The organism is Leifsonia sp. SIMBA_070 (genome assembly GCF_046534635.1).
Classification (GTDB): Bacteria; Actinomycetota; Actinomycetes; order Actinomycetales; family Microbacteriaceae; genus Leifsonia.
On the sequence record NZ_JAWRYK010000001.1, the window covers coordinates 173,015 to 285,436 of the forward strand.

Below are 112,422 nucleotides of genomic sequence, written 5' to 3' on the forward strand. Positions count from 1 at the left end.
GAAGATCGTCGCCGACATGCCGTACATCCCGATCATGACCGGTGGAACGACGAGCGAGTTCAACGCGAAGAAGTTCACCGGCTGGCCCACCAAGGACAACCTGTTCGCCTTCCCGGCCGTGTGGGCATCGCCCGACAACGCCGAGATCTACAAGGCGCTCAAGCCGAGCGGCAAGTAGGCGGACGCGTGACCGAGGAGGAGTTCGACATGAGGGCGGGTGGGACGCGATGAGATACTTCGCGCAGAAGATCGGGTTCTATCTGGTGGCTCTCTGGGCCGCGTTGACGATCAACTTCGTGATCCCCCGCCTGCTTCCCGGCAATCCGGTGGACATCCTGCTGGCCAAGCTGCAACAGCGCGGCGGCGTGGTGACACCGGAGACCAGGAAGGCGTACGAGCTCCTCCTCGGCGGCAACACCACCGACCCGCTGATCGTGCAGTACTGGAACTACCTGGTGCACGTGTTCCACGGCGACCTGGGCGTCTCGGTCAGCTACTTCCCGGCGCCGGTGTCGGACGTGATCGCGTCATCGCTTCCTTGGACGATCGCCCTCGTCGGCATCGCGACGGTCATCGCCGCCATCGCGGGCGTCGCACTCGGGGCCTTCGTCGGGTGGAAGCCCGGAACGTGGCTCGACTCGTTCGTGCCCGCGACGACCCTGCTGGCCGCCGTGCCGTACTTCTGGCTCGCCCTGGTGCTGGTCTACATCTTCGCCACCACCCTGCACTGGTTCCCTGCGCAAGGCGGGTACGACGTGACTCTGGACCCCGGCTGGACGCCCGAGTTCATCGCGTCGGCCATCCAGTACGGGTTCCTGCCCGCGATGACCATCGTGATCGCCTCGATCGGCGGATGGCTGCTGGGGATGCGCAACATGATGGTGTCCACGCTGTCCGAGGACTACATCCTCACCGCTCGCTCCAAGGGCCTGTCGGAGGGCCGGATCCTGCGCCGCTATGCGGCCAGGAACGCGGTGCTGCCGTCGGTGGCGGGGTTCGCGATCTCGCTGGGGTTCGTGGTCTCGGGCTCCATCGTCACCGAGCAGGTGTTCTCGTACCCGGGCATCGGATCGAAGCTGCTCTCGGCGGTGACGAACAACGACTACGCGCTCATGCAGGGCATCTTCCTGTTCATCACCCTCGCCGTCCTCGGCGCCAACCTCGTCGTCGACCTGCTCTACGGGCTCATCGACCCGCGGACCCGGGCACGAGCCTGACCCGCCGGAAAGGGAATCGATCATGACCAACATCCAGCCGGCGACCGAACCGGCCATCGACGACAGCACCGTCAGCATCGCCGCCGCCTCCATCGCCGTGCGGAAGCCGCGGTCGCGGTGGCGCTCGATGCTTCCCACCCTCACACCGTGGCTGGCTCTCGGGCTGATCCTGGTGGGAGGCATCATCCTCTTCGGCGCAATCGGGCCGTACTTCGTGCAGGATCCGAACGCCATCAGCGACGCGGGCCTCACCCCGCCCTCGGCCGAGCACCTCCTCGGCACCACCCAGACCGGCCAGGACGTGCTCGCGCAGCTCGCCTACGCGACGCGGGGCTCGCTCGTCATCGGTTTCCTCGTGGGCATCCTGGCGACGGTGCTCTCGGCGTTCTTCGGCATCCTCGGCGCCTACCTCGGAGGCTTCGCCGACGAGGCCTTCTCGCTCTTCTCCAACGTCTTCCTGGTGATCCCCGGTCTGCCGTTGGTGATCGTCATCTCCGGCTTCGTCCCCAAGGAGTCCCGCGGCCTCTGGACCATCGCCGTCGTGCTGGCGATCACGAGCTGGGCGGCATCGGCCCGCGTGCTGCGAGCGCAGACGCTCTCGCTGCGAAGCCGGGACTACGTCGCCGCATCGCGCGTCGCCGGGGAGAGGCCGTGGCGGGTGATCGGCGTCGAGATCCTCCCGAACCTGCTCCCGGTGCTCGCCTCGCAGTTCGTGTTCGCCGTCATCGCCGCGATCCTCGGGGAGGCCGGGCTCTCGTTCCTGGGCCTCGGTGCCTCGAACTCCTCGACCCTCGGAACCATGCTGTTCTACGCACAGAACGGGTTCGCGCTCCCACTCGGCGCGTGGTGGTGGTTCGTGCCGCCCGGCTTGACCATCGCCCTGTTCGGCATGGGGCTCTCGCTCATCAACTTCTCGATCGACGAGATCATCAACCCGAAGCTCAAGAATGTGCGCCTCCACCGCAAGCGGGCTCGGACAGCCGCTCGCCTGGAGCGCGGAAAGGCCGCAGCATGAGCACCGTCATCCCCCAGACCCGCCCCGGAACCGACCAGCGCACCGCCGTGCTGACGGTGGAGAACCTGACCGTCGTGTACGAGGTCGAGCAGCCGGTGGTCGCCGTGCGGAACGCCTCGCTCTCGCTCGCCCCTGGAGAGATCCTCGGACTCGCCGGGGAGTCGGGATGCGGCAAGACGACTCTGGCCTACGCCATCAACCGGCTGCACCGCCCGCCGGCCAGGATCGCCTCGGGATCGGTCACATTCCACGACCGCGACGGTGAGGACATCGATGTGCTCGCGCTCGGCGAGGACGCCATGCGCGCGTTCCGCTGGGACAAACTGTCGATGGTTTTCCAGGGCGCCATGAACGCCCTGAACCCGGTCACCACGATCCGGGCGCAGCTCGAGGACACCCTCCGTGCCCACCGGCCCGGGATGGGACGCGCCGAACGCTCCGAGCGCGCTGCCGACGTGCTGCGCCGCGTGGGGGTCGACCCGGCGCGGCTCACCTCGTTCCCCCACGAACTGTCCGGCGGGATGCGCCAGCGGGTCATGATCGCGATGGCGATGCTCCTCGAACCGCAACTGATGATCATGGACGAGCCGACGACCGCCCTCGACGTCGTCGTCCAGCGCGACATCCTGCGCGAGATCGTGCGGCTGCGCGACGAGCTGTCGTTCGCCGTCATCTTCATCACCCACGACCTCCCGCTCCTGCTGGAGATCAGCGACCGGATCGCCGTGATGCTCGAAGGCCGCATCGTCGAACTCGCGCCCGCGGCCCAGCTCTATGCAGATCCGCAGCACCCGTACACCCGGAAGCTGCTCGCATCGTTCCCCAGCCTCAGCGGTGATCGCGGGTCGTTCATCCGCACGGGCATCGACGAAAGGGAGGCCGGCCGATGACCAGCGCTCACATCACCAACCTGACCAAGGACTTCTCCGTACGGAAGGGGATGCGCCGGGAACCACTGCGGGCGGTGGACCGGGTCAGCTTCGATCTGCTGCCGGGCCGGACGGTGGCCCTCGTCGGCGAGTCCGGCTCGGGGAAGTCCACCATCGCGCGCATGCTTGCGCGGCTCGAGAAGCCGACGTCCGGCCGCATCGACGTCGAACTGGACGACGGGACTCCTGTGCAGGGGTCGGTCTATCGGCGGCACGTGCAGATGGTCTTCCAGGATCCGTTCGCCTCCCTCAACCCCTTCCACTCGATCGAGCACCACATCGCGCGCCCCCTGCTGCTTCACGACCGCACGAAGGGGCGGATGCAGACCCACGAGAGGGTGCTGCAGATGCTGGAGCGCGTCAACCTCACGCCGGCCGAGGCGTTCGCCGATCGCCGGCCGCACGAGCTGTCCGGCGGTCAGCGGCAGCGGGTCGCGATCGCGCGGGCGCTGGCGCCCGGAGCGCAGGTGCTGATCGCCGACGAGCCGGTCTCCATGCTCGACGTCTCCATCCGCCTCGGTGTGCTGAACCTCATCGGCCGATTGCAGCGGGAGGACAACCTGGCGGTCCTCTACATCACGCACGATCTGGCGACGGCCCGGCACTTCTCGGACGAGATCCTGGTGCTCTACAAGGGCCGGGTCGTCGAGCGCGGACCGGCCGATGCGGTGATCCTCGACCCGCACCACGACTACACGCGTCTGCTGGCCGCTGCGGCGCCCGACCCCGAGCGGCTGGGCAAGGTGGTGTCCGACGAGGCGGTCATCGACCGCTCGACGCTCGACAACAGCGTGTGCTTCGACCACTACCGGGGCGAGTGGGTGGCGATCGACGACGCGGAGCTGGCCGCCGCGCTCTGATCCCCGGCTCAGCGCGGCGCGAGGCGCAGCACCCGGGCTGACGGGCCGTCCACATCGACGGTCACCGTGAGAACGGCCTCCTCGCCGCTCCACTCGACGCTCCAGCCGTCGTACCCGGAAGGGAAGACGATGTCGCGCCCGAGCTCGTTTCCAGCGTATTCCGGGAGCGGTATACGAAGGGAGTCGCCCGGCGCACCCGTCCGGTGCCAGACCGAGAGGTACAGGCCGCCCGCGTCCGCCAGCCCGGCGCACACCCACGGATCCTCCCACCCCGGGAGACCGATCGGCCATCGCGGGTGGCTGACATTCTCGGTGGCGAGCACCAGGCGGTGGACCGCTATGGCATCCGCCACCAGTCCGCGCCGGTGCTCGGGCATCCGGTTGAGGTAGCCGGAGAGGTACAGGCGCCCGAGGATGCCGTTCACGAGAGCGAGCGCGAACAGCTCGTCGCTCATGTCGGGGTTCGGGTACGCCCAATGGCCCGCCTGCTCGGGGAGGATGCTCGCCGCGGCGGCCGCCGCGATGGGCGCGTAAAGCACGGGGTCCTGCTGGTCCGAGGTCGACTGCAGGTGCAGCCGGGACAGTGTGGCGTAGTCCATCCGCATGGCTCCGGAGGCACAGCTCTCGATGAGGAGGCCGGGATGGCGGCGCTGCACATCGTCCAGCCAGTCGAGGAGAGCGCGTGCGTGCCGGAGGAGGCCGTCGCCCGCCGAGACGGCGTCCCGGTCCGTTCCCGGCCCGGGCATCGTGTTGTAGTCCATTTTGAAGAAACCGACCCCGAAGTCCCCGACCAGCCGGTCGACCACCTCATCGAGATGGGCCCGGGCGTCCGGATGGCGGAGGTCGAGCAGGTGCCGGCCGTGTTCGGCGACACGCACACCTCCACGCGAGAAGAAGGCCGCGTCGGGGAGCGTTCGGGCGAGCGGCGACCGCACACCGATGACCTCGGGTTCCAGCCAGAGCCCCGGCACCATTCCCCGTTCGCGGATGCGGTCGAGGACCTCTTCGAGTCCGCCGGGGAATCGGCTTCGTGCCGGCTGCCACTCTCCGACGGTGTCCCACCAGTGGCCCTCGGCGTACCAGCCGGCGTCGATGCAGAAGTAGTCGGCACCGGTCTCTGCGGCCGCGTCGATGAGGGGGAGGAGCTTCTCCGTCGTCGGATCGCCCATCAGCGTGTTCATGTAGTCGTTGAACACCACCGGGAGCTGGGCGTCGGCGGCCCGGGGCAGGCGGATGACGCGCCGCTGGTCGGTCAGCGCGCCGAGGGCGCTGTCGAGTCCGCCCGGAGCGCCCGACCCGCCGAGAGCGACGGAAGCGCGGGCGGAGACGAACGGAGCGCCCGGCCGCACGGCGACCGACCACTGGTGGTCCTGATCGGTCGGACCGGACAGCAGCAGGTAGGCCGAGGCACGGGTCTCGCCGAGCTCGTACAGCCAGGGTCCGTTGTGCTCCACCTGCCAGGCCACGGCCGCGGAATCCGGGCGACCGTCGGTGGCGACCAGCGCTCCGGTCGGCAGGGCCTCGCCCGTCGACCACGATCCGCGGTTGCTCACGACGCAGCGGCTCCGCGGCGGGTGGTGCTGGAGCTCCCTGTCGATGCGGGCGAGGCCTACCTCGCGGAGGGGCCGCGTCGACCAGCGGCTCTCCGCGACCCAGTCGCTCGCCGCCGAGACGAGCGAGAGCCCGTCCGCGTCGCGTCCCGTCGCGGGGAACACCGCGGCCGTCGCGAACGTCGAGACGAAGTCGAGCACCAGCTCACCGGATTCGACGGCGACTTCTGTCCACGTCCGGAAGGCCGCGACGCCGTCGTGCGTCTCGAAGACGCTGTCCACCCGCAGACCGGTCTCCGGGTCGCGCTGGCGGATCCGGAGGGTGCGCACCGGCCGGAGGGGGCCGTCGGGACCGCTGCTGCCCGCGATGTACGACTCGAAACGCAGCCGGCGACCGATCACCGTGTCCACGTGCCGGAACCCGCCGGGGAACCGGCCGTGACCGTGGGCGGAGACCTCGACGAGCGGCTGATCGCGGTGCGGGTCATACATCCGTGCGGAGGGCGAGATCCGTCCGTCGCCGCCGCTGGAGCGTTCGATCGTCGTGAGGCAGGCGGGACCGTCCGGATCGAGCAGGAAGCCCAGGGCGATCGTGTCGCCGCCCCACCACAGCTCAGACATGCGCGAGGTCGCCCGCCGCGGCCAGCGCGTCGGCCGCCAGCTGCAGAGCCCCGATGACGCCGGAACGCCCGGGCATCGCCGGGGGCTCGACCTGCAGCGGTGGGCGGCCTGAGCCGCCGGCTGCTCCGTCGTTCTCGGCGAGGCGGTCGGCGACCGCCGCGATCAGCCCCGGCGTCTTCGCCACACCGCCGCCGACGATCATCAGGTCCGTCCCGACCACATAGCGGAGCGTCGTCGCCAACTGGGCCAGGTAGAACGCCTCCAGCCGGATCGCCGCCTGCTGCGCTCGTGCGGGCAGGGACGATCCGTCCGCGCCCCAGCGCCGACTCACGGCAGGTCCGGACGCCAGCCCCTCCAGGCAGTCGCCGTGAAACCGGCACACGCCGGCGAACCGGTCGTCGGGGTGCCGGACGACCTCCAGATGCGCCACCTCCGGGTACCCGCTCCCGCCCATCAGGGCGCCGTCGATCAGGATCCCGGCGCCGATGCCGGTGCCCACCGTCACGTAGGCGAAGTTGCCGGGGTTCGCGCCTCGTGCCCGGTGCTCCGCCACGGCCGCCGCGTTGACGTCCGTGGTGAAGGCGGCGGGCACGTCGACCACGTCGAGGAGCGGCGAGAGGAGGTCGGTCCCCGACCAGCCGGGCTTCGGAGTGGAGGTCACCGTCCCGTACCGAGGTGAGCGCGCGTCCGCGTCGAGCGGGCCGAACGAGGCGACGCCGATCGCGGAGACACCGCCCCGGCGCTCCGCCTCCCTCAGGTAGCCGCGGATGCGCTCGATCGTCGGCGCCGGATCCGCCGTCGGGAAGGTCTCGCTGTGCACCGGCCGGGAGGGGTCGTCCTCGTTCGCGGTCGCGCACACCACCTTCGTCCCGCCGGTCTCGACGCCGACGATCATGCGCCCACGGTCGCCGCGGCCGCGGCCAGCAGCTCGTTCACATGGCGGAGTACGAGAGGGGAGAGGGCCGCATCCACGTCGATCGGTTGCGGCGCGGTGAGCTCGAAGACCGCACTCTCTCCGGCCAGGAGGGTGACCAGCGAGTCGTCCACGGTGGCCTCGGGATGCGCGCGATCGGCCAGCACGGTGATGTCCCGCACGTAGGCACGCGCGGTCACCACGATGCGTGCGCCGTTCGCGGTGCTCTCGGCGCGTGCCTCCAGCGGGTCGGGGTGCAGCTCCTGCTCCACCGGCTCGACGTAGTTCCAGACGGCGCGCGCGGACCCGTCGTCCGGGGTGGCCACCAGGATCTCGCTCCGGGGCGCGCCGGACGCGACGACCTCCTCGGGAAGGCTGAACGCCGCTACCGACCGCGGCGCGACATCCAGGTGGACACGCGTGCTCGCGATGGTCGCGCCGTCGAAGGACCGGCGCTCGACGAGGAGGTCTCCCGACCACGCGTCGGCGGTGTCGTTCACGACGATCGCCTCCAGCCCGTCGCTGCCGGACCGTCCGGCCGCGGGCTGGATGGTCACCAGACGTTCCCGGTACGCCTGGCGGAGCGCGTACCAGAGGGGCTTGCGGCGCTCGGCGAAGTCGACGGCCGCCCACGAGACGACCGGCCAGTCGTCGTTCAGCTGCCACACGATGGTGCCGGTGTTGTACGGCGTGAGCGAGCGGAAGTACTCGATGCCGAACCGGATCGCGTGCGCCTGGTTCAGCTGGGTCGTGACGTGCCAGTCGTCGATCGTGCGGGGCTCCGGGAGGTGCCCGGCGTAGCCGCGGGCGAGCTTCGCGTTGCCCTCGTCCGCCTTCTGATGCACCAGCATCTCGTGGCCGTACGGGTCGAGCGGCTCGTCGTGGACGACCTCGGTGAGGGTGGTCCACGCCGGCGGCCCCTGGAACCCGAACTCCGAGACGAACCGCGGCTTCCACTCGCGGTAGGCGGTGTAGTCCTTCTGGTTCCAGACGTCCCAGATGTGGACGGTGCCGTTCTTGTCGTCGTTGGGGTTGAGGTAGTCGTCGAACGAGTACGGGCTGCCTGGCGAGTACGGACGGGTCGGGTCCAGCTCGGCGACGATCGCGGGCAGCAGCTCGCGGTAGTACCCGTTGCCCCAGCTGCGCCCGTGCAGGCGTGCCCGCCAGCCCCACTCCGCGAACGCGATGATGTTCTCGTTGTTGCCGTTCCAGAGGACGAGCGAAGGGTGCGGCGAGAGCCGGGTGACGGCCTCGCGCGCCTCGGCGACGATCTCGGTGGAGAGCCACTCCTCTTCGGCGTAGGCGGCGCACGCCAGCAGGAAGTCCTGCCAGACCAGAACGCCGCGCTCGTCGCAGATCCGGTAGAAGTCGTCCGACTCGTACATGCCGCCGCCCCAGACACGCAGCAGGTTCATGTTCGCTTCCAGGGCGTCGTCGATGCGGCGGGAGAGCCGGTCCGGCGTGATCTCGGTCGCGAACGCGTGATCCGGGATCCAGTTGGCGCCGCGGATCCAGACGGGCTCGCCGTTCACGCTGAGGACGAAGCGGTTGCCGTCGGCGTCGGTCGAGGTGTCCAGCTCGACGGTCCGGAAGCCGACCCGACCGGTCCACTCGTCGTCGCCGGCGACGATCACGACGTCGTAGAGCGGCTGGTCGCCGTGGCCGACCGGCCACCACAGCTCGGCGTCGGGCACGGCGAGCTCGAGGACGCCCTCCGCGGCGATCCGTCCCGTCGTCTCGGCGACGGTGCGCCCGTTCCGCGACACGGTCGCGGTCACGCGGGTCGTCGCTGCCGGGTCGCCGATCCGGTCGAGGGCGACGTGGGCGCGGAGGATGCCGGCGCCGCTCACGACGTCGACAAGTGGACGTACGCGATCGATCCGCACGTCACTCCAGCCGTCGATACCGATCGACTTCCAGATCCCGCTGGTCGCCACGTCGATGCCCCAGTCCCAGCCGAAGTTCGAGGCGGTCTTGCGGAGCGAGTTGTACGGATGGTGGTTGACGTGGGGCAGAGCGCCCCCGTGCTCGGCGGCGATCCGCTCTGCGGCCTCGACGGGTGCCTCGAACTCCACGGCGATGGTGTTGGTTCCCGCCCTGAGCAGGTGAGCGATCGGGAAGCGGTACGACCGGTGCTGGTTGCGCGTGAGCGCGACGACCGTCCCGTTCACGCTGATCGTCGCGAGGGTGTCCAGCCCTAGGGCGACCAGGTCGCTGCGGGCGTCATCGGCGGGGGACCAGTCGAAGCTGCGCTCGTATCGCCACGTGGTGCTGCCGATCCACTGCTGCGCCGCCTCGTTGTCACCGTCGAAGGGAGCAGCGATGAGGCCGGACCGGAGGAGGTCGGTGTGCGCGCATCCCGGAACCTGTGCCGCGATCGTCCGTCCGGCGATCTCGTGAGGCACGGGCCCTTCGACAGCGGTGAGCGTCCACTCTCCATCGAGCGACAAGTAGGTCATGCGTCCTCCCGGAGCAGGTCATTCCCGGGTTCGCACCGGCGCCCTCCCATTTTCGTAAGCTACTTAAGTAATTGTCAACCCGCCCGATGTGCTGAGATGAGCGCGATGTCCGATCCAGAGAGCCGAGCCCTGAGGGTCGCTCGGCGTCACGGCCTCCGCGCCGAGGGGGCGGAACTCCTGCACGGCGTGATGAACACCGTCGTGAGAGTCCACACGCAGGCAGGCGCCGACGCGGTCGTGCGCCTGCCCGTCGATCCGACCCGCCCGGACGAGTTCGGTACGGAGGAGTGGGCCTACGAGGCGGCGGCCGCCGCCGGAATCCCGTCGCCCCGGGTCATCGGCCGCGGAGACGACGACGGGATGCCGTACCTCATCCTCGAATACATCGAGCCGGCCGCGGAGGCGAGCGCCGACCCGTGGAGCGTGCTCGGGACCTACGCGGCCAGGATCGGGCGCATCCGGCCGGGACCGGATGCACCGGGCGCGCTGTTCTCGCGGTTCGGCCGCGATCTGCCTGCGGCGTGGGAGGAGCACCTCTCGTATAACGTGTCGGCCCTCGCGGATGATGACGCCCTGATCGCCCTGGGTGTCTACGCGCCGGGGCAGCTGGGCCGGCTGCGGGGGATCCTCCGGTCTCTGCGCGACGTCCCCTTCTCGTTCGGCCTCTGCCACGGCGATCTGGCGCCCCGCAACCTGATCGAGCGGGAGGGCGGTGAGGTGCTGATCGACTGGGGCGCCGCCTCCACGGGGCCGACACCGTGGCTGGACGTGCGGCGCGTGTACCAGTGGGCCGTCGAAGACGCGGTGGTGACCGCGGACGAGTTCCGTTCCTTCGCGACGGCCGCCGGTATCGACCCGCAGGAGGACGAGCCGGTGCTCGACGCCCTCACCGCGCTGAGCCACCTCGATCTCGTCCGTTGGGCGATCGCGCAACGACCCGACCTGACGACCCAGTACGTGAGCGCCGCGAGGAGCGGTCTGGCGCGGATCCTTTCCGCCGAGTGGTGACATGAAGTCACCGCTCGACCGAAATTCGAGCATCGACTCACCACTCGTCGGCGGAGTCGCAGTCTCAGCCCGGGTCGTAGCGTTGGATCATGCCCCCAGCCGACCTGGTCCGCGCCTGCCCCAGCCGCTCCAACGGTCGGCGCTGCACAAAGCCGCTCGGGCACGCGGGGCTGCACCGCAACCAGGGGGCGATGTGGACGGACGCCGGCGCGGATCCGCTGCATTGCCCCGGCTCCGGGGAGGCCGCCGAGCCGGCGCCGGCGCTGCCCGACGGGTTTCCCGGAGGCCGTGCACTGTGCCCGCACTGCCTGCGCTTCGTGCAACTCGACACGAAGGGCGCGTTGCTGCCGCACGATACCGTCGATGCCGACGAGACGGAGGACGACGTGCTCCGCGCTCGCGAGTGGTTCAACACCCACGGCTGGAACGAGGGCTGAACGGACGTCGGTCCGGCGGCGGGTGGGACCAGCCGCGATCTGCTTGGCGCATACCTCTGCGTTGAGACCGCCTGAAACCCGGTGCTCCCGCTCTTACCTCACGGCTCGGCCGGACCGTTCGGCTCAGCGAACCGGAGCCGCCGCCTGCTGAGCCAGCCACTGATCGAAGGTCGTGGCGAAGATCTCGGCGTCCGGGCCCGGCACCAGTTCACGATCGGTGAGCAGGGCGCCGAAGTACCGCGATTCCGGATCTGCCACGACCGTACGCTCATCGTGGCGCGCCGTCAGCCCTCGCCGAATGAGGTCGGTGAGGAGGAACTCCTCCGGTCCGCGGACCTTGTGAACGGTGTTGCTCGGCGTACCGGCCGCGGCCCGGGCGACAGCCGTCGACACGTCCGCCGCCGCCATCGGGGCGATGTGGACGGGCGCCAAGCGCACCGTTCCGTCGACCGTCGCAGCGTCGGCGATCGACTTCACGAACTCGAAGAACTGGGTGGCGTGCACGATGGAGAACGGGATGCCCGACTCCTCGATGAGCTTCTCCTGGGCGAGCTTGGCGCGCATGTAGCCGCTCTCCGTCATCCGCTCGCTGCCGACGACCGACAGGGCGATGTGGTGGCCGACTCCCGCGCGGCGCTCGGCCGCCAGGAGCGTGTTCGTGGAGGTAGTGAAGAAGTCCATCACCGCCTTGTCCTCGAACGACGGTGAATTGGAGACGTCCACCACGACGTCCGCACCGGTCAGCGCCGCGTCGACACCCTGACCGGTCAGCGTGTTCACGCCCGAGTTGGGGGAGGCGGCGATCGCCTCATGGCCGTGCTCGCTCAACAATGCGACGACCTTCGAGCCGACTAGGCCGGTGCCCCCGATGACGACAATCTTCATCTCGATCTCTCCTCAGCATCTCGACGCGGCCCGAATTGACCGGTCACAGCTCAGACCGGGTTCCGTCAGGAGTTGTGACAGCGCGGTCGTGTCACAGCGGGCCCCGTTCGCGGTCAGAGCTTGCGGCGCCGAGGGATCGTGTCGGGGATCGGTATCCGCAACCCCCAGGAAGGCCCGTCGCTCGCGACGGCTTCGTTCTCGACGCGCATGGAAGGCGGCCACTAGCATTCGAGCCATGACGGACCGCGACGCGATCGATTCGACCGACGATCTCGCGGAGGCGACGGCTGTCTTCTCCGCCGTGCGGCCGCGCCTGTTCGGGCTGGCCTACCGGATGCTAGGCACCGTCGCTGCGGCGGACGATCTGGTGCAGGAGGCGTGGATCCGGTGGCAGACCTACGATCGTTCGACGGTCCGGGAGCCTGCCGCATTCCTCGCCACCACCGTGACGAGACTCGCGATCAACGAGCTCCAGTCGGCGCGGGTGCGCCGCGAGACGTACATCGGGCCCTGGCTGCCTGAGCCGGTCGACACCAGCGCCGATCCCACTTTGGGGGCGGAGCGCGGGGAAGCGCTCGAGTTCGCCGTCCTGACGCTCCTCGAGAAGCTGACCCCGACCGAGCGGGCCGCGTACGTGCTCCGGGAGGCGTTCGACTACCCGTACCCGCAGATCGCTCACATCATCCAGGCGTCCGAAGCGTCGGCCCGGCAGCTGGTGAGCCGCGCCCGCAAGCACCTGGCCGGGGAGCGTCACGTTCGGGAGGTGGACAACCGGGAGAAGCGCCGGATGCTGGAGGCCTTCCTCACGGCCGCGCAGTCCGGCGACATGGTGGAGCTGGAGAAGCTGTTCACCGCCGACATCGTCAGCTACTCCGACGGAGGCGGGCTGGCGCGTGCCTCCCGGATCCCGGTCCGCACTCGCGAGGTCGTCGCGAAGTACCTGCACGCGTTCGCGAACCGCTTCTGGGAGGGCGCCGTCCACATCGTCGAGGCGAACGGCGAGCCGGCCGCCGTGCTGGTGCGGGACGGCGCGATCGTCGCCTACGTCAGCATCGACGCCATCGTCGACGGCATCCGTCGCCTGCAGTGGGTGCTCAACCCGGAGAAGCTGGAGCGGCTGCCCGTCCCCGCCTGAATACCGTCCTGCCTGAACCCCGTCCCGCCTGAGCCGTGTGTCACAGGGCACCCCTCCGCCCGGTCATAGCTGCTGCGCGATGAAGGGCGAGTGGATGAAGGCAGCACACCGACGGCGTGCCCGGCGGGAGCTCGCCGAGCTGGCCGCAGCGCTGTGCGAAGCCGGCAACGCCGAGTGCAGCAGCGCTATCCCCGAGGTGCTCGGGCAGCGCGTGCACCTCCTGGTCGACTGCGGTCCACGGGTGGTTGACGGTACGCCAGGCGAGAGCTTCGGGATGCGCGCGGTGTGGACGCTCCACCGCCTGCTCGGCGAGTGCGAATCCGTCAGGCTGGACGTGTGCTCGGTGAACGGCCTGCCGGGTGTCCGAGCCTCGCGCGGTGGCGACGTCGTCGCGGTGATCGCCCTGTCAGGACGGGTCGGCGACGCCCGCGACGTGTGGGTCGTCGCCGACCCCGCGAAGCTCGGACACTGGCAGTAGCGGGATGGCGCCGCCTTCTGTGTGGCTAGACGGTGTTCCCGGTTCGGAGCACGGGCGGATTCAGCCGCACCCAGACCACGCTGATCAGGGAGCCGCTGAGGTCGACGGCGACGACCGCCGTGGGGCGGCCGTCGCGCGAGAGGATGAGGCCCGGCCGGCCGTTCACCGGGCGCTCGGCGACTTCGAGGTCGCGCTGGGCGCCGAGGCCGTGTGCGAGGAGCAGGGAGGCGTCCTCCACGCCGTGGACGACCCTGACCTGTGAACGGTCCGGCTTGCCGGCGTCGACCACGACGGAGACGTCCGGGTCGAGCAACCGCCGCAGCCGTGCGCGATCGCGGGAGGCCGCAGCCGAGCGCAGCTCGCCGACGGCCTTACGTCTGAAGACAACGGTCATGGTGTCGTCCCTTCTCCTCGCTGTGCGGCACAGGGCGGTCACCACTGAGGACCGGCCGCGCGGCCGGGTTGTGACACGACCCCGTCCGCGAGGTAGCTGTCACACGGGGGTCGCCCGTCCGGTCGGAGTAGGTGAGCCCGCTCATCGGGAGCGGGCCGGAAGAGGAGAACGACATGAAGATCGTGGTCATCGGCGGCACGGGACTGGTCGGCCGGCGGGTCGTCGAGCTGCTCCGGGAGCGCGGGCACGACGCCGTCGCGGCGTCCCCGTCGACCGGAGTGGACTCGGTGAGCGGGGAGGGGCTCGAGGAGGCGCTGCGCGGCGCGGATGTGGTGATCGACACTCCGAACGCCCCGTCGTTCGAAGACGGGCCCGTGATGGAGTTCTTCGAGCGGTCGACGGGCAACGTGGTCGCGGCCGCGCGCCAGGCGGGGGTGCGCCACTACGTCGTGCTGTCCATCGTCGGCGCCGACCGACTGCCCGACATCGGCTACATGCGCGCGAAGGTCGCGCAGGAGCGCATCGTGCGGGAGGGCGGCATCCCGTTCACCATCGTGCGGGCGACACAGTTCTTCGAGTTCATCGGCGCGCTGACCGACGGAGGGACGCAGGGCGACACGGCGACCCTCTCGGATGTGCTGATGCAGCCGATTGCCGCGGCGGACGTCTCTGCGGCGCTCGCCGATGTCGCTCTCGAAGAGGCCGCGGACGCCGTCATCGAGGTGGCCGGACCGGAGCCGCTGCGGCTGGACGACCTCGCCCGCCGCCTCCTCGCCGCACGCGGTGACGCACGAACCGTGACTACCGACACGGCAGCCGGGTACTTCGGCGGCACGGTCGACGACCGGTCGCTGACCCCCGGCAACGATCCGGCGATCACCGAGCAGCGGCTGGGCAGCACGTCGTACACGCAGTGGCTGGAGACCGCGCGCTAAGACTCAGCGCGCGATCGCGGCGTGCGATCTCGGCCGGATCCTCGTCCGGATGTCACACTTCGGGCTGCTGCGCGGTCATAGCTGGTGAAGGCATCAGCCGGTTGGACAGGAGGCAGCACATGCGCCGGATCCTCGTGGTGGGAGGCGGTTACGCCGGTTTCTACACCGCATGGAAGCTGGAGAAGAAGCTCCGGAAGGACGAGGCCGGAATCGTCGTGATCGATCCGCGGCCGTACATGACCTATCAGGAGGCGGTCGCCATCCGCGACCGCCTCCTGGACGCCTTCGACCGGGCCACGGCGCGGCTGAAGTCGCACACGGAGCTGCACTTCTCGGACCTGTCCTTCCGCCTGGGCGCTCAACTCCTGTCGGCGGAGGGCGGCCATCTGGTGCTCTCGACCGGCGACGAGTTCGACGCGCACACCGTCGTCTGGACCGCCGGCAACGGCGCCAACCCGGTCGTCGCGAACCCCACGGACCTGCCGGTGACGGCACGCGGCTCCGTCATGGTCCACGCCGACCTGCGGGTCGGCACGCCCGACGGCGTCATCCCGGACGCGTGGGCGGCGGGCGACGACGCCGCCGTCCCGGACCTGGCGTCGCCCGTCGACGGCGCCATGACGGTCCCGAACGCGCAGCACGCGGTGCGGCAGGCGAAGCGCCTGGCCAAGAACATCGTCGCCACGCTCCACGGCGAGCGGCCGAAGGACTACGTGCACCACTCGCTCGGCGTCGTCGCGACGCTGGGGCTCGGGAAGGGCATCTTCCAGTGGCGCGGCATCGTCATCACCGGCTTCCTCGCCTGGGTGATGCACCGCGGGTACCACGTGCTCGCGATCCCGACCTGGGAGCGCAAGATCCGAGTGCTGCTGGTGTGGGCCAGCGCGGTCGTCTTCGTCGGGAGGGCCGCCTGATGCCCGTCGATCGCCGGGAACGCGCGTCCGTGACGACACGCCTCGCCGGGGTGGTCTCCGGCACATCGGCGGGCAAGCGGCTGGCCGCGCTGCGCGGCGAGCTCAGGATGCGGCGGGCCCCCCTCCATTGGACCAACATGTTCGGGGTCGCCGCCTTCGCAGCCGTGATGGTCCTGTTCGTGACCGGCTTCCTCCTGATGTTCGTCTACACACCGTCGAGCACGCGGGTGACCTACGACGGTCCGTACCTGCCGCTAGCGGGCGCTGAGATGTCGAAGGCGTACCAGTCGATCCTCGCCATCACATTCCACATGCCCGGCGGGCTCCTGGTGCGGCAGGCGCACCACTGGGCCGCCCTGCTGCTCCCGGCGGCGATCATCATGCAGCTCGTCGTCACCTTCTTCACCGGCGCGTTCCGCCGTCCCCGGCGGCTCTCCTGGGTGCTGCTGTTCGGCCTCCTGATCACGGCGCTGATCGGCGGGTGGAGCGGTTACGCGCTCCCTGACGACATGCTGTCGGGCACCGGCCTGCGGATCGTGGAGGGCATCGTCCTCGGGATCCCGGTGATCGGCACCTGGCTGTCGGCGCTGCTGTTCGGCGGCGAGTTCCCCGGACGGATCATCGAGAACCTGTACCCGATCCACGTGGCCGTCGTCCCAGCGCTCCTGGTCATCCTGATCGCCGCTCGCGCGCGGCGCGCGTACCTCGCGAAGCCGGCGCAGTTCGCCGGTCCAGGGCGTTCGGAGGACCGCATCGTCGGTGTGCCCGTCTGGCCGAACCTGGCCGTGCGGGCCGGGGGCCTCCTCGCGCTCGCGACCGGCGGCATCCTTCTCGTTGCGGCGACCGTCACCATCGGCCCGGTCTGGCTGTACGGCCCGTCATCGCCTGGCGACGCGTCCGCCGGGAGCCAGCCCGACTGGTACACCGGCTTCCTCGACGGCGCCCTGCGGCTCGTCCCTCCCGGCTGGGAGGTGGAGTGGCTCGGCCGCACCTGGACCCTCGCCATCCTCGTCCCGCTGGCGGTCGTCGGCCTCTTCCTGCTCGCGGTCGCTGTGTACCCCTTCGTGGAGGAGTGGGTCACCGGCGACCACCGCGATCACCACATCCTCGACCGGCCCCGCAACGTGCCGACGCGCACCGGTGTGGGCGTCGCCGGGATCGTCTTCTACGCCGCGCTCTGGGGTGCGGGGAGCGCCGACCTGGTGGCGACGCATTTTCACCTCTCTGTGGAGTCGGTGGTCGCGGGGTACCAGGCGATGGTCGTGCTGGGCCCGGTGGTCGCCTTCCTGATCACGCGGCGCGTCTGCCTGGCCCTGGAGAAGCGCGACCGCGACATCCTGCTGCACGGCTACGAGACCGGGAGGATCGTCCGGCTGCCCGGCGGTGAGTACGTCGAGGTGCACGGCCGGGTGGATGCGGAGCAGCGCTACCGCCTCGACGGCCCGGCGGCCGCCAATCCCTACGAGGCGCGGCCGCGGGCGGACGGGCGCCTCCCGGTGACCGAGCGTGTCCGTGCGGCGCTGTCCCGCGTGTTCTTCGAGGACCGGCTCGCGCCGGTGGAGCCCGGCCCGGAGGTGGAGCCCGTCGCGGAGATGGAGCCAGCCGCGGAGATGGAGCCAGCCGACTCCACGCCCGTCGACGCCATTCGGTAGCTCGGGCTCACAAGCGCATAACGCTCCGCAATAGATGAGGGAGCGCATCCTGTCGCGTGCCTCGTTCGGGGCGCAAAGCGGGTGGGTGAGGGTGATTTGAGGGTGAATTTCCCTGTGAGAGCCCACAGAGTTCGCTAGCATCCCGCCTAGCGGTACCGGTCTCACAACGAGGTCCGCAACCCACCTTGACGCAGGATGAAGGGGATAAATCTGTGTCTGCACAGCACCGACGCTCGCATAACAGCAATGGACGACTCACGCTGGGGGCGCCATGGCGCTGGCTGGCATCGTTGGTGGCGAGCATGTTCGCGCTGGCAACCGTCATGCTCGGAGCTCCGGCGATCGCTGCGCCCGTCGCGGTGCACGAGATCACCGCGAAGTGGGCGGGTAGCCCCGCACCGACGTCGGCGCCGTACGGGCAGCCGGTGACCGCGGAGTGGCGTGTCAATACGAACGACGCCACGGACCCGTATGCCAACGACCCGGTCGATAACGTGCGAGCCACGCTGACGGCAGGGAACGGCGTGTTCACGAGCATTCCGAGCGTGTGCAAGACGAAGGATGTGACGCCGGTCTCGTCGATCTCCCCAGACGGCACCGTGCTGCTCTGTAACCTCGGCACGGTGAAGGAGGGCACCTCCACGCTGATCCAGACGCCGTTGAGGGCGTCATCGACCACCGGCGGCAACCTCACGGTCACCGGCACGGCGACCTCGGACGCCGCGACAACGACGGCCGGACCGGCCGACCCCGGCCCACTGCCGATCACGTACACCTATGGCATGGACCTCTCGCTGGTGTCCGCGCCCGGTCAGGGATACCAGGGCGGCGTGAGGCCGAGCCGTACAGGTGGTACACGAACGTTCGTGCAGATGAACTTCTCGTTGATCCTCGCCGCGGGCAGCCGCCCGGGGCCGGCGAGCTACTCCTTCCCGGTGACGGTCGGCGCCAACGTCGCCGGCGCCCTCTCGGGGTTGCAGTGGGAGGGCTGTGCACCAATCGGCTCCGCTTCTCCCGCGACCGGGCAGCCCTTCTCGGACCCGTCACAGAGCGACCGGACGAACTTCCCCAACTGTTCGGTGAGCGGCACGGGAACGAGCTACACCGTCTCGCTCTCCAATCTCGACTACACACTCGTCCACACACCCACGAATGACAGCCTCGGCCAGCCGCTACCGGGCAACGGCTCCTACATCGCTTCGGGCACCGTCCAGTTCAGCATTCCGGCGCCGGTCTCCCAGATCACCAACGTCAGTTTCACCGCGAACCCCGGCACGTTCCGGTTCACCGACGGCACGACACGGGCCGACGGGGATGCGACCAACAACGCCTCCAACACGACCCTTACGCCGCCGGGGAGCTTCAGTAACTCCTGGTACGGCTCGCCGACGAGCTCTCGTGCTCAATGGGACGCGAATCTGTGGGTGAGCCCGGGCACCACGGCCGACATCCAGCTGCCGCAGCCGGGGATCGACGACACCGACGACTACAACCGGGCGCTCGCAGACGGAACCATTTCGAAACTTCCGCTGTACATGCAAGCCAACAACGGGTTTTGGAACAGTTATCAGGGCGCCGGAGGCGCGCAGCTCGCCGGTATCTGCACCATGAACCAGAACCCTGCTTTCGTTCCCACGTGGGTGGATGGGGGCGGCTGGGACCCCGGTCAGTACTACCTGAACTACAGCACGGCACGGTTCTTCTACACGACCGCAGCGATCAACACCAAGACCGAAACCTGCGGCGAGGCCTCACCGAGCGCCATGTGGACCGAGGTCGTCCCGCCCGCCGGCCACTCCTTGAACGACCCGCGCATCGCCACTGACAGCCTCATGCAGCTCCCTGCCGGAGTGACCGCGGTCAAGATGACCTGGAACCCGGCCGTAGACCGTCCTCGGACGGCGTCCGGTCTGGCCTTCCTCCGCGTACTGGGCCACATCGACCAGAGTGCGCCCACCAGTGGCGAGGGCTGGACGATCGGCACGTTCAACACGCCTGCCGACCCGACCACAGTGTGGCCCGGCTACCCGAACCTGAACGGCTGGGTCAACCTCAGCACGAGGCCAGGCGGCACGAACATCCCCGGCAGCACGTACGGGCCGAACACGAACGGCATCCGGGACGCCTTCCGTCTACAAGGTCCGATGGGTCTGCTCGAGAAGACCGTTTCCGACACCACCGCCGAGCCGGGCGTTCCAGTGACCTACAGCCTCCGCGCGCAGGCGCAGAACTTGGTGACGAGCCCGCCGCCAGTGTCGTTCTCAGTGGTCGATACGCTGCCGGCCGGCATGGTCTACGTGGCCGGGTCCGGCCAACCTGCGCCGGCCAACGTCAGCGCCGATGGGCGCACACTGGCGTGGAACTTCACGAACGTGCAGGCGAACGTCTTCCAGGACATCCACTACCAAGCGCAGCGCCCGGCGGACAGCGTGATCGCCCCCGGCACGAGTCTGACGAACACCGCGGTGATCAACGTCCCGGGCGACAACCGTCCGGAGAGCACGCCGGGCCGCACGGCCACGGCAACCGTGACCGTGCCGAGCGCGTCGGCGACGGTCTTCGGCAAGTCGTCGGAGAACAACGTCCTGTCGTTCGAGGGTGACAGCTCCGCGTGGGTGCTGACGATCAACTCGCAGGACCCGGTGGCCAGCAGCTTCACCGACACGATCGACATCCTCCCCGCGGCGGGTGACGGTCGCGGCACGAACATCGACGGCACGTACGCGGTGACCGGCATCACTGCTCCCTCCGGCTCGACGGTGTACTACTCGACCGCTCCGGTCGCGTCGCTGAGCAACGACCCCCGTAACGCGTCGAACGGCGGGACGCCAGGCTCGGTCACGAGCAACACGGTCGGCTGGTCGACGACCAAGCCGGCAAAGCCGACAGCGGTCCGGGTGATCGGACCGTCGCTGGCTCCGGGTGCGACGCAGAAGATCCGCATCGCCTACACGACGCCCGCGGGCTCGAGCTGCCAGGCTCCGGCAACGGATGACAACAAACCGGGCCAGCTGCTGGTGAACTCGGCCGGCTCGTGGGCGCAGCACACCGCGCTCCCGATGCGATCCTCTGCGACCGCGACCATCGCGAACTGCTACGCGGTGGACCTGAAGAAGCAGGTGCAGGACGCGAACGGGAACTGGCACGACGCGAACACCCCGGCCGACTACCCGACCTTCCGGGCCGGCGACCAGGTCACGTACCGCATCGTGGTCGAGAACATCGGCCAGGGGACCATCACCGGTCTGAAGATCACCGACGACCTGTTCCCCGAGGGCGCATTCACGGTGGCCTCTCTCGCCCGCGGCGAGAAGCAGACGCACGAGTACACCGTGACCGTCAACGGCGGTGGCGCGGTCGTCAACAACGCGTGCGGCACGGCCGACACCCCGGCGGACGCCGAGGCCCCGACCATCCTGTGCGACCCGGCGGGCGTGCAGGTGACCAACTACACGGTCGCCAAGTCCTCCAACCCGGCCTCGGGTGCCACCGTGCACCCGGGCGACCGGATCACCTACACGGTCACGGTCACCCAGCAGGGAGACGCTCCGGCGATCGCCACGCTGACGGACTCGCTGACCAAGGTGCTCGACGACGCGACCTACCAGGGCGACGTCGCCGCCAGCATCGGCACCGCGTCGGTGACCGGTGACGCGCTGACGTGGAACGGCACGGTCCCGGTCGGGCAGACCGCGACCATCACATACTCGGTGATCGTGAAGGACCGCGCCGCGCTGGCGGACGGCGATTACGCGATCGGCAACCAGGTCACCAGCCCGGGCTGTTTGGATGCGGCCTCCTGCGCCACCGAGCACGAGGTGGCGACGTACCGCGTCCAGAAGACGTCGGATCCGGCGACGGGCGCGAACGTGCAGCAGGGCGACACGATCGACTACACGATCACGGTCACCCAGCAGGGCGAAGCCGCCTTCACCGGTGCCTCCCTCACGGACGACCTGACGCAGTTGCTGGATGACGCCACCTGGAACGGCGACCTCACCGCATCCGCCGGGACGGTCTCATACGACCCCGCGGCGCAGGCCATCAGCTGGTCCGGTGACCTCGCGGTGGGGGCGAAGGTGACGATCACCTACTCCGTGACCGTGACCGGTGCCGGCGACACCCACCTGGTGAACGTGGTCACCAGTGACGGGTGCTACGCCCCGGGGGACTGCACCACCGAGCATTGGACGGCGACCTACACCACGGTGAAGACGTCGAACCCTGCCTCGGGCGCGAACGTCCAGGTCGGCGACACGATCACCTACACGGTGACGGTCACCCAGGCCGGCCTGGGCCGCGTGGTGGCGCAGTTCTTCCGGGACGACCTCGCCGCCGTGATGGATGACGCCACCTTCGACCCGGCGACCCTCAACGCGTCGATGGGTTCGGCGAGCTACGACCCTGCGACCCAGCGCATCAACTGGACTGGGAACCTCGGCCCGAACGATGTGGCGACGGTCACCTACCAGGTGGTCGTGACCGGCACGGGCGACACCCGGATCGCGAACCAGGTCACCAGCCCGGGCTGTGCAAGCCCGGCGGACTGCGCCACCGTCCACCAGACGGGTCGCTACACGGTCGAGAAGACCTCCGACCCGGCGTCCGGCTCGAGCGTCCAGCACGGCGACACCGTGAAGTACACGGTCACCGTGCACCAGGTGGGACTCGGCCCGGTGAATGCGGCGTCCTTCCGGGACGACCTGACGGCCGTGCTCGATGACGCGACCTGGAACGACGACCTCCGCTCGACCGACGGCGGTGCAACCTATGCGGCGCCGGTGGTCGACTGGGCGGGACGCCTCGCGGTCGGTGACACGGTGACCGTGACCTACTCGGTGACCGTGGCCGGTGCGGGCGACACCCGCCTGACGAACGTCGTCACCAGCGATGGATGTGCGGATGCGGAATCCTGCACGACCGAGCACCTGACCGGGGACTACACGGTGGCCAAGACCTCCGTCCCGGCGCCGGGCGCGGACGTGAAGATCGGTGACACCATCACGTACACGGTCACCGTCGGCCAGCGCGGGCTCGGTGCCGTCACCGGTGCCTCCGCGAAAGACGACCTGACCGCAGTGCTCGACGACGCGACCTGGAACAACGACCAGGCCGCCGACAGCGGCACGGTGTCGCGGTCGGGGAACACGCTGACCTGGGTGGGCGACCTGTCGGTCGGCCAGGTGGTGACGATCACCTACTCGGTGACCGTCACCGGGGCCGGGGACATGACCCTGACCAACACGGTCGTCCCGGGTGATGGGCGAGGTGAGTGTGTACCGGCTCCGGATCAGAACGCGGACTGCACCACCACGCACCAGACCGGCAACTTCACGTACTCGAAGATGTCCGACCCGAAGTCTCCGGCCACGGTGGCCATCGGCGACACCGTCACCTACACCGTGACCGTGACGCAGGTCGGTCCGGCCGCTGTGACGGGCGCGGCCCTCGTGGACGACCTGTCGGGCGTTCTCGATGACGCGACCTTCGTCGACGGCAGCGAGACCGCCACGGCCGGCGCAGTGACCCGGGCCGGGAATGCACTCACCTGGGCGGGCGACCTGGCGATCGGCCAGGTGGTGACGATCACCTACCAGGCGACCGTCGCCGGTGGTGGCGACACCACGCTCCACAACACGGTCGCGCCGCCGCCCGGCTCCCACCTGGGGGAGTGCGTGACGGCACCGGACGGGACGCCCGCGTGTGAGACGACGCAGAAGTACGGCGGCTACGTCTTCTCCAAGACCGCGGAAGCCAAGCCGGGCGCCACGGTGAAGGTCGGCGACACCATCCGCTACACCGTCACCGTCACCCAGACCGGCGACGCCGCGGTCACTGGGCACCTGAAGGACGACCTGTCGAAGGTGCTCGACGACGCATCCTGGAACGGCGACGCGAAAGCCACCGCGGGCGCGGTCTCCCGAGCCGGGAACCTGCTCACCTGGACCGGCCCGCTGGCCGTCGGCGCGACTGTGACGATCACCTACTCGGTCACCGTCACGGGCGGTGGGGACAAGCACATCGCCAACGTCGTCACCAGCCCCGACACCACGGCCGCGTGCGTGCCGGCTGCCGACGGGAACCCCGGCTGCGCCACGGAGCACACCCTCGCCGACCCGCCGGCGCCGGGTGACCCCGGCGACCCGGGCGATCTGGCATCCACCGGATCCACGATCGGCTGGGGCATCTTCGGTACCGCCGTCGCCCTGCTCCTTGCCGGAGGCATCCTCATGGTGATCCGCCGCCGCCGGACAACCGAGTAGCAACCCTCGGGGTGGGCACCGGCCCTGCCGGTGCCCACCCCACTTGCTGGTATTCGAACCTTCGGCGATTACAGCAGGTGCCCCGGCGGAAGCCCAGGCGGACAAACGCCGCGGCGAACTCTAGCCCCGCGTCACGCGGAGAGCGCGGCCAGCAGCCCCCGGAAGTCCTCGCTGCACGCGTCGCAGCCACGGAGGTGCGCGGCGATGCGCGGATAGCGCGCGGCCGCATCCCGACCGGCGAGCACGAGTTCGGCGAACACGTGCATGAGGGACATCGTCTCGGCGCACCCGGCGTCGGCGGGATCGGTTCGCAGGAAACGCTCGATGTGGTCGCGTGCGCTCATGGGGCCCCCCTCCCTCCGTCGTCCAGATAATGATTAGTGACAAGGTAGACCCGCAACTTCCGTCGAGCGTCGAAGAGGGTCTTGTAGAGGGCGCCGCGGGTGGTCCTGCGGGCGAGCGCGAGGGCGTCCAGCGGGATGCCCTGGACAACCACCGCGAGGAGCACGTCCCGCTGACGCCTCGTCAGAACCGTCTCGATGGCGGTGCGCAGAGCGGTCACCAGCTCGTCGGCCATGCCGGCCTCCTCGGGGGAGATGCCGAGCCTGTCGGGGAGCCGTTCCCACCCGGTGGCGTCGAGGGAGACGGCCGGGTGCTGCCAGAAGTGGCGGCCGACCTTGGTCGACACTTCGAAGATCACGAAGGCGTAGGCCCAGGTCGTGAAACGGCTCTCGCCGCGGAACTCGTGGAGCCGCCGGAGCACGCCGATGACCGCGTCCCCGGCCGCCTGGTGGGCGATGTCGTCGAGCTCCGGGCCGGCGAACCGGAGGGATGCGGACCGGCGCCGGACTTCCGCCTGGGCGATGCGGAGGAGGAGCGCGTAGAGGCGACCTTCGGCCTCCCGCTGGACCGTGCCGCCGGCCGTGAGCGTGCGGCGCCACTCCTCCGTCTCGCCGCGGTCATCCATGCTGCCGATGCTACGACCCCGGCCCCGCGGGTTCCGTAAGCATCGGCGACGCGCTGTCACTAACCGGTCGAGCGCCACCGTGCACGAGGTGCTCGGCACCGGTGCGCTCGCACCGGAGACAGATCGACCGAAGGAGAATCATGAGAACCCCATCCCGTCTCGCTGTCGCCGCCGCTGCAGCCCTCGCAGCGACCGCCCTCTTCGCCGCACCGGCGCTCGCGGCTCCGGACCGCGCGAACGCCGACGCCCCGGTCGCGAACCATCCGACGTCGGCCGTCTTCGTGCAGACTGACGGTCTCGCCGGCAACGCCGTGGTCGCGTACGACCGCGCAACAGATGGCTCGCTGCACCCCGCGGGCACGTACCCGACGGGCGGTGTGGGCGGCGCGCTCGCCGGCTCCGTCGTCGACCACCTGGCCTCGCAAGGGTCCCTCGTCTACGATCGGGGCCTGCTCTACGCGGTGAACGCGGGCAGCAATACGATCACGGTCTTCGCCGTGCGCGGCGATCGACTGTTCCGGCTCGAAGTGCTGCCGTCGGGCGGATCCTTCCCGGTCAGCGTGACGGCCCACAGCGGTCTGGTCTACGTGCTCAACGCACGCACTGGAGGGACGGTTCAGGGGTACCTGCGGGTCGGGGACTTCCTCGTCCGCGTCCCTGCCTGGAACCGTGCCCTCGGACTGGACCCGACGCAGACGCCCGAATTCACGCACACTCCCGGGCAGGTGGCGTTCACGCCTGACGGCTCCCAGCTGGTGGTGACCACCAAGGGCAACGGAAGCGCCATCGACGTCTTCGCGGTCGGCCGGTTCGGCACTCTCTCCGCGCAGCCGGTGGTGACGCCGGAGCCCGGCGCGGTGCCGTTCGCCGTGACCTTCGATTCCGCGGGCCACCTGGTCGTCGCGGAGGCGGGGACCAACGCTGTCGCCACCTTCGCGATCCAGCCGAACGGTGCGGTCACCCCGATCACCACCGCCCTCACTGGGCAGGCCGCGACGTGCTGGATCGTACGCGACGGTTCTGCGTTCTACGCGTCCAACGCGGGCAGCGCCACGCTCTCCGGCTACACGGATGCGGGTTCGGGGACGTTGACGGCGCTCGGGACCACATCCACCGGACCAGGGACCGTCGACGCGGCCGTGTCCTCGGACGGCCGCTTCCTCTACGCCCAGACCGGAGGCAACGGAGGGGTCGACGCGTTCCGGGTGAACCCCGACGGCAGCCTGACGCTCGTCGGGTCCGTCGTCGTCCCCGGAGCGGTGGGCGGCCAGGGCATCGCAGCGCTCTGACGCCACGTCCCGCGCGCCGCGGTCGGGTGGCGCGCGGGACCGCGACAGGCGGTGCCAGCCGCCCACTTCTCGCCTACCGTCTTTCCTATTGGCGTCCGCGCGCTCAGCGGATTCGAGGGCGAAGCAACGAGATGAAGGAGAAGGACGATGGCGACGGTCCTGTATATGTCAGTGTCCCTGGACGGTTATGTGTCGAAGCCGGATGACTTCCTCGGGGGCACCGACGGGAACAGGCTGCACGAGTGGTACGAGCCCGGTGGCGACCCGGCAGCGCTCACCGGCGAGGCGAAAGCGTTGGCCGGCGAACTCGATGAGATCGGCGCGGTGGTCACGGGTCGACGCACCGCCGAGCTGATGGACCACTGGGGAGGCGATGTCCACAACGGCGTCCCCATCTTCATCCCGAGCCACCGACCTCCCGGGCCGGCAGCGCGGTGGGGTTATCCCAATGTCACGTATGTGCTCGACGGCGTGACGAGCGCGATGGCGCAGGCTGCTGTCGCCGCCGGCGACCGTGATGTGTACGTACAGGGCGGCTACACCGCACAGAAGGCGCTGGAGGAGGGCGTATTGGACGAGATCCAGGTGCACCTGATTCCGGTGCTGCTCGGTGAGGGACACCGGCTTTTCGACCTGCTGCCCAGAGAGATCGAGTTGGAGATCCTGAAGGTGATCGATACTCCGCACGCCACCCACATCCGGTACCGGGTGCTGCGCTGAGCGCGATTCGGTTGGCCAGCCGTCCGCTGCAGGATCCCTTGATGGCACGGCTGTGGCGCTGCCGCTGTAAGTGCGTTCTGAACGTGCGGCTACATGGCCAGCCCGCTGCCGCCGGCGACCACGATGTTCTGCCCGGTCAGATAGGTGGCGCCGTCTGAGGCGAGGAAGGCGACCGTTTCGGCGATCTCGCTCGCGTCGCCGAGTCGGCCGAGCGGGATTCGGGAGGCGAGGGCCTGTTTCTGCGCGTCGGCGGCCTCCGTGGACATCCCGAATTTCGACCAGATCGGTGTGTCGATGGCACCGGGACTCACCGCGTTGACGCGGATGCGACGTGCTGCGAGCTCGAGGGCGAGCGTCGGCACCATCGCCAACAGTGCGCCCCGGCTTGCTGCGGCAACGCTTCCGCCGGCTATGCCGTACGGCGGCGTTGCGCCGATGCCGACGGTAAAGACGATGGCCGCGCCGTCCACGAGCAGGGGAAGGGCGCTCTGGACGGTGAAGAACGCGCCCTTCGTGTTGATGCCGAGCACGTCATCCCAGGTCTGCTCGTCGACGGAACCGAGCGGCGTCGCCCGGCTGACTCCGGCGTTGACGAACAGGGTGGTCAACTGGCCGAAGCGGTCTCGGACCTCGTCGATCATCCGTGCCGTGTCGTCCAAAGATCGTGAATCCGACCGGAGCACGAGGACATCGTCGGGAAGCTCGGCGCGTGCTCGCGCAGTGCTCGAAGCCCCCTGCCCGGTGAGTGCGACGCGGTATCCGCGCTCATGCAGGAGCTTTGCGGTGGCACGGCCGATGCCGCTTGTTCCGCCGGTAATCAGGGCAGAAGGGGTAGATGTAGTCATAGACAACATTGTGCGCATTGGCTATAGTGTTGTCAATGACTACATCGGATGCCCACGGCGCGAGTGAAAGGCAGCGCCCGTACCACCACGGGAATCTTCGCGGCGAACTACTCGTCACGGCGGAAAAGGTGCTGCGCGAGGAGGGCGTCGAGCAGGTCACGCTCCGCGACCTCGCCCGGCGCGCGGGTGTCAGCCATGCTGCGCCCAGTAGACACTTTCCCGATCGGGAGGCTCTGCTCGTGGCACTTGCAGCGACAGGCTACGAACGGCTCGGCCGTGCGGTGATCCGAGCCAGGGAGGACGCCGGCGACAACTTCGATGGGCGGTTCCGAGCGTTCGCTACCGCATTCGTGCGCTTCGCCATCGAGAGCCCGGCGCTCGTGGACGTCATGTTCACGAGCGGGAAGGGCGTGGGCTCCGCAGCGCTCCAAGAGGCGAGGAGTGTGCTGTACGACGCCTTCGGGTCCCTCGTCGAGGAGGGCTTGGAGCGAAGAAGCCTTCGCCGTCTCGAACCCGATCGCCTGAAGCCGCTGATCATCGCGACCATGCAAGGCGTGGCCGCATTCGCCGCAGCAGGGACTCTGCCTGTGGAGGCCGTGGACAGCTTGATCGAAGACGCCTGCAGCCTCTTCATCATTTGAACCGAAACACGCCCGATCCTGACCCTGCCAGCGAGCCCCGGGTGCTCCGAGAATGCCGGCCCGGACCTTTGAAGACATCACCTTGCGCCCGCAACATACAAAAGCCGTTTGCTATTCGTGGGCAGTGAGGGATCGGCTATCGGACGCCACTTCTACCTGGTCGTGATGGTGCTGTCCGCGGCGAACCACGCGTAGCCGTCGGGGTCGGTGAACGCCCCGTCGCCGATGACCGCGAGGCGGTGTGCTCCGCTGCCGGCCGGGTCGATGCCGACCTGCTTCGCGAGAGCGAGGCGCTTGTACAGGGCGAGTTTGACGACGCCGGAGTCGAACTCGACGTAGACGGGGAAGCTCTTGGTCGCCGTCAGGCCCTGCTCCTGGTAGAAGCGCTTGCTGGCCTTCACACTGTCGACACCGAGCAGCAGGACGAGCCGCTCGACCTCCCCGGTGGACGGCCCGGTGGCGGTCTTGTTCGCGCTCGCGATCTGCCAGGCCGTGCCATCGGGTGCGAGGAACGAGCCGCCGTATCCCCACAGGCTCTTCGCGACCGGTTTGAGGACCTGTGCGCCGCTGGCCAACGCCCGTTCGACGGCGGTGTCCACGTCCCCCGGCTGTACGAAGATCAGCGACGGAGCGAAGCCGCGAAAGCCTGTGCTGGGCTGTGTGGCGGCGCGCACGCCGACACGATCCCCGAGACCAAGTGCGTCGCGGTAGAAGGATTCCGCAGCCGGTACGGCGTCCGGATTCGTTTCGATGGTGATGCTGTGAATGTTCATGCTTCGACCGTATGAACGGCCTGGCGCGGGCGCTTCTCCATTCCTGCTCGATGCGCGGGCGCGCATCAGCGACGGGACCATCACGTTCTTCGGTAGGTGCCATTCAGGCGACCGCGAGCACGTACTCCGGACCCTTGTTTTGGGTCGCTCGAAGAGACGGATCACTCAACTATGTTCGGCTTCGGGGGATCGGGATGTGGAATCACGGAGCAGAAGAAACGCGGCTGCGTCGAAACAGCCGCGTAAGCGTCTGGATGTCCCTTGTAGTCACGGTGCTGGCCATCGGTGGAGTCGTTGCACTTCTCAGCGTGTCCAACATGGCAGGGCTCTATGTTCCCCCGACGATCGGCCGGCTCGCTATCGGCACCTTCGATGGAGTCAACGTCCTGTTCTTGTTCATGTGGGCCTCGATGTTCCAGCTCCTGAGCGTCAACGACGGGCTCCAATACCGACTCAAGTTGGGAAAGAAGCGGGTGCCACGAAGCCGGGTGTCGGATGTGGTGATCCTCATCGCCTTCCCCTTGGTCGCCGTCCTGTGGGGAGTCTTCGCTATCTACGACGTTTTGGCCGGCCGCGCCACTGATCCGATGTATTTACGCCGGCTGCCCGAAGGGGTGCCGGCCAGTTCGCTTCAACACGGCGTCACCGAAGTCATGAGCACCTACGTCATCCTCGTCGCACTGGTTCTCGTCCTCATTGTCATCGCGCGCCGATTCAACCCGGTGGACTTCGACGAATATGACCGGCATGTTCGCGCGATCCTGCACCTGCCGACGAGTGGAGAGCGCTAACCGGCCAATCCGCCCGCTCCACTCGAGCCAACGCTGGAGCGCGTCACGAGGGACGACCGCAGTAAGGACCGTGTCGCTTGAGAGCTCTGCGCCGATGGCATACACGAACGGTTCGGTGTCGATTTCCAGTGCTGGCATCTCGACGCCTTCTACCGTGAGGACCGCTTCCCGGTTGACAGCCTTCTCGGTCAGCGGCGAGATGAAGCCCCTCGTTGTTCTGCACTCCGAGGGCTGTTCCGCCTACTGCGCTGGTAGATCACCGACCGCACACCCAGGCCGAAGCAGAAGCCGCCGAGGACAAGGCAGAGCAGCGCGATGGCATCGAACGGCGTGTAGAGCGATAACCCCTCGAATACCAAGATCGCGACGAACGATGCGACGAGGGGCAGCTGCCTTGGCAGTGCGACCGTGAGCGCCCCGATGACGAACGCCAGAAGGGCCATCCACCAAGCCCTGCTCAGCGCGTCGGCAAGCCGTTGTTGTTGCACGAACGCGATCACGATGAACATCGCAGGAAAGACTGTGCCGAGCACGATGGCGCGGATGAGGTCCCGACGACGTGATTTCGTAGTCTGACTCACGTGAGCCAGTCTGCCGCTTCAACCGAAGATGAATGGCGTGACGACACCGGTTGCGGGAAGCGATCAACCCATCCCTAGCCTGTCATTGGATCGATTGCCGATCCTCAACGGCGCCCGCGCGTCAGTGCGTCGTCACCGGGTGCAGCGCGTTCGAGATCGTGCACCCGGCCTCGCCGCGCTGCAACGTGACGTTCTGGGGGTGCCACACCTGGACCCTACCGTCGGCCGATCGCGTCCCGACCTTGCAGTCCGTGGTGCCCGAGATGCCGACCGCCGCGGCTAGGACCGAGCCCTCCGCCCCGCTGTCGCGGGTGAGGTGCGCGCCGCTCACCGGGTCGGAACGCACCGAGCCGTCGGGGAAGGCGGCCGCCAGCTGGGCGGCGAGGTTGTTCGCCGTCGCCGAGGCGAGTACCGACGACAGCCGGTCCGCCGCGTCCGCGGGGAGGGCCGGCGCAGGCAGCGGTGACGGCGGAGCCGTCGGGGTACCCGGCGGGCATACCACCTCCCTCACGGAGGTGGCTTGCCAGGCGAAGAAGGCGTGCGCGCGGAAGGCGAAGCAGCCCGACCAGTCTCCGCTCGAGCGGCCCCAGCCTCCACCGTCGGCGTGGGCGCTGATCCGCAGCACGAAGTAGGCGCCGCCGGGGTCGCGGGTCTGGCCCTCCCAGGAGATCGCCTCCGCCGATAGTGTCTCGTTCGTCCCCGGCGCTTGCTGCCAGCGTGAGCCGGGCTGGGCGTACTCGTACGCCAGGTCGGAGGCCAGGACGTTCCGCGGGCGGGAGTCGTCGACGGCCTTCGCGAGACGATCGGCTCCACTTCTGGCGGCGTCGTGGGCGCGGCCGTCGGGCGTCGCGAATGCCGGCACGCACCCCGCCAGCCCGGTGACCAGCACCACCGCTGCGAGCAGGGCCCACCCGACCCGCCCGCGCGACCACCCCTCGCGACTCGGCATGTGCCGACCCTAGCGGACCCGGTGCTGCGGCCGCGCACCGCATACACACTGGGCGGCAGGCGCGCCCGAGCCTGGCTGAGCGTACCTTCGGTCGCATGGCGGGCAACCGTGAGCATGGGGTCCTGGACCGGACCTTCTTCATCAGCCTCATCCTGAAGGGGCTGGATGGGGTGCTGGAGCTGGTCTTCGGCGTCGCCCTTCTCGTCGTCACGCCGGAGCAGATCGCGGCGGTGGTGCGGTCGCTCGCGCGACCGGAACTCCACGAGGATCCGCACGACGTCGTCGCGAACTGGCTGGTTCGCTACGCCGACTCGCTCGATGTCTCGACGACCCTGTTCGGCGCCGTGTACCTGCTCGCCCATGGCGTGGTGAAGATCTTCCTCGTCGTGGCGGTCCTGCGCGGCAAGCTGTGGGCCTACCCCTGGCTGATCGGGTTCCTGACACTCTTCATCGGCTACCAGGGGTTCGAGCTGGTCGTCCACTTCAGCTGGGGACTCCTCCTCCTGACGGCATTCGACATCTTCATCGTCGTCCTCACCGTGCGCGAGTACCGCCTGCGCAAGCACGACCGCGCCGAGCAGGCCGCAGAGAGTGCACACACCTGATCGGTCCGTCGGCGTATCGTCGAACTGGTGCGCCGGGAAGCCTGGTCGGCGGGCGGTCTGATAGACCGTTCTCGACGATCGATTGCAGGCACGAACCATGGTGCACACTTCTTCCACTGAGCCCGTCGACGGGGGCATGGCGATGCTCTCCGTCAGCCGCACCTTCTCCGACGGCGTCGGCGTGCACGACCTCTCGCTCCGGGTGGCTCCCGGGGAGGTGCACGCCCTGGTCGGGCTGAATGGGGCCGGTAAGTCGACCCTGATGAAGCTGCTCCTCGGGATGCTGCGGCCGGACTCGGGGCGGGTGATGGTGGGCGGCCACGACACTGCGAACGCGCCGGCCGGCGTGTGGGCGGCCGTCGGCCACCTGGTCGAGACGCCGCTGGCCTACCGCGAGCTGACCGTGGCCGGCAACCTGCAGGCGAACGCGACGTTGCAGGGCGTGACCGCCGACCAACGGAAGGCGGTCGTCGGGGCGGCCGTGAAGGAGTTCGGGCTGGCAGCGTTCTCGGCCAAGCGGGCCAGGGTGCTGTCGTCCGGCAACCGCCAGCGCCTGGGGCTGGCGGCCGCACTGCAGCATCGCCCGCGATTCGTGGTCCTGGACGAGCCGACCAACGCCCTCGACCCGGCGGGCACCATCCTGCTCCGCGACGTGCTGCGCCGGCGTGCGGACGACGGCGCAGCGATCCTGATCTCCAGTCATCACCTGGATGAGGTGGCCCGGGTGGCCGATCGCATCACGGTGATGAACGCCGGACGGCTGATCGGGGGCCTGGACCCGACGGGGGCAGAACTCGAACAGGCGTTCTTCGCGGTGGTGCTCGCTGACGATGAGGCTCGCAGCGAGCCGCAGGGGAGCGCCTCATGACGGCGCCGGGCTGGGTCGCGGCCGTGTCGGTCGAGACGCAGAAGATGCGGGCGGCGCGCGTGCCGCTGGTCACGCTCGTACTGCTGGCGATCGGTGTGGCTGCGATCTGCCTGTCCACGACCATCGCGGCGACGACCGGCTCGCCGGGGGTCGTCGCGAAGCTGGGGCCGCTGGTGGCCGCTGGTGGGTGGCCCGGCTACCTGAACGCCGCCCTGCAGGTGACGGCGGCGGCCGCAGCGGGCGGGTGCGGCATCCTGCTCAGCTGGACGTTCGGGCGCGAGTTCAGCGAGGGCACCGTCTCCGGTCTGTTCGCTCTCCCGATCTCCCGGGTGGTGATTGCGTCCGCCAAGATCCTCACCTACTTGGTGTGGTCGGTTCTCGCCGCTGTCGCGATCGCGGGCGTCCTCCTCCTCGGCGGGTTCGCGGCCGGCCTGGGTGCCATGTCCGGGGCGGACCTCGGAGTCGTGCTGCGCATCCCGGTGCTGGTGCTGACGACCGCCTGCATGGCGCTCCCCGCCGCATGGGCGGCCACCCTCAGCCGCCGGCTGCTCGGCGGGATCGCGGTCACCATCGGACTGGTCGCCAGCGCCCAGGTGCTCGTCTTCGCCGGCGCGGGCGCCTGGTATCCGCCCGCCGCGCCGGCGCTCTGGGCACTGCGACCCGACCAGGTGAACGGGGACGCCCTGATGGTCGGGATGCTCGCGCCCGTCGCGTTCATCGTGCTGATCGTGCTCGCGTGGAGGCGGCTGCAGCTCGATCGGTGACGACGCCTCCCGCGCGGACCGGGACGCTCCCCGTTCGCCCCGCCGTGATAGACACGGGACCATGACAGACGCCCTTCGCGCCGACCCGCCCTTCGGCGGCACCCTCAGCTACATCGACTCGATGATCCCCTCGCTCGTCCCCAGCGAGCAGCGCGTCGCGCGGGAGATCGTCGAGCATCCGGAGGACGTGTCGATGATGTCGGCGGCCGATCTGGCCTCCCGGACGACCACCTCCGCTGCGACGGTCATCCGGGCGACCCAGAGCATGGGCTTCAAAGGATTCCAGCACCTGCGGCTGCTCCTGCTGCGCGACCTGCCCTCCCGGCTGGAGCCCGACACCGCCGGGCACGAGGGGGAGCCGCGCGAGTGGCTGCCGTCGATGTTCCGTTCGGCCGGTGAGGAGTTGGCGACGGCGCTCGCGCCCCTCGACTACGACGAGTTCGACCGGGCCGTCGCCGCGATGGCCTCCGCCCGGCGACTGCTCATCGTCGGGAACGGGGCCTCCGCGGCGATCGCGCAACTGGCGTCGCTCGGCTTCCTGAACTCGAGCCGTCCGAGCGAAGCGCCGGTCGACGCGATCGTGCAGCAGCTGACCGCTCGCGCCCTGACAGCGGGCGACGTGTGCGTGTGCATCAGCAGCAGCGGCTCCAACGGCGTCACGCTGAGCTCCGCCGAGGCGGCCGCGGCGTCCGGTGCGACCGTCGTCGGCGTCACCAGCTACCAGCGCTCGCGGCTCCACGAGCTCTCCGACGTCACGCTGGTGTGCGGGGCATCCGTCTCCCGATGGTCGACCGGCCTGATCACCGGGAACCTGGCCCACGTGCTCCTCTTCGCGGCGCTCGAACTCGCGATTTCAGCGGCGGGCGGCCTGCCTGCGACCGATCCGGCCGTGATGGATGCGGTGATGGATTTGGTCGGGCGCGACGAAGGGGATGCGTCGTCCAGTGCGGGCGACGTGAGCTGATCCGCCTGCGACGGGGAATGTGCCCCGTCGCGTCCCCACTCCGTCCCCTCCGCGTCGCCTGCTGTTCACCTCCTTTGTCCAGCATGCCCATGTAACGAAAATTCCTCCGCGCACCGAGCGAAGGAATCGCATTACATGAGTGTGAGGAGCGATGGTGAGCCGTATCGAGATCCTGGGCCTGACCCAGCAGTTCAAGGGCCACCGTGCCGTGGACGACGTCGATCTCGTGATCGAGGACGGGGACTTCGTCGTCCTGCTCGGTCCGAGCGGGTGCGGCAAGACCACCCTCCTGCGCATGATCGCGGGCCTCCTCGAACCCACGTCGGGGCGCATCCTGATCGACGGGGTGGACGTTACCGAGCTGCCGTCGAAGAAGCGCAACCTGGCGATGGTGTTCCAGAGCTACGCGCTCTACCCGCACCTGAGCGTCGCGAAGAACCTCGCCTTCCCCCTCGCGGTGCTTCGCGTCCCCCAGGAGGAGCGCTCGCGCCGGGTGCGCGAGGTGGCGGCCACCCTCGGGCTCGAGAAGCTCCTCGACCGCAAGCCGCGTGAGCTCTCCGGCGGCCAGCGGCAGCGGGTCGCGGTCGGCCGCGCGCTGGTGCGACAGCCGAGCGCGTACCTGATGGACGAGCCGCTGTCGAACCTCGACGCGAAGCTCCGCACCGCCACCCGTCAGGAGCTCAGCGAGCTCCACGACCGGCTCGACGCCACCTTCGTCTACGTCACCCACGACCAGGTGGAGGCCATGACCATGGCCACGAAGATCGTCGTCCTGGATGCCGGCCGCATCGAGCAGGCCGGAACCCCCGAGGACATTTACCACCGTCCGGCCTCGGTGTTCGTCGCAGGATTCGTCGGCGCACCACCCATGAACCTGGTGCCCGGCGTCGTCGGCTCGGTCGGCGGCGTCGTCAGCGTCACCGCCTCCGGGCTCGAGGCCCGACTCTGGGACGGCGAGGTCGAGAACCGCGACGTCGTCGTCGGGGTCAGGCCGGAGCACCTGCGCCCGGCCGACTTCTCCACCGGCGCGCTGCGAGTGGAGGGTCTCGTCGAACGGATCGAGAACCTCGGCAGCGAGCAGGTGCTGTACCTCCGGGTCGGCGAGACGCTGCTGACCGCGCGCGGCGACCACTTCGGTGGGGTTCGCAGCGGCGAGCCGATCGCCCTCGGCGCCGCGCTGGAGCGCATCCACCTCTTCGACCGCGCGACCGGGCGCCGCCTCGAGTGGGTGCCCGACTCCGACGACCTTCCCTCCGTTCCGACGTCCGTCTCCGTCCCGGCCTGAGCGCCGGGTCACCCCCACAACCCGAAGGAGCACGACCACCATGCCCATCCGCACCCGTGTGATCGCCACCGCCGCGCTCGCCGCCGTCACCGCCCTCGCGCTGTCCGGCTGCGTCGGCGCCGGCGTCGCGGCCGAGTCCACCGGCGATGCTGGAGCGACCGCCACCATCCCCACCCTCGGCCCGGACCAGAAGGTGTCGATCACGTTCGAGAGCTACAACCTGGCGCAGGCCGGGGCCTGGACGGACACCATTCAGGGCCTCATCAAGACCTTCGAGAGCCAGCACCCCAACATCACCGTGACGGGCCAGGCGCCGACCGCGGCCGCGGGAGCGAACACCTCCTACATCTCCAGCGTGCAGACCGAGATGCTGGCCGGCAAGGCGCCGGATGTCGCGCAGCTCACCTTCGACGGCCTGGACTACATCGCCAACGACCTGGGCGCCCAGCCGATCTCGAAGCTCGTCGGAGAGAAGGCGGTCGAGGATGCGTTCGGCGGCGAGTACCCCATGAACGCGAACGCCACCAAGCTGGGCGACTGGAACGGCGTCACCTACGGCATCCCGTACGTGTTCTCGACGCCGGTGCTCTGGTACAACGCCACCGCGCTGGCGAAGGCCGGGGTCACGAACCCCGACTTCTCGACCTGGGACGGCCTCCAGAAGGTGGCTGCGCAGGTGAAGGCGAAGACCGGAACTCCGCCCGTGACCATCTCGTGCACGGTGACCGGCGGCGACTGGTGCATGCAGGGCATCATCAAGTCGAACGGCGGCAAGATCGTGAGCGCCGATCACAAGACCATCGAGTTCGGCGACTCCGGATCGGTCGGCGCTGTGCAGGAGATGCGCAAGCTCAACGACGCCGGGCTGCTGCAGAACCTCGACTCGACGAGCATGTACACGGCCTTCGCCGCGGGCAAGTCGCTCATCCAGGTGCAGACGTCCGCGCTGCAAAGCGCGTTCATGGCGGGCGCGAAGGCCGGCGGCTGGGAGCTGAAGAACACCACGCTGCCCGCCTTCGGCGACAAGACCGTCGCACCGACCAACTCCGGCTCGGCGCTGTTCATCATGTCGAAGGACCCGGCCAAGCAGGCGGCCGCGTGGGAGTTCATCAAGTTCATGACCAGCCCGACGGCGTACGAGCAGATCTCGACGAAGATCGGCTACCTCCCGCTGCGCGACACCATGACCGAGGGCAGCGGCCCGCTCGCCGAGTGGGCGAAGTCGAACCCGCTCGTCGCGCCGAACATCGCCCAGCTGAAGAAGCTGCAGCCGTGGGAGTCGTACCCGGGCTCCAACTACAGCCAGATCAGCACCATCTTCTCCAAGGCCGTCGAGGACTCCATCTACTACGGCAAGGACCCGAAGACGACGATGCAGGACGCCCAGAAGCAAGCCCAGGCGCTGGTCAAGTGAGCGACCGAGCGAGCACCGAGGAGACGACGATGACCGACATCCTTTCCCGTCCACTGCCCGTCGAGGGCACGTACAACCTCCGCGACGTCGGCGGGTACCGCGCAGGAGACCTGACGGTGCGCGCCGGCAAGCTCTACCGCTCGGACGCCCTCCACGCCCTCACCCCGCGCGGACGGCAGTCCGTCGCCGACCTCGGCATCCGCCGGGTGATCGACCTCCGCTCGGACGACGAGGTGGCGGCGAGCCCCAGCCTGCTGCACGAGGAGATCGTGATCATCCGCACCCCGGTCTTCACCGGCTCGCTGCAGTCGCCGCCGACTGCAGAGGAGATCACGCTGGCACGGGTCTACGACGTGATGCTCGACCAGCACGGAACCCAGCTCGCCACGGCGGTCCGCCTGATCGCGGACTCCGGTGAGGATCCGGTGCTCGTCCACTGCACGGCGGGGAAGGACCGTACCGGCCTCGTCGTCGCGCTGGCCCTGCTGGCGGCCGGTGTCGACCGGGAGGACGTGGTCGCCGACTACGCGCAGACGGCGGACAACCTGGCCGGCCCGTGGGCAGACGCCATGCTCGAGCGGATGCGCGCGGCGGGCGCCACCGTCAGCCCCGACCTCGAACGGATCGTGACCGCGAGCCCCGCCGAACTGATGGAGGCCGTGATCGCCCGCTGGGACGCCGAGTGGGGCTCCCCGGTCGGCTACCTCCGCGCGCACGGCCTGACGGACGACGATCTCACCGCGCTGGCCGCCGCGCTGCTGCGCCCGGCCGACCCGACCAACGCCTGAACCGAGAGGACCAGAACGATGACCGACCACACCGCATACCCGACCCCGGACCACTTCATCCTGCACATCAGCGACACCCACTTCGTGGAGAAGCGCGAGCCGTTGCACGGCATCGTCGACAGCGACGCGAACCTGCAGGAGCTGTTCGACGGCTTCGACAAGTCGAACACCCGCCCTGAGGCCATCGTGTTCACCGGCGACATCGCGGACACGGCCGCCCCGGACGCCTACGACCGCATCCGCGCCCTCGTCGAGCCGGTCGCGGAGCGCTACGGCTCGCAGGTGATCTGGGTGATGGGCAACCACGACGAGCGCGCCGCCTTCCGGGTGGGTCTCCTCGGCGAGGACGCCACGACCGAGCCCTACGACCGCGTGTACGACGTCAACGGCCTGCGGATCATCGCGCTCGACTCCACAGTGCCCGGTCAGCACTGGGGCGAGATCACGGACGAGCAGCTGGAGTGGCTCGCTGAGGAGCTGAAGACGCCGGCGCCGGACGGCACCCTGCTCGCACTGCATCACCCGCCCATCCCCAGCCACCTGGGACTCATCCGCCTCTTCGAACTGCACGATCAGCCGAAGCTGGCGGACGTCATCCGCGGCACCGACGTGCGAGGCATCCTCGGCGGCCACCTGCACTACTCGACCACCGACACGTTCGCCGGAATCCCGGTGTCCGTGGCCTCCGCCACCTGCTACACGCAGGACCTCGTGATGCCGTATCCCGCCGCGCGCGGCCAGGCCGGAGGACAGTCGTACAACCTGGTGCACGTCTACGGCGACCACGTCCAGCACTCCGTCGTGCCGATCGGCCAGTTCCCGACCGCGTACGAGATGTCGGGGGAGGCGCTGGAGAAGTTCCTGTCGCTGACGCCCGAGGAGCAGCTGGCGGCCGTGCAGTCCTCGGTCGGCGAGTAACCGGGAAGCGCGAGCGCACCATGTTCGTCACAGACGCAGGACCTGCCCGGGTCGTGGGGGCGGCGGAGGCTCGCCCGGCCGCAGCGGGCGGGACGCGGCGCCGCCGACGTCGCGTCCCGCTGGCACCGTACCTCTACGTCCTCCCGGCGATCGCCCTCCTCGTCGTGTGGATCTACCGGCCGCTGTTCCAGACCTTCCAGCTGTCGTTCTACAGCTGGAACCTGCTGCCCACGCAGCCGCTGACCCCCGTCGGCCTGAAGAACTACGCCTCCGTGGTGACCTCGCCACAGCTGCGTGATGCGCTGGTCAACACCGGCGTGTACATCGCCGCGTTCCTCGTCTTCTCGGTCGTGCTCCCCATCGTCGTCGCCCTGCTGTCGCGCCGGGTGGGAGGCCGGGCGAAGACCGTCTACCAGGCGATCATCTTCGTGCCGTTCCTCGTCACGCCCGTCGCCGCTGCGGCAGTGTGGCGCTGGCTGCTCTCCGACTCGGGCGGGGCCATCCCGACCGCGCTGAAGGGTTTCGGTATCGACATCGGCGACGTGCTTCGCTCGCCGAGTGGGGCGATCTGGGCGATCATCGCGATCGTCGGCTGGCAGATGCTCGGCTTCGGCGTGCTCGTCGTCTCCGCCGGGATCGCGGGGATCAACCCCGACTACGCGCACGCCGCCTCCATCGACGGTGCGGATGGATGGACGATCCTGCGACGCATCACGCTGCCGTTGCTGTCGCCGACGATCGTCTTCCTGGTGCTGATGACGATCCTGCTGTCGGCCCAGTGGACCTACCCGATGATCGACATCCTGACGCAGGGCGGGCCCAGCGATTCGACCACCAACCTGTACTACCTGCTGTACCAGATCGGGTTCCAGAACTTCGACGCGGGCACGGCGGGAGCGGCCGGCACGCTCTTCTTCCTCGCGTTCGGGCTCATCTCGCTCGGCCTCGTCACCCTGTCCGACCGCCTCTCCTTCTTCGACAACTAGGAGCACTCCATGGCTCTCGTCCTGGTCGCCCATCCGTCGGCCCCCGTCCGTACCGTCGCGCCTCCTGTGGAGGCCCGAACCGGTGAGGCATCGGCTGCTCGTCGGCGCGGACGCTCGGTGACCGTCGTCGGGCACATCGTGCTCGCGGTGGTCGCCGTCGCGAGCATCTTCCCCATCTACTGGATGTTCGCCACTGCATTCAGGCAGCCGGCGGACGCCGCCGCGCAGACACTGGTCCCGTGGCCGCTGTCGGTGGACAGCTACGTCACCGTGTGGCAGCAGATCCCCATCCTCGCCATGATCGGCAACACGTTCCTGATGGCGTTCTCGGTCGCGGTGTGCCAGCTGATCATCGCGATCCTCGCCGCATACGGCTTCGCGATGTGGCAGTTCCCGGGGAAGAACATCCTGTTCCTGCTCTTCATCGGCTCCTGGCTGGTGCCGTTCCAGGTCACGATGATCCCGAACTACGTCCTGATCTCGCAGCTCGGGCTGCTGGGCACCATCGGTGGCGTCATCGTCCCCAACCTGTGCTCGGCGTTCGCCGTGATGCTGATGCGGCAGCACATGCAGTCGTTCCCGCGGGAGCTGATCGACGCCGCCCACATGGACGGCCGGTCGCACTGGGGCATCCTGATCCGGGTCGTGCTGCCCAACATGCGGCCCGCGCTCGCCGCCCTCGGCATCATGCTGTTCATCGAAGCGTGGAACAACTACCTGTGGCCGTCGCTGATCTTCCAGCACCAGTCGGACGCGCTCATCCAGGTGGGCATCCGCAGCTTCCTCGGCGCCGAGGGCGACAACTGGGGCGCCATCATGGCGGCCGCCGGGCTCGCCTGCCTGCCCATCTTCCTCATCTACCTCTTCCTGCAGCGCTACATCGTCGACGCGTTCGTCCGTTCCGGACTGCGCTGACCGTCCCCACCCGAGAGGAACAACCGTGAAGATCGTCCAGCTCTCCGACACCCACATCTCCCACCTGGGAGGAGCGACCACCGAGAACCTGCAGCGGTTCGTCGCGCTGATCAACGACATCCGCCCGACGTTCGTCGTGCACAGCGGGGACGTCGCCATCCTCGACCCGGACAACGCGGAGGACCGCGAGGCTGCCCGGGAGATCCTGGCCGGCATCCAGGCGCCGCTCCGCGTGCTGCCGGGCAACCACGACGTGGGGGAGCGGCCGGAGAACGCCTGGGCGGACATCCAGGTCACGTCCGAGCGCGTCCGCGCGTTCTCGTCGACGTTCGGCCCCGACCACTGGGTGGAGACGGTGGGCGACTGGGCGGTCGTCGGCCTCGACAGCGAGATCATGGGCAGCGGCCTCCCCGAAGAGGAGGAGCAGTGGGGGTGGATCGAGTCCCTCCCCGCGCTGATCGGCGCCCGGCCGACCCTGCTGTTCAGCCACAAGCCGGTCTGGAACCCGTACCCCGCGGTGACCGAGCACAACATCAGCATCCCCGATGCGTCGCGGGACCGCCTGCTCTCCGCCCTCGCCGACGTCGACGTGGCCGCGTTCGGAAGCGGACACCTGCACCAGTACGCGGTGACCCAGGAGGCGGTCGGCGGCCGCGAGGTGCTGGCGGTCTCCGCCCCGGCCACGGGGTTCGCGCACGCCGGCCTCGGCGGCTCGGCGCTGGCGCAGCAGGGCATCGTCGAATACGTGCTGGGGGAGGGCGACGGGGCCGGTTCCGTGCGGCCGTTCTTCCGCAACCTCGCGACGCTCACCGAGGTGCCGCCGACTGAGATCCCCGAGTTCGCCTCCGCACTCGACGCGCTGGGCGTCAGCCTCTGAGGAGGCCGTCGGGACGTACCATGAGGAGGTGTCCGCGACCGCCGAGACGACGACCACCGCTCGCCTCACCGCGCGCGGCGCGAAGACGCGTGAACGGATCGTCGAGGCTGCGGCCGAGCTCATGTACGTCCGCGGCGTCGGATCGACCACTCTCGACGACGTGCGCACCGCAAGTGGTGCGAGCAAGTCGCAGCTCTACCGGCATTTCGCCAACAAGGACGAGATCGTTCGCGCTGTCATCGAGCTGATGGGCGAGCGGGTGATCCAGCGCGAGCAGCAAGCCCTCGGCGGGGTTTCGAACATCGAGGGACTGCGGCGCTGGAGGGACGCGCTGGTGCAGAACAACGCGCTGCGGCACGGAGCGTACGGCTGCGCGCTCGGTTCCTTCGCTTCCGAGGTCTCCGACCACGACGACGTAGCGCGCCGCGCCCTCCACGCGCTCTTCGCCGAGTGGAAGGACCTTCTCGCCGGGGCGATCCGGAGAATGCAGGAAAACGGCAAGCTTTCCGCGGGTGCCCCGGTCGACGAACTCGCTACCGGCCTTCTCGGCGCTGTGCAGGGCGGCTACATGCTGGCGCAGACGGCTCACGATGTGACGCCGATGGGTACGTCGATCGACATGGCCCTCGCGCACATCCAGAGCCTGTCGTCCGGCTGACGCACTCCTTCCTCGGTTCTCGGGGCAGGCTTAAGAGGACCAAATGGTCCTATTTGCGAATAGGATGTTCCGTAACTCGGCCACGAGGTCGAACCTGGACATAGCACGCCGGCCTGCACGGTTGGCCTGCGCAAGGAGGTGCCTCATGCGGGCAGTAGTGGTGACCGATCAGGCTGCGGGACCGGCGGGGATGAGGCTGGAGGACCGGCCGGAACCCAAGCCGGCCATCAATGACGTCATCGTCGAGGTGCATGCCGCCGCGTTCGTGCCGACCGAGGTCGGCTGGCCCTCCACAGTCGTCGACCGTGCCGGAAAGGACCGCACCCCCTCGATCGTCGGCCACGACCTGGCAGGGGTCGTCACCGCACTCGGTTACGGCACCACGGGCCTCACGGTGGGACAGCGCGTGTTCGGTATCTCGGACTGGCACCGCGACGGCACGCTCGCCGAGTACGTGGCGGTCGAATCCCGGAATCTTGCCGCTCTTCCCGGCGATGTCGACTTCACCGTTGGCGCGAGCCTCCCGATCTCCGGGCTCACCGCGTGGCAGGGGCTGTTCCAGCACGGCCGCCTGCGCTCAGGGCAGACGGTCCTCGCGCACGGCGCGGCCGGGGCCGTCGGCACGATGGTGACCCAGCTCGCCCGCGAGGCCGGCGCCTACGTGATCGGCACCGGCCGTGCCGGCGACCGCGAGAAGGCGCTCGACTACGGAGCGCACGAGTTCGTCGATCTCGAGAACGACGACCTCGCAGACGTCGGAGGCGTCGACCTGGTGTTCGACGTCATCGGCGGGGAGATCCAAGAGAAGTCCGCCCTCCTGATCCGGCCCGGCGGCACGCTGGTGACCGTGACAGGCCTCGGCGACGTGCGACCGGAGGATGGCCTCTCGGTCGACTTCGTCGTCGAGTCCGTGCCGTCGCAGCTCACCGAGATCGTTCAGCGTGTCCGCGACGGCCGGCTCCGCACCAACATCGACGAGGTCGCGGGCTTCGACGACGTCATCGCCGCGCTGAATCCGACGCAGCGGCGAAAGGGCAAGACCGTCATCCGCATCCGCGGCTGACGGCGAGATCGACCCAGCGAAAGGACCAGCGATGGCCGACACAGATTTCGAATACCCGGATGAGGCCGGATACCCCGATGGCGTGGGCACTCTCACTCAGGATCAGGTCGTCCTCATCGACGAAGTGGCAGCGGACGACCACTCGCTCGGCATCGACCTCTTCGTCACCGACAACGACGCCATCTCCACCTATGAGGCGATCTCCGGTGACACGGTGATCGGCGGCCTGACCTACAACGTTGCCACCGATGATCGGCTGGTCCTGGTGGCGGCCGCGGTGTTCCCCGAATACCGCGGGCAGGGCGTCGCCACCGAGCTGATCCGACGCGTCCTGGAGGACGTGCGCTCCCGTGGCAAGACCGTGACGATCCTGTGCCCGATCGTGTGGGCCTTCATCGACCGCAACCCCGGATACGCCGATCTGGTCGACCCGGACCTCCCCGGATCGCGCAAGACCCGGCAGGAAGACTGAGGTCGAAGACATGAACCAGAAGAAGCACAAGGATCCGGCGCACTTCCCGGTGATGGATGGCGCTCAGCCGGCGCCTCGCGAGGATCAGATCGCGGGCATCGTCCAGCGGGTCTGGGCCGACTCCCGCGTCTACCACCAGGACGTGGAGGTTCTGCTCCGCGAATGGCTGACCACCGACCAGTGCGTCGTGACCGAAGCCGAGTTCGCGATGTTGCTCGACAAGGCTCGAGGCGAGTTCGATCGCATCGCTGCTCCGGACGAGTCAGGCGCTGCTGTCTGTCCCGCGCACTCGCTCGTCGCCTGCGTCTACTGGGATGTGCAGCAGCTGGAGCGCTCGTCCTGACGATCCTTGACCTAGTTGACTGACTGCTCAGTCAGTTATACGGTTGCAGTATGGCACGCCCCCGGAGTGACGAGAAGAAAGCTGCGATCCTCGCAGCGGCGACTGAAGCGATAGCGGCGGACGGTCTCAGCGTGCCGACCGCATCCATCGCCAAGCGTGCCGGCGTCGCCTCGGGGTCGGTGTTCGTGTATTTCGAGACGAAGGCCGTGCTGCTGAACGAGCTGTACGTGCAGTTGAAGGCCGAGATGGGCTCTGTCGCCGTTGCAGGCTTGGCGGGCGACGGCTCCACCCGTGAGCAGCTGCGACACATGTGGTCGCAGTGGCTGGGGTGGGCAACAGCGAACCCGCAGAAGCGGCGGGCTCTCGCACAACTCGAGGTCGCCGATGAGGTCAGCGAGGACAGCCACCGGCTGGTGCAGACCTCGCAGCGGGCGATGGCCGAGCTCGTCGAGCGAGCCCGCGCGGGGGGACCGCTGGCCGTTGCACCTCTCGGCTTCGTGCTGAGCCTGACCAGCGCGATGGCCGACGCGACCATGGATGCCATGATCCGCGAGCCCGAGGCCGCTGAGGCGCGCGGCGACGCGGCGTTCGAGGCCATCTGGCGCGTCCTCGCCGGTGTCGAATCCGACGCCTGACCGCACCGTCCAAGACATTTCAGGAGACACCATGACGAACCCCTCACCTTCCGCATCCTCCCGGGCCTGGGTCATCACCGGTCCGACCTCGGGTATGGGCCGCGTGGCGGCCCTCGAGCTGGCCGCGCACGGCACGGTCGTGCTCGTCGGACGCGACAGGCGCAAGCTCGACGAGGTCGCGGCCGAGATCGAGGCGCGTCCGGGCGGGCAGGCGGTCGCGGTCGTCGCCGACTTCTCCGACATCCGCAGTGCCCGACGCGCGGCCTCGGAGATCGCGGCGCTAGGCCTGCCCCTGGCGGGCGTGGCGAACAACGCCGGGATGATGGCCACCACGCCGTCCGCTGCGGAGCGGAAGTCTCCGCAGGGCTGGGATCTGTCGTTCGCGACGAACCACCTGGGACCGTTCGCGTTCACGGAGGCGCTCATCCCGCACCTGCCGGACGGCGCGAATGTCGTGTTCACCTGCTCGGGCGTGGAAGACCCCGAGCGCAGGCCCGCGGTCGCGGCCGGCTTCCGCGGCGGCCGGTACCTGTCTGCTGAAGCCAGTGCACGCGGCGAATGGGCGCCGGGAGGGTCGAACAGGCCCGGCTACGACGCCTACGCCTCCTCGAAGCAGGGCAATCTCGCCACCGTCTTCGCGCTCTCCCGCGAGATTCCGCGACTGCGCTTCCGCGCGGTGGAGCCGGGCTTCAGCCCGGGCACGGACCTCGGGCGGGATGCGAACCCGTTCCTCCAGTTCGTCGCCAAGCGGGTGATGTCCCCGCTCGCCCCCATGATCCGGTACTGGTCCACCCCCACGATCGCCGGCCGGCTCATCGCAAGGATCGTCACGGACCCGTCGGACGCCACCGGCGTCTACTACGACGAGAAGGGTCGACCGATGGCCGCCTCCACGCAGGTCAGCGACCCGGCGTTCAGCGACAGATACATCGCAGAGACCCGCGCGCTGCTCGGGGCTACGCGTCCGCTGTGAGCAGTCGGAGGGTGCGCAGCAGCTCGGCGCGCTGTGTCTCGTCGAGCGGCGCGAACAGGTCGTGGAGCACTCCGCGAGCCACGTCGTAGCCGTCCTCGAGCGCCGCCCGGCCGCTGTCGGTGAGCGCGTACTCGAGTCTTCGGCCACGACCAGCGGAGCGGGTGACGAGCCCGCGGTCCATGAGCCGGGTGGCCAGGGCGCTGAACGACTGGTCGCTCTGGAAGGTCGCTACCGCCAGGTCGTGCCCTGAGCCGCCGGGCATCCGCTCGATGGCGCGCAGCGCATCCCACTGGACGAGAGTGATGCCGACGTCGTGCAGTGCGGCATCCATCGTGCGGTGGTTGCGGTACTGCGCTCGCTTGACCTCCAGGCCGAGCACTTCCAGGTCCGTCGTCATGGTGTTACTGTATCAACACCCGTATATAAACATGTTGAGATGAGCACATCATGACCTCCCTGCTTCCCCGAGACCTTCCCCTCATCCAGGCCGGCGATCCCGGCGCGCGCACGGCCCTCGTGCTCCATGGTGGCGGCGGACCGCAGACTGTGGCGCCCATCGTGGGCCACCTCGCGAGCACCATGCACGCCGTGGCCCCGACGCATCCCGGGTGGGAGGGAACGCCGCGGCCCGACTCGATCGCCTCCGTCCGGGACCTGGCGCAGGCGTATCTCGGGTGGCTCCACGAGCGCGGCGAGCACGACATTGTCCTGGTCGGTTCGTCGATCGGAGGCTGGATCGCGCTGGAGCTGGCCCTTCAGGCCGCGGCCGACGATCGCTTCGCCGGACTGATCGCCGCTGTGGTCGACATCGACGGCGTCGGCGCGGTGGTGGAGGGACAGCCGATCGCGGACTTCTTCACTCTCGACGCCCGCGGCCTCGCCGAGGTCGCCTGGCACGACCCCGAGCGCGGCTACCGCGACCCGGCGGCGTTCACGGACGAGCAGCGCGCGATCCAGCAGGGGAACGGACGCACGATGGCCGTCATCGCAGGGACGGGCATGAGCGATCCCACCCTGCTGGCTCGCCTCGACACCGTGAAGGTCCCTGCCCTGATGGTCTGGGGCGCCAGCGATGGGATCGTCACCCCCGCGTATGGCCGGGCTGTGGCCGACGCCGTGCCCGGTGCAGAGTTCGTCGAGATCGCGGCGGCCGGACACCTCCCGCACCTCGAAGCGCCGGAGGCGACCTGGGCGGCGATCGACCCGTTCCTGGCCCGGAGCTAGCGAGTAGCTACCCGGGCTCCTCCTCGGATTCGAGGTCCTCGTCCGCGTCCACCGAGGTGTCGTCGGTCTCGGTCGCTTCGAGGGCCGCCCCGGCCTGGGCCTCGGCCTGCGCTTCGGCCCGTGCTTCGCGCTCATGACTCCGGTGGCTCACGGTGCTCCTCCTGTCGGTCGACCTGGTTGGTATCGATTGTCCTCCCTGCGCGCGGTCAGAGGGTCAGCAGGACCTTGGTGGCACGGCGCTCATCCATCGCCTTGTAGCCTTCGGCCGCCTCGTCGAGCGGGAGGGTGAGGTCGAAGACGGCGCCCGGGTCGATCCTCCGGTCCCAGATGAGCTGGATGAGGTCGGGAAGGAACCGACGGACAGGAGCCGGCCCGCCGAGGATCTGCACTTGCGAGAAGAACAGCGCATCTCCGGGGAGGTTCACGTCGTGGGTGACGCCGACGAATCCGACGTTGCCGCCGGGACGGGTCGCTCCGATCGCCTGCAGCATGGACTCCTGGTTGCCGACCGCTTCGATGACCGAGTGCGCTCCCAGTCCGTCGGTGAGCTCCTTGATCTTCGCCACACCGGCGTCGCCGCGCTCTTCGACGATGTCGGTCGCGCCGAAGTGGCGCGCCAGCTCCTGACGGTCCGCGTGCCGGGACATGGCGATGATGCGTTCGGCGCCGAGCTGCTTGGCGGCGAGGACGCCCATCAGGCCGACCGCACCGTCGCCGACCACGGCGACCGTCTTGCCGGGCCCGGCTTCAGCAGCGACAGCCGCGAACCATCCGGTGCCCAGTACATCGGAGGCGGCGAGCAGGTGCGGGATGAGGTCGGCGTCCGGCTGACCGGGTGTCGCGACCAGGGTGCCGTCGGCGAACGGGATGCGCGCCTTCTCGGCCTGAGTGCCGATCGCGCTGTCGACGAAGATGCGGTGAACGCAGCTGGACGGGAACCCGGAGCGGCAGATCTCGCAGGTGCCGTCGGAGATGACGAACGATCCGACGACGAAATCGCCCGCCTTGATCGTCTTCACGTCGCTGCCGACTTCTTCGACGACGCCGACGTATTCGTGGCCCATCTTCTGGTGGTCAGGCTGGTCGGCGCCGCGGTAGGGCCACAGGTCGGACCCGCAGATGCAGGTCGCGGCCAGTCGGACGACGGCGTCGGTCGGGTCGATGATCGTCGGGTCCTCGCGCTCCTCGACGCGGACGTCGCCGGGCGCGTACATGATGACACCACGCATAGTGCTCTCCTTCTCGGGGTCGGATGCGACCAGCCTCGGCCGGTTCCGGGCGGTGAGGGAGTCCCTGACGAAGGGTGTACTGGGAGGGCACCCCTGATCGGCCCGGTGTCCGGCATCGCGCGCGACCGACGCGGCGGGCCGTGGCCGGCGTGCGGTGCGCGGTGTGCGTCCTGTATTCAGGAGATTCGGCCTCCTCGGGTGTCTCACGTCCTTTATTCAGGACATGGAGGACGATTTGCGTCGTTTCTCCTGAGTTCAGGACCGCAATCTCGTCGACCAGCCGCTAGCTGGCCGGTCTCCTCGATGTGGGACCCGTGGCGTCCATCCGGAGCCAGGCGCCCCACACTGCCCGCACTGGTCGCGCACGAGGCGCACGATCCGATCACAGTCCGAGCCGCCCGAACGGCACGCCGGTCCTTGCGTGAGCACCCGGCAATGTGCTCGGCTGGCGACCGTGAACTTCTTTCCCCCGGATCCAGCCGAAGACGAGATCGAACCCGCCAACCATGTCTCGCAGCCGTGGTGGAAGCCATCAGACGGCGAACTCGCGGCGATCTTCCCCGTCGGTGAGACGATCGCGATCAACGACACGGTCGCTGTCATCCTGACCATGGCGCGCGTCTATAGCAACGGCGTCGAGTTCGCCATAGATCGCCGCATCCGCCGTGGCGGTACGACCCGTCGCGAGTGGCAGGAAATGCACAACCAGATGCACGGCCATTTCATGGGCCATGACCCTGATCGTCTCCGCTACGGCGCTGTCCTCGGTGACGGCCAGAAACTGATCGCCGATTGGTCGGCCGGAATGTTCGACTCCCCACCGGAGCGGCACACCCTCACGCAGACCGGCGGAGGCGGTGGAGGCGGCGAAGACAGCTACCGGTTCGACGACGCCCTGTGGCTGTGGCCGCTGCCTCCCGCCGGCCCGATCGAGGTCGTCGTCCAGTGGCCGGCGCTCGACGTGCCGGAGTCCCATGTCGTGCTCGACAGTGCCCCGCTGATCGCCCTTGCGGCGCAGGCGCGGCCGGTCTGGAGCGACGCATAGCGTCGCGTGTGCCAGCCCGAGCGCGGTCGCGGGCCTACTCACGGGTGACCTCCCGGCGATACCCTCCTCCTGGAAGGGACACCATGACGTTCCGCGAACTGCATTACGCCGACGAGCCGTTTCTGCTGCCCAACGCCTGGGACGTCGGGTCGGCGCTGGCGTTCGCGGCGGCCGGCTTCCCTGCGATCGGTACGACCAGCTTCGGCGTCAACGCCGCGAGTGGGCGACCGGATGCACAGGGCGCGGGCCGGGAGGCGACGATCACCCTCATCCGCGCGATGACCGTGTTGCCGGTGTTCGTGACGGCGGACATCGAGGACGGCTTCAGCGACGACCCGGCGGAGGTCGCCGGCCTCGTCGCCGGGCTCGGCGTCGACGGCGTGAACCTGGAGGACTCGGCGGCCGGCCGGCTCGTCGACCCGGCCATCCCGGTAGCCAAGATCGCCGCCGTCAAGCGGGCCGCGCCCGACGTGTTCGTCAACGCACGCGTCGACTCGTATTGGTTCCACGAGGACGACACGGTGGAGGCCGTGACGCGGCGCGCACTGGCCTACGCGGACGCCGGGGCGGACGGGGTTTTCGTGCCGGGGGTCACCGATCCGGGGACCATCGCGGAACTCGCTGCGGCCATCCCTCTGCCGCTCAACGTTCTGGTGGTGCCCGGCCTCACCCTCGACGACCTGCAGAGCCTCGGCGTGAGGCGGGTGAGCACGGGCTCTCTGCCGTACCGGGTGGCGATCGACGCGGCGGTGGAGGTGGCCCAGGCGATCCAGGAGCGACGGGATGTGCCTTCCGCGACCTCCTACGCGGCCTCGCAGCAGCGGCTGCTGGACTTCGCCCGCCTGACCGCGTCGGAGTGATTCAGGCGGACTAGGTGTGGATCGCGCTGGCTAGACTCGCGCCATGACGACCGACCCGGAGCACCTCGAGCTTCCGCTCGCCGGCGGGGACGTGACGGAAGGCGTCGTCCGGGTGGGGCGCACCGTGCGGCGGCCGGTGAGCGACACATCCACGGTCGTCCGTCGCGTGCTCGCGCACCTGCACGACGTGGGGTTCGTGGGTGCGCCGCGCTTCCTCGGGGTCGACGAGGAGGACCGCGACATCCTCGACTTCGTGGAGGGCGAGGTCGCCGGCCGTCCGTGGCCCGGTTGGGTGGCGGATCCCGAGCGAGTCGCCAGCGTTGCACGCCTCGTGCGAGAGTTCGACGACGCGATGGAACCGCTCGGGGTGCCTCCGTGGGCCGAACGGCCGTATTCGCCGGACATCGCGGGCCTTCCGGCGCCGATCGCCGGGCCGCCGACGTTCATCGGGCACCTCGACATCACGCCCGAGAACGTCGTCTTCCGTGACGGTCGCGCCTGGGCTCTCATCGACTTCGACCTGGCGCGGCCCGCCACACGGGCGGAAGAGGTGTCCAACATGCTCCTGTGGTGGGGCGGATGGATGCCGGAAGCAGACCGCGAGGCTGCGACCCGCGACGTCGACCCGGCCGTCGCCGGAGCGCTGATCGTCACTGCCTACGGTCTGGAGGAGGCTGAGCGCTCGAACCTCGTCGAGCTCGCCTCCAACCTCGCGGACCGGTCCTGGTTCCTGATGAAGTGGCGCGCCGAGACGATGGGCGGAGGCTGGCTGCGGATGTGGGAAGAGGGTGCCGGCGACCGCATCCTGCGTCGCGCGCAGTGGCTCCGGGACCACCGGAAGGACCTGCAGCGCGCCGTCGGCGCGGCGCGGTGACGGGCGCGCAGACTCCGCTCGACGTTCGTGCACGGGGCTTGCGTGTTCACCCGAGGGCGAACTCCACGGCGGCTCGGGCATGCAGAGCGGTGGTCGGGAACGTCGGGACGGGGGAGTCCTCCGGCCGCACCAGCAGTTCGATCTCGGTGCAGCCCAGGATCACGCCGGTGGCGCCGTCCCGGACGAGGTCGGCCATCGCGTGTCGGTACGCCTCGCGGGAGGGCTCCGTCACGACCCCGCGGACGAGCTCCGAGTAGATGATCCCGTCCAGCTCGGCTTGGACATCGGGCGGGGGGACGAGAACCTGCAGCCCCTGCGCCTCCAGCCGCTCCGTGTAGAAGCTCTCGCATGGTGAACCGTGTGCCGAGCAGGGCGACGGTGCCGACCCCTGCGGCCACCACCGCCCGCGCCGTCACGTCGCCGATGTGGATGAGCGGGACCCGCACGGCCTGCTGGACCTGATCGGCGACCTTGTGCATGGTGTTGGTGCACACGACGATGCACTCCGCACCGGCGCGCTCGAGCCGGGTCGCTTCGGCGGCGAGGAGAGACGCCGCCTGCTCCCACTCGCCCTCCGACTGCAGCCGCTCGACCTCGGCGAAGTCGACGGAGATGAGCACGAGGTCCGCGGAGTGCAGTCCGCCGAGGCGGTCCCGCACGCCCTCGTTGATGAGCCGGTAGTACAGAGCGCTGCTCTCCCAGCTCATACCGCCCAGCAGTCCGATGCGTCTCATGCGGTCCCTCCCGGCTCGAGTCTGCCCGATGCTCGGCACATTCGTGACGAATCGGGCACTCTGCTCCGCGAGAGCGCCGATTCGTGACGAATCGGGCACTCTGCTGCGGGAGAGCCCCGATTCGTCACGAATCGTGCCTCCGCGCGATCAGCGATCAGCGATCAGCGATCAGCGAGCGGCGATCGGCAGGAAGACGCGCATCGTGCTCGGGCCGCGATTGGCCCAGCGGTGGTACGGGATGAGCGGCACGGTCGCGGTCGTCGCAGCGGTCGCCGATCCCCCTGCGGGGCGCTCGCCGTACGGCCACGACGACTCCTGCGGCTCGGCGATCGCGATGACGGCTGAGGCGCCATCCGCCGTGCCCTGTGGAGGCTGCGACGGGTCGATGCTGATGCGGTCGACGTCCACGCCCGCGGGGAGGTCCGCGGATTCGGCGCACAGCACGAGCGGCCCGCGCTCCACGGCGACCGTCCCGCGGAGGGCGTCGATCCGTGCGTCCGGATAGGTCAGCCGCGGCTCCATCGGTAGCTCCAGGAGGATGCGGTCGCCCGCTGCGAAGGAGGCGCGGATGCGGGCGTACCCGTCGACGATCGGCACGACCTCCTCCCCGAACCGGGCACGCGCACCTTCGGCCCACGCCGGGATGCGGATGCTCACCTCCACCTCGCCGTCGGACCGCACCGAGACGGACGGCGTGCCCGCGTACGGGTACCCGCCGCTCTCGACACGGATCCGCACGGTGCCGCTCGCGACGGTCGTCTCGATCTCCGCATCGGCGAACTGGTGCAGCTGGATCCCGTCGTCGGTCGCCGTGGCGATGTAGGAGGCGGCGCTCGCGAGCGTCCGCGCGACGTTCGTCGGGCAGCAGGAGACCTCGAACCAGGGCGCGCGCATGCTGGATTCGGCCCGCTCGCTCACCTCGTCCTCGGCGGGGATGGACCCCTGGGACCGCTGGTGCAGCGTGTTCGCGTAGTAGAAGGCCCTGCCGTCCTCGCGCGGCGACACCAGCACCGCGTTCAGCAGCGTGCGCTCGATCAGGTCGGCGTACTTCGCCTCCCCGGTCTGCAGGAGCAGCCGCCAGCTGAACATGACGGAGCCGATCGCCGCGCACGTCTCGGCGTAGGCGCGGTCGGCCGGGAGCTCGAAGTCGCTCCCGAACTCCTCGTTCTGATGGTGCGAGCCGATTCCGCCGGTGAGGTAGGTGCGCCGGGCGACGGTGTTGTCCCACTGCGTGCGGAGCGCGTCGAGCAGCTCGGCGTCGCCGAATTCGGCGGCGACGTCGGTCGCCCCCGCGGCCAGGTACATCGCGCGGACCGCGTGGCCGCGCAGGACCTCGGCATCCCGCACCGGCACATCGTCGAGGAAGTACTCGCTCCCTTGGAAGAGCGTCGTCTTCAGCCGCCTCCGCCCGCGTCGCTCGATGAGGATGCGCGCCAGCTCCCGGTAGCGCTGCTCGTCCAGCGCACGTCCCAGCTCCATGAGCGCGGTCTCGACCTCCGGGTGCCCGCAGACCGCGTCGCGCCCGTCCGGGCCGAACTCGACGTACACGTGGTCCGCGAGCCGCCGTGCGACCTCCACGAGGGTGTCCGCGTGGCCCGTCCTGTGGCGCGCGACCGCCGCCTGGAAGAGGTGGCCGAAGCAGTACAGCTCGTGCCCCCACTCCAGGTCCGAGTACCGGGGACGCTGTCCGGGCCGGCCGAAGGACGTGTGGAGGTAGCCGTCGGCCTCCTGGGCACCGGCGACCCGGTCGACGAGCCGCAGATAGGTTGCCTCCAGCGCGGGGTCGCCGGAGCGCCCGAGCTCCCAGGCCATGGCCTCGAGAAGCTTGTAGACCTCCGAGTCGACGAACTCGATTCCGTCGTGGTGCTCCGCGACCGTGCCTTCGGCCGCCCGGTCGAAGTTGCCGATCCAGCCGATGCGCTCCATCCAGGTCAGGCAGTGGCCGATGATCGCGGTCGCGTTGAGCTCCTGCTGCTCACCCCAGAAGCCGCCGACGATCCGGAGTTCGCTCGGGTCCAGCGGGCGCAGGACGGAGGAGCGGGGAGCGACGGGACCGCCCAGGATGGTGCGGTCGATGGTGTCGGTCATTGCGCTCCAGAGAGGGTCGGGGATGCGGTGCGGGCCAGCGCGTCGGCGCGCAGGGTGAGGTAGGCGCTCGCCGTCCAGCTGTACGCGCGGTCGCGGAGGCCGGCGCCGGTGCGCGCGTCGAAGTTCTCGGCGAATCCCGAGGCCTCGCAGGTCGCGGCGAACGAGGCGGCGACGCGGTCGGCCAGCGCCGAGCGCCCGGCGCGGCGCAGGCCGTCCTCGATCAGGACGGTGGCGGGAGCCCAGATGGGCCCCCGCCAGTAGCCGTCGTCCTCATAGAGGGGGGAGTCGAGCGGCTCGGTCGCCGGGCCCCACTCGGTGAGGTGGCCCGCGATCGTCGCCGCGAGCTGCTCGGCCACCTCGGCGGGAAGCTGCTCACCCAGCACGATCGGCAGCGCGTTGAGCAGACTGCTCGTCGTCGTGGGGTCGCCGGTGGAGACCGAGCGCGCCACGAAGTGCTCCCCGGTCCACAGCTCGTCGAAGAGCGCGGCGCGGAGATCGGCCTCCTCTGCGGACCAGCCCGACGCCGGGAGTCCGAGCTCTGCGGACAGGTCGGCGAGGACGCCCAGTTGCAGGATGAGGAAGGCGGCAAGGTCGGGTGACTCGATGACGCCCCCCTGATCGAAGGTGGTGGAGTTGTCCCAGCCGCTGTCGTTGCCGTGCTGATAGTACGGGAGGGCGTGGCCCGGCGCCCGGCGGTGGTCCAGCCAGAACCGGGTCCAGGCGGCCAGGTGTCCGTGCACCTCCTCCAGCTGTCGCCGGCTGTACGGACGCGCGGCCCGGGCGCGCAGTTGCGCGAACGCCCAGCCGTGGATGGGCGGCTTCACGAAGTTGTAGAGCACCTCGGAGTGCGTCACCGAGTCAGGCAGCGCGCCGGACTCGGTCTGGTGGTCGAACGGGAGCAGGAACTGGTCGAGAGCCGCATCCGAGTCGACGGGAGCGAGCGCGAGGGCGTTGAAGCAGTGGTCCCAGCTCCACACCTTGTCCATCCAGTGCTTCGACATCAGGATGGCCTCCCGCGTCACGAAGCCGGCCGGGGCGACCGTCGCGGACCACAGCACGTACGCGGCCTTGATCGCGGTCGGAGTGGGCTCGCCGGCGAGGAGGCCGTCGCAGTAGTCGCGGAATTCGGCACTGCGCGCATCTACCACCTGGTCGAAAGCAATCGTCGAAACGGCCGGTGCAGCACTCGTCTCGATCTCTTCGACGAGCACGTCCCAGGCATCCGTCGAGCCGAAGCTCACCGAGCGCTCGCTCGCGCCCACCCGCTCGGCGCCGACGATCTCCGGACGACCGGCGAGGACGGTGAAGCGGTACCGCCTTCCCGACTCGTAGCTGGTGAGCGTCGCGGCCCCGTCGAACGGGTCGACGAACAGGTAGCCGCCGGTGAAGGGTGTCAGCTCATCGGGCGCGACGAACGTGAGCCCCAGCCCGCGCCCGCGGAACCGGATGGCCGACCCGTCGAAGGCCGCCTCCACTGCACCGGACGCCGTCGACCAGGTCAGCACGGAGGGCGTCGCCCGGACGTCCGCCTCCGCGGACAGTCCGTCGAGCTGCGGCTCGAGCCGGAAGACCGGGTGGATCCCGCGGGTGTGGCTGACCAGGTGGATGTGATCGGCGACCGTGTGCAGCCCGGTCACACGCGACAGATCCAGCCACGCGCCCCGGCGCGAGAACGGTACCTCGCCGATGTCGAACGAGAAGTCGTCGAACGAGACGTCGTCGAACGAGAAGTCGTCGCCGCTCAATCCTTCACCGCCCCCGCCGTGACGCCGGCAGCGACGTACTTCTGCGCGATGACGAGCAGCACGGCCGCCGGGATGGAGGCGACGACGGCCGTTGCCATGATCGCGTTCCACTCCTGGTTGTTGTTGCCGATGTACTTGTAGATGCCCAGCGTGATCGTCTGCAGCGTCCCTCCGCTGTTCAGCGTGGACGAGAAGATGAAGTCAGACCACGCCCACAGGAACGCGAACAGCGAGACCGTCACGATCGAGTTGCGGCTGACCGGGAGCACGATCGAGCGGAACGTGCGCCAGGTGCCGGCGCCGTCGATCCGGGCCGCGTTCATCAGCTCGTCCGGGATTCCCGCCATGAAGGCCGAGAAGATCAGGACGCCGAATGGCACCGCGATGGTGGAGTCGGCGATGATCAGGCCCCAGATCGTGTTCAGGATGCCGAGGTTCAGGTAGATCGCGTAGAACCCCATCGCCATGATGATGCCGGGGATCATCTGCGCGATCAGCAGGATGAAGTTGAGCGTTCCGCGTCCCTTCGGCCGCAGCTTCGCGAGCGAATACGCGGCCGGGGCGGCGAGGGCGACGGCGAGGACGACCGTCCCGAGCCCGATCAGCAGGCTCGTCCCGAGATAGGGGAGTTGCTGGCTGAGGACGGCCTGGTAGCCCTCGAAGGTCGGGTGCAGCGGGAACAGGCTGGGCGGGCTCTTGCGCATCTCCGTCGTCGGCGTCAGCGAGACGTTGATCATCCAGTAGACCGGGAAGAGCATCAGGATGGTGAGCACGACGCCCACCACCGTCTTCCACCAGGGTCGCCGGCCGTTCATGCGAGGTCCTGCTTTCGCTGCGTGCGGATGTAGATGATGCCGAACACCAGGGCGATGACGATGAGCACGTTGCCGACCGCCGCTGCCGGGCTGAAGTCGGGGAGCGTGGAGGCGAAGCCGAGCTGGTACGACCAGGTCGCGAGGGTCGTCGACGACGTGCCGGGGCCTCCACGGGTCATGATCCAGATGATGTCGAAGACCTTGAGCGTGTAGACGAGGCCGAGCAGCAGGGTGATGGCCGACACCGGCCGCAGCAGCGGGAAGGTGATCCGCCAGAACTTCTGCCACCCGTTCGCGCCGTCGAGCGCTGCGGCCTCGTAGAGCTCCGAGGGGATGTTCTGGAGGCCCGAATACAGGATCACGAGGTTGAACGGGATGCCGATCCAGATGTTCGCGATGGTCACGCTCGTCAGCGCCCAGTCGGGGGAGGTGAGCCAGTTGATGCCCGGGAGGCCGACGGCTTCGAGGGCGGCGTTGACCACACCGGAGTCGCTGTTCAGCATCCACGACCAGGTGGAGGCCGAGACGATCAGCGGGAGCAGCCACGGCACGAGGAACAGCGCCCGGAGCGTGGCCGACAGCCGGAAGTTCTGGTGGAAGAAGACCGCGAGCGCCATCCCGATCGTGAACTGGAAGGCGATGGAGACCACGGTGAACACTGCGGTGTGCAGGATCGCCGGCCCGAACGTCGGGTTCTGGAAGATCTTCACATAGTTGTCCAGGCCGACGAAGGGGGCGTCGCCCTGCACGAACGACCGGACCGTGTAGTCGCGGACGCTCAACTCGATGTTGCGGTAGAGCGGGAAGGCGTAGAACACCACCAGGTAGATCACGACCGGGGCGAGGAACGCCCAGGCCGCCCACTGGCCGGACCGCCGCCGGCGGGCCCGGGGCGGGGCGGCCGTGTCGGCCGTCCCGCCCTCGCCCCGCACGGGACCGCGCAGCGCTGTCTGTGTCGTCGTCATGTCTCGTGCTTTCGGGGAGTTACTTGGTTGCTGCCTCGGCCGCGCTCTGGGCGGCCTTGAGCGCCGCCTCCGGAGTCTGGGATCCGCTGAGTGCGTTCTGCACCGCGCCCCACAGCTGCTGCGAGATCTTCGGGTACTTGGTGCCGAGGTTGTCGCTGGTGCGGCCCTTGGCGGCGGCCACCGCATCCACCCACGGCTTGAGCTCGGGGTTCGCGGCGACCTGCTCCTTCTGCGCCGCCTCGGTGGGGGCGATGTACGAGAGCGTGGTGTCGGTCTTCACGAAGCTCTTCGTGCTGGTGAGGCAGTCGGCGATCTTCTTCGAGGTCGCGTACCGGCTCGTATCCTTCTGCACCGGGAGCGTCATGAACTCGCCGCCGGTCGGTGCAGGGGCTGCGCCTCCGTCGATGCCCGGGACGGTGAGGATGCCGTAGTCGATGCCGGCCTTCTTGACGTTGCCGAGCTGCCAGGTGCCGTTCTCGCCGAACGCGTAGTCACCCGTGGCGAACTCCTGCCAGGAGGTGGTCTGCGTGTTGTTGATCACCGAGTTGGGCGCGTAGCCCTTCTTCACCCAGTCCGTCCACAGGGTCAGCGCCTGCACGGCCTTGCTGGAGTCCAGGTGCTTCAGGTCGGCTCCGGAGCCCCAGAACCAGGGGAGGAACTGGAAGCTGCCCTCCTCCGTCCCGATGGCAGAGAAGGTGATGCCCTTCTTGCCGGCGGCGGTCACCTTCCCCAGCGCGTCCGTGAGGCTCGACCAGTCCTTGATCGTGGCCGGGTCGACTCCCGCCGCGTTCAGCACGGCCTTGTTGTAGTACAGGGCGAGCGTGTTGGCGCCGATCGGGACGCCGTAGGTCTTCCCGTCGACCTGGCCGGCGGCGAGGATGTTCTTCTGGATGCTGGACGTGTCCAGCTTGTTCTCGGACGTGCTGGTCAGGATGCCCGCGTCGGCGAGCGTCGAGACGACCGGGTTGTCCACGAGGAGCAGGTCTGGAGAGCTGCCCTGCTGCCCGGCGAGCAGCGCCTTGTTGGTCAGGTCGCTGGTGTCGAAACCGGTGCGCTTGACGGTGACGCCGGCCTCCGTCCCGCACTGCTCGACGAGCTTCGTCCAGTCGGCCGAGGCGTCGAACTGCGGGTACGGGTCCCAGAACGTGTAGGTTCCTCCGGCGCTGCTGCTGGAGCCCGAGCCGGAGCCGGAGCAGGCGGTGACGCCGCCGATGACGGCGGCGGTCAGAACGGCCGCGCCGATGAGGCGGGCCCCTTTGTGTGCGATCACAGTATTCCTCCTTGAATCGTGCAGTGCTGTCGTTTCGGGATCCGGGGAGCGCCGGTGGGGATGTGCGGCGCTGCGTGTCTGTTCGGGTTCATTCGGTGCTCCCGCGGATCGTCAGTTCGGGTGCGATGAACCGGGTCACCGGAGCTCCCGCGAGCTCGGGCGACGTGATCCGTCGCACCAGTTGCCGGACCGCGTGCTGGCCCAGCTGATCGGGGGAGCTCTCGACCGCCGTGTACGGCAGCGAGAAGGCTCGCCCGAAGTCTTTGGAGTACAGGCTGACGACCGACAGGTCGGCGGGAACCCGCGTGCCGCGTGCGGCGAGGATGGACGGCAGCGCGGCGATCGTTGCGTCGTTGTGGACGATCAGCGCCGTCGCCGTGGGCCGGGCGTCCAGGATGGCGTTCATGCTCTGACCGATCGCCGGCTGCTGCGCCTCGCCGAAGTACGGGTGCATCTGGATGCCGTAGCGCGCGGCCCGCTCGAGGGCCGCATCCCGGAACCGCCAGCCGTAGGCGCCGCCGCGATCGAAGACGTGCTTCGGCGGCGACACGACGATGATCTCGCGGTGCCCGAGCCCGTAGAGGTGGTCCACGAGGATGCGCGCGGATTCGCCGAAGTCGAGGTCGAAGACGTCGAGTCCCTCTGTGCGCTTCGGGAGGCCGACCAGGGCTCCCGGCTGGGGCGCGGCACGAAGGGTGTCGAGCCGGGGGTCGTCGTGGATGACGTCGAGCAGCACGACGCCGTCGACCATCCCGGCGCTGGTCACCCGGCGAAGAGCTTCCGTTGCGTCGGTCTCGGTGACCAGCAGGATGTCGTAGCCCAGTTCGCGGGCGGTGTCCGAGACCGGAAGGACGTACTGGAGCATCGCCGGGGCGAACTCGTCCTGGTGGAACTGGGTGAGCAGGCCGATCACCATCGTCTGCGAGGTGGCGAGGGCCCGGGCGCCGGCGTTGGCGGTGAAGCCGAGCGCCGAGATGGCCTCGTCGATGCGGGCCCGGGTGGAGGGAGAAATGGAGCGTTTGCCGGACAGCGCGTACGAGACCGTGCTCGGCGAGACACCCGCGTGGCGGGCGACGTCGGTGATCGTGATCGCCAACGGGCACCTCCTCAGGCCTTCATCGTCGAACCGGTTCGATTACTGTAGCGCCGAGTAGGGGCTGTGACAAGTCGAAGCGGTTCGATTGGTCAGATAGATGCGCGCGGGAGGCGTAGGTCGCCTGTTCTCAGGCGAGCGGACGGGTGCTGCCCCGGTCCACCAGGACAGGCTCGATGAACCGCACGCGGGGCTCGCCGGCCTCCTCCGGCGAGGCGATCCGGCGGATCAGCTGCCGCACCGCCTCATGGCCGAGCGCGTCCGGCGAGGTCTCGGCGGCGGTGTAGGGCAGCGAGAACGCCTGCCCGAACTCCTGCGAGAAGACCCCGACGACCGACAGATCCTCGGGCACGCGCCGCCCCCGCTTGTCCAGGTAGGCCGGAAGCGCGGCGATGGTCGCGTCGTTGTGGATCACGAGCGCCGTGGCGTCCGGGGATTCGGTCAGCGCCGCATCCAGCGAGTGCTCGATGCCGGGCTGGCGGGAGTCGCCGTAGTGCGCGGTGACCCGGATCCCGTGCCGCGCGGCGCGCTCCAGCGCCGCATCGCGGAACCGCCAGGCGTACGAGCCGCCGCGGTCGTAGACGTGCTGCGGCGGAGTGATCAGCACGATGTCCCGGTGGCCGAGCTCCGCCAAGTGGTCGACGATGAGCCGAGCGGCCTCGCCGAAGTCCAGGTCGTACGAGTCGAAGCCCTCGCCGTTGCGGGCGTACCCGATCAGTACGGCCGGCTGTGAAGCCTCCCTCAGCGCAGGAAGCCGGGCGTCGTCGTAGGTGACGTCCAGCAGCACGACACCGTCGACCATGGCGGAGGAGGTGGTGCGGATGACGGCGTTCACCCGATCCGCATCCGTCACCATCAGCAGGTCGTAGCCGTTCTCGCGCGCAGTGGTCGAGACAGGGAGGACGTACTGGAGCATCGCGGGCGCGAACTCGTCCTCCTGGAACTGCAGGTACAGGCCGAGGACGTTCGTCTGCGACGTCGCCAGGGCGCGGGCGCCCGCGTTGGGTGTGAAGCCGAGCTCGGCGATGGCGGCCTGGATGCGGTCCCGTGTCTCCTCCGAGATGGCGCGTTTACCGGAGAGGGCGTACGACACGGTGCTGCGCGAGACGCCGGCGGCCCGGGCGACATCGCCGATGGTCGCTGCCATATGCTTCCTCCTCGACGAGGTCGATTCTGTCACGCGTGGGCTTTGGAGGAGGTGCTCGCGGGGGTGTTCGTCGAATCGGTTCTCACGGCATCGGTGTCTTGTGCGGCCCCGCAGGGCCGTTTTGTGCCTGGGGCGCATTCGAACCGCTTCGACGACCGTTTCGTCCGCCGCTCCTGAATTCAGGACCGCCAGGGCATGTGCTGGAGCGCCCAGGTGTTGCCGTCCGGGTCGGCGAACCAGGTGTAAAGCACGCCGCCCATGTCCTGAACGGGGGAGACGTCGACACCTCTCTCGACGAGGTCGGCGCGCTGCTTCTCGATGTCGGCGACGACGAGATGCAGTCCGCGGAGCGAGCCCGGTTCGGAGGACGCCTGCGCCATACCTGTCGTCATGGTGACGGAGCAGTACGATCCGGGAGGCGTCAGCTGGACGACGCGCACTCCCTCCGCCGGCGCGACGTCGACATCCACGGCGAAGCCCACCCGGTCCCGGTAGAACGCGAGCGAGCGATCGATGTCGGCGACGGGCAGCATCACGAGTTCAAGCATCATCGCTCCGGCCGGGACGGGCGGCGTCGGGTTCGTGCTCATCGTGCCTCCTCGTATCGATGCGGCCATCGTATCGGGGCAGTCCCATTCTGCGTCGGGGCGCCCGGCAGCGTCGGAGATACGCCCGCCACCGTCGGTGACTGGGGCCCGATTCTCCGACGCACCGCGGTGGGGATGGAGATTCGGCGCCGTCGGCAGGGAATCTCAGACGGTAGCTCGCGAGGGAGGCCGCATAGGTTCGCCGATTCGTCACGAATCGTGCCTATCGCACGGGGTAACCCGCGATTCGTCACGAATCGTGCCTATCGCGCGGGGTAACCCCCCGATTCGTCACGAATCGTGCCTATCGCGCGGGGAAACCCCCGATTCGTCACGAATCGTGCTTACCGCTGGGAGGTGGGGCCCGCTCAGCGGCCGGAACGCGGCGTCCACGGCTCGTCGGCGTGGGACAGCCACACCTGCTGCGGGTCGAGCGCGCGGATCAGCCGCTGGCCCTCCGTCTGGGGGTCGTCGAGCTGCCCGAACCACACGGCCGTGTCGCCGGCGATGACGATCGGGCCGTCGCCGGTCTCGATCACGACGATCTGCGACCCCGGCGTGTGGCCCGGCGCCGGGAGGAGGCGTACGCCGGGGAGCAGTTGGAACTCCCCGTCGACGGGCACGTACGTCATCCCGGGCGCGTCGACCCACTCGCGGATCGTGTAATCGTCCTTCGTCAGCGCGTCGTCGAGCTCCCGCCGCTGCACGTAGACCGGACGACCGGCGAAGAGGTGGTTGCCGCCGCAGTGGTCGAAGTGGAGGTGGGTGTTGACCACGGCGGTGATGGTTCCGAGGTCGACCTCCTCGTGCTCCGTCAGCGGCGAGAGCTGCGGGTCCATGTCGTCGACGGCCGGATGCAGCTCGGTCAGCCCCGTGTCGACGAGGATGCGGCCCTCCGGCCGGTCGATCAGGTGCACGTTGACGGGCAGCCGCTCTTCGCCCGCGAGGAGGCTGGCGACCCGGATGGGCGTCACGATCATGCGCATGAGCCTAGCGTTCGAGCGGGCGCGGCACGGGGGCCGCCACGGTTAGCCCGACTTGTGCCGTCGCGGCGCCGCCGACCGGGGCGGCGCCGCCCGCATGCGGTCGCGGATGCGGCTCAGCACGTCGCCGAGCGCCTCGATGTCGTCGTGCGTCACGGGCTCGAACAACAGTTCGTCGAGCACCGCGATGTGTCCGGGGAAGACGGTCGCGAGGACCCCACGGCCCTGCTCCGTGATGGTCACGGTGGTGGCGCGTTCGTCATCCGCGGAGGGCGCACGCGTCACCAGCCCCCGCTGCTCCAGGGTCTGCGCCTGGTAGGTGAGCCCGCTGCGGCTGTAGACCACGCCGTCGGCGAGGTCGGTCATCCTCAGGCTGCCGTCGGGCGCGTCACCCAGGCGCGCCAGCAGCTGGAACTGCACGTAGCTGAGGTCGCCCGCCTCCCGCAGCTGCTGCTCGACGCGGTGGCGCAGGAGGCTGCTCACTTCGATCAGCGAGAAGTAGGCGCCGAGCTCCGTCGGGTCGAGGGACCGCGGTCGATTCGCCATGCTCGCACTCTACCAGTCACTACGAACTCGAAGCACTTGCTACGAATTCGAAGTGATGCTACGGTCCTTCCAGGCGCTTCGAATTCGAAGCAACGAGAGAGGAAGATCATCATGAAGGCAGTACGTTTCCACCAGGCAGGCGGCCCGGAGGTCGTCCGGTACGAAGACGCCGACCAGCCCGTCGCCGGCCCCGGTCAGGTGCTCATCCGGGTGGCCGGCTCGGCGTTCAACCCAGCAGACGCGGGCATCCGCGCCGGCACCCTGCCCTTCCCGGTGGTCCTGCCGCACGTGCCGGGCTACGACGTGTCCGGGACGGTCGCCGGGCTCGGCGAGGGCGTGACGGGACTGCAGGTCGGCGACCGGGTCGTCGGGTTCCTCCCGATGGGAGAGAACGGCTCAGCGGCGGAGTTCGCGGTCGCTCCGGCCGAGGCGCTCGTCGCAGCGCCGTCCGCCATCGACCTCGCCGACGCGGCTGCACTGCCGTCGGTCGGGCTGACCGCCTGGCAGGCGCTCTTCGACCTGGCCGATCTGCGGGCGGGGCAGCGGCTGCTGATCACCGGTGCAGGCGGAGCTGTCGGCGGCTACGCGGTGCAGCTCGCCAAGCGGGCCGGCGCCCACGTCATCGCGACGGCCAGCCCGCGCAGCCGGGATGCGGTCACCGCTGCCGGTGCTGACGAGGTCATCGACCACACCGCCTCGACCGTGCTCGGATCCGTCACCGAACCGGTGGATGTGCTGCTCAACCTGGCGCCGATCACCCCGGACGAGTTCGAGGGCCTCGTCCCGCTCGTCCGCGATGGCGGCATCGTGGTGTCCACGACTGCGTGGATGGCGACCCCCGGCGACGAGGAGCGCGGCGTTCGGACGGCGGGTGTCTTCGTCCGATCCGACGCGGACCAGCTGACCCAGCTGGTGGCGCTGGTGGACAGCGGAGAGCTCACCGTGGAGGTCGCCCAGCGCGTCCCCCTGAGCGAACTCCCGGCGATCCACGCCCGGGCGGCCGCGGGCGAGGTGCGCGGCAAGGTCGTCGCCCTCCCGGACGCCGGCTGACGGTCGGCAGCGGAACCGTCGGCGTGCGAGCGGAGGCCGGTCATGGCCTCCGTTTCGCGCCGTGCGGCTCGGCCTCGACGAGCTCAGTCATCGGACAGCGATCCGATCATGCTGCGCAGCATGCCGAGAGCCACCGACTGCTCCTCCGCGGTCATACCGCTCAGCATCCGGACCTCGACCGAGCGGACCGCTGCGCTCGCCTTCTCGAGCATCCGCCGACCGCGCGGTGTGAGCCGCGTGGGAAGGACTCTGCCGACGGGAGCCTCCGTCGGTCGCGTCACGTATCCGTCGCGCTCCAGGGCCTGAAGCAGCACGTTCATCGACTGCCGGGTCACGAAGGCGCCTCGAGCGAGGTCCGAGTTCGACAGCCCCGGGCGCTGTGCGAGCAGTTCGAGGCAGGAGTACGCGGTGACGGTCAACCCGAGCGGGCGCAGCACCGCCTCCATCGCGGTGCGGAGGGCGCTCGCGGCCTCCTTCAGCACATATCCGACCGACGTCTCCAGCTCGATGCCGTCTTGACTCATGTCAGCATTCTGACATAGGTTGTTCTATGTCAGATAACTGACACGAAACGAAGGAGCACACCATGCCCGCCATCGGCCCCGATTTCCTCTCCCTCCAGGTCAGCGACCTCGACGCGTCGCAGGCCTTCTACGAGCGCTACCTCGGCCTCGTCCGCTCTCCGGCGGGCCCTCCGCATGCCGTCGTCTTCGAGACCACGCCCACGTTGGCGCTGCGCGACATCGTTCCCGGCACCGACCTGGCATCCGTCTCCCAGCCCGGCATGGGCGTCGCACTGTGGCTTCGCGCCACCGAGGTCCAGCAGATCCACGACGCGCTCGCCGCCGACGGCCACGCCATCGTCGCGGCCCCGATCGACGGTCCGTTCGGCCGCACGTTCACCTTCGCCGACCCCGACGGCTATCACGTCACCCTCCACGACCGCGCCTGAGTGCTCACGGGAGTCGTCCGATGCCTCAGACTTGACCTTGTCCCATGGGGCAAGCCTTAGTTTCTCCTCGGAGGTGCAGGATGCGGATCGGTGAGCTGGCGCAGAAGGCCGGCGTCTCGACGAAGGCGGTGCGGTACTACGAGCGGCTCGGACTCGTGCGTCCGGGCCGGGCGACGAACGGGTACCGCGAGTACGACGACGGCCACCTCCGGGCGGTCGTCGAGATCCGCGAGCTCGCCGCGACCGGGATCACGGCCCGCAAGACGGTGCCGTTCCTCGAGTGCCTGGAGCTCGGCCACGAGCACAGCGACGACTGCGTGTCGTCGCTCGCGGCCTACCGCGACAGCATCGCCGAGATCGACCGCATCGTCGGCACCCTCCAGGCCCGCCGGGCGCAGCTCGTCGCACGACTCGACGAGGGCGCATCCCGAACCTTCCCGAAGGAGAAAACCATGACCGACTACACCACGCTCCCCGCCGGCCTCCCCGTGCCGGAGGACGACGGCGCCGCCGACCATCTGCCCGGCATGACGGTTCCGCAGCTGACCTTCACCGCGACGGATGGGCGTTCGGTCGATCTGGCCGGGCTCGGATCCGGGCGGACCGTGATCTACCTCTACCCGCTGACCGGCCGGCCGGGCGTCGACCTCCCTGACGGCTGGGACGCCATCCCCGGCGCCCGAGGCTGCTCCACCGAGGCGTGCGACTTCCGCGACCACTACGACGACCTCGCCGCTGCGGGCGTGGGCGCCGTCTACGGGTTCTCCAGCCAGCCCACCGATTATCAGGCGGAGGTGGCGGAGCGCTTGCGCCTGCCGTTCACCATGCTCTCCGACGAGGAGTTCCGGCTCGCCGATGCGCTCACCCTGCCGACGTTCGCGGCGGAGGGCCACGACCGTCTGTACGCGCGCCTGACCCTGGTGGTCCGCGACGGCGTCATCGAGCACGCCTTCTACCCGATCTTCCCGCCGAACACCCACGCGCAGCAGGTGCTGGCGTGGCTGGAGGCGAACCCGGCGACCGCGGACTAGCCGGTTCAGACCGGCGCGAGCGCTTCGAACGGCTCCGACGGGAGCCGCACCTCGATCGGGTCGCCGGGCCGCACCACGCCGCCGGAGACGACCACCGCCATGACGCCCGCCTTGCGGACAGGGGCGCCGTTGTCGTCCGTGCCCACCACCTCCTTGAGGAGGCCCGGCTCGAAGCGGTCGATCTGAACGCACGGGTTGCGGAGCCCGGTGAGCTCGACGACCGCCTCGTCGCCCAGCTGCAGGCGGGTCCCGCGGGGGAGACCCAGCAGGTCGACTCCCTCGGTCGTCACGTTCTCGCCCAGCTCGCCCGGCGTGACCTCCGCCGTCACCTCGTCGAACAGCTCCCGGTGGATGAGGTGCACCTGACGGAGGTTCGGTTGCGTCGGGTCGCGGCGCACGCGGGAGAGGTGCTGCACGGTGGCGCCGAAGTGCGCATCCCCTTCCACGCCGAGGCCGGCGACCAGGGTGATGGACTCGCGGGCCTGTTTCGAGAAGCGGTGCTCGTCGTCGCGGCTCACCGAGATCACCTGCGCAGTCGTCATGCCCCCATCGTGCACCATCGACGATCGCCGCCGGCTCAGGCGGACGCCGTGCGGATCCTGACCTCGCGCTCCATGCGCTTCTCGTGCCGCTGGCGGCCCTTCACCGCCTCGAGCTCCCTGCTCTTCGGCGGCGCGTTGGTGACCAGCTGGTCGAGCATCCGGCGGGTGGCCTCCGCGATCTCGTCGATCGCCTGCTCGAAGGCGGGAGTGTTCGCGCGGGACGGATGCGTGGATCCGCTCACCTTGCGGACGAACTGGAGGGCGGCCTCCCGGACTTCATCGTCCGTCGTGGGCGGTTCGAAGTTGTGGAGGCAGCGGATGTTCCGGCACATGCGCCGACGATAGCCCGGATGACCGAGGGGTCGCAGCCCCTCAGTGCTCCGGAGTCTCCGAGACGGCCGGCTTGCGGACGAACAGCGCGAGGGCGATCACGCCGAGGGAGAGGACGCCGCCGGCCAGGAACGCCAGGTGAGCGCCATCCGCCGCGGCCGCTGCAGACGGCAGGTCGGGGTTCGCGCCGCCGGATGCCGCGACCCCGGTCGCGTACAGGGCCACGAAGATCGCCGTGCCCGCAGCGCCGGCCACCTGCTGCAACGTGGCGATGGTGGCGCTTCCGTGCGAGTAGAGCTGCGGCGGGAGGGAGCCGAGCGATGCGCTGAACGCCGGGGTGAACAGGAAGGCGAGGGACAGCATCAGCACGATGTGGGCACCGAGCAGCACCACCCACGAGGAGCCCTGCCCGAGACCGATCGCGAGGGTCCACATGGCGACCGAGAGCCCGATCGAGCCGGGGATGACCAGCGGACGCGGGCCGAAGCGGTCGTACAGCCGGCCCACCGTCGGCCCGGCGAGCCCCATCAGCAGCCCGCCCGGCAGAAGGATGGCGCCCACCCAGAGCGGGTCGAGCCCCAGCGTGTAGCGCGCGAACTGCGGCAGCACGATGAAGGCCCCGAACAGCGTCACCATCGCCGCGGTCATCATCGACACTGAGACCGCGAAGTCGCGGGAGAGGAACGTGCGAAGGTCGAGCAGCGCCGAGTCCGTCCGCTGCAGCACGAGTTGACGCCAGACGAACAGCCCGAGGGTCGCAAGGCCGACGACGATCGGGATCCAGGGCTGGAGGGCGGCCTCGCCCCACCGCGGCCGCACCGATCTGGCTGAGACCGAAGACGAGCGCCGAGAAGGCGAACGCGGAGAGGATCACCGACAGGCTGTCCAGCGGCACCTTCCGGATCTCCGAGACATTCGGCACCCGGCGTGCCCCGATGGCGAGCATCGTGAGTGCGATGGGCAGCATCACCCAGAACAGCCCCTGCCAGGGGAGCACCTGGATGAGCGCGCCCGCCACGATCGGTCCGACGGCGGGTGCGACGGACATGACGATGGAGACCCGGCCCATGACCCGCCCGCGCTGCTCGGCTGGCACGATCGTCATCACCGTGGTCATCATCAGCGGCATCATGATCGCGGTGCCGGTCGCCTGGATCACGCGCCCGACGACCAGGGTCTCGAATACGGGGGACAGGGCAGCGACCAGCGTGCCGAGCACGAAGCTCGACATCGCGAGGGTGAAGACCGTCCGCGTGCGCAGCCGCTGCATCAGCCATCCCGTCGTCGGGATGACCACGGCCATGGTCAGCGCGAATGCGGTGGTCAGCCACTGGCCCTGCGTGGCGTCGATGTGCAGCGATTCCTGGATCTGCGGCAGAGCGACGCCCATCATCGTCTCGTTCAGGAAGACGACGAAGACGGCCGCGAGGAGCAGGCCGAGTGCGGTGCGGTTGCGGGCAGCATCCGGCGCTGCGGGACTTGAGCGTAGGTCCGAGGCGCTACTCGGACCTGGTGGCCGGCCTCCCCGGCATCCCGACGAACACCCTGGCGTCACGGCTGAAGGAGCTCGAAGACGAGGGGATCGTCCTGCGGGTTGCGCCTCCCGCGGGGGAGCGCTCGGTCGTCTACGCGCTCACGCCGCGCGGCGAGGAGCTCGGCCCGGCACTTGATGCGCTCTCGCGCTGGGGTGCAGGGGGGATGCGGACGCCGCGCGACGGAGAGATCGTCACCACGGCATCCATCACCGCCGCACTGCGAGTGGCGGCCGGTGAGGGAGTCGTCCCGGAGGACTGGGACACGACCTACACGGTACGCGTCGGCGACGTCGAGACGCACCTCCTGATGCGGGGCGGCGTCATCAGCGTCGGCGCAGGGCCGGCGACGGACCCGGACCTCACCATCACGGCCGGCCCGCAGATCCGCGACGTGCTGGCCGGCGAGCTGGATGCCCAGACCGCGATCGAGACCGGCGCCGTGCAGCTGGACGGCGACCCGGCGCTGTTCGAGCGCTTCGCCGAGACGCTACGAGTGCCGTACAGCCCCAACGTTTCCGCGGCCGGCTGACGCGGAGGACAGCAGAGCGGGGGCGGCCGCATCGCAGCCGTCCCCGCCCTGTCAGTAGCTCAGTGCGCGGCCGAGACCGAGAACGAGTCGAACTGGTTGATCGCCGACTGCGAGGCGTCGTGCGAGGTGGAGAACAGCCCGGCATCCTGCGTCGCCGCCGCCGAGGCCAGGGTCACCGGCGCCCCGACGGGCACGTAGTTCGCGCCGTCGTACGAGTACGCCGCCTGGAACGTGGTGCCCGTGCGGGTCAGCTGCACCCAGATCGGACGGTAGATGTCGACGCTCGCCTGGGCCTGCGTGTCGAGGTAGCCGTCCCCGTTCGCATCCCAGGCGAAGACGACGCCGTTCCTCGCGGTGGCGGCGACCACGGCGTAGCCCGCGGACGAGCCCGCCTTCGTCATGTCGTTGCGCACCATCACGCCGGACTTCGCCCACACGTTGGCGTCGTTGACCGACACCACCCGGGTGGTGACGGTCGAGCCGTCCGCGAACGAGCCGGCACGGTAGATCGAACCGTACTGGTCGTCGTGCTGACCGCCCGCACCCCAGACGTCCGCTCCCGCCGCGGCGATACCGAAGGCGTCGCCGGTCTGTCCGAAGACGGAGGAGACCGCCGACGCGCCCGTCGTGCGGAGGCCGGCGCCCACTGGGGCGCTGACCGGGCATCCGCTGAAGCCGAACAGGTTCGCGTTGAGCGACGTGCGGTACTGCGGAGCGACACCCGCGCCGCAGATCACCGCCTGCGCGCCTGCCGGCCAGTTGGCTCCCGTCACCTTCACGTTGTTGGTGAGGGTGTTGTTGTGGAAGGCGGCGTTCGGCGCCGAGGCACCTCCGCTGTTGTACCAGTTGTCCCGGATGACGTTGTTGCTGGTGTTGTTGCGGAGGCTGTACGCGTTGGTGAACACGAACGAACCGCCCGCCACCACGTTGTTGTCGTACGTCAGCGAGTTCGATCCCTCGTCCAGGTACAGGCCCACCCCGGAGATGTTGAAGAGGTAGTTCTTGTCGACCTCCGAGCCCGGGCTGGCCGACAGGTTGTACACCGTGCCGCCGTCGGCGAAGCGCGCCTTCGTGTTGTGGACGAGGTTGCCCTCGACCCGGTTGTCCTTCAGCGTGGTCGGCGTCGTGTAGAGCGGGTTCCACTTGTAGTAGCCCCTGTCGACGTAGTCGTTCGAGCCTCCCGCGTCGTTGATGCCCCAGCCGAAGCCGGTGTCGATCCCGTCGTAGGGCACGTTGGAGACCTCGTTGTGGAGGATCTGTGCGTTCGTGACGTAGGTGCTGAGGATGCCGCTGTTGTCCTTGTAGTCCACAGAGACGTGATCGATCGTGTTGTCCTGGATGAGGATGTCCTTATTGGTCATCCGCACATCGCTCGGGTGGTGCGCGTCGGGGAGGACGCCTCCGACCGAGACGCCGTGGCCGCCGTCCTCGGTGAACCGGTTGCCCACGACGCTGATGCTGCTCGCGCCGAGCCCGACTCCGGACAGCGTCGCGTTGGCGTCGTTCCCGATGCCGAGGGCCGACTGGCCGAGGTTGGTGAAGGTGTTGCCGGTGAACGAGACGCGGCTCGCGGCCGAGACCTGGACGGCCGCCGGCTCCTGGTACCAGCTGGTGCGGGCGCGCTCGAACATCTCGCAGCCGCGCGAGCAGCTGGTGAACCCGTCCGCCGGCCGGTAGTCGTACGTGCCCTTGATGAACGTGCCGTTCTGCTGGTCGGCGTAGCCGTCGGTGGACGGGCCGAGCCAGGAGGTGCCCGAGAACTGGATGCCCTCGAAGGCGAGACCGGTCACCGGCTGGTCGTAGGTTCCGCTCACGCTGATGAGCGACTGCAGGCGGGGCAGCTCCACATCCAATGAGTTGGGGTCGACGCCTGCTGCGGGCTTGTAGTACAGCCTCCCGGCGGAGGGGTCGATGTACCACTGCCCCGTGGTCTTCAGGAACGCCAGCGAGTTGTCGAGGTACCAGCTGGGGCCGGCCAGGAACGAGTTCTGAACGGTGTCCCAGCCCCAGGTGTTGTTGTCCCACGCGGGCTGCTTCATCGTGATCTCGGTCGGGCTGATGCTCTGCACCGGCGAGTAGCGGTTGGTGAAGTCACCCAGCGACTCGAACTCGATCCGCCCCTGGTCGGGGAGGGTGGCGAGAGAGGCGAGTGCGGGGTTCTTGATGGTGAGGCCCGCCGCCGTCGGCGTGACGTCCGAGTTGGCGAGCTTCATGGAGGCGCGCGGCGCGGTCACGCCGTTCACGTACAGCTGGCGCGTGTCGAGCCCGGCGGGCGTCGGCGCCTCCCAGATGCCGGCTCCGGCAGAGGAGGGCGACCAGCCTGACACTTTCGCGGCGCCGGTGATGACCGGGTGGGCGCCGGGCGCGGCCGACCAGTGGATGGTGTGGTCGCCGCCGCCGCCGTCGTCGCTGCCGAACCGCAGCGGCTCGCTCAGCCGGTAGGTGCCGTCGGCGAGGACGACCGTGACGTCGCCGTGCTTGGTGGAGGGACGCACCACGTGCTGGGCGCGCTCGAGGGAACACGGTTGCGCTTGGCTGCAGTGCCTGGCGTCCTTGCCGTCGGGTGCCGCGTAGAAGACGGTCGCGGGTGCGGCCTGTGCCGAGAGCGGGATGAGCGCTGACGCGATGACCGTGCCAGCGCCGAGCAGCGCGAGCGCGGCCGAGCGGAATCCTTTCCGTCTCGTCCTGGAACGTCGCGAGTCTGACGTCGATGTCATATCTGTCGCTTCCTCTGAAGGGGGAGCCCCGATGCTCCCGCAGACAGAGTTATCATACGTATTATGTTTCCCGCAAGCGGACGCTGGGCGGTCCTCAGGGTGAAGCGAGGGTGAAATCGCGGAATGGGCGGCGGTACGGCCCTACGATGTGAACGTTCTATGCGTCGCCCGACAGCGGCAGAATCAGGGGATCTTGTGTCGATGACTCGTGCCGGCAAGGTAGCCGCCGCTCTCGCAACGGCCGGGCTCGCGCTGGGAGGGCTGCTCGCGATCGGTGGCCCGTCCGACGCTGCCCAAGCGGCGCCGGTGGGGTGCAGCAGCGGCCTCATCTATACGACCGGCGGATCGTCGCAGATCTGGCAACGGACGCCCTCCGGGACGGACACCCTGGTGGCCACGGCGGCCGTGTTGATCGGTGCCGTGGCGCAGGATCCGGTCACCGGCAATGTGTACGTCTTCGGCATGGCGACCGGTTTCAAGTCGCACCTGTACCGGGCGGAGGCTGACGGAACGACGACCGATCTCGGACCTGTCGCGGGCCTCCCCAATGGCCCAGGGAACGTCTTCTCAGCGGCCTTCGACCACACGGGCAGGCTGTGGGTAGAGTTCAACACCGCTCCCACGCAGCTTTATCCCGTCGACGTGGCCGCCCTGAGCAGCTCCGGACCGCTTACGGTCAGCACGAACCTGACGAACGACATCGCCGAGCTGAACGGCACCATGTACTCCGCAGGTTCCAACACGCTCCAGCGGATCGACCTCACGACCGGAACCGTGACTTCCGCACCGCTTTCCGGAGTCGTCTTTCCGACCGGCCCAGGCCTTGCCGCGCAGGACGGCCACCTCTACATCAGCACGGGCACCGGCTTTGCCGAGATCCTCAACCCCACTACCGCCACGCCGACCATCAGTGCCCCCTTCACCACCGGGCTCAAGTTCGCAGTCGGGGATGCGGCAGCCTGCGCGACGGCGGGCAACCCGTTCCTGAACGCGGAAACCGACGACCTGACCGGCACCACCCTCTACTCCGGGATCGGAGGTACTGCAGGCAACGTCTTCGTGAACGACCTGCTCAACGGCGCCGGCTTCCAGCCGGGCGACGTGACCCCGTCCGTCCTGACCGACGGCGGCCTGACGGGAGTCGCCGTTGCCGCTGACGGCACGCTGACGGTCCCGGCAGCGACACCGGCCGGCACCTACGCCGTCGGATACAAGATCTGCCAGACCGCCATCGGGCGGACTGCCGTCTGCGACACTGCGTCGGCCACTGTCCGCGTAACGGCGCTCCCCGCGGTGGATGCGGTCGACGACGACTTCACCGCCGCTCCCGTCACCGCGGGCACGGCCGGTACGGCGGGCAACGTCTTCGCCGACGACACGGTGGATGGCGCGGCCGTCTCTCCGGCGGCCGTCACCGCGACCATCACCGCCGACGGCGGGCTCACCGGTGCTGCGCTGACGACCGCCGGCGATCTCACGGTCCCGGCGACGGCTGTTCCGGGAACGTACACACTCGCCTACCAGCTGTGCGCCGTCGCTCCGCCCACCGCCTGCGACACGGCCACCGTGACCCTCCGCGTGGTCGCGGCAACCACCCCGGTTCCGCCGCCGGCCGCGGGCACGCCCGTCGTCGCTTCACCGGTCGGTCCGGGTGTGACCGCGGTGACCCCGGTCGGTGACAAGCTCGCGTCCACGGGGTCGGACCTCGCGGCGGCGGCGGCGGGTGCATCACTCGGTGGAGCGGTCGCCATCATCCTCGGCGCCGCGCTGTGGCTGCTGGCCCGTCGCCGCCGAGCCGCCCAGGGCTAGCCCGAGCGCTCAGCGGGCGCGGGCGGGATCGGGCGCGAGTCCCGTCTCGTGGAGCTCGCGCCAGAGGTCGGCGGGGATGTCGGCGCGGTACCGCGCGACGGTGCTCGTCACGTGGTCAGCGGTCCGCATCCCGGTGACGACCGAGGTGACGGCCGGATGACGGAGCGGGTACTGCACGGCGGCCTCCGGCAGCTCCACGCCGTGGCGCGTGCACACCTCCGCGATGCGTCGGGCTCGCTCGATCACGTCGGCCGGCGCCTGGCCGTAGTCGAACTTCGCGCCGGCGTCGACCGCTGGGCTGCTCAGCAGGCCCGAGTTGTAGACGGCCGCCGCGACCACGCCGACGCCCCGCGACTCAGCCAGCGGCAGCAGGTCGTCGGCCGCGGACTGGTCGAGCAGGGTGAACCGGCCGGCGACCATCACCACGTCGACATCCGTCTGCTCGACGAAACGTGTCAGCATCGCCGACTGGTTCATCCCCGCGCCGATCGCCCGCACCACGCCCTGCTCCCGCAACTCGACCAGCGCGGCGACCCCGGTGGTCGAGGCGGCCTCCCAGTGGTCGTCCGGATCGTGCAGGTACGCGATGTCGAGGTGATCGGTCCCCACTCGCCGGAGGCTGGCCTCCACCGAGCGATGGATGCCGTCACGGCTGAAGTCCCAGACCCGGCGGCGGGCGGCGGGCACGACGAAGCCGTCGTCGTCCTGTAGGTCGGCCGTCTCGGGGCTGTCGACGAGCAGCCGGCCGACCTTGGAGGAGAGCACGATCCTGTCCCGGTCGACGCTCGCGAGCGCCCGCCCCAAGCGCTGCTCCGAGAGCCCGAGGCCGTAGTGCGGGGCCGTATCGAGGTAGCGGATGCCCTCCTCGAGTGCGGCGGACACGGCGAGTTCGGCTTCCTCGTCGGTGGTCTCGCGGAACAGGTTGCCGAACTGCGCCGCTCCGAGGCCCAGCTCTGTCAGCTGCTGTCCGGTCCGGAGCGGTCGGGTGGGGAGGATCGGTGCGGTCATCGGTACGCCTTCGTCGAGTATCTGCAGGGATTCGCTGCCCATCCTATCCCGCCCTTTCAGCATACGTATTATGTTTGCCTTCGATTTCGTCTAAGCTGATCGCGCTGCAGCCACCACCGGCCCAGCGGGAACGAATGAGGAAGGTCTGGTCGGCGATGCGGGCGGCTGAATATCTGGGAGAGCGGACGATCCGGGTCGAGGAGCGCGACGCGGCCCAACCGGGGCAGGGGGAGGTGGCCATCCAGGTCGCCTACGTCGGCATCTGCGGCACCGACCTCCATGTCTTCCACGGCGACATGGATGCCCGGGTGACCACGCCCGCCACCATCGGCCACGAGATGTCCGGCACGATCGCCGCGATCGGCCCGGGCGTCGACGGATGGAGCGTCGGCGACGCCGTCACCGTCATGCCGCTGTCATGGGACGGCACCTGCCCGGCGTGCCTCGCCGGCAACATGCACATCTGCCAGAACCTCGATTTCATCGGGATCGACAGCCCCGGCGCGCTGCAGGAGCTCTGGACTGTGCCCGCCGACGTGCTGGTGCGGCTCCCCGAGGGCCTCTCGCTACGGAATGCGGCGCTGGTCGAGCCCGTCGCCGTGGCCGTCCACGATGTGCGACGGTCGGGCCTCGGCGTGGGCGACTCGGTCGTCGTCATCGGAGCCGGACCGATCGGGGCGCTCATCGCAACGGTCGCGACCGCGTTCGGTGCCCGGGTCATCATCGCCGAGATCGACGCGAACCGCCGGGCCGCCGCCGAGGAGATGGGCTTGTCGACCATCGACCCCTCCGCCGTCGACCAGGTGGCCTGGGTCGAGGAGTGGACCGGGGGAGCCGGTGCGGATGTCGTGTTCGAAGTCTCGGGAGCGGCGGCCGCCGTTCTCGGAGCGACCAGCCTCGCGAAGGTGCGCGGCACGGTCGTCGTCGTCGCCATCCACCCCCAGCCGCGTCCGCTCGACCTGCACCGGGTCTTCTGGCGCGAGCTCACCATCCTGGGCGCGCGGGTGTATGAGCGCCAGGACTTCGAGCGGGCCGTCGAGCTGGTGGCCGACGGCTCCATCCCGGCCGACGCCCTGATCTCGAGCGTGGTGCCGCTGACCGACGTGGAGTCGGCGTTCCACACCCTCGAGGCCGGACAGGCGCTGAAGATCCTCGTCGAGGTGAGCGGTTCGTGAGCGCCTTCGACCTGACCGGCCGGCGCGCGGTGGTGACCGGCGTCAAACGCGGCATCGGCTACGCGATCGCGGAGGGTCTGGCCGCTGCGGGCGCCGACATCGTCGGGGTCTCGGCGACGCTCGACCCCGAGTCGTCCGCCATCGGCGACCGGGTGCGAGAGCACGGGCGCATCTTCGAGGGGCACCGGGTGGACTTCGCCGACCGGCAGGCGGTGACCGCGTTCGCGGAAGCCGTCGCCGGCGATGAGCGCCCGGTCGACATCCTGGTGAACAACGCGGGCACCATCCGCCGGGCGCCGGCCGCCGAGCACCCACTGGAGTGGTTCGACGAAGTGCTGGAGGTCGACCTCACGAGCGGTTTCGTGCTGAGCTCGATCCTCGGGCGCAGGATGCTCGCAGCCGGGAGCGGACGGATCATCTTCACCGCGTCGCTGCTCTCGTTCCAGGGCGGCATCAACGTGCCGGGTTACGCCGCGGCCAAGTCCGGGGTCGCCGGGCTCATCCGCGCGCTTTCGAACGAGTGGGCCGCCTGCGGCGTGACCGTGAACGGCATCGCCCCCGGCTACATCGCGACCGACAACACGCAGGCGCTGCAGGACGATCCTGACCGCTCGCAGGCGATCCTGGAGCGCATCCCGGCGGGCCGCTGGGGCCGGGCGACGGACATCGCTCCCGCCGCCGTCTTCCTGGCCTCGGACGAAGCGGCGTACGTCTCTGGGAGCATCCTGCCGGTCGACGGAGGGTGGCTCGGCCGATGACGCCGTTCGAGAAGATCCTCCCCGTCGTCGTGCTCGACTCCGTGGCGGCGGCGGAGCCCCTCGGCGCCGCCCTGCTCGCCGCGGGCATCCACCAGGTCGAGGTCACCCTGCGGACACCTGCGGCGTTGGAGGCCATCCGCATCCTCGCGGCCGAGCCGCGGCTCCGGGTGGGTGCGGGGACGGTGCTGGACGGCGCGCAGCTCGATGCCACCGTCGACGCCGGCGCCGCATTCGTCGTCAGCCCCGGGCTGATCGAAGAGGTCGTCGAGCGCGGGCGGGAGCGCGGCATCCCCGTCGTGCCCGGTATCGCCACCGCAACCGAGCTGGCCCGCGCCCGATCCCTCGGCCTCCGGACGGTCAAGTTCTTCCCCGCCGAGCCGCTCGGCGGTCCGGCCGCCATCGCCGCGCTGGCGTCCGTCTTCCCGGAGATGTCGTTCGTCCCCACGGGCGGCATCGGGCCCCGGAGCGCCGCCGGCTACCTCGCGCTGCCCGCGGTCGTCGCCGTGGGCGGAAGCTGGATGGTTCCCCGCCCGGCGCTGGCCTCCGGTGACTTCGGCGCCGTCGAACGGCTGAGCCGGGAGGCCGTGGCGGCGGCCTCATGACCGGCTACGTGCTGACGTTCGGCGAGACGATGGGACTGTTCCGCGCCGCCGAGGTCGGCGACCTGGCGGATGTGGGGGAGGCGCGCATCGGTGTCGGGGGCGCCGACAGCAACGTCGCGATCGGGGTGAGCCGTCTCGGCGCCCCGGCCGTCTGGGTCGGTCGCGTGGGCGACGACGGACTCGGCCGCCGCGTCGTCAAGGAGCTTCGGGGCGAAGGCGTGGAGGTCCGCGCGATCGTCGATCCCTCCGCGCCAACCGGCCTCATGATCAAGGAGCGCCGGACGCCGCACACGACGCGGGTGTCGTTCTACCGCGCGGGCAGCGCGGGCAGCCGCCTCGCCCCCGGGGATGTGGACGGCGACCTCGTCCGCGGGGCGGCGCTCGTCCACCTCACCGGCATCACCGCCTCGCTCTCGCCTTCCGCGCGGGCACTCGCACTCGAGGTCATCGCGGTGGCCCGCGACGCCGGCGTGCCCGTCTCCTTCGACGTGAACCATCGGCCGTCGCTCTGGCCGGACGGCGACGCGGCGCCCGTCTACCGGGACGTCGCCGCCGGAGCGGACATCGTCTTCGCGGGGGAGGACGAGGCGGCCCTGCTGACCGGGGTGAGTCCGTCCGATCCCGAGGCGCTCGCCCGCGCGCTCGTCGAGCAGGGGCCGGCCCTCGCGGTCATCAAGCGGGGAGCCTCGGGCAGCCTCGCGTTCACGGAGGGCGTGGTGACCCGGCGCCCGGCGCTGACCGTTCCGGTCGTCGACACTGTCGGCGCGGGCGACGCGTTCGTGGCCGGGTTCCTCCGCGGCCGGCTCGATGGCGCGGGAGTCGCGGACTGCTTGGAGCTCGCAACGATCGCCGGCGCCTTCGCGTGCATGGGGCCCGGTGACTGGGAGAGCATGCCCCGCACGGGGGACCTCGGGCTGCTGTCGGATGACGATCCGGTCACCCGCTGACCTCGCTCTTGGCAAACATCATACGTATGCTCTATAGTCGGAACACGCCTCCTCGGAGTCGTCAACGAAGTCGACAAGACAAGGACATCTCATGGTCGGAATCCACACTGTGGTGCGTTCACGCCGCCGATCGGCGTTGACCGTAGCCGCACTTGGCGCCGCGACGGCGCTCCTGGCCCTCACCGGATGCAGTTCCGGCGGGAGCACAGGGAACGGGTCGTACGGCTTTCCCGAAGCCAAGCAGGACACCTCCTCGACGATCACCGTCTGGGTGGACGCGGACCGTCAGGCCGCGGCGAAGGCATTCGAGAAGGCGAACCCGGACACCAAGATCAAGGTCGTGACCTACGACGGGTCGGCCAACGGCTCCAACTCGTTCCGGACGAAGATGCAACTCTTCGACCGCGCCGGCAGCGGCTGGCCGGACGTGGTCTTCTCGAGCCAGAACAACGACGCCTCCTGGGCCAGCCAGAAGACCAACGGCAAGCAGGCGTTCGCAGCGCAGCTCGACTCGGGCCTGGTTCCGAAGGACACGCTGAGCGGCTTCACCCCCGGCTCGCTCAACCCCTGCACCGTCGAGGGTCACGTCTACTGCCTGCGCAACGACCTCGCTCAGGCGGTGCTCTGGTACAACAAGGCGCTGCTCGACCAGTTCGGCTACTCCGTCCCCACCACCTGGGAGGAGTATCAGGCTCTCGGTGAGAAGGTCGCCAAGGAGCACCCGGGCTACATCATCGGCACCGCGGGCGACGCCTGGACGCCGGAGGTGTTCATGTGGGCCAGCAAGTGCGAGGCCAACAACATCACCGGACCGAAGAGCGTGACCGTCAACACCGACAGCACGGAGTGCAAGCGCGCCGCGTCGATGCTCGACACCCTCCGCGCCAATGGCACCGTCCCCGCGGTGAGCGTCTTCACCCCCGAATTCATCAAGAACTACACCGGAAAGGTGCTGATGATGCCCGGCCCCGCCTGGTACGCCGGCGCCATCTTCAACAACCCGCAGTCGCTCAACGTGCCCGCCGGCCAGCTGGCGGCGGCAGCGCCTCTGCCCTGGAAGGGCGACGACAAGCCGGTCACCGGCAACGTCGGAGGCGGCACCTGGTTCATCTCCAGCCACTCGAAGAACCTGAAGGCGGCCGAGCAGTTCGTGCAGTTCGTCACCACCGCTGACGACTACCAGGTGCAGCTCGCGCCGGGCTATCCCGCCTACGCGTCGGCCGCCGAGAAGTGGGTCGCCAAGCAGGACGCCAGCAAGTACTACGCGGCGCCGCTGAAGCCGGTCGTCACTGCGGCCTCCCAGGTCTGGGACGGCTGGGGCTACGGCATCTTCAGCCAGGAGGCCGTGTGGGCGAAGACCATCACGCCCGCTGTGGCCTCCGGCAAGTCGATCGTCTCCCTGCTTCCCACGTGGCAGGAGGCCATCACGAACCAGGCCAAGGTCGACGGATACACGGTGAAGTGACATGACCATCGCTCCTCCGAGCGACCAGCTGACCGTCGGCGCCCCCGAGCGCCGGCGGTCGGCACGGCGTGCGGGACGTGCCCCTGGACGGACGCCCATCGGCTACGTCTTCGTCTCGCTCTACACGCTCCTCGCTCTCGCCTTCGGCATCCTCCCGTCCCTCTATGCGGTCGTGCTCGCCTTCACCAACAGCGATGGGGGCTTCGCCGGCTTCGACAACTTCGTGAAGGTGATCGGCGACTTCCGGTTCTGGCCGGCGGTCCAGCACGTCACCCTGTACCTGGTGATCTGGCTCATCGGCCTGCTGATCTTCGTCGTCGCCCTCGCCCTGATCGTGCACGCACTGCGCGCCCGGTGGGCGAGCACCTCCCTGCGGTTCATCTACTACCTGCCGGGTGCGCTCGCCGGAGCGTCGAGCGTGCTGCTCTGGCTGTTCGTCCTCGACCCGACCGCGAGCCCGGTCAGCGGCCTCCTGCACCTGCTCGGCCTGAACAGCTTCGTGCAGGTGATCCAGCCGGGCAACCTGCCGCTCATCTTCGCCATCATCGCGTTCTGGACCGGCGCGGGCGGCTGGATCGTCATCATGTACGGCGCCCTGAACAACATCAGCACCGACATCATCGAGGCGGCCAGGATCGACGGAGCCAACGCGTTCCAGATCGGCCTGCGCATCCAGCTCCCGATGCTCCGCAAGTGGATCGCGTACATGGCGGTGATGTCGCTGGCCGCCGGCACGCAGCTGTTCGTCGAACCCCAGTTGCTCAGCCAGGCGAGCAACGCCGTCGTGCCGAACGACTACTCCCTGAACCAGCTGGCGTACCAGTACGCCTTCCAGCAGAACGACTTCAACGGCGCCGCCGCGATCTCGCTCCTCCTGCTGATCGTCGCGCTCCTGCTGTCGTGGGTGTTCGTCACCCGCGGCGGCCTGTTCGAGAAGGAATGACCATGACCGCACTCTCAACCGATCGGCGCAGAGTGAACCTGCGCGGATGGAGCGGGCGCACCATCGGGGCCGTCGTCCTCCTCCTGTTCGTGCTGTTCTTCGCGATCCCGATCGTCTGGCTGCTGCTGGCCGTGACCAAGTCGTCGCACGCGCTCACCGTGGCGAACCCGTTCTCGTTCGGCTCGTGGGCCGACCTCGTCGCGAACTGGAACCAGCTGTTCGGCTTCCAGGACGGCGCGGTCACCGTATGGATCGGCAACTCGGCGATGTACGCGCTCGGTGCGCTGGTCATCACCCTGGTCGTCAGCATCCCGGCCGGGTACGCCCTGGCGCTGACCGAGTTCCGGTTGCGCAAGGCGCTGCTCGTGCTCACCCTGGTCGTCATGCTCATCCCGAGCACAGCGCTGGTGCTGCCGGTCTTCCTGGAGCTGAACACCGTGGGGCTCATCGGCAGCCCGCTCTCGGTGATCCTGCCGATGTCGTTCTTCCCGTTCGGCGTCTACCTGACCTACATCTACTTCTCGACCAGCATCCCGCGCGACCTGCTGGCCGCCGCCCGCATCGACGGATGCACCGAGCTGGAGGTGTTCACCCGGGTGGCCCTGCCGCTGGCGACGCCGATCGTGGCTCTGGTGGCCTTCTTCAGCTTCGTGCAGAACTGGAACAACTTCTTCCTTCCGTTCGTGATGCTGCCCTCGAGCGATGGTTACCCCATCCAGGTCGGCCTCAGCTCGCTGCTGTCCGCCACGCCCGCCTTCAACCCCAGCTCCGCCGGGTCAGACTCGGTGCAGCTGCCGACCCTGGCGCTGGCCACCATCGTCTCGATCCTGCCCGTCCTGATCGTCTTCCTCTTCTCGCAGAGGTTCCTCGTGACGGGGATGACCGCAGGGGGGACGAAGGAATGACAACGCTCGCACACGAGGAGAACCGCACGTGAAGATCACCGGCTACCGCAGCCTCACCACCGTCCATGACTGGGGGAGGCTGACCGGCGACGTCAACGGTGTCCAGAGCGGGCACACCACCCCCGTCCCCGTGCTGATCATCGAGACCGACAGCGGTCTCGAAGGCGTTGGCCTGGGCGCGCACGGCGACATCGCCCGCGTCTTCCCGGCCATCGACGGCGAGGACCCGCGGGCGGTCGTCGCGCTGTACGACCGGATGCTCGACTGGGTCTTCAAGGCCGGGCACTCCGGCGCCACTTTCGGGACCATCGGCGCCGTCGACATGGCGCTCTGGGACCTCAAGGCCAAGGCCGCGGGCGAGCCGCTCTGGCGCACGCTCGGCGCGCGCGACCGGTTCATCCCCGGCTACGCCTCGGGGCTGGAGTTCGGCCTGACCGACGACGAACTGGTGACCCTGTACACCGACTTCGCCGACCGCGGCTTCAAGGCGGGCAAGCTCAAGGGAGGTCGCGACATCGACCGCGACCTGCCGCGCCTGGAGATCATGCGCGACATCCTCAGCCGAAACTCGCGGCGGCCGGCGCTCATGTTCGACGCCAACGAGGCCTGGAACACGGCGCAGGCGGCGCGCTTCGTGACCGCGATCGAGGAGCAGCTCGACCTCACCTGGGTGGAGGAGCCGCTGCGGCGCTGGGACGCCGCAGGCATGGCGGCGTTGCGGGGCAAGATCCGGGCGGCCGTCGCCAGTGGCGAGAACCTCACCGGGCTGGAGCAGTACCGGCCGCTGCTGGACGCCAACGCCGTCGACATCGTCCAGGTCGGTAACGTGTGGGGCATCACCCACTTCCTCCGCGTCGCCACCCTCGCGCACGGCCGCGACCTCCCGGTCAGCCCCGTTGCGTTCAACGCGAACCCGGTCGCACATGCCGCCGCGGCCGTGCCGAACCTGCTGACCTTCGAGGTGCAGGATCTGCACCACCCGGTCGGGCTGGACGTCGACCAGTGGTTCGAGGACGGCGGCATCGTGCTGGGCAACCGGCCGGGGCTCGGCATCCTCGTGGACGAGTCGCTGATGCAGGTCGCCGGCGTCTCGCCAGCGACACCGCCCGCCACCGGTCCGCACATCCGGCCGGAGCGCGCGGCCCTGCGGCTCGTGGCCGAACCCGACGTCATCGACCTCCCCGGCAACCCGCTGAGGCCCGTCTCATGACGCGCGCGCCCGAGCGTCACGCCCTCGTCGTCGGTGTCCGGCCGGAGAAGCGCGAGGAGTACCTCGCGTTGCACCGCGCCGTCTGGCCCGGTGTGGAGCAGAAGCTGCGCGAATCGAACATCCGCAACTACAGCATCTTCGTCTTCGGCGACATCCTGTTCGCGTACTACGAGTACGTCGGCGACGACCACGACGCCGACCTGCAGCGCATCGCGGACGATCCGGTCTCGCAGGAGTGGTGGACGCTGACCGACCCCTGTCAGGTCCGGATCGCGGAGGAGCGCGAGCCGGGCGCCCTGTGGCAGCACATCGACGAAGTGTGGCACCTGGAGTGAGCGCGCGGATCGACGCCCACGTGCACCTGTGGAACCGCGCCACCGATCCGCAGGACTGGATCGACCCCGCGACCATGGGCGCCATCGACCGCGACTTCGGCACGGCCGAGCTCCGTGCGATGCTCGCCGCGACGGGATGCGGCCGGGCGGTCGTGGTGCAGGCGAGCAACAGTCTCGACGAGAGCATCCGGCTCGCGGCCGCGGACCCGGAGGCCGTGGCCGGGCTGGTGGCCTGGGTGGACCTGACCGGGGATGTGGCGGCGCAGCTGGACCGGATCCGGGAGGCGGCGACCGTACCGGTGGTCGGCATCCGGCATCTCGCGCAGATCGATCCGGACCCGCAGTGGCTGCTGCGGCCCGACGTCGGACACGGGCTCGACGTGCTGGAAGCGGTCGGCGTCTCCTTCGACCTCGTCGTCCGTGACTGGCAGCTCGGCCAGGCGGCGCAGGTCGCTGGACGGCATCCGGGTTTGACCTTCGTCCTCGATCACCTCGGCGGACCGCCGGTGCCCGGCTTGGATGCGAGCGAGTGGGAGGCTGCCCTGCGCCTCCTCGCACGCTCGCCGAACGTGTTCTGCAAGGTGTCGGGGCTCAGCTCGGGGCTCGCGCCGGGATCGTGGACGGCGGACGGCCTGCGTCCGCGCATCGACGTGGCACTCGACGCTTTCGGCCCGTCGCGGCTGATGTACGGGTCGGACTGGCCCCTCGCCGAGCTGGGCGGCGGCGCGCCGCTGTGGAAGGACGCGGTCTCGTCGCTGCTCTCCGGGCTCTCGGCGGCCGAGGCCGACCGGGTTTTCGGCGGGACCGCCGTGGAGGCTTACTCGCTGGAAGCCTGACCGCCTCCGCGGGTGCGCGGAGCGTGGTCGGGGAGGCGCCGCCGCTCCCACGAGACGTGGATGTGGTCGTGCATGGCCTGCTCGGCCGCCGCGGGGTCGTTGCGCGAGATGGCCTCCACGATCGCCGCGTGCTCGTCCAGCGTCTTCGCGACGGCGTCGGGCGGGTTGATGCCCTGATACCGGCTGGACTCCACGGCCCGCTTGTACAGGTGCTTGGCGATGTTCTCGGCGAGCCGGTTGCCCGAGATCTCCATCAGCGCGTAGTGGAAGACCACGTCCGCCTGCCGGAACGAGTCGGTCTCCGACTCGCTCTCGCGCATGGCGGTCAACGCGTTCTCCAGGCGGCGCAGTTCGTCGGCGGAGTGCGCTTCGGCGACGGAGCGCGCCATCGCCGACTCCAGGCTCGCCCGGACCACCGTGAGCTCATCGAGCACGCCGAGCGATTCGTCGTTGTCGATGAGGGCGGACAGGACCACCGGGTCGAGCATGTTCCAGTAGCCGGGCGCGCGCACCTGGGTTCCGCGGCCCTGGGAGACGATGACCAGGCCCTTCTCCTCCAGGCGCTTGACGGACTCCCTCAGCACGGTGCGGCTCACGCCGAAGTGCTCGCTCAGGGGGCCTTCCGGCGGGAGGAGGTCGCCCTCCTTGAGCCGGCCGGTGACGATCAGCTCGACCAGCTCGGCGACCACCGCCACTCCCAGCCGCTCCGCTGGGAGGCGCTGGGGGATCAGCCGGGACGTGTCCGTCGCTTCGCTCGCCATACGTATGACCTTAGCCCGCGCTTGTCCGTGGTGGGGCGGCGCCCGGCGGTCCTGTTCTCAGGAGATCGGCTTCCCGGCGCGGCAACCGCAACCGCAACACGCTGAGCGTCCTCTCATTCCGACCCGCCGGGCGGGACCGGAGGCGTACGTTCGCTGCTGAGGCGCCGCCCGGCGCCGAGGGAGGTTGCACCGATGCCCACGGATCAGTACCACGAGCCGCCCGCCGAGCTCTCGGAGCAGACGCGGACCTTCGCCCGGATGTGCGCAAGCCTGTCCGAGGAGTCGGAGGCCATCGGCTGGTATGAGCAGCGCATCGCCGTCGAGAAGGACCCGACGGCCCGCGCCATCATGCTCGACTCGCTCGCCGAGGAGTACAAGCACTTCAGCATGGAGCTCGAGTTCCTGCTGCGGGCGAAGCCGCAGTGGCGCGAGACGGCGCGCGGCATTCTGTTCCAGGACGGCGACATCGTCAAGCATGGGGAAGAGGCGGAGGAAGCCGCCGAAGGCTGACCAGGCCACGCCGGCCTGGCCGCGTCAGAGCGACAGCCGCCGATTCACCACCGCGTCGGCGACGTCGTGCAGGCGGGCGTTCGTCGTGCGAGCGTGCGTGCGCAGCATCCGGAACGCCTGGTCGATCGGCACCCGGTGCTTCTGCGCGATGACGCCTTTCGCCTGCTCGATCAGCACCCGGCTGTCCAGCGCCTGCTGCAGCTGCTCGGACAGGACGGTCTGCTCGTGGAGCGACCGCTGCTGGAGGACCGCGATGGTCGCCACCTCGCAGAGGGCGCGGATCAGCGAGGTCTCCCGGTCGTCGAGCTTCCCCAGCCGGGTCGAGAACAGGTTGAGCGCGCCGATCGTCTCGCCGCGCACCGACAGCGGGAAGGTGTGCGAGGCGACGAAGCCGCGGTCGGCCGCGATGCGGGTGAAGTGCGGCCAGCGGTCAGCCTCCTGGCGCAGATCCGGGATGTCCAGGAGGGTGCCCGTGTGCGCGGTCTCCAGACAGGGCCCCTCGGCCACCCACAGCTGGTACTCCTCGGTCTCTGCGGCGCTTTCGCTCGTTGAGGCGACGACGTGCAGCGTGCCGTCGCGGTCGGCCAGCATGATGCCTCCCTCGGCCGCAGACGTGAAGCGCGTGCTCGCCTCGATGAGGACATCCATCGTGTCGATCACGTCGAATTCCGGCCGGAGCGCGTCGGCGAGGAGCACGAAGACGGCGGGCAGGTCGACATCGTGCTCGTCGGGGCCGTTCTCCTGGTTCAGCATGCACCGCACGGTACGCCGAAGATCGGGCGCCGTCAGAGCAGTTCTGCGAACCAGGGCTCGACGACCTCGGCGATGTAGCCGGCGTCGACGCGCTGGAGTTCCGTGAGGCCGAGGAAGTGCCGCGCCAGAGTCATCCCGAGGATGCTGGCGGTGAGCACTGCAGCGCGGACGTCCGCGTCGTCCCGGTCGCTGGTGCGCGCAAGGTTCTGCACGCGCTCCCGCAGGTAGTCGCCCATGACGGAGGCCGCTTCGGGTGAGGTGAGCATGGACCGCAGCAGCGCTCGGGTCGCCGGCGGCAGTTCGCGCAGCCGCAGATCGAGCACCTCCGCGAGGTGCTGCGGCACCTGATCTTCCGTCAGCTCCGGCGCCGGCCGTACCGCGAGCTCGAAGAGGCCCTGCTTCGATCCGTAGTGCTGGAGCACCAGGGAGGGGTCGACGCCGGCTCGACGCGCGATCCCACGCACCGTCGCACCGTCGACACCGTGCGCCCCGAACTCGGCCTGGGCGGCCTCCAGGATCCGGGCCGCAGTCGCAGCCCGGCGTTCGGCGCGCGTGAGGGGCTCATCCATGGCTTCACTCTACAGATGATGAGCGAACGTGCTAGGTTCGACTCAACACCTGTTGAGCGAAATGGGCGCGCGATGCGCCCTCAAGGAGATCCGGATGCACACTCCCACTGCGAGCCCGAACCGAACGGTGCTGGTGATCGGCGCCTCCCGAGGCCTCGGCGAGGCCATCGTCGAGGAGTATGCCGCGCGCGGGTCGCACGTCGTGGGGACGGTGCGCGGCGATGCGCCGACGCCGCTGCACGAGTTCGCGCGGATGACCGATCGGGTCGAGATCGAGCACGTCGACATCACCGAGGTGGAGGGGGTGCGGGCACTCGCCGACCGGCTGCGGCACCGCACGTTCGACCTGCTGTTCATCGTCGCGGGCGCCTCGCTCGCGCCGAGGGCTCAGATCGCGGCCGAGATCGCCGACGACGACTTCGACCGGATGATGAACACGAATGTGCTCAGCGTCATCCGCGTCGTTGAGGCACTCGACGACCTGGTCGATCCTGAGGGCACGATCGCCGTCATGTCGTCGGGTCAGGGCAGCATCGGCAACAACCGTTCCGGCGGCTTCGAGGTGTACCGGGCGACGAAGGCGGCGCTCAACCAGCTGATGAGGAGCTACGCGGCCCGCCACCGGGACGACCGGCGGACCCTGCTGCTGATGGCGCCCGGCTGGGTGCGGACCGCGATGGGCGGCGCGGAGGCCCCGCTCGAGATCGCGGACAGCATCCCGCCGCTGGTCGACACGGTCGACGCGCAGCGGGGCGCAGCCGGGCTGCAGTACCTCGACCGCAACGGGGAGACGGTGCCCTGGTGAGCACGCCGCTCCCGACGTCGTGCTTCGCGCCGGTGGTCCGTGGCAAGCTGTGAACCCTGAGGGCCGCCGACACGCGCGAACGCCGCGTCGCGGCGGCGCTCGCCGCACTGTCGGGCGCCGACCAGCAGGCGACGTAAGGAGAGCGACGGGTGTACGGGGTCGGGCTCGGCACGTCGATGCGCGACCTGATGCGTGGCCCGTCCGAGTACTACGGGAGCCGCGCCGGCGATCGGATGCTGCCGTCAGGAGGCGACGGGAGCGATCCGCTGGAAGAGCGGGACGCCGACGGCCACGACGATCGGGTGCATGAGCATCAGGGCGATCACGCCGGCGACCGTCGTCCCAGGGATGAACCCGGTCACCAGGAGCACGACGTCCGGGACGAGTGACACGACCAGGAGCAGCGGGACCAGCAGGCGCAGGGCGCGGGTGGGACGGGCGGCCCGTGCGCGGACGATGCGCCATCCGACGTAGCCGGCCAGGAAGCCGGCGATCGCGAAGGACATGTACACGGCGGGCTTGAGGGCGGGGAAGTCGCCGGCGCCGAGCGCCTGGGCGATCAGTGCGACGACGGTCGTCGCGGCTGCGATGACGAGCGCGCCCGCTGTCAACAGGAGAGCGTTGCGTCGGACGGTGCTCGTGCGGCGAGGTGCGGCCGGAGCAGTGGGGGACATGGTTGCCATGAGTGACTCCTTCGATCCTGAGGAGGAACGTCCTCCAGTGCTCACGGTAAAAGCCCGGCCGATCAGGCGAATCCTCCCGGGGGTGCAGGTTCCGGCGCTGGTCGTCACCCGGGGGAGTACGGCTGCCTACTCGCATCACGAATGGACAGGTGAAACTGTGCAGTCTAGGCTGTCTATATGACCACGACGAACGATGACGCAGCTCCGCAGCAGGTCGCCGTCGACCTCCGGACGGTCCTCGCCCGTCTGCTCCGCAAGCTGCGGGAGGCGACGGCCGAGGCGATCACCCCCTCCCAGGCCTCGGCGCTGTCCCGGCTCAGCAAGGGCGGGGTGTCGACGGTGAGCGCGTTGGCGATGGCCGAGCGCGTCCGCCCGCAGTCGATGGCGGCGATCGTCGAGGCGCTGGAAGGGCTGGGCCTCGTCACCCGCAGTCAGGACCCGAACGACGGCCGCCGGCAGATCGTCGACCTCACCGAGGCGGGATGGGCGCAGGTCGCCGGTCAGAAGGAGGCCGGCCTGGCCTGGCTCGAGGGGACACTCGCCGAGCAGCTGTCGCCGGACGAGCTCCGCACCCTCTCCGCCGCGACGGGCATCCTGGAACGGATCCTCGACTGATGGCGCTCAAGCCGCCGCCGCCGCACCGCTTCGACCGCCGCCTGCTCCCTCCGATGATGCTGGGCGCGGTCCTCAACCCGATCAACACCGCGATCATCGCGGTCGCGCTCGCGCCCATCGGCATCGCCCTCGGGGCGCCGACATCCGAGACGGTGTGGCTCGTCTCGGGCCTCTACCTCGCCACGGCCATCGGTCAACCGCTCGTCGGCCGGCTGGTCGACATCTACGGCGTCAAGCGGCTCTTCCTCGCGGGCGGCGCGCTGGTGGCGCTCGCGGGGGCGATCGGGCTGGCCATCCCGGAGTCGCACGACAGCATCTGGTGGCTGGTGGTCGCGCGCGTCGTGCTCGGGCTGGGCACGTGCGCGGGGTACCCCGCCGCGATGCACCTGATCCGGGCGGAGGGCAAGCGCACCGGGGTGGCCTCGCCGGCCATCATCCTGACCGTCCTCTCCGTCACCACGCAGACCGTCGCCGTCATCGGGCCCACTCTCGGCGGACTCCTCATCGGGGCGTGGGGGTGGCGGGCGACATTCGCGGTGAACCTGCCGCTGGGGCTGGCGAGCGTCATCCTCGGCTGGATCCTCCTCCCGCGGGTCACGGGGCTGGAGCCGCCTCGCGATCAGCGGCCCCGTATCGACGTCCTGGGCATCGTCTTCTTCGCGGTGACGATGCTCGCCCTGCTCGTGTTCCTGCAGAACATCTCGGTGGCGACCCTGTGGATGCTCGCGGTCGCGCTCGCCGCCGGCGCCGCCCTGGTGTGGTGGGAGCTGCGGGTGGATGCGCCCTTCATCGACCTGCGGGTGCTCGGCGGCAACGGACCGCTGCTGCTCACCTACACGCGCTCTCTGCTCACCGCGACGATCTCGTACACCTTCGTCTACGGCTTCACGCAGTGGCTGGAGGATGGGCGAGCGCTGAGCCCCACCGGCGCTGGGCTCGTGCTGCTGCCGGTGTTCGCCGCGGGGATCGCGGTGGCGCTCGCCTTCGGACGACGGCCCGAAGTTCTGTGGAAGCTGCTCATCGGCTCCATCGCCCAGCTCGTGGCGGGCATCCTGGTGCTCTTCATGACCGGGGCGACGCCGATCTGGTTCTTCGTGGTGACCATGCTCGTCCTCGGCATCCCGCAGGGCCTCAACAACCTTGCCATCCAGAACACCCTCTACTACCAGGCCCAGCCGGAGCGGATCGCCTCCTCGGCCGGCCTGCTGCGCACCTTCTTCTACCTGGGTGCGATCGTGGCATCCGTCGTCTACGGCAACGTCTACGGCGCCCTCGCGAGCACCGGCGGGCTGCACGTGCTCGGCTGGGTCGTGATCGGGGTCTCCGCCGTGTTCCTGCTGATCACCGTGCTCGACCGCAGCCTCCGCGAGATCGGCCGGGGAGCCGACGCGAAACCGCCCTCGCTTGTCGACCGAGGGTGAATCGAGGGTGAAAAACCCGCGATTCTGTCGACAGGGCTGAGAAAGCTCCGCTTCTATGGCAGAGCGAGCTTCTATGGCAGAGCGAGCGTGGGCTCTGCCCGACCCGACCTGCCGACAGCTGGTGGGCGTACAATCCGTCCACTGGAGGAGACGATGACCCGATACTTCGTCACCGTGGCAGGCCGCCGGATAGCCGTCCTCGATGAAAACGCCGAACAGGCCACGCAGCGCATCGCCGACGCGAAGGGACGTGGCGGCGAATACGTCCAACTCGCCACCGATGCGGGTGTGATCCACATCCTCGTCAGCGCCCGCGCTCCCGTCGGGATCGAAGCGCAGGCTGCCGTCGTCGACGAGTCCCAGGGCGCCGGCGCTGCGACGATACAGGCGCTCTCACCCAGCACCGACGAGTTCGACGAGTGGGGCATCTGAACGGCGAACTCCGCCGACGCCTCGAAGAGAAGGGGTGACCACTGCGGGAAGTATTCGTTCCTTCGCGGCGACGAGGTCGGCCGGGGTGTCGATGTCGGCGCTGAGCTCCCCAGGGTCGTCGAGCAGGGTCAGTGCCAGGGAGCCGAACAGTGCACGGACCGGCGCCGAGTCCAGGGAGGCGGACGAGCGCAACCGGGAGACGGCGCCGCGGAGCGCATCCACGGCATAGAGCCCGCTGAGCCACTGCGTGCGGCCCGAGGCGTCCCGGAGGACCAGGCCATCGGTGAACTCCTCGGCCGCGCTGAGCAGCAGCTCGACCACGGCGGCGGGGCGGACCAGGTCGCAACTGAGTACGAGACAGGTCCCGGTCGCCACGCCACGGCGGTCCAGCTCGTCGAGGGCGGCGCCGATCCCGGCGGCCGGTCCCGAGAACGCCGGCCGCTCCTGGATGAGCGAGACGCTGGGGCGCGCAGGCAGTTCCGGGAGCAGCGCCTCCGGCCCGACCACGACGGTCGGCAGGAGAGTCACGGCGTCCAGAGAGCGGTCGAGCAGCGTCTTCCCGCCGAGCGACACGGCATGCTTCGGCGTGCCGAGCCGCCGGGCCCGGCCGCCGGCCAGGACGATCGCCGCGACGCTCATGCCGGCTCGAACACGGGGACCAGCTGACCCGTCTCCACGTTCGCGGTCTCCGCCCCCACCATCGCGATGAGCGGGGCCCGGAACATCGCGGACAGCGAGTGGGATGCGTGATCCGGCGAACCGAGCGGATGGACCGCGATCGCGTCCGCGTCGGCCTCCACGGCGAGCGGCACGAACCTGACCGCTCCCGCCCGGCCGGGCCAGCCGACGGAGACCGTCTCGGATGCGGGTTCGCCTCCAGTGAGGGCTCCAGCCAGCCGAGCCAGGACCGGCCGCACGAACGCCTCGAAGGAGACGAATGCCGCGGCCGGCGTGCCGGGAAGCGCGAGCCACGGCGTTCCCCGCCACCGGCCGTGCGCCTGAGGACGACCGGGCCGCATCGCGACGCGGGCGAGCGTCCCGTCGGGGGAGGCTGCCGCGAGCCGCCCGGCCAGGTCGTGGGTTCCGGGGCCGACCCCTCCAGTGGAGACGATGAGGTCCGCCTTCCGGGCCGCGGAGTCGAGCACCCGGCGGAGCGCATCCTCGTCGTCGCGGACGAGCTGCACGGAGACGACGTCGCCCCCGAGCGCCGTGACGGCCGCCCGCAGGTACACGGAGTTCGAATCCGGGATGCCCGCGCGCGGACCCGCGTCCGAGAACAGCTCGTCACCGGTCACCACCAGGGCGACCCGCGGAGCGCGATGCACCCGCACAACGGTGTGGCCGGTGGCCGCCAGCAGCCCCAGGTCTCGAGGACCGAGCACGACCCCCCGGCGGACGATCGGCGCACCCTCGGCGATGTCCTCCCCGCGATTGCGAATGTGGGGCTTCGCGTCCCGCCACAGAGCGACGGTCGCGCCGTCGTCGAAGCGACCGCTGGTCGTGCGCTCGACGGGGACCACGAGGTCCGCGCCGGGCGGCAGGGGCGCGCCGGTCATCACCGGCCGGGCCTCCCCGGTGCGCAACGGACGGGGCTGCGGCGACCCGGCGCGGGACGGCTCGAGCCGCACAAGGACGGCGGGACTCTCCGGGCTCGCTCCTTCGAGGTCGGCAGCACGGACGGCGTAACCGTCCATCGCGGCATTGTCGAAGCGCGGCACAGCGAACGCCGCCGTCACCGCCTCCGCCGTGGTCCGTCCGAGCCCTTCAGCCAGCCCCACCGTTTCAGCCGGCAGCGCGGTGACCAGGCCCAGGACCGACCGTCGGTAACTCTCGACCGTGTGCGGCTCCGGCAGCATGCGGACCTCCATCCATGAGCCCCGAGGGGATGGTGTCCACCGTACGAGCGCGCGATCACGCCCGCGTTGCCCGGAGATCACGGTTCGTTTCGGCCGCCTCACACACCGCAGACACCGACGAGAGATGTTCGTTACGCCCCTTTCACGTCGCGCGCCGCCGGCCGAAACACAGCGTTCCTAGCGTTGAGCCAGCCCGTCACGTCAACCCGGCCATCGCAGGAGGTCCACCCATGAGCAGTACCGTCTCCGCAGCCCCCGCCTCATCCGCCGCTCCCACCGAGGGGGCGACGCTCTCACCATCGCCCGCACTGGTCCGCCGGCCGGGACGGTGGATCGACGGCTGGAACGCCGAGGACCCGGTCCAGTGGGAGCAGGAGGGCGCCGCCATCGCACAGCGCAACCTGCGCTGGTCCATCTTCGCCGAGTTCCTCGGCTTCGTTGTCTGGCAGCTGTGGTCGATCGTCGTCGTGTCGCTGCCGGCGGCGGGCTTCACCTTCGACACCGCGCAGACGTTCTGGCTGATCTCGATGCCCAGCCTCGTCGGCGCCACCCTCCGCTTCCCGTACACGTTCATGGTGCCGCGGTTCGGCGGCCGCAACTGGACGATCGTCTCCGCGGCGCTGCTGCTCATCCCGGCGGTCGGACTCGCCATCTGCGTCGCGAATCCGCAGACGCCGTTCGGAGTGATGCTGCTGGTCGCGGCGCTCGCCGGATTCGGCGGCGGCAACTTCGCCAGCTCGATGGCCAACATCACCTTCTTCTACCCGCAGCGCAAGAAGGGATGGGCGCTCGGGCTGAACGCGGCGGGCGGCAACCTCGGCGCCGCCGTCGCGCAGTTCGCCGTGCCCATCGTCATCACGATCGGCGCAGGCGTGACACTGCAGCTGCCGCTCGCCGGGCTGATCTGGGTGCCGCTCATCGTCGTCGCGATTGTGGGCGCCTGGCTCCGGATGGACAACCTCTCCAACGCACGCGCCGACCTGAAGGCGTCGCTCGCGGCGCTCCGCGCTCCCGAGCTCTGGCTGATGGCGCTGCTCTACATCGGAACCTTCGGCTCGTTCATCGGCTTCTCCGGCGTCTTCCCGAAACTCATCGCGGACCAGTTCCCGAGCTTCGGTGCGCTGCCCGTCGCCGGCGCCACCGTCTCGCTCGCCTTCCTCGGTGCGCTCGTCGGCTCCCTGGCCCGGCCGTTCGGCGGCCGGCTGGCGGACCGCTTCGGCGGGAGCATCGTCACCATCGCCGCCTTCGTGATCATGGCCGCCGGGGCGCTCGCGGTGGTGCTCACGCTGCCGCTCGACAACTTCTGGCTGTTCCTCGGCTTCTTCCTGGTGCTGTTCATCGCGAGTGGCGCAGGGAACGGCGCGACCTACCGGATGATCCCGACGCTCTTCGCACTCCGCGCGGGGGCTGCGGACGGGCACAGCACCGCAGGCGACATCTCCGCCCAGCGCACCGCGGCCGCGGCCCTCGGCATCGTCTCGGCGTTCGGCGCCTACGGCGGGTTCGTCATCCCGCAGGTGCTCGGACTGTCGAAGACGTCCACCGGCGGCTACGAGGCCGGACTGCTCTGGTTCGTCGGCGCCTATGCGGTGCTGCTGGCCATCACCGTGGGGATCGCCCTGCGCGGTCGCGCCCGCGGCGTGCGGATCTAGCCGGGTCCGGAATGGCCGCAGACAGCCACTGCCCCTACTGCGCCCTGCAGTGCGCCATGACGCTGACCCCTGCGCCGGGCGGCTCTGCGCCGGGCGGCTCGCCCCTCACGGTGGAGGGCCGCGCGTTCCCGACCAATCGCGGCGGGCTCTGCAAGAAGGGGTGGACGTCCGCGGAACTGCTCGCGGCGCCCGGCCGGCTGACCACTCCGCTGGTGCGCCGAGACGGCGCCCTCCGGCCGGCGACCTGGGAGGAAGCTCTCGCCCTGGTCGCCGGCCGGCTCGCCGACATCCGGCGGGAGGACGGCCCGGATGCGGTCGGAGTGTTCGGCGGCGGCGGGCTGACCAACGAGAAGGCGTACCTGCTGGGGAAGTTCGCACGGCTGGCGCTCGGCACCTCCCGGATCGATTACAACGGCCGGTTCTGCATGGCCTCGGCCGCCGCTGCGGGTAACCGGGCCTTCGGGGTCGATCGGGGGATGCCGTTCCCGGTCACCGACCTGGACGACGCGGACACCATCCTGATGCTCGGTTCGAACGTCGCCGCGACCATGCCGCCGTTCCTCGGGCACCTGGCCGGTGCGCGCGCCGCCGGGGGCCTCGTCGTGGTGGACCCGCGGCGCTCGCAGACGGCGCAGCTCACCGCCGACGGTGCCGGCATCCACCTGCAGCCGGCGCCCGGCACGGACCTCGTGCTGCTGCTCGGCCTCCTGCACGTCGTCCTCGCCGAGGGGCTCGCCGACATCGCCTACCTGGAGGCACGGACGACCGGTTTCGACGCGGTCCGCCGCAGCGTCGCGCCGTGGTGGCCGGAGCGGGTGCAGGAGCACACCGGGGTTCCGGTGGGGCAGCTGAGGGAGGTCGCCCGCCGTCTCGCGCGCGGACGCGGCACGTACATCCTCACCGGCCGGGGCGTCGAGCAGCACGTCGACGGAACGGACACGGCCACTGCCGCGATCAACCTGGCGCTCGCGCTCGGTCTGCCCGGCCGGGCCGGGTCGGGCTACGGGACGCTCACCGGGCAGGGCAACGGCCAGGGAGGCCGCGAGCACGGGCAGAAGTGCGACCAGCTGCCGGGCTACCGGAAGATCACCGACCCGGACGCCCGCGCGGCTGTCGCCGCCGTCTGGGGGGTCGCCCCCGGCATCCTTCCCGGCCCGGGAGTCCCCGCCGTCGAGCTGCTCGGGATGCTGGGGCGGCCGGGAGGGGTGCGCGCCCTCCTCGTTCACGGCTCCAACGTCGTCGTCTCCGGGCCGGACGCGGGTGCCATCCGCTCCGGCCTCGAGGCCCTGGACCTGCTGGTCGTCTCCGACTTCGTGCTCTCGGAGACGGCCGAGCTGGCCGACGTGGTGCTGCCGGTGACGCAGTGGGCGGAGGAGGAGGGGACGATGACGAATCTCGAGGGCCGCATCCTGCGCCGGCGCCGTGCTCTTGAGCCGCCCGACGGCGTCCGGAGCGAGCTCGACATCCTCGCCGACCTCGCTGCCCGGCTCCACGCGCCCTCGGTGTGGCCGACGGACCCCGCCGGGGTCTTCGACGAGCTGGCGCGGGCCTCCGCGGGCGGCGTGGCCGACTACTCCGGGCTCAGTCACGCGCTGCTGGACGAGCAGCTCGCCGCGGGGGAGGCGGCCCACTGGCCGTACCCGGCGGGATCCGCGGGCACCCCGCGGCTGTTCCTCGACCGCTTCGGGCACGACGACGGCCGGGCTCGCCTGGTAGCCGTGCGCCCGCGGGAGCTCGCGCAGGGAGCCGGCCCCGGCGAGCTGACGCTGATCACCGGCCGCCTGCTGGAGCACTACCAGTCGGGAGCGCAGACGCGGCGTGTGCCCGAACTGCTGACGGCGCAGCCGGACGTACGTGCGGAGCTGCATCCCGCGACCGCGGCCCGGCTCGGCATCGCGGACGGCGACCCCGTCCTCGTGCGAAGCGCGCGCGGCCAGGTCGCGGCGCGCGCCCTCCTCACGCCGGGGATGCGGATCGACACCGTGTTCCTCCCCTTCCACTTCGCCGGCCGTCAGTGCGCGAACCTGCTGACCGAGGCCGCGGTCGACCCGATCTCGGCGATGCCGGAGTTCAAGCGGACGGCCGTGACCGTCGAGCGCGCTGCGGAGGTAGCGGCATGAGCGGGCGTCCGTTGCGCGTCGTCCTCGTCGGCTACGGCCCGGTCGGGGCCCGCTTCGTCGAGGAGCTGCTCCCGGCGGTCGCCTCCGGCGACGCGGTGCTGACGGTGGTCGGCGCCGAGCGCGAGGACGCGTACAACCGCGTGCTCGTCGCCGAGTACGCGGTCGGCGCCGCCGGCCGCGACCGCCTGGAGGTGACGGACACGGAGGCCGCCCGCACCGCTGGCGTCGACATCCGGCTGGGCGACACGGCGGCCTCCCTCGACCGGGTCCGCCAGCGCGTCGTCCTCGACAGCGGTGACGAGCTGCCTTACGACCGACTGGTGCTGGCGACCGGTGCGCGGGCCAACATCCCGACCCTCGACGGGCTGCAGGGCGCCAAGCGCGACCGCTCGGCGTTGCCGGGGCCGGAACTGGATGGCGGCACCCGAGCGCTGCCGCCCGGCGTCGTCGCGCTGCGCGACCTGTCCGATGCGGAGGCCGTCGCCCCGGTCGTGGCTTCGGGTGGCCGGATCGTGGTGCTCGGTGCGGGCGTGCTCGGGATGGAGTTCGCGCTGCTCGCCGCCGAGCACGGCGCGCAGGTGGTCGTCGTGCACCACGGTCCGTCCCCGATGGCGCGGAACCTGGACGAGCCAGGCGGCCGCATGCTCACCCAGGCCGCCCGCAACCTTGGCATCGGGATGGCGGCGCACGCCCGCGCGGAGAGCATCGGTCTTCGCGACGCGGCCGGCGGCCGGGTGTTCGACGGCCTCGGCTGCGCCGACGGCACCTACCTCCCCGGTGACCTGTTGGTGCTGTCCTGCGGCGTCGCGCCGCGGGCGGAGCTGGCGCTCGCTGCGGGCCTGGCGTGCTCGGCGGGCATCCTCGTGGACGAGGAGTTGCGCAGCTGGACCGACCCCGACGTGTTCGCGATCGGCGACTGCGCCCAGGTGGCGTCGCCGGAGGACGTCGCCGCGGACGGCCGCGTTCCCGGAGCGCCGAGCGGCCTGATCGGCCCGGGCTGGCGCCAGGCCGGTGCTCTCGCCCGCCGCCTGCGCGCCGAAGCGGCCGGGGTGGCTGCCGGCGCCGACTCGTCGGTCGCGCTCAGGGAACGGCCCACAGCGGTGATGCTGAAGGCCACCGGCATCGACGTCGTGTCCGGCGGCGACCACGCCGCCGACCCGTGGGACGCCGACGCGGAGGTGACGGTCTGGCTGGACCGCGCCAGGGCCGCCTATCTGAAGACGGTCGTCCGCGATGGCGTGCTGACGGGCTTCGTGTCGGTCGGACTGCCGCACGCGGGGGCCGAGCTCACGCTGCTGTTCGAACGCCGGTCCGTCCTGCCCGCAGAGCCGTCCGCGCTGCTGCGGCTCGATGCGGCCGACTCGGGGAGCGTGCCCGCCGAGGACCCGCTAGGCCCGGACGCGACGGTCTGCTGGTGCAACGGCGTGACCGCCGGGCGCATCGGCGAGGCGGTCACGGGAGGCTGCGACACGGTCGACGCCGTCGGCCGTGCGACCCGCGCCGGGACGGGCTGCGGCGGCTGCAAGGGCCGGATCGCCGCGCTGATCGCGGCCGCCCAGCCGGTGCCGAACTGACTGGGTGGACTCCGCAGTGCTGCTCCTGTTCTCAGGAGATTTGGCAGCTCAGCATGCCGTGGGTCCTGAATAGAGGCGCTGGGAGCACTGCGAGGACCGAATCTCCTGAATTCAGGAACCCGCACCCCGACCAACGCAGGCAATACGCGCAGCACGCAATACCCGCAGCGCAGTGCAGTGCAGCGCAGATGCAGCGCACCACCTTCTGCACATCGGTCCGAAGATCCGACCGATCATCCGGATTCGTCCCCGCCGCAATGACGCAAGCGAGCTCGGGAGGGGAGCAGCTCAATCGGTGGACGGCTCAGCCGCAAGAGGCCCAACTCTGGGGCGGCTCAGGCGAGGAGCGGCTCAGGCGGGGAGGGCAGCCCGAGCGGCGATCCGGTCGAGCACGACCTCCACCAGCTGCACGGGCGTCGACGTCGGGGTCAACAGGGGCGCGGCCACCACGTCCGCCGGGGAGGCTGCAGCGAGGTCGGCGAAGTAGCCGGGAGCCAGAAGGTAGTTCGCCAGGATCACCCGTGCCCCCGGATGGCGGGAGCGCGCAGACTCGACGGCGGAGGCCACGGACGGCGCGACGGCCGAGATGAAGCCGACCACGACCTCCACCCCCAGCCGATGCGCGAGCAGTTCGCCCTGACGGTGGCAGTCCTCGACCGCACGGGCGTCGCTCGACCCGGCCGCGGCCATGACGACCGCGTCCCCGGGCCGGTAGCCCGCTTCGCGCAACCGCAGTTCGAGGACGGCCGCCAGACGGTCGTCCGGTCCGAGGGCCGGTGCGACGGAGGCCGGGAGGGGCGCCCCCGCCGCCGACTCGGCCAGGTCCACGTAGACGTGGTAGCCGGCCGAGAGCAGCAGCGGAACGATCAGCGCCTGATCCGCGGACGCCACGGACGCCAGTGCGGTCGGCACGTCCGGCTGCTCCACATCCACGTGGCATCCGACCACGGCGTCCGCGCTCCGCGAGGCCACCGCGTCCACCAGCCGCCTGACCGCTGCGCGGCCCTCCGGCGACGACGTTCCGTGCGATGCGGCGAGGATGGCGCCCGTCACGCGTCCTCCAGTTCGATCTGGATGAACCCCCCGACAATGCGGGTGCGGAACGTCTGCAGCAGGAGGGACGGGTCGGTGAAGCACTCGCCGGTGCCCAGGTCGTAGACCTGCTTGTGCAGCGGCGAGGCGATGGTCGGGCGGTCGCCGCGGGATCCGACGATGCCGCGGGCCATGACCGGCGCTCCGCCGTCCGGGTCCTCGTGCGAGACCGCGTAGACCTCGCGGGGGCCGAGGAGGAACACGGCGATCTGCCGCATGCGCAGCAGCACGGCCTCCCCCCACGACGGTTCGAGGTCACCCACCTCGCACGCGGTCACCCATTCGGCGCGCCGGGACTCGGGACGGCTGGGGCTCTGCGTGATGGTCATGCACCGAGACTAGGCAGCGGATGTTTCGGGAGGCGCCCGCTCCTGTTACTTCCCCGTGAAGCGGTTCTCACACTGCGTGCCCCGCCCTGTGCGTCGCATGTTAACACGCGGTTACAACGACGAAATTTCGGGGAAACCGCGCGTCCGTACGCTCGAAAGGCACCGGCAGGGAGTCTCCCGCCGGTGCGGCGGCAGCCGCCAGACGCTCAGAAGGGGCCCGCATGACGACCGGACGCACAGTGATCGTGGGGGGCGGGCCGGCCGCGCATCGACTCGTGGATGCGCTGGTCTCGCGCGGCGCCACCGACCGCTCCATCGTTGTGCTGGCCGAGGAGCCGTACCTTCCGTACGACCGCGTGCAACTGAGCAAGCGGCTCGCGGACGGCACCGTCGACCTGACACTCGAGCCCGCGTCGCACTGGGCGGACGCCGCGGTCGAGCTCCGGGTCGGCGAGGCCGCGACGGCGATCGACACGGCCGCCCGGACAGTGACCACCTCGACCGGATCCGTTCTGCCCTACGACGACCTGGTGCTGGCGACGGGCTCCTCTGCGCCGGTCCCCGACATCCCGGGTGCCCAGGCGAGCCGGGTGTACCGCACGATCGACGATGTGGATGCCCTGGTCGCCGAGATCGCCGAGCTGCGCGAGACGCTGGGCCGCACGCCACGAGTCGCCGTCGCCGGCGGCGGACTTCTCGGGCTCGAGGCCGCGGGAGGCGCTGCGGCTCTCGGCGCAGAGGCCGTGATCATCCACTCGGGCGGCTGGCTCATGTCTGCGCAGCTGGACGAAGGCGCCGGCCAGGCCCTCGGCCGTCTCATCTCGGCACGCGGCATCGACCTGCACCTGGGGACACGGCCGCGCGAGATCGTCCTGGACGACGCCGGCCGGCCGACGGCCGTTCGCTGCGCCGACGGTCGCACCGTGCCCGCCGACATCGTCGTCTTCGCGATCGGGATCCGGGCCCGTGACGAGCTGGCGCGCGACGCCGGGATCGTCACCGTGGACCGCGGCGGTGTCGTCGTCGACGAGGCGTGTCGCACCTCCGACCCGTCCGTCTGGGCGATCGGCGAGGTCGCCGCCATCGACGGACGAACGGTCGGACTGGTCGCCCCGGCGAACGCGATGGCCGAGACGGTCGCCGACCGGCTGCTCGGCGGGGAGGCCTCCTTCACCACGGTCGACGACGCCACCAAGCTGAAGCTCTCCGGCGTGGATGTGGCGAGCTTCGGCGACGCGTTCGCTCGCGAGCCGGGCGCGCTCGAGATCGTGTATGCCGACCCGGCCCGAGGGCTCTACCAGAAGCTCGTGGTCAGCGACGATGCCAAGACCCTCCTCGGCGGGGTGTTCGTCGGCGACGCCTCCCCGTACGCCGGCCTCCGCCCGCTGCTCGGGCGGTCCCTCGACGCCGAACCGGCAGCCTACCTCTCCGCGGCCGGGGCCGAGCCGCCGACCGGGGGCGCCCTCCCCGACGACGCGCTGGTCTGCTCCTGCAACAACGTGACCTCGGGCACCGTGCGCTCGGCGGTCGAGGACGGCTGCCACGACCTCGGCGAGCTGAAGGCCTGCACGCGGGCCGGCACCCAGTGCGGGTCGTGCGTGCCGCTGGTGAAGAAGATCCTGGAGGCGGAGCTCACCCGCTCCGGCGCCACCGTCTCGCACGCGCTGTGCGAGCACTTCGATCTCTCCCGCCAGGAGCTGTTCGAGTCCATCCGGGTGCTGGAGCTGAACAGCTGGGAGGACACGGTCACCCGGCTCGGCCGCGGGCGAGGCTGCGACATCTGCAAGCCGGCCGTCGGCTCCATCCTGGCCAGCCAGCACAGCCAGTACCCGCTCGACGGCGGCCGCGGCCAGCTTCAGGACACCAACGACCGGGCGCTCGCCAACATGCAGAAGGACGGCACCTACTCTGTGGTGCCGCGCATCCCCGGCGGCGAGATCACCCCGCAGAAGCTCGCCGTGATCGCGCAGGTGGCGACCGACTTCGGCCTCTACACGAAGATCACCGGCGGCCAGCGCATCGACATGTTCGGCGCCCGCCTGGAGCAGCTGCCCGACATCTGGAAGGTGCTCGTCGAGGCGGGCTTCGAGTCCGGCCAGGCGTACGGCAAGGCGCTGCGCAACGTGAAGAGCTGCGTCGGCTCCACCTGGTGCCGCTTCGGTGTGCAGGACGCTGTCGGGATGGCGGTCGATCTGGAGCTGCGCTACCGCGGCCTCCGGGCGCCTCACAAGTTCAAGTTCGGCGTGTCCGGGTGCGCCCGCGAGTGCGCCGAGGCGCGTGGCAAGGACGTCGGCGTGATCGCGACCGACAAGGGCTGGAACCTCTACGTCGGCGGCAACGGCGGCTTCCAGCCGGCGCACGCCCAGCTGCTGGTCTCCGACCTCGACGACGAGACCCTGGTCCGGTACATCGACCGCTACCTCATGTACTACATCCGCACCGCCGACCGCCTGCAGCGCACGGCCCGGTGGATGGAGGACCTGGACGGCGGCATCGACCACGTCCGGGAGGTGGTGGTCGAGGACTCGCTCGGCCTCGCCGCCGAGCTGGAGGCCGCGATGGCGAAGCACATCGACACTTACGAGGACGAGTGGGCGGCGACCCTGCGCGACCCGGAGCGGCTGCGCCGCTTCCGCTCCTTCGTGAACGCGCCCGGCACGCCCGACCCGTCCATCGCGCGGGTGGAGGAGCGCGGCCAGCTGCGCCCGGCCACGCCCGACGAGCGCGCGGCGGGCGCCGTGCTGGTCGCCGGGCCCACCATCCCCGTCCGTGCCGCCGCGGCGGAAGGAGAGCGCCCATGACCGTCCGCACCGGATCCGTCACCCTGGTCGGAGGAGGGCCCGGCGACCCGGACCTGCTCACGGTCGCCGCCGTCCGCGCCCTGGGGGAGGCGGACGTCGTCCTGTTCGACCGGCTGGCGCCGCACGAGACGCTGGCCGACCTCGCCCCGCACGCCGAGCTGGTGGATGTGGGCAAGCGTCCCGGCCACCACCCGATCCCGCAGGACGAGATCGAGCGGATCCTCGTCGACCGGGCCCTCGCCGGCGCGAACGTCGTCCGGCTGAAGGGCGGCGACCCGTTCGTCTTCGGCCGCGGTGGCGAAGAGGTGGACGCCTGCCGGCGCGCCGGTGTGCCCGTCCGCGTCATCCCCGGCGTGACGAGCGCGATCTCGGTCCCGGCCGCGGCGGGCATCCCGGTCACCCATCGGAACATGAGCCGGATGTTCACGGTGGTCTCCGGCCATGCGCCGCTCTCCCCCGGCGAGCTGGAGCACCTGGCCGGGCTCGGCGGGACCATCGTCATCCTGATGGGCATCACCAATCTCCCCTCGATCACCGCAGGGCTCGCCCGCTTCGGGATGGACCGCGCCATGCCGGTGGCCGTCGTCGAGCAGGGCTACTCCGCGCGCCAGAGGACGACCTTCGGGCACTTGTCCACCATCCTCACCGAGTCGGTGCGTGCGGGGGTGCGGTCCCCGGCGGTGGTGGTCATCGGCGAGGTCGTGGCGCTCGCGCGCGGTGGCGATGCCGACGCGGCCGCCGCGCTCACCGACGCCGCAGCGGCGACGGGGAGCTGACATGACGGACGAGCGTGCGGGCGTCGCCGCCTTCCGGCCCGACCAGTTGGCCGGATTCCGGATCGGCGTCACGAGCGACCGCCGCTCCTCCGACCTGATCGACGCGTTCGAGCGCCGCGGCGCCAGCGTCCTGCACGCGCCCACAGTGCACATGCGGCACGCCGACGACGACGCTGCGGTGATCGCGGACACCGAGCGGATCATCGCAGTCGCCCCGGACGTGCTGCTCGCCACCACCAGCTACGGGATGCGCCGCTGGTTCGAGGTCGCCGACTCGGCCGGCCTCGGCGAAGACCTCCAAGGAGTACTGACGCGGTCCACCATCCTGGTCCGCGGACCGAAGGCACGCGGCGCCGTGCGGGCCGCGGGGCTCGACGACGAGGGGATGAGCGACGAGGAGACCACCGCCTCCCTGGTCAGCAAGGTGATCGCGGAGTTCCCGGCGGGCATCACCGTCGCCGTCCAGCTGCACGGCCAGACCGACGAGGCGCAGCTGCAGCGGCTGCGGGACGCCGGCGACCGCGTCATCACCGTCGCGCCCTACTCGTGGTCGGTGGCGGAGGACAGCGACGAGCGCGTCACCCGGCTGGTGGACGCGATCGCCGGACGGCAGCTCGACTCCGTGACCTTCACGAGCGCGCCCGCGGTGGATGGGCTGTTCGCAGCGGCGATCGCGCGGGGGCGTTATGCCGAGGTGGTGGAGGCGCTGGCCACGGACGTGGTGGCGGCGGGGGTCGGTCCGGTGACCACCGCGCCGCTGGTGGCCGCGGGAGTTGCGCCGCTGCAGCCCGAGAGGTTCCGGATGGGGGCGCTGATCCGGCTGGTATGCGAGCACCTGGAGGCGCAGTCGACGCGGAGGGTCGTCACGCGCCACGGGGAGGTGGAGTTGCGGGGCAGCCTCGCGATCGTCGGCGGCACGCCGGTGCGGCTGACGCCGGCCTCCCTCTCACTGTTCCGCGCGCTCGTCGCGGCGAACGGAGCCGTGGTGTCACGCCGGGAGTTGTCGATCGCACTCGACGGGGATACGGACGAGCACGCGATGGAGGTGTCGCTCAGCCGGCTGCGGCAGAGCCTGGGGACGCCGGGGCTGGTCGCAACGGTGGTGAAGCGGGGGTACCGGCTCGACGTGTGAGGCGTGCGCGGGGATTTCGACATCGAGGATGATCCGGACCCGCAGTGCGTGCCACGTCCCTCGAGCACCCCGAGCAGCTGATGTCGGCCGCTTGACGGCATGGGAAGTGGTTCCCGTCTTCGTGGCCGCTCCTGTTCTCAGGAGATTTGGCCGCGAAGCACGCTCTGCGTCCTGAATAGAGGCGCTGGGAGCACCGCGAGGCCCGAATCTCCTGAATTCAGGAACCCGCACACCCCGACCAACGCAGGCAATACACGCAGCACGCAATACACGCCTGCGCGCTGAGTAAGTTCGGATCTCCGACGATCGGCGGCGGGTCGACGACGCAACGCAGGGGGCCCCCGCCTGACGGCGAGGGCCCTCATACTTCCCGACTGCGACTCAGTGACTCTTCACCGTGGTCGGCGTCCCCGCCACGAACTTCGCCAGCGTGACCGTGTCGAGGTTCGGCGCGTACGCGGTGGCGTTGCCCAGGGTGAGCGCCCCGGAGGTTGTGGTCAGCGTCAGCGGGATCGTCTTGTCCCAGAAGCTGTCCCACGAGTAGTTGTGCCGGAAGGCGGCGCGGACGGTCGCGCCTCCGGTCTCCGACACGTCGAGGAAGCGGCTGATCACCTGCGGGTTGTAGTTGATCGCCGCCGCCTTGTCGGCGTTGGTCGCGCCGAGCACCAGCTGGTACTCGCCCGCCGCGAAGCCGTTCGGACGCGGGACGGTCAGCGTGTTGGCCGCCCCGTTGCCGAGATAGCCCACGTCCCGAACGACGCCGGCGGCATCCGCCGACCCGTTCGAGTTGCGCCCCGCGGTCTGAACGACCGCAGCTCCACTCCGGGGCAGCGCCTCGGCCTCCGACCGGAACACGTTCGCCGCGTCGGCGTCGGCCGCCTTCTGCGCGGCGGCGCGGAGCGTGGTGACGTCCGAGATCAGCGTGCCCGAGGTGGACGCGCCGACGGTCAGCTCGTTGATCCCCTGCGGCAGGTAGACCCGCGCCACGGCGCTCCACGACCCGGCTCCCGACGCGGCGGGCAGCGCCACCGCACGGCCGTTCACCGACAGGGTCGGCGTGGTCGCCCGCGTGCTCACGAAGTTGGTCGCGATGTCGTAGTACCCGGTCTCAGCGGTCGCCGCGAAGAACGTCGCAGTGCTCTTCCCGTGCAGCACGGCGAACCCGGAGGTCGCCGGATCCGTGTACGACAGCTTCGCTCCGTCCGACAGGCGGGCGTCGAGGGCCGGGTACACGGCCTTCTCGCCGTCCGTCACGTCGGTCAGGTCGAAGCGGTCGAGGGTGATGTCCGCGCCCGGCAGGACTGTCTTCCCGTCGGCGCTCGCACGGATCGACAGGGAGTGCGTTCCCGCGGTCAGCGGGATCGTCACGTCGGTGGTGCCCCGGTACGTCCAGCCGAGGTCGGCCGAGTACTTGATCAGCTGCGACAGCGAACCGTCGACGAACAGCGCGTGCTGCCCCGGCGCCTGGTTCGCTCCGGCGAGGACCGTGAGCCGGTACGTGCCCGTCCGCGGGACGGTGACGTTCCACGTCGCCGACGACGTCGGCTTGTTGAACGAGCCGACATCGTGCCCGTTGGAGGCCATGAACGACCACTCGCGCGACGGGTCCTGCGTGTAGGCGGTCGCGTCGAGGAGCGTGGCGTTCTCGGCCTCCACACTGCTGACCAGGTCGGTGGCGGCCGGCTGCCGAGCGGCGAGCGCCGGCGTGATCTCCACCTGGTAGGCCGAGTAACGGTCGCTGTTCGGAACGGTCACCGAGATGGTGCCGTCGTTCACCGTCGCCCGCGTCGAAAGGATGACCGGCGGCTGGAGGGATGCGCCCTCTGCGCCGTTCAGCCGGTCGGCCCGGACCTGCACGTCGACCGACGTCCCGAAGGTGCCGCGGCTGAGGCCGCTCACGTTCAGCGCGACGTCGTTGCTGCCGCCGCCGAAGAGGACGGTCGCCTTCTTGTCCTGCGTGTCCACCGTGGCGAGACCCTGGAGGGTGTCCGGCACGTTGAGGCGCGGGGGAGTGACCTTCGCGGTCTGCGAGCCCTGAAGGTCGCCGTACCACTTGAACATCCACCAGCCGCCGTTGCCGCCGTTGTTGCGGGACGAGTTGTCGGAGAGGTTGCCCGCGTAGTTCCAGTACGCGGTCTGCGCGTCGACCTTCTCGTCCTCGAACATCGACAGCCACTGCACCAGCTGGCCGGGGACGCCCATGTCGCGCAGCATCCCGAACTCGGTGATGTTCACGGGGATCCGGCTGATGCCGACCTTCGCGATCACCTGTTGGTAGGCCGCGTAGTTCGAGCGGAACGTCGCCAGGTTGTTGGTGCCGAGCTCATGCCAGATGAAGACGTCGGGCAGCTCGCTGTGCGCCTTCGCGTAGGCGAGGAAGTCGGTGCTCCGGTCGGCGTGCCACGACGAGTCGCCGGGGCCGCCCACCTTCGCATGACCGAGCCCGTGGGCCGCGTACACACTCTGGATGGTGTCGTACGCCGCGCTCCAGTCGGCGAGGAACTGGTCCTTCTGGGTCGACCAGTTCGGGTACCAGTTGCCGCCGTCCGGCTCGTTGAAGGGGATGAAGATGTAGTTCTCGGGATGCTCGGACTGCGTCGCGACCTTCTCGACCGCCGCCTTCAGGACGGGCAGGTAGTCCCAGACGCCGTCGCCGTTCGCGTCGCCCGGGCGCTTGCCGCCGTTGTAGGGCCAGTCCGGGTACTCGTCCTGCACGTAGACGTAGAGGTCCTTCCCGCCGGAGGCGAAGAAGTTCTTCTCCACATCGAGGGCGTCCCCGTTCGGATGCTGCGCACCCTGGGGAGGCTTCTGCGACGTGTTGGTGATCCGGGCGCCGTCGAGGACGGCCTGGCTGGGCACGCCGTCGTCGCCGAGGCCGTAGAGGGTTCCGGTCGAGCCGCCGCGGAAGTCGCCGGTGGTCTGAGAGAGGTCGACCGTCAGCGGGTCGGCCGTTGCGGTCGCGGCTGTGGCTGGGGTCGCTGCCAGACCGGCGCACAAGAGGGCGCCTGCCGCGGTCGCGGCGGCGAGGGGGAGGAAGCGCCGGGGGCTGGGCCGGCGGGAGGGAAGCGCATTCACACGGGTACTCCTTCGTACGGGGATGGCGATTTCGGCAAGCACTGAAACCGCTATCATGATAGCGATTCCAGGATCAGGCGCAAGGGTCTGCACTTCTATGCGATCATTAGCTGATAGCGTTATCAGAATTAACTTGCATCGCGTTCTGAAACCGCTATCATGATCCGAACGCGGCAAGCCCGCGTAGCACTCCGCGAAGAAGAGGAACCGATGACCGATCGCCTGACCTGGGGCAATGACGTGCTGACCATCGAAGTCGCATGGTCCGCCGATTCCGCCCCGCGGATCAGCTCGGTGCAGGCCGGCGCGATCCGGCTCGGGATGTCCGCCGGCCTCCCTCTGGTCGAGGTGCTCACGGTCTCGCACGGCCACTCCCTTGCCAACGACCGGCTGGTGCACACCGCGGTCGGGCACGGTTCCCGCTACGCCGGGCACCGTGAGGAGGCAGACGGCGACGCGCGCACCCTCCGCATCGCGCTCGAGCACCCGGAGAGCGGTCTCGCCACGGAGCTCGCCCTGACCGTGACGCCCGGGGCCGCGGTTCTGCGCGCCGAGACGACCGTGACCAACCGCGGCGACGGCGATGTCGTGCTCCTCGCCGTCCCGTCCCTCGCCCTCTACCTGGGCGGCAACGGGGCCAGCACGATCCGCGAGTGGGATGTCCACCACGCTCTGAGCGACTGGCTCGGGGAGGGCAGGTGGACGCGTGAGCCGCTGAACGGCATCCGCTTCCCCCGCCTCGAGCAGCACCTGACCAACCACAACCCGCGCGGCGAGTTCAGCGTCACGTCGGCGGGCACCTGGTCCACCGGCAAGCACCTGCCCGTCGCGGCCGTCTCGTCCGAGCGGCTCGGCGCCTCGTGGGCCTGGCAGATCGAGCACAACGGTCCGTGGCGCTGGGAGCTCGGCGAGGACACCGCGAGCGGCTACCTGGCGCTCTCGGGACCGACCGACGTCGATCACCAGTGGACCAAGGTGCTGGCGCCGGGCGAGAGCTTCGTCACCGTGCCCGTCGCGGTGTCGCTCTCGTCGGATGTGACCGGAGCCCTCGGCGAGCTGACCGCCTACCGTCGCCGCACCCGGCGAGCGCACCCGGACAACGCCGCCATGCCGGTCGTCTTCAACGACTACATGAACACGCTCAACGGCGACCCGACCACCGAGAAGCTGCTCCCGCTCATCGACGCAGCGGCCGAGGTCGGCGCGGAGATCTTCTGCATCGACGCCGGCTGGTACGACGACAGCGGCGAGTGGTGGGACACCGTGGGGGAGTGGCGGCCGAGCACGACGCGCTTCCCGGGCGGCCTCGGCGAGGTCATCGACCGCATCCGCGCGGCCGGGATGGTGCCGGGCCTCTGGCTGGAGCCGGAGGTGATCGGCGTCAACAGCCCGATGGCCGACCGGCTCCCGGACGAGGCCTTCCTCCAGCGCGCGGGGACGCGCGTCGTCGAGCACCACCGCTACCACCTCGACCTGCGCCACCCGGCGGCCCGCGCGCACCTCGACGAGGTCGTCGACCGGCTGGTGGAGGAATTCGGCATCGGCTTCTTCAAGCTCGACTACAACATCGACCCCGGCGCGGGGACCGACCGCGACGCCGACAGCGCCGGCGACGGCCTGCTCGGGCACAACCGGGCGCACCTGGCCTGGTTGGAGGGCGTGCTGGACCGGCACCCCCACCTCGTCCTCGAGAACTGCAGCTCCGGAGCGATGCGCTCGGACTTCGCCATGCTGTCGCGGCTGCAGATGCAGTCGACCTCCGACCAGCAGGACTTCCTCAAGTACCCGCCGATCGCCGCCTCGGCACCAGCCGCCATGCTCCCGGAGCAGGCGGCCAGCTGGGCCTACCCCCAGCCCGAGATGACGGAGGAGGAGGTCGCCTTCTGCCTGGTCACCGGGCTGCTGGGCCGCTTCTACGTCTCCGGCTACCTGAACAGGATGGATGCGCCGCGGCGCGCACTGGTCAGCGAGGCGATCGCGGTCGCCAAGGACCTGCGCGGCGCGATCGCCGCCTCCACCCCGTTCTGGCCGCTCGGCATCCCTTCCTGGGATTCGCCGTGGACGGCCCTCGGTCTTCGGACGTCAGAGGGCCTCCGCACGGGCGACGACGTGCTCGTCTCGGTCTGGAGCCGCCGCGACGGGCACCCCGCAACGCCCGCCGACCTGGACCTCCCGGCCTTCGCCGGCGAGGAGGTCGAGGTCACCACCGTCTTCCCGTCGTCCCTACCCGAGTGGCCTGCTCACTGGGACGCGGAAGCAGGAACCCTGCGCATCGAAAGCCCCGCCGAGGAGGCGGGTGCGCGCGTGTTCCGCATCCGGACCGTCCGAATCGACGGCGCCGAGGCACCTGCACCACGAACCGGCGACGTATAACGTCGCTACGACAAACAAGGAGAGCAGTTCAATGAAGATCGCTTGGAAGGGAGCCGCGACTGTCGCGGCCATTGCCGCAGCCGCGGCGCTCGTCCTCTCCGGATGCAGCGACCCCGGCGCCGGTGGAGGGGGCGGCGGGTCCGCCTCCTGGCCGGCGCAGGACACGAAGCTCGATGGTGTGAACCTCACCATCTGGGCGGCCCAGAACTCGAACAAGACCCCGGCGAGCGTCATCTCGGGGTTCGAGAAGGCGACCGGCGCGAAGGTCAAGGTCGTCACCATCCCCGACCCGTACGAGCAGGGCGTCCAGACCAAGGTGGCGACCGGTGACAAGCCGGACCTCGCCTTCTGGCAGCCCACGGCGTCGGAGCTCACCGCGCTGAACGCGACCCAGAACCTGCAGTCGCTCGACGGCGCACCGTGGGTGAAGAACTACACGGGCAACCTCGCCGACGTCACCGGCCTTCTGAACAAGACCCGCTACGCGGCGCTGGTCACCACCCCCGCCGTCATCGGCGTCTACTACAACAAGGACGTCTTCACCGCGAACGGCATCACCGACACCCCGAAGAACTGTGACGAGTTCATCGCGCTCGCCCAGCAGCTCAAGGCGAAGGGCGTCGACCCGTTCTACGAGATGGGCGGCGACCGCTGGGCCACGCAGTGGTGGGTCCAGGCGCAGCTCGCCGACGCCGCGAAGGACGGACTGTGGGACCGCGTGAACGCCAACAAGGAGAAGTTCACCGACCCGACCATCCAGAACGCCATCGACACCTACCAGAAGCTCATCAACGACGGGCTGTTCAACTCCGACATCAAGACCGCAACGCTGGTCGATCAGGGCAAGGCGCTGCTCGACGGCAAGACGGCGATGGTGATGCAGGTGAACTCGTTCTTCGGTGAGCTGCAGGCGACCTCCAACACCGACGAGCTCAACAAGAAGATCGGCTTCTTCCCGATCTCCCCGAAGGGCAACGTCGGCACCTTCATCCCGGACCAGTCGAACGCTCTGGTCGCCTTCAAGACCGGTGACACCAAGCGGGAGGCCGCGGCGCGCCAGTTCCTCAGCTACTGGCTGGGCGACGGCTACCAGGACTTCGTGAAGGCGCAGTCGACAGTGTCGCTGATCAAGGGCGTCGACACCCCGAGCACGGTCCCCACCGCGCTGAAAGATGTCGCGAAGTCGATCGACGACTCGGTGGGCTCCATGCAGGCGCTCGCGGTCGCCAACCCCGACCTCTACATCAACCTGGCGGACGTGATCCAGGGCACGAAGACGCCCGTCCAGGTGGCGCAGACCACCCAGGACCAGTTCGCCCAGCTCGCCAAGGCGCAGGGCGTCAAGGGATTCTGATCAGGGGATTCTGAGCGGCGCAGGCCGGGGCGGCGAGAACCGCCGTCCCGGCCCAGCGACCGGAGACCAGTGAAAGGCAACAACCCGATGACCGCACAACTCACCCCGTTGGCCCCGGCCGCGTCGACGCGGGTCGCACGGAAGGCGCCGCGCGGAGGGCTGCGCCGGCGTCAGGACCACCCGGCGTGGTTCCTGGTCCCCGCCCTCATCATCCTGATCGTCTTCTTCTTCGTCCCGACGATCTTCAACTTCGTCTATGCCTTCACCAACTGGTCCAGCTTCCACAGCGAGATCGGCTTCGTCGGCTTCGACAACTTCACGGCCCTCTTCAGCAACGGCAGCCTGATCAACGACCTCCGGATCACGCTGGTCTACGCAGTCCTGGTCGCCGTGCTGCAGAACCTGTTCGGCCTGGTGCTCGCGCTCGTCCTCGAACGCGACACCGCCATCAACCGGTTCGCCCGCGTCGCGTTCTTCGTGCCGGTCGTCATGTCGGCCCTCGCCGTCGGCTACATCTTCCAGGCGATGCTGAAGCCGGAGGGCGCCCTCAACCAGATCCTCGGCTTCTTCACCGGCCAGCACGTCACGATCGCCTGGCTCGGCAGCACCACCTGGACGATCGTCGTCGTCGCCGTCATCCACGCCTGGAAGTGGATGGGCCTCTCGATGCTCATCTTCCTGGCCGGCCTCAAAACCATCAACGAGGACATCTTGGAGGCCGCGCGGCTCGACGGCGCGAGCTGGTGGACGACGTTCCGGTCCATCCGCTTCCCGCTGCTGGCGCCGGCCGTCACCTTCAACGTGGCCACCGCTTTGCTGGGATCCATGAACGGCTTCGACATCGTGCAGGCGACGACCGCGGGAGGCCCGGGCGGCAGCACCGAGCTGCTCAACATCTTCATCTTCCGCACGTTCGGTCAGGGGCTGTTCGCGCAGGCGACGACCATGAGCCTGACCCTGTTCCTGATGGTGACCATCCTCGCCTTCCCCGTCATCTACTTCCTGCGCAGAAGGGAGAACGTGCTGTGAGCGCGCTCACCACCACGCGGCGCCGCGGCGCCCCGTTCCGTCCCTCGCGGGTGATCCAGCCGATCGTCGCCATCCTGCTGGTCGTGCTGCTGCTCGGCGTCCCGTTCTGGCTGGTCGTCGTCACGGCGGGCAAGGACCAGGCGGAGGCCCTCAACCCGAGCCTCGCCCTTCCGACCACCTGGCACCTGCTCCAGAACTTCGGAACCGTTCTCGACCAGGGGCGGATGATCCCCGCCTTCTTCGGCAGCCTCCTGATCATGGTCCCGTCCGTGTTCGGCGTCCTGCTGCTCGGCGCGATGGCTTCCTGGATCCTCGGCCGCCGGCGCAGCAAGCCGATCGCCTTCGTCTACGCGCTCGGCATCAGCGGCATCGTGCTGCCGCCGGCCGTTGTGACGATCGTGCTGCTACTCCGCCAGCTCGGACTGGCGGGCACCGCCTACGGCATGATCGGCGTCTACATGGGCATGTACATGTCGACGGTGATTTTCTTCGTCACCGGCTTCGTCCGCACCATCCCGGTGGAGCTGGAGGAGGCCGCGCGAGTGGATGGCGCGGGCCCGGTGAAGATCTTCTTCCGGGTCATCCTGCCGCTGCTCGGGCCGACGCTGGCCACCGCGACCATCCTGATCTGCCTCTACATCTGGAACGACGTCTTCTACGCGCTGTTCGTCATCGGGGGCAGGCTGGACACCCTCCCGCTCAACCTCTACCAGGTGGCCAGCTCGGGACTCTACCTGCAGAACTGGCACCTGATCTTCGCCTACATCATCCTGATGAGCCTCCCGCTGCTGATCACCTTCACGGTGATGCAGCGCCGGATCATCTCGGGCATCACGAGCGGCGCTGTCAAATGAGGGCAGGAAGGGCCGCGTCGCTATGCTGAGGGCGATGGGGAACAACGCGCCGAAACCGCCCGTGATCAGCGACGTCGCGCGGGCTGCCGGGGTGTCGGTTCCGACCGTCTCGCGGGTCCTCAACGGTGCGGCGTACGTCTCCGACGAGAAGCGGCTGAAGGTCCTCCAGGCGATCGAGGAGCTGCAGTTCCGTCCCTCCGCGGCCGCCCGCGCCCTGGTGCAG

General features: G+C 69.7%; 108 protein-coding genes and 2 pseudogenes (2 of these 110 only partly in view). 69 read left to right on the forward strand and 41 right to left on the reverse strand.

Features of this window, described 5'->3' with window-relative positions; translation table 11 throughout:
* The 5 genes in view from SB754_RS00730 to SB754_RS00750 are tightly spaced (at most 49 nt apart) and all read left to right on the forward strand, a layout consistent with a single transcriptional unit that may run on beyond the window.
* Positions 1–178, forward strand: the 3' portion of a protein-coding gene (locus SB754_RS00730; RefSeq protein ID WP_410780437.1) for an ABC transporter substrate-binding protein. Its footprint begins 1,523 nt before the window's first position; the window shows 178 of its 1,701 coding nt (coding positions 1,524–1,701); the start codon falls outside the window, past its left edge; it ends in the stop codon at positions 176–178.
* A 49-nt stretch (positions 179–227) separates the two neighbouring features.
* Positions 228–1,217 carry an ABC transporter permease gene (locus tag SB754_RS00735; RefSeq protein ID WP_410780438.1) on the forward strand — a complete coding sequence of 330 codons (990 nt, stop codon included), beginning with the start codon at positions 228–230 and terminating at the stop codon, positions 1,215–1,217.
* Positions 1,218–1,239: 22 nt separating this feature from the next.
* Positions 1,240–2,232: an ABC transporter permease gene (locus SB754_RS00740; protein WP_410780439.1), complete on the forward strand. Its 993-nt coding sequence runs from the start codon at positions 1,240–1,242 to the stop codon at positions 2,230–2,232.
* A complete protein-coding gene (locus SB754_RS00745) occupies positions 2,229–3,122 on the forward strand; it encodes an ABC transporter ATP-binding protein (protein WP_410780440.1) in 894 nt (297 codons plus the stop codon). The genes SB754_RS00740 and SB754_RS00745 overlap by 4 nt, the downstream gene beginning before the upstream one ends.
* Complete coding sequence (locus SB754_RS00750) at positions 3,119–4,021, forward strand: ABC transporter ATP-binding protein (protein ID WP_410780441.1); 903 nt, start codon at positions 3,119–3,121, stop codon at positions 4,019–4,021. The genes SB754_RS00745 and SB754_RS00750 overlap by 4 nt, the downstream gene beginning before the upstream one ends.
* Before the next feature lie 8 nt (positions 4,022–4,029).
* Here the strand turns inward: SB754_RS00750 and SB754_RS00755 are convergent, their stop codons facing one another.
* The 3 genes from SB754_RS00755 to SB754_RS00765 are packed head-to-tail and all read right to left on the reverse strand — an operon-like array spanning position 4,030 to position 9,564.
* Entirely contained in the window at positions 4,030–6,192 is a 2,163-nt protein-coding gene (locus tag SB754_RS00755; protein ID WP_410780442.1) for a glycoside hydrolase family 36 protein, read from the reverse strand.
* The gene (locus tag SB754_RS00760; protein WP_410780443.1) at positions 6,185–7,087 is read right to left on the reverse strand and encodes an ROK family protein; all 903 of its coding nucleotides are present in this window, start codon (positions 7,085–7,087) and stop codon (positions 6,185–6,187) included. Before SB754_RS00760 ends, SB754_RS00755 begins: the two co-directional genes overlap by 8 nt.
* Complete coding sequence (locus SB754_RS00765) at positions 7,084–9,564, reverse strand: glycoside hydrolase family 2 protein (RefSeq protein ID WP_410780444.1); 2,481 nt, start codon at positions 9,562–9,564, stop codon at positions 7,084–7,086. The genes SB754_RS00760 and SB754_RS00765 overlap by 4 nt, the downstream gene beginning before the upstream one ends.
* Positions 9,565–9,669: 105 nt before the next feature.
* Between SB754_RS00765 and SB754_RS00770 the strand changes: the two genes are divergently transcribed.
* Complete coding sequence (locus SB754_RS00770) at positions 9,670–10,572, forward strand: phosphotransferase (protein WP_410780445.1); 903 nt, start codon at positions 9,670–9,672, stop codon at positions 10,570–10,572.
* 89 nt (positions 10,573–10,661) lie between these two features.
* On the forward strand, positions 10,662–11,009 hold the full coding sequence (locus tag SB754_RS00775; protein WP_410780446.1) for a hypothetical protein: 348 nt from the start codon (positions 10,662–10,664) through the stop codon (positions 11,007–11,009).
* Between the two features lie 123 nt (positions 11,010–11,132).
* On the opposite strand, the gene SB754_RS00780 is transcribed toward SB754_RS00775, so the two are convergent.
* Entirely contained in the window at positions 11,133–11,894 is a 762-nt protein-coding gene (locus SB754_RS00780) for an SDR family oxidoreductase (RefSeq protein ID WP_410780447.1), read from the reverse strand.
* Positions 11,895–12,129: 235 nt separating this feature from the next.
* Here SB754_RS00780 and SB754_RS00785 point away from each other — a divergent pair, with 235 nt between their 5' ends.
* Together SB754_RS00785 and SB754_RS00790 are read left to right on the forward strand one after the other, a co-directional pair.
* Positions 12,130–13,029 carry an RNA polymerase sigma-70 factor gene (locus tag SB754_RS00785; protein WP_410780448.1) on the forward strand — a complete coding sequence of 300 codons (900 nt, stop codon included), beginning with the start codon at positions 12,130–12,132 and terminating at the stop codon, positions 13,027–13,029.
* 94 nt (positions 13,030–13,123) lie between these two features.
* Entirely contained in the window at positions 13,124–13,507 is a 384-nt protein-coding gene (locus SB754_RS00790) for a hypothetical protein (RefSeq protein WP_410780449.1), read from the forward strand.
* Positions 13,508–13,532: 25 nt separating this feature from the next.
* On the opposite strand, the gene SB754_RS00795 is transcribed toward SB754_RS00790, so the two are convergent.
* Positions 13,533–13,901 carry a hypothetical protein gene (locus SB754_RS00795; RefSeq protein ID WP_410780450.1) on the reverse strand — a complete coding sequence of 123 codons (369 nt, stop codon included), beginning with the start codon at positions 13,899–13,901 and terminating at the stop codon, positions 13,533–13,535.
* Positions 13,902–14,074: 173 nt separating this feature from the next.
* Here SB754_RS00795 and SB754_RS00800 point away from each other — a divergent pair, with 173 nt between their 5' ends.
* The 4 genes from SB754_RS00800 (at position 14,075) to SB754_RS00815 (ending at position 23,665) form a co-directional block, all read left to right on the forward strand.
* Positions 14,075–14,836, forward strand: a complete 762-nt coding sequence (locus SB754_RS00800; protein WP_410780451.1) for an SDR family oxidoreductase — start codon at positions 14,075–14,077, stop codon at positions 14,834–14,836.
* A 119-nt stretch (positions 14,837–14,955) separates the two neighbouring features.
* Positions 14,956–15,750 carry an NAD(P)/FAD-dependent oxidoreductase gene (locus tag SB754_RS00805; RefSeq protein ID WP_410780452.1) on the forward strand — a complete coding sequence of 265 codons (795 nt, stop codon included), beginning with the start codon at positions 14,956–14,958 and terminating at the stop codon, positions 15,748–15,750.
* 29 nt (positions 15,751–15,779) lie between these two features.
* Positions 15,780–17,402: a cytochrome b gene (locus SB754_RS00810; RefSeq protein ID WP_410780453.1), complete on the forward strand. Its 1,623-nt coding sequence runs from the start codon at positions 15,780–15,782 to the stop codon at positions 17,400–17,402.
* A gap of 302 nt (positions 17,403–17,704) precedes the next feature.
* Positions 17,705–23,665, forward strand: a complete 5,961-nt coding sequence (locus tag SB754_RS00815; RefSeq protein WP_410780454.1) for a hypothetical protein — start codon at positions 17,705–17,707, stop codon at positions 23,663–23,665.
* Between the two features lie 131 nt (positions 23,666–23,796).
* Here SB754_RS00815 and SB754_RS00820 read toward each other — a convergent pair whose 3' ends face one another.
* Positions 23,797–24,009 (reverse strand): hypothetical protein, encoded by a 213-nt coding sequence (locus tag SB754_RS00820; RefSeq protein WP_410780455.1) that lies wholly within the window; start codon positions 24,007–24,009, stop codon positions 23,797–23,799.
* On the reverse strand, positions 24,006–24,632 hold the full coding sequence (locus SB754_RS00825; RefSeq protein WP_410780456.1) for a sigma-70 family RNA polymerase sigma factor: 627 nt from the start codon (positions 24,630–24,632) through the stop codon (positions 24,006–24,008). Before SB754_RS00825 ends, SB754_RS00820 begins: the two co-directional genes overlap by 4 nt.
* A gap of 140 nt (positions 24,633–24,772) precedes the next feature.
* Here SB754_RS00825 and SB754_RS00830 point away from each other — a divergent pair, with 140 nt between their 5' ends.
* Complete coding sequence (locus SB754_RS00830; RefSeq protein WP_410780457.1) at positions 24,773–25,921, forward strand: lactonase family protein; 1,149 nt, start codon at positions 24,773–24,775, stop codon at positions 25,919–25,921.
* 147 nt (positions 25,922–26,068) lie between these two features.
* Positions 26,069–26,641, forward strand: coding sequence for a dihydrofolate reductase family protein (locus tag SB754_RS00835; protein WP_410780458.1), 573 nt, complete (start codon positions 26,069–26,071; stop codon positions 26,639–26,641).
* An 89-nt stretch (positions 26,642–26,730) separates the two neighbouring features.
* Here the strand turns inward: SB754_RS00835 and SB754_RS00840 are convergent, their stop codons facing one another.
* Positions 26,731–27,504, reverse strand: a complete 774-nt coding sequence (locus SB754_RS00840) for an SDR family oxidoreductase (RefSeq protein WP_410780459.1) — start codon at positions 27,502–27,504, stop codon at positions 26,731–26,733.
* A 17-nt stretch (positions 27,505–27,521) separates the two neighbouring features.
* Between SB754_RS00840 and SB754_RS00845 the strand changes: the two genes are divergently transcribed.
* On the forward strand, positions 27,522–28,127 hold the full coding sequence (locus tag SB754_RS00845) for a TetR/AcrR family transcriptional regulator (RefSeq protein ID WP_410780460.1): 606 nt from the start codon (positions 27,522–27,524) through the stop codon (positions 28,125–28,127).
* A gap of 152 nt (positions 28,128–28,279) precedes the next feature.
* Here the strand turns inward: SB754_RS00845 and SB754_RS00850 are convergent, their stop codons facing one another.
* A complete protein-coding gene (locus tag SB754_RS00850; protein WP_410780461.1) occupies positions 28,280–28,900 on the reverse strand; it encodes a glyoxalase in 621 nt (206 codons plus the stop codon).
* A gap of 254 nt (positions 28,901–29,154) precedes the next feature.
* Here SB754_RS00850 and SB754_RS00855 point away from each other — a divergent pair, with 254 nt between their 5' ends.
* Positions 29,155–29,691 (forward strand): hypothetical protein, encoded by a 537-nt coding sequence (locus SB754_RS00855; protein WP_410780462.1) that lies wholly within the window; start codon positions 29,155–29,157, stop codon positions 29,689–29,691.
* Between the two features lie 188 nt (positions 29,692–29,879).
* On the opposite strand, the gene SB754_RS00860 is transcribed toward SB754_RS00855, so the two are convergent.
* Positions 29,880–30,272 (reverse strand): hypothetical protein, encoded by a 393-nt coding sequence (locus SB754_RS00860; RefSeq protein WP_410780463.1) that lies wholly within the window; start codon positions 30,270–30,272, stop codon positions 29,880–29,882.
* A gap of 121 nt (positions 30,273–30,393) precedes the next feature.
* A complete protein-coding gene (locus tag SB754_RS00865; RefSeq protein ID WP_410780464.1) occupies positions 30,394–31,221 on the reverse strand; it encodes a hypothetical protein in 828 nt (275 codons plus the stop codon).
* 95 nt (positions 31,222–31,316) lie between these two features.
* Between SB754_RS00865 and SB754_RS00870 the strand changes: the two genes are divergently transcribed.
* The 17 genes from SB754_RS00870 (at position 31,317) to SB754_RS00950 (ending at position 45,749) form a co-directional block, all read left to right on the forward strand.
* Positions 31,317–31,826, forward strand: a complete 510-nt coding sequence (locus SB754_RS00870; protein WP_410780465.1) for a DUF2127 domain-containing protein — start codon at positions 31,317–31,319, stop codon at positions 31,824–31,826.
* A gap of 97 nt (positions 31,827–31,923) precedes the next feature.
* Positions 31,924–32,694: an ABC transporter ATP-binding protein gene (locus SB754_RS00875; RefSeq protein WP_410780466.1), complete on the forward strand. Its 771-nt coding sequence runs from the start codon at positions 31,924–31,926 to the stop codon at positions 32,692–32,694.
* Complete coding sequence (locus SB754_RS00880; RefSeq protein ID WP_410780467.1) at positions 32,691–33,458, forward strand: ABC transporter permease; 768 nt, start codon at positions 32,691–32,693, stop codon at positions 33,456–33,458. The genes SB754_RS00875 and SB754_RS00880 overlap by 4 nt, the downstream gene beginning before the upstream one ends.
* Before the next feature lie 61 nt (positions 33,459–33,519).
* Entirely contained in the window at positions 33,520–34,422 is a 903-nt protein-coding gene (locus tag SB754_RS00885) for a MurR/RpiR family transcriptional regulator (RefSeq protein ID WP_410780468.1), read from the forward strand.
* A 151-nt stretch (positions 34,423–34,573) separates the two neighbouring features.
* Positions 34,574–35,707 (forward strand): ABC transporter ATP-binding protein, encoded by a 1,134-nt coding sequence (locus tag SB754_RS00890; protein WP_410780469.1) that lies wholly within the window; start codon positions 34,574–34,576, stop codon positions 35,705–35,707.
* 40 nt (positions 35,708–35,747) lie between these two features.
* Positions 35,748–37,121, forward strand: a complete 1,374-nt coding sequence (locus tag SB754_RS00895) for an extracellular solute-binding protein (RefSeq protein ID WP_410780470.1) — start codon at positions 35,748–35,750, stop codon at positions 37,119–37,121.
* 29 nt (positions 37,122–37,150) lie between these two features.
* Positions 37,151–37,909 (forward strand): tyrosine-protein phosphatase, encoded by a 759-nt coding sequence (locus SB754_RS00900; RefSeq protein ID WP_410780471.1) that lies wholly within the window; start codon positions 37,151–37,153, stop codon positions 37,907–37,909.
* Positions 37,910–37,927: 18 nt separating this feature from the next.
* On the forward strand, positions 37,928–38,827 hold the full coding sequence (locus tag SB754_RS00905) for a phosphodiesterase (RefSeq protein WP_410780472.1): 900 nt from the start codon (positions 37,928–37,930) through the stop codon (positions 38,825–38,827).
* Between the two features lie 20 nt (positions 38,828–38,847).
* Positions 38,848–39,813 (forward strand): carbohydrate ABC transporter permease, encoded by a 966-nt coding sequence (locus SB754_RS00910; RefSeq protein WP_410780473.1) that lies wholly within the window; start codon positions 38,848–38,850, stop codon positions 39,811–39,813.
* Between the two features lie 9 nt (positions 39,814–39,822).
* On the forward strand, positions 39,823–40,728 hold the full coding sequence (locus SB754_RS00915; protein ID WP_410780474.1) for a carbohydrate ABC transporter permease: 906 nt from the start codon (positions 39,823–39,825) through the stop codon (positions 40,726–40,728).
* Positions 40,729–40,753: 25 nt separating this feature from the next.
* The gene (locus SB754_RS00920) at positions 40,754–41,605 is read left to right on the forward strand and encodes a metallophosphoesterase family protein (RefSeq protein WP_410780475.1); all 852 of its coding nucleotides are present in this window, start codon (positions 40,754–40,756) and stop codon (positions 41,603–41,605) included.
* A gap of 28 nt (positions 41,606–41,633) precedes the next feature.
* Complete coding sequence (locus tag SB754_RS00925; RefSeq protein ID WP_410780476.1) at positions 41,634–42,263, forward strand: TetR/AcrR family transcriptional regulator; 630 nt, start codon at positions 41,634–41,636, stop codon at positions 42,261–42,263.
* A gap of 145 nt (positions 42,264–42,408) precedes the next feature.
* On the forward strand, positions 42,409–43,326 hold the full coding sequence (locus tag SB754_RS00930) for an NADP-dependent oxidoreductase (RefSeq protein ID WP_410780477.1): 918 nt from the start codon (positions 42,409–42,411) through the stop codon (positions 43,324–43,326).
* Positions 43,327–43,357: 31 nt separating this feature from the next.
* Entirely contained in the window at positions 43,358–43,798 is a 441-nt protein-coding gene (locus SB754_RS00935; RefSeq protein WP_410780478.1) for a GNAT family N-acetyltransferase, read from the forward strand.
* A 10-nt stretch (positions 43,799–43,808) separates the two neighbouring features.
* A complete protein-coding gene (locus tag SB754_RS00940; RefSeq protein WP_410780479.1) occupies positions 43,809–44,141 on the forward strand; it encodes a hypothetical protein in 333 nt (110 codons plus the stop codon).
* A 50-nt stretch (positions 44,142–44,191) separates the two neighbouring features.
* Positions 44,192–44,776: a TetR/AcrR family transcriptional regulator gene (locus SB754_RS00945; protein WP_410780480.1), complete on the forward strand. Its 585-nt coding sequence runs from the start codon at positions 44,192–44,194 to the stop codon at positions 44,774–44,776.
* 31 nt (positions 44,777–44,807) lie between these two features.
* Positions 44,808–45,749, forward strand: a complete 942-nt coding sequence (locus tag SB754_RS00950) for an SDR family NAD(P)-dependent oxidoreductase (protein ID WP_410780481.1) — start codon at positions 44,808–44,810, stop codon at positions 45,747–45,749.
* On the opposite strand, the gene SB754_RS00955 is transcribed toward SB754_RS00950, so the two are convergent.
* Positions 45,733–46,146, reverse strand: coding sequence for a MarR family winged helix-turn-helix transcriptional regulator (locus SB754_RS00955; RefSeq protein ID WP_410780482.1), 414 nt, complete (start codon positions 46,144–46,146; stop codon positions 45,733–45,735). The two genes, SB754_RS00950 and SB754_RS00955, sit on opposite strands and share 17 nt — an antisense overlap.
* A 50-nt stretch (positions 46,147–46,196) precedes the next feature.
* Here SB754_RS00955 and SB754_RS00960 point away from each other — a divergent pair, with 50 nt between their 5' ends.
* A complete protein-coding gene (locus SB754_RS00960) occupies positions 46,197–46,973 on the forward strand; it encodes an alpha/beta fold hydrolase (RefSeq protein WP_410780483.1) in 777 nt (258 codons plus the stop codon).
* Positions 46,974–46,980: 7 nt separating this feature from the next.
* Here SB754_RS00960 and SB754_RS00965 read toward each other — a convergent pair whose 3' ends face one another.
* Both SB754_RS00965 and SB754_RS00970 read right to left on the reverse strand, forming a co-directional pair.
* Positions 46,981–47,124, reverse strand: coding sequence for a hypothetical protein (locus SB754_RS00965; RefSeq protein ID WP_410780484.1), 144 nt, complete (start codon positions 47,122–47,124; stop codon positions 46,981–46,983).
* A gap of 55 nt (positions 47,125–47,179) precedes the next feature.
* On the reverse strand, positions 47,180–48,202 hold the full coding sequence (locus SB754_RS00970; protein WP_410780485.1) for a zinc-dependent alcohol dehydrogenase family protein: 1,023 nt from the start codon (positions 48,200–48,202) through the stop codon (positions 47,180–47,182).
* A 454-nt stretch (positions 48,203–48,656) separates the two neighbouring features.
* Between SB754_RS00970 and SB754_RS00975 the strand changes: the two genes are divergently transcribed.
* The 3 genes from SB754_RS00975 to SB754_RS00985 all read left to right on the forward strand — a co-directional run bounded on the left by SB754_RS00975 (position 48,657) and on the right by SB754_RS00985 (position 50,981).
* A complete protein-coding gene (locus tag SB754_RS00975) occupies positions 48,657–49,247 on the forward strand; it encodes a hypothetical protein (RefSeq protein ID WP_410780486.1) in 591 nt (196 codons plus the stop codon).
* Positions 49,248–49,330: 83 nt separating this feature from the next.
* A complete protein-coding gene (locus tag SB754_RS00980; protein WP_410780487.1) occupies positions 49,331–50,107 on the forward strand; it encodes an isocitrate lyase/phosphoenolpyruvate mutase family protein in 777 nt (258 codons plus the stop codon).
* Between the two features lie 43 nt (positions 50,108–50,150).
* On the forward strand, positions 50,151–50,981 hold the full coding sequence (locus tag SB754_RS00985; protein ID WP_410780488.1) for a phosphotransferase: 831 nt from the start codon (positions 50,151–50,153) through the stop codon (positions 50,979–50,981).
* A gap of 46 nt (positions 50,982–51,027) precedes the next feature.
* Here SB754_RS00985 and SB754_RS00990 read toward each other — a convergent pair whose 3' ends face one another.
* From SB754_RS00990 to SB754_RS01045, 12 genes and pseudogenes are all read right to left on the reverse strand, one after another.
* On the reverse strand, positions 51,028–51,306 hold the full coding sequence (locus tag SB754_RS00990) for an aspartate/glutamate racemase family protein (protein ID WP_410783239.1): 279 nt from the start codon (positions 51,304–51,306) through the stop codon (positions 51,028–51,030).
* Between the two features lie 43 nt (positions 51,307–51,349).
* A pseudogene (locus SB754_RS00995) lies at positions 51,350–51,715 on the reverse strand (aspartate/glutamate racemase family protein); the annotation flags it as partial.
* A gap of 168 nt (positions 51,716–51,883) precedes the next feature.
* A complete protein-coding gene (locus SB754_RS01000; protein ID WP_410780489.1) occupies positions 51,884–53,803 on the reverse strand; it encodes a glycoside hydrolase family 127 protein in 1,920 nt (639 codons plus the stop codon).
* A complete protein-coding gene (locus SB754_RS01005) occupies positions 53,800–55,548 on the reverse strand; it encodes an amylo-alpha-1,6-glucosidase (protein ID WP_410780490.1) in 1,749 nt (582 codons plus the stop codon). Before SB754_RS01005 ends, SB754_RS01000 begins: the two co-directional genes overlap by 4 nt.
* On the reverse strand, positions 55,545–56,363 hold the full coding sequence (locus tag SB754_RS01010; protein WP_410780491.1) for a carbohydrate ABC transporter permease: 819 nt from the start codon (positions 56,361–56,363) through the stop codon (positions 55,545–55,547). Before SB754_RS01010 ends, SB754_RS01005 begins: the two co-directional genes overlap by 4 nt.
* On the reverse strand, positions 56,360–57,328 hold the full coding sequence (locus tag SB754_RS01015) for a carbohydrate ABC transporter permease (RefSeq protein ID WP_410780492.1): 969 nt from the start codon (positions 57,326–57,328) through the stop codon (positions 56,360–56,362). Before SB754_RS01015 ends, SB754_RS01010 begins: the two co-directional genes overlap by 4 nt.
* Positions 57,329–57,347: 19 nt before the next feature.
* Positions 57,348–58,598: an extracellular solute-binding protein gene (locus tag SB754_RS01020; RefSeq protein WP_410780493.1), complete on the reverse strand. Its 1,251-nt coding sequence runs from the start codon at positions 58,596–58,598 to the stop codon at positions 57,348–57,350.
* 88 nt (positions 58,599–58,686) lie between these two features.
* The gene (locus tag SB754_RS01025) at positions 58,687–59,694 is read right to left on the reverse strand and encodes a LacI family DNA-binding transcriptional regulator (protein WP_410780494.1); all 1,008 of its coding nucleotides are present in this window, start codon (positions 59,692–59,694) and stop codon (positions 58,687–58,689) included.
* 127 nt (positions 59,695–59,821) lie between these two features.
* Positions 59,822–60,838, reverse strand: a complete 1,017-nt coding sequence (locus SB754_RS01030) for a LacI family DNA-binding transcriptional regulator (protein WP_410780495.1) — start codon at positions 60,836–60,838, stop codon at positions 59,822–59,824.
* A gap of 179 nt (positions 60,839–61,017) precedes the next feature.
* Complete coding sequence (locus tag SB754_RS01035) at positions 61,018–61,428, reverse strand: VOC family protein (protein ID WP_410780496.1); 411 nt, start codon at positions 61,426–61,428, stop codon at positions 61,018–61,020.
* Positions 61,429–61,793: 365 nt separating this feature from the next.
* A complete protein-coding gene (locus tag SB754_RS01040; RefSeq protein ID WP_410780497.1) occupies positions 61,794–62,411 on the reverse strand; it encodes an MBL fold metallo-hydrolase in 618 nt (205 codons plus the stop codon).
* 42 nt (positions 62,412–62,453) lie between these two features.
* Positions 62,454–62,954 carry a MarR family winged helix-turn-helix transcriptional regulator gene (locus tag SB754_RS01045; RefSeq protein ID WP_410780498.1) on the reverse strand — a complete coding sequence of 167 codons (501 nt, stop codon included), beginning with the start codon at positions 62,952–62,954 and terminating at the stop codon, positions 62,454–62,456.
* Positions 62,955–63,065: 111 nt separating this feature from the next.
* Here SB754_RS01045 and SB754_RS01050 point away from each other — a divergent pair, with 111 nt between their 5' ends.
* Positions 63,066–64,004: an NADP-dependent oxidoreductase gene (locus SB754_RS01050; protein ID WP_410780499.1), complete on the forward strand. Its 939-nt coding sequence runs from the start codon at positions 63,066–63,068 to the stop codon at positions 64,002–64,004.
* Positions 64,005–64,087: 83 nt separating this feature from the next.
* Here the strand turns inward: SB754_RS01050 and SB754_RS01055 are convergent, their stop codons facing one another.
* A complete protein-coding gene (locus SB754_RS01055) occupies positions 64,088–64,528 on the reverse strand; it encodes a MarR family winged helix-turn-helix transcriptional regulator (protein ID WP_410780500.1) in 441 nt (146 codons plus the stop codon).
* A gap of 62 nt (positions 64,529–64,590) precedes the next feature.
* On the opposite strand from SB754_RS01055, the gene SB754_RS01060 reads away from it, so the two are divergent.
* Entirely contained in the window at positions 64,591–64,956 is a 366-nt protein-coding gene (locus SB754_RS01060; RefSeq protein WP_410780501.1) for a VOC family protein, read from the forward strand.
* A gap of 80 nt (positions 64,957–65,036) precedes the next feature.
* Positions 65,037–65,987 carry a MerR family transcriptional regulator gene (locus SB754_RS01065; protein WP_410780502.1) on the forward strand — a complete coding sequence of 317 codons (951 nt, stop codon included), beginning with the start codon at positions 65,037–65,039 and terminating at the stop codon, positions 65,985–65,987.
* A gap of 5 nt (positions 65,988–65,992) precedes the next feature.
* Here SB754_RS01065 and SB754_RS01070 read toward each other — a convergent pair whose 3' ends face one another.
* The 3 genes and pseudogenes from SB754_RS01070 to SB754_RS01080 all read right to left on the reverse strand — a co-directional run bounded on the left by SB754_RS01070 (position 65,993) and on the right by SB754_RS01080 (position 68,294).
* A complete protein-coding gene (locus tag SB754_RS01070) occupies positions 65,993–66,529 on the reverse strand; it encodes an MOSC domain-containing protein (RefSeq protein ID WP_410780503.1) in 537 nt (178 codons plus the stop codon).
* A gap of 35 nt (positions 66,530–66,564) precedes the next feature.
* A complete protein-coding gene (locus tag SB754_RS01075) occupies positions 66,565–66,861 on the reverse strand; it encodes a DUF2277 domain-containing protein (protein ID WP_410780504.1) in 297 nt (98 codons plus the stop codon).
* A 40-nt stretch (positions 66,862–66,901) separates the two neighbouring features.
* A pseudogene (locus tag SB754_RS01080) lies at positions 66,902–68,294 on the reverse strand (DHA2 family efflux MFS transporter permease subunit).
* A 44-nt stretch (positions 68,295–68,338) separates the two neighbouring features.
* Between SB754_RS01080 and SB754_RS01085 the strand changes: the two are divergent.
* Complete coding sequence (locus SB754_RS01085; RefSeq protein ID WP_410780505.1) at positions 68,339–68,923, forward strand: winged helix-turn-helix transcriptional regulator; 585 nt, start codon at positions 68,339–68,341, stop codon at positions 68,921–68,923.
* A gap of 59 nt (positions 68,924–68,982) precedes the next feature.
* Here the strand turns inward: SB754_RS01085 and SB754_RS01090 are convergent, their stop codons facing one another.
* A complete protein-coding gene (locus SB754_RS01090) occupies positions 68,983–71,640 on the reverse strand; it encodes a right-handed parallel beta-helix repeat-containing protein (protein ID WP_410780506.1) in 2,658 nt (885 codons plus the stop codon).
* Positions 71,641–71,841: 201 nt separating this feature from the next.
* On the opposite strand from SB754_RS01090, the gene SB754_RS01095 reads away from it, so the two are divergent.
* The gene (locus tag SB754_RS01095; RefSeq protein WP_410783240.1) at positions 71,842–73,449 is read left to right on the forward strand and encodes a DUF6923 family protein; all 1,608 of its coding nucleotides are present in this window, start codon (positions 71,842–71,844) and stop codon (positions 73,447–73,449) included.
* 9 nt (positions 73,450–73,458) lie between these two features.
* Here the strand turns inward: SB754_RS01095 and SB754_RS01100 are convergent, their stop codons facing one another.
* Positions 73,459–74,457 (reverse strand): aldo/keto reductase, encoded by a 999-nt coding sequence (locus tag SB754_RS01100; RefSeq protein WP_410780507.1) that lies wholly within the window; start codon positions 74,455–74,457, stop codon positions 73,459–73,461.
* A 155-nt stretch (positions 74,458–74,612) separates the two neighbouring features.
* Here SB754_RS01100 and SB754_RS01105 point away from each other — a divergent pair, with 155 nt between their 5' ends.
* The 10 genes from SB754_RS01105 (at position 74,613) to SB754_RS01150 (ending at position 83,633) form a co-directional block, all read left to right on the forward strand.
* Positions 74,613–75,632, forward strand: coding sequence for a zinc-dependent alcohol dehydrogenase (locus SB754_RS01105; protein ID WP_410780508.1), 1,020 nt, complete (start codon positions 74,613–74,615; stop codon positions 75,630–75,632).
* The gene (locus tag SB754_RS01110) at positions 75,629–76,390 is read left to right on the forward strand and encodes an SDR family oxidoreductase (RefSeq protein WP_410780509.1); all 762 of its coding nucleotides are present in this window, start codon (positions 75,629–75,631) and stop codon (positions 76,388–76,390) included. The genes SB754_RS01105 and SB754_RS01110 overlap by 4 nt, the downstream gene beginning before the upstream one ends.
* Entirely contained in the window at positions 76,387–76,992 is a 606-nt protein-coding gene (gene eda / locus SB754_RS01115) for a bifunctional 4-hydroxy-2-oxoglutarate aldolase/2-dehydro-3-deoxy-phosphogluconate aldolase (RefSeq protein WP_410780510.1), read from the forward strand. Before SB754_RS01110 ends, eda begins: the two co-directional genes overlap by 4 nt.
* Positions 76,989–77,939, forward strand: coding sequence for a sugar kinase (locus tag SB754_RS01120; protein WP_410780511.1), 951 nt, complete (start codon positions 76,989–76,991; stop codon positions 77,937–77,939). The genes eda and SB754_RS01120 overlap by 4 nt, the downstream gene beginning before the upstream one ends.
* 91 nt (positions 77,940–78,030) lie before the next feature.
* On the forward strand, positions 78,031–79,404 hold the full coding sequence (locus SB754_RS01125) for an ABC transporter substrate-binding protein (RefSeq protein WP_410780512.1): 1,374 nt from the start codon (positions 78,031–78,033) through the stop codon (positions 79,402–79,404).
* Position 79,405: 1 nt separating this feature from the next.
* Complete coding sequence (locus SB754_RS01130; protein ID WP_410780513.1) at positions 79,406–80,347, forward strand: carbohydrate ABC transporter permease; 942 nt, start codon at positions 79,406–79,408, stop codon at positions 80,345–80,347.
* A 2-nt stretch (positions 80,348–80,349) separates the two neighbouring features.
* The gene (locus SB754_RS01135) at positions 80,350–81,252 is read left to right on the forward strand and encodes a carbohydrate ABC transporter permease (RefSeq protein ID WP_410780514.1); all 903 of its coding nucleotides are present in this window, start codon (positions 80,350–80,352) and stop codon (positions 81,250–81,252) included.
* Between the two features lie 28 nt (positions 81,253–81,280).
* Positions 81,281–82,462 carry a mandelate racemase/muconate lactonizing enzyme family protein gene (locus tag SB754_RS01140; RefSeq protein ID WP_410780515.1) on the forward strand — a complete coding sequence of 394 codons (1,182 nt, stop codon included), beginning with the start codon at positions 81,281–81,283 and terminating at the stop codon, positions 82,460–82,462.
* Positions 82,459–82,797: an L-rhamnose mutarotase gene (locus tag SB754_RS01145; RefSeq protein WP_410780516.1), complete on the forward strand. Its 339-nt coding sequence runs from the start codon at positions 82,459–82,461 to the stop codon at positions 82,795–82,797. Before SB754_RS01140 ends, SB754_RS01145 begins: the two co-directional genes overlap by 4 nt.
* Positions 82,794–83,633: an amidohydrolase family protein gene (locus tag SB754_RS01150; protein ID WP_410780517.1), complete on the forward strand. Its 840-nt coding sequence runs from the start codon at positions 82,794–82,796 to the stop codon at positions 83,631–83,633. Before SB754_RS01145 ends, SB754_RS01150 begins: the two co-directional genes overlap by 4 nt.
* On the opposite strand, the gene SB754_RS01155 is transcribed toward SB754_RS01150, so the two are convergent.
* The gene (locus SB754_RS01155; RefSeq protein WP_410780518.1) at positions 83,615–84,394 is read right to left on the reverse strand and encodes a FadR/GntR family transcriptional regulator; all 780 of its coding nucleotides are present in this window, start codon (positions 84,392–84,394) and stop codon (positions 83,615–83,617) included. The genes SB754_RS01150 and SB754_RS01155 overlap by 19 nt on opposite strands.
* Before the next feature lie 192 nt (positions 84,395–84,586).
* On the opposite strand from SB754_RS01155, the gene SB754_RS01160 reads away from it, so the two are divergent.
* The gene (locus SB754_RS01160) at positions 84,587–84,904 is read left to right on the forward strand and encodes a hypothetical protein (protein WP_410780519.1); all 318 of its coding nucleotides are present in this window, start codon (positions 84,587–84,589) and stop codon (positions 84,902–84,904) included.
* Between the two features lie 24 nt (positions 84,905–84,928).
* Here the strand turns inward: SB754_RS01160 and SB754_RS01165 are convergent, their stop codons facing one another.
* Positions 84,929–85,657 (reverse strand): GAF and ANTAR domain-containing protein, encoded by a 729-nt coding sequence (locus tag SB754_RS01165; protein WP_410780520.1) that lies wholly within the window; start codon positions 85,655–85,657, stop codon positions 84,929–84,931.
* Positions 85,658–85,689: 32 nt separating this feature from the next.
* On the reverse strand, positions 85,690–86,226 hold the full coding sequence (locus SB754_RS01170) for a TetR/AcrR family transcriptional regulator (protein WP_410780521.1): 537 nt from the start codon (positions 86,224–86,226) through the stop codon (positions 85,690–85,692).
* A gap of 94 nt (positions 86,227–86,320) precedes the next feature.
* Between SB754_RS01170 and SB754_RS01175 the strand changes: the two genes are divergently transcribed.
* A complete protein-coding gene (locus SB754_RS01175) occupies positions 86,321–87,031 on the forward strand; it encodes an SDR family NAD(P)-dependent oxidoreductase (protein ID WP_410780522.1) in 711 nt (236 codons plus the stop codon).
* 242 nt (positions 87,032–87,273) lie between these two features.
* Here SB754_RS01175 and SB754_RS01180 read toward each other — a convergent pair whose 3' ends face one another.
* Complete coding sequence (locus SB754_RS01180; RefSeq protein ID WP_410780523.1) at positions 87,274–87,714, reverse strand: DUF6069 family protein; 441 nt, start codon at positions 87,712–87,714, stop codon at positions 87,274–87,276.
* Positions 87,715–87,891: 177 nt separating this feature from the next.
* Here SB754_RS01180 and SB754_RS01185 point away from each other — a divergent pair, with 177 nt between their 5' ends.
* The 3 genes from SB754_RS01185 to SB754_RS01195 all read left to right on the forward strand — a co-directional run bounded on the left by SB754_RS01185 (position 87,892) and on the right by SB754_RS01195 (position 90,182).
* The gene (locus tag SB754_RS01185) at positions 87,892–88,329 is read left to right on the forward strand and encodes a MarR family winged helix-turn-helix transcriptional regulator (protein WP_410780524.1); all 438 of its coding nucleotides are present in this window, start codon (positions 87,892–87,894) and stop codon (positions 88,327–88,329) included.
* The gene (locus SB754_RS01190) at positions 88,329–89,750 is read left to right on the forward strand and encodes an MFS transporter (protein WP_410780525.1); all 1,422 of its coding nucleotides are present in this window, start codon (positions 88,329–88,331) and stop codon (positions 89,748–89,750) included. Before SB754_RS01185 ends, SB754_RS01190 begins: the two co-directional genes overlap by 1 nt.
* 153 nt (positions 89,751–89,903) lie before the next feature.
* Positions 89,904–90,182 (forward strand): hypothetical protein, encoded by a 279-nt coding sequence (locus tag SB754_RS01195; RefSeq protein ID WP_410780526.1) that lies wholly within the window; start codon positions 89,904–89,906, stop codon positions 90,180–90,182.
* Here the strand turns inward: SB754_RS01195 and SB754_RS01200 are convergent.
* Positions 90,144–90,821: a molybdenum cofactor guanylyltransferase gene (locus SB754_RS01200; protein ID WP_410780527.1), complete on the reverse strand. Its 678-nt coding sequence runs from the start codon at positions 90,819–90,821 to the stop codon at positions 90,144–90,146. The genes SB754_RS01195 and SB754_RS01200 overlap by 39 nt on opposite strands.
* On the reverse strand, positions 90,818–92,050 hold the full coding sequence (gene glp / locus SB754_RS01205; RefSeq protein WP_410780528.1) for a gephyrin-like molybdotransferase Glp: 1,233 nt from the start codon (positions 92,048–92,050) through the stop codon (positions 90,818–90,820). The genes SB754_RS01200 and glp overlap by 4 nt, the downstream gene beginning before the upstream one ends.
* A gap of 218 nt (positions 92,051–92,268) precedes the next feature.
* On the opposite strand from glp, the gene SB754_RS01210 reads away from it, so the two are divergent.
* From SB754_RS01210 to SB754_RS01220, 3 genes are read left to right on the forward strand one after another with little or no spacing between them, the layout of a single operon-like run.
* A complete protein-coding gene (locus SB754_RS01210) occupies positions 92,269–93,690 on the forward strand; it encodes an MFS transporter (protein ID WP_410780529.1) in 1,422 nt (473 codons plus the stop codon).
* An 11-nt stretch (positions 93,691–93,701) separates the two neighbouring features.
* A complete protein-coding gene (locus SB754_RS01215; protein ID WP_410780530.1) occupies positions 93,702–95,810 on the forward strand; it encodes a molybdopterin oxidoreductase family protein in 2,109 nt (702 codons plus the stop codon).
* Positions 95,807–97,384, forward strand: coding sequence for an FAD-dependent oxidoreductase (locus tag SB754_RS01220; protein WP_410780531.1), 1,578 nt, complete (start codon positions 95,807–95,809; stop codon positions 97,382–97,384). Before SB754_RS01215 ends, SB754_RS01220 begins: the two co-directional genes overlap by 4 nt.
* Positions 97,385–97,735: 351 nt before the next feature.
* Here SB754_RS01220 and SB754_RS01225 read toward each other — a convergent pair whose 3' ends face one another.
* Both SB754_RS01225 and nirD read right to left on the reverse strand, forming a co-directional pair.
* Positions 97,736–98,437, reverse strand: a complete 702-nt coding sequence (locus SB754_RS01225) for a sirohydrochlorin chelatase (RefSeq protein ID WP_410780532.1) — start codon at positions 98,435–98,437, stop codon at positions 97,736–97,738.
* The gene (nirD, locus tag SB754_RS01230; protein ID WP_410780533.1) at positions 98,434–98,805 is read right to left on the reverse strand and encodes a nitrite reductase small subunit NirD; all 372 of its coding nucleotides are present in this window, start codon (positions 98,803–98,805) and stop codon (positions 98,434–98,436) included. Before nirD ends, SB754_RS01225 begins: the two co-directional genes overlap by 4 nt.
* A gap of 221 nt (positions 98,806–99,026) precedes the next feature.
* On the opposite strand from nirD, the gene nirB reads away from it, so the two are divergent.
* The 3 genes from nirB to SB754_RS01245 are packed head-to-tail and all read left to right on the forward strand — an operon-like array spanning position 99,027 to position 103,514.
* Positions 99,027–101,606 carry a nitrite reductase large subunit NirB gene (gene nirB / locus SB754_RS01235; RefSeq protein WP_410780534.1) on the forward strand — a complete coding sequence of 860 codons (2,580 nt, stop codon included), beginning with the start codon at positions 99,027–99,029 and terminating at the stop codon, positions 101,604–101,606.
* On the forward strand, positions 101,603–102,382 hold the full coding sequence (gene cobA / locus SB754_RS01240; RefSeq protein ID WP_410780535.1) for a uroporphyrinogen-III C-methyltransferase: 780 nt from the start codon (positions 101,603–101,605) through the stop codon (positions 102,380–102,382). Before nirB ends, cobA begins: the two co-directional genes overlap by 4 nt.
* A 1-nt stretch (position 102,383) precedes the next feature.
* Complete coding sequence (locus SB754_RS01245) at positions 102,384–103,514, forward strand: uroporphyrinogen-III synthase (RefSeq protein ID WP_410780536.1); 1,131 nt, start codon at positions 102,384–102,386, stop codon at positions 103,512–103,514.
* A 381-nt stretch (positions 103,515–103,895) separates the two neighbouring features.
* Here the strand turns inward: SB754_RS01245 and SB754_RS01250 are convergent, their stop codons facing one another.
* Positions 103,896–106,589, reverse strand: a complete 2,694-nt coding sequence (locus SB754_RS01250; protein WP_410780537.1) for a CBM35 domain-containing protein — start codon at positions 106,587–106,589, stop codon at positions 103,896–103,898.
* A 210-nt stretch (positions 106,590–106,799) separates the two neighbouring features.
* Here SB754_RS01250 and SB754_RS01255 point away from each other — a divergent pair, with 210 nt between their 5' ends.
* The 5 genes from SB754_RS01255 to SB754_RS01275 form a co-directional block, all read left to right on the forward strand.
* On the forward strand, positions 106,800–108,962 hold the full coding sequence (locus tag SB754_RS01255) for a glycoside hydrolase family 36 protein (protein WP_410780538.1): 2,163 nt from the start codon (positions 106,800–106,802) through the stop codon (positions 108,960–108,962).
* Positions 108,963–108,993: 31 nt separating this feature from the next.
* Positions 108,994–110,316: an ABC transporter substrate-binding protein gene (locus tag SB754_RS01260; protein WP_410780539.1), complete on the forward strand. Its 1,323-nt coding sequence runs from the start codon at positions 108,994–108,996 to the stop codon at positions 110,314–110,316.
* Between the two features lie 87 nt (positions 110,317–110,403).
* Complete coding sequence (locus tag SB754_RS01265; RefSeq protein WP_410780540.1) at positions 110,404–111,345, forward strand: carbohydrate ABC transporter permease; 942 nt, start codon at positions 110,404–110,406, stop codon at positions 111,343–111,345.
* Positions 111,342–112,199 carry a carbohydrate ABC transporter permease gene (locus tag SB754_RS01270; protein ID WP_410780541.1) on the forward strand — a complete coding sequence of 286 codons (858 nt, stop codon included), beginning with the start codon at positions 111,342–111,344 and terminating at the stop codon, positions 112,197–112,199. The genes SB754_RS01265 and SB754_RS01270 overlap by 4 nt, the downstream gene beginning before the upstream one ends.
* A 34-nt stretch (positions 112,200–112,233) precedes the next feature.
* Positions 112,234–112,422 carry the start of a LacI family DNA-binding transcriptional regulator gene (locus tag SB754_RS01275; protein ID WP_410780542.1) on the forward strand. It continues 822 nt past the right edge of the window, so the window shows 189 of its 1,011 coding nt (coding positions 1–189); the start codon lies at positions 112,234–112,236; its stop codon lies beyond the right edge, outside the window.

Coding starts and splice junctions, on each gene's coding strand:
- SB754_RS00735 (WP_410780438.1), top strand. CDS start 228: ATGAGATACTTCGCGCAGAAGATCGGGTTCTATCTGGTGGCTCTCTGG.
- SB754_RS00740 (WP_410780439.1), top strand. CDS start 1,240: ATGACCAACATCCAGCCGGCGACCGAACCGGCCATCGACGACAGCACC.
- SB754_RS00745 (WP_410780440.1), top strand. CDS start 2,229: ATGAGCACCGTCATCCCCCAGACCCGCCCCGGAACCGACCAGCGCACC.
- SB754_RS00750 (WP_410780441.1), top strand. CDS start 3,119: ATGACCAGCGCTCACATCACCAACCTGACCAAGGACTTCTCCGTACGG.
- SB754_RS00755 (WP_410780442.1), bottom strand. CDS start 6,192: ATGTCTGAGCTGTGGTGGGGCGGCGACACGATCGCCCTGGGCTTCCTG.
- SB754_RS00760 (WP_410780443.1), bottom strand. CDS start 7,087: ATGATCGTCGGCGTCGAGACCGGCGGGACGAAGGTGGTGTGCGCGACC.
- SB754_RS00765 (WP_410780444.1), bottom strand. CDS start 9,564: ATGACCTACTTGTCGCTCGATGGAGAGTGGACGCTCACCGCTGTCGAA.
- SB754_RS00770 (WP_410780445.1), top strand. CDS start 9,670: ATGTCCGATCCAGAGAGCCGAGCCCTGAGGGTCGCTCGGCGTCACGGC.
- SB754_RS00775 (WP_410780446.1), top strand. CDS start 10,662: ATGCCCCCAGCCGACCTGGTCCGCGCCTGCCCCAGCCGCTCCAACGGT.
- SB754_RS00780 (WP_410780447.1), bottom strand. CDS start 11,894: ATGAAGATTGTCGTCATCGGGGGCACCGGCCTAGTCGGCTCGAAGGTC.
- SB754_RS00785 (WP_410780448.1), top strand. CDS start 12,130: ATGACGGACCGCGACGCGATCGATTCGACCGACGATCTCGCGGAGGCG.
- SB754_RS00790 (WP_410780449.1), top strand. CDS start 13,124: ATGAAGGCAGCACACCGACGGCGTGCCCGGCGGGAGCTCGCCGAGCTG.
- SB754_RS00795 (WP_410780450.1), bottom strand. CDS start 13,901: ATGACCGTTGTCTTCAGACGTAAGGCCGTCGGCGAGCTGCGCTCGGCT.
- SB754_RS00800 (WP_410780451.1), top strand. CDS start 14,075: ATGAAGATCGTGGTCATCGGCGGCACGGGACTGGTCGGCCGGCGGGTC.
- SB754_RS00805 (WP_410780452.1), top strand. CDS start 14,956: ATGCGCCGGATCCTCGTGGTGGGAGGCGGTTACGCCGGTTTCTACACC.
- SB754_RS00815 (WP_410780454.1), top strand. CDS start 17,705: ATGTTCGCGCTGGCAACCGTCATGCTCGGAGCTCCGGCGATCGCTGCG.
- SB754_RS00820 (WP_410780455.1), bottom strand. CDS start 24,009: ATGAGCGCACGCGACCACATCGAGCGTTTCCTGCGAACCGATCCCGCC.
- SB754_RS00825 (WP_410780456.1), bottom strand. CDS start 24,632: ATGGATGACCGCGGCGAGACGGAGGAGTGGCGCCGCACGCTCACGGCC.
- SB754_RS00830 (WP_410780457.1), top strand. CDS start 24,773: ATGAGAACCCCATCCCGTCTCGCTGTCGCCGCCGCTGCAGCCCTCGCA.
- SB754_RS00835 (WP_410780458.1), top strand. CDS start 26,069: ATGGCGACGGTCCTGTATATGTCAGTGTCCCTGGACGGTTATGTGTCG.
- SB754_RS00840 (WP_410780459.1), bottom strand. CDS start 27,504: ATGCGCACAATGTTGTCTATGACTACATCTACCCCTTCTGCCCTGATT.
- SB754_RS00845 (WP_410780460.1), top strand. CDS start 27,522: ATGACTACATCGGATGCCCACGGCGCGAGTGAAAGGCAGCGCCCGTAC.
- SB754_RS00850 (WP_410780461.1), bottom strand. CDS start 28,900: ATGAACATTCACAGCATCACCATCGAAACGAATCCGGACGCCGTACCG.
- SB754_RS00855 (WP_410780462.1), top strand. CDS start 29,155: ATGTCCCTTGTAGTCACGGTGCTGGCCATCGGTGGAGTCGTTGCACTT.
- SB754_RS00865 (WP_410780464.1), bottom strand. CDS start 31,221: ATGCCGAGTCGCGAGGGGTGGTCGCGCGGGCGGGTCGGGTGGGCCCTG.
- SB754_RS00870 (WP_410780465.1), top strand. CDS start 31,317: ATGGCGGGCAACCGTGAGCATGGGGTCCTGGACCGGACCTTCTTCATC.
- SB754_RS00875 (WP_410780466.1), top strand. CDS start 31,924: ATGGTGCACACTTCTTCCACTGAGCCCGTCGACGGGGGCATGGCGATG.
- SB754_RS00880 (WP_410780467.1), top strand. CDS start 32,691: ATGACGGCGCCGGGCTGGGTCGCGGCCGTGTCGGTCGAGACGCAGAAG.
- SB754_RS00885 (WP_410780468.1), top strand. CDS start 33,520: ATGACAGACGCCCTTCGCGCCGACCCGCCCTTCGGCGGCACCCTCAGC.
- SB754_RS00890 (WP_410780469.1), top strand. CDS start 34,574: ATGGTGAGCCGTATCGAGATCCTGGGCCTGACCCAGCAGTTCAAGGGC.
- SB754_RS00895 (WP_410780470.1), top strand. CDS start 35,748: ATGCCCATCCGCACCCGTGTGATCGCCACCGCCGCGCTCGCCGCCGTC.
- SB754_RS00900 (WP_410780471.1), top strand. CDS start 37,151: ATGACCGACATCCTTTCCCGTCCACTGCCCGTCGAGGGCACGTACAAC.
- SB754_RS00905 (WP_410780472.1), top strand. CDS start 37,928: ATGACCGACCACACCGCATACCCGACCCCGGACCACTTCATCCTGCAC.
- SB754_RS00910 (WP_410780473.1), top strand. CDS start 38,848: ATGTTCGTCACAGACGCAGGACCTGCCCGGGTCGTGGGGGCGGCGGAG.
- SB754_RS00915 (WP_410780474.1), top strand. CDS start 39,823: ATGGCTCTCGTCCTGGTCGCCCATCCGTCGGCCCCCGTCCGTACCGTC.
- SB754_RS00930 (WP_410780477.1), top strand. CDS start 42,409: ATGCGGGCAGTAGTGGTGACCGATCAGGCTGCGGGACCGGCGGGGATG.
- SB754_RS00935 (WP_410780478.1), top strand. CDS start 43,358: ATGGCCGACACAGATTTCGAATACCCGGATGAGGCCGGATACCCCGAT.
- SB754_RS00940 (WP_410780479.1), top strand. CDS start 43,809: ATGAACCAGAAGAAGCACAAGGATCCGGCGCACTTCCCGGTGATGGAT.
- SB754_RS00945 (WP_410780480.1), top strand. CDS start 44,192: ATGGCACGCCCCCGGAGTGACGAGAAGAAAGCTGCGATCCTCGCAGCG.
- SB754_RS00950 (WP_410780481.1), top strand. CDS start 44,808: ATGACGAACCCCTCACCTTCCGCATCCTCCCGGGCCTGGGTCATCACC.
- SB754_RS00955 (WP_410780482.1), bottom strand. CDS start 46,146: ATGACGACGGACCTGGAAGTGCTCGGCCTGGAGGTCAAGCGAGCGCAG.
- SB754_RS00960 (WP_410780483.1), top strand. CDS start 46,197: ATGACCTCCCTGCTTCCCCGAGACCTTCCCCTCATCCAGGCCGGCGAT.
- SB754_RS00970 (WP_410780485.1), bottom strand. CDS start 48,202: ATGCGTGGTGTCATCATGTACGCGCCCGGCGACGTCCGCGTCGAGGAG.
- SB754_RS00980 (WP_410780487.1), top strand. CDS start 49,331: ATGACGTTCCGCGAACTGCATTACGCCGACGAGCCGTTTCTGCTGCCC.
- SB754_RS00985 (WP_410780488.1), top strand. CDS start 50,151: ATGACGACCGACCCGGAGCACCTCGAGCTTCCGCTCGCCGGCGGGGAC.
- SB754_RS01000 (WP_410780489.1), bottom strand. CDS start 53,803: ATGACCGACACCATCGACCGCACCATCCTGGGCGGTCCCGTCGCTCCC.
- SB754_RS01010 (WP_410780491.1), bottom strand. CDS start 56,363: ATGAACGGCCGGCGACCCTGGTGGAAGACGGTGGTGGGCGTCGTGCTC.
- SB754_RS01015 (WP_410780492.1), bottom strand. CDS start 57,328: ATGACGACGACACAGACAGCGCTGCGCGGTCCCGTGCGGGGCGAGGGC.
- SB754_RS01030 (WP_410780495.1), bottom strand. CDS start 60,838: ATGGCAGCGACCATCGGCGATGTCGCCCGGGCCGCCGGCGTCTCGCGC.
- SB754_RS01035 (WP_410780496.1), bottom strand. CDS start 61,428: ATGAGCACGAACCCGACGCCGCCCGTCCCGGCCGGAGCGATGATGCTT.
- SB754_RS01040 (WP_410780497.1), bottom strand. CDS start 62,411: ATGCGCATGATCGTGACGCCCATCCGGGTCGCCAGCCTCCTCGCGGGC.
- SB754_RS01045 (WP_410780498.1), bottom strand. CDS start 62,954: ATGGCGAATCGACCGCGGTCCCTCGACCCGACGGAGCTCGGCGCCTAC.
- SB754_RS01050 (WP_410780499.1), top strand. CDS start 63,066: ATGAAGGCAGTACGTTTCCACCAGGCAGGCGGCCCGGAGGTCGTCCGG.
- SB754_RS01055 (WP_410780500.1), bottom strand. CDS start 64,528: ATGAGTCAAGACGGCATCGAGCTGGAGACGTCGGTCGGATATGTGCTG.
- SB754_RS01060 (WP_410780501.1), top strand. CDS start 64,591: ATGCCCGCCATCGGCCCCGATTTCCTCTCCCTCCAGGTCAGCGACCTC.
- SB754_RS01065 (WP_410780502.1), top strand. CDS start 65,037: ATGCGGATCGGTGAGCTGGCGCAGAAGGCCGGCGTCTCGACGAAGGCG.
- SB754_RS01070 (WP_410780503.1), bottom strand. CDS start 66,529: ATGACGACTGCGCAGGTGATCTCGGTGAGCCGCGACGACGAGCACCGC.
- SB754_RS01075 (WP_410780504.1), bottom strand. CDS start 66,861: ATGTGCCGGAACATCCGCTGCCTCCACAACTTCGAACCGCCCACGACG.
- SB754_RS01090 (WP_410780506.1), bottom strand. CDS start 71,640: ATGACATCGACGTCAGACTCGCGACGTTCCAGGACGAGACGGAAAGGA.
- SB754_RS01095 (WP_410783240.1), top strand. CDS start 71,842: ATGACTCGTGCCGGCAAGGTAGCCGCCGCTCTCGCAACGGCCGGGCTC.
- SB754_RS01100 (WP_410780507.1), bottom strand. CDS start 74,457: ATGACCGCACCGATCCTCCCCACCCGACCGCTCCGGACCGGACAGCAG.
- SB754_RS01105 (WP_410780508.1), top strand. CDS start 74,613: ATGCGGGCGGCTGAATATCTGGGAGAGCGGACGATCCGGGTCGAGGAG.
- eda (WP_410780510.1), top strand. CDS start 76,387: ATGACGCCGTTCGAGAAGATCCTCCCCGTCGTCGTGCTCGACTCCGTG.
- SB754_RS01120 (WP_410780511.1), top strand. CDS start 76,989: ATGACCGGCTACGTGCTGACGTTCGGCGAGACGATGGGACTGTTCCGC.
- SB754_RS01125 (WP_410780512.1), top strand. CDS start 78,031: ATGGTCGGAATCCACACTGTGGTGCGTTCACGCCGCCGATCGGCGTTG.
- SB754_RS01130 (WP_410780513.1), top strand. CDS start 79,406: ATGACCATCGCTCCTCCGAGCGACCAGCTGACCGTCGGCGCCCCCGAG.
- SB754_RS01135 (WP_410780514.1), top strand. CDS start 80,350: ATGACCGCACTCTCAACCGATCGGCGCAGAGTGAACCTGCGCGGATGG.
- SB754_RS01145 (WP_410780516.1), top strand. CDS start 82,459: ATGACGCGCGCGCCCGAGCGTCACGCCCTCGTCGTCGGTGTCCGGCCG.
- SB754_RS01155 (WP_410780518.1), bottom strand. CDS start 84,394: ATGGCGAGCGAAGCGACGGACACGTCCCGGCTGATCCCCCAGCGCCTC.
- SB754_RS01160 (WP_410780519.1), top strand. CDS start 84,587: ATGCCCACGGATCAGTACCACGAGCCGCCCGCCGAGCTCTCGGAGCAG.
- SB754_RS01165 (WP_410780520.1), bottom strand. CDS start 85,657: ATGCTGAACCAGGAGAACGGCCCCGACGAGCACGATGTCGACCTGCCC.
- SB754_RS01170 (WP_410780521.1), bottom strand. CDS start 86,226: ATGGATGAGCCCCTCACGCGCGCCGAACGCCGGGCTGCGACTGCGGCC.
- SB754_RS01175 (WP_410780522.1), top strand. CDS start 86,321: ATGCACACTCCCACTGCGAGCCCGAACCGAACGGTGCTGGTGATCGGC.
- SB754_RS01180 (WP_410780523.1), bottom strand. CDS start 87,714: ATGGCAACCATGTCCCCCACTGCTCCGGCCGCACCTCGCCGCACGAGC.
- SB754_RS01185 (WP_410780524.1), top strand. CDS start 87,892: ATGACCACGACGAACGATGACGCAGCTCCGCAGCAGGTCGCCGTCGAC.
- SB754_RS01190 (WP_410780525.1), top strand. CDS start 88,329: ATGGCGCTCAAGCCGCCGCCGCCGCACCGCTTCGACCGCCGCCTGCTC.
- SB754_RS01195 (WP_410780526.1), top strand. CDS start 89,904: ATGACCCGATACTTCGTCACCGTGGCAGGCCGCCGGATAGCCGTCCTC.
- SB754_RS01200 (WP_410780527.1), bottom strand. CDS start 90,821: ATGAGCGTCGCGGCGATCGTCCTGGCCGGCGGCCGGGCCCGGCGGCTC.
- glp (WP_410780528.1), bottom strand. CDS start 92,050: ATGGAGGTCCGCATGCTGCCGGAGCCGCACACGGTCGAGAGTTACCGA.
- SB754_RS01210 (WP_410780529.1), top strand. CDS start 92,269: ATGAGCAGTACCGTCTCCGCAGCCCCCGCCTCATCCGCCGCTCCCACC.
- SB754_RS01215 (WP_410780530.1), top strand. CDS start 93,702: ATGGCCGCAGACAGCCACTGCCCCTACTGCGCCCTGCAGTGCGCCATG.
- SB754_RS01220 (WP_410780531.1), top strand. CDS start 95,807: ATGAGCGGGCGTCCGTTGCGCGTCGTCCTCGTCGGCTACGGCCCGGTC.
- nirD (WP_410780533.1), bottom strand. CDS start 98,805: ATGACCATCACGCAGAGCCCCAGCCGTCCCGAGTCCCGGCGCGCCGAA.
- nirB (WP_410780534.1), top strand. CDS start 99,027: ATGACGACCGGACGCACAGTGATCGTGGGGGGCGGGCCGGCCGCGCAT.
- cobA (WP_410780535.1), top strand. CDS start 101,603: ATGACCGTCCGCACCGGATCCGTCACCCTGGTCGGAGGAGGGCCCGGC.
- SB754_RS01245 (WP_410780536.1), top strand. CDS start 102,384: ATGACGGACGAGCGTGCGGGCGTCGCCGCCTTCCGGCCCGACCAGTTG.
- SB754_RS01255 (WP_410780538.1), top strand. CDS start 106,800: ATGACCGATCGCCTGACCTGGGGCAATGACGTGCTGACCATCGAAGTC.
- SB754_RS01260 (WP_410780539.1), top strand. CDS start 108,994: ATGAAGATCGCTTGGAAGGGAGCCGCGACTGTCGCGGCCATTGCCGCA.
- SB754_RS01265 (WP_410780540.1), top strand. CDS start 110,404: ATGACCGCACAACTCACCCCGTTGGCCCCGGCCGCGTCGACGCGGGTC.